The sequence below is a fragment of the Alkalibacillus sp. S2W genome (genome assembly GCF_046764385.1).
Taxonomy (GTDB): Bacteria; Bacillota; Bacilli; order Bacillales; family Alkalibacillaceae; genus Alkalibacillus; species Alkalibacillus almallahensis.
Genome location: NZ_CP177234.1, coordinates 2364133 through 2479475 on the forward strand (window position 1 = coordinate 2364133; position 115343 = coordinate 2479475).

At 38.0% G+C, this 115343-nt stretch carries 105 protein-coding genes (2 of these 105 only partly in view); 16 read left to right on the plus strand and 89 right to left on the minus strand.

Going from position 1 to position 115343, the window contains the following annotated elements; all coding sequences use genetic code 11:
• Together ACKXGF_RS12335 and ACKXGF_RS12340 are read right to left on the minus strand one after the other, a co-directional pair.
• A protein-coding gene (locus tag ACKXGF_RS12335) for a M14 family zinc carboxypeptidase (protein ID WP_411954011.1) crosses the window boundary here: on the minus strand, nt 1-191 show its 5' end (the start). 2956 nt of this gene lie to the left of the window's left edge; the window shows 191 of its 3147 coding nt (coding positions 1-191); the start codon lies at nt 189-191; its stop codon lies beyond the left edge, outside the window.
• 153 nt (nt 192-344) lie between these two features.
• On the minus strand, nt 345-1865 hold the full coding sequence (locus tag ACKXGF_RS12340) for a glycosyltransferase (protein WP_411954012.1): 1521 nt from the start codon (nt 1863-1865) through the stop codon (nt 345-347).
• 731 nt (nt 1866-2596) lie between these two features.
• On the opposite strand from ACKXGF_RS12340, the gene istA (ACKXGF_RS12345) reads away from it, so the two are divergent.
• The 3 genes from istA (ACKXGF_RS12345) (at nt 2597) to ACKXGF_RS12355 (ending at nt 5646) form a co-directional block, all read left to right on the plus strand.
• Entirely contained in the window at nt 2597-4129 is a 1533-nt protein-coding gene (istA, locus tag ACKXGF_RS12345) for an IS21 family transposase (protein ID WP_411953849.1), read from the plus strand.
• On the plus strand, nt 4126-4884 hold the full coding sequence (istB, locus tag ACKXGF_RS12350) for an IS21-like element helper ATPase IstB (RefSeq protein WP_411953848.1): 759 nt from the start codon (nt 4126-4128) through the stop codon (nt 4882-4884). The genes istA (ACKXGF_RS12345) and istB (ACKXGF_RS12350) overlap by 4 nt, the downstream gene beginning before the upstream one ends.
• 162 nt (nt 4885-5046) lie before the next feature.
• Nucleotides 5047-5646, plus strand: coding sequence for an acyltransferase family protein (locus ACKXGF_RS12355; RefSeq protein WP_411955590.1), 600 nt, complete (start codon nt 5047-5049; stop codon nt 5644-5646).
• Between the two features lie 76 nt (nt 5647-5722).
• Here ACKXGF_RS12355 and ACKXGF_RS12360 read toward each other — a convergent pair whose 3' ends face one another.
• The 16 genes from ACKXGF_RS12360 to ACKXGF_RS12435 form a co-directional block, all read right to left on the minus strand.
• A complete protein-coding gene (locus tag ACKXGF_RS12360) occupies nt 5723-6892 on the minus strand; it encodes a nucleotide sugar dehydrogenase (protein ID WP_411954013.1) in 1170 nt (389 codons plus the stop codon).
• 46 nt (nt 6893-6938) lie between these two features.
• The gene (locus ACKXGF_RS12365; protein ID WP_411954014.1) at nt 6939-8075 is read right to left on the minus strand and encodes an aminotransferase class I/II-fold pyridoxal phosphate-dependent enzyme; all 1137 of its coding nucleotides are present in this window, start codon (nt 8073-8075) and stop codon (nt 6939-6941) included.
• A gap of 506 nt (nt 8076-8581) precedes the next feature.
• A complete protein-coding gene (locus tag ACKXGF_RS12370; RefSeq protein ID WP_411954015.1) occupies nt 8582-9454 on the minus strand; it encodes a sulfotransferase family protein in 873 nt (290 codons plus the stop codon).
• Between the two features lie 56 nt (nt 9455-9510).
• A complete protein-coding gene (locus ACKXGF_RS12375) occupies nt 9511-10380 on the minus strand; it encodes a sulfotransferase family protein (protein WP_411954016.1) in 870 nt (289 codons plus the stop codon).
• Between the two features lie 93 nt (nt 10381-10473).
• Nucleotides 10474-11982, minus strand: a complete 1509-nt coding sequence (locus ACKXGF_RS12380) for a flippase (RefSeq protein WP_411954017.1) — start codon at nt 11980-11982, stop codon at nt 10474-10476.
• Nucleotides 11983-12009: 27 nt separating this feature from the next.
• A complete protein-coding gene (locus ACKXGF_RS12385; protein WP_411954018.1) occupies nt 12010-13191 on the minus strand; it encodes a glycosyltransferase in 1182 nt (393 codons plus the stop codon).
• Between the two features lie 442 nt (nt 13192-13633).
• Nucleotides 13634-14863, minus strand: a complete 1230-nt coding sequence (locus tag ACKXGF_RS12390) for an O-antigen ligase family protein (RefSeq protein WP_411954019.1) — start codon at nt 14861-14863, stop codon at nt 13634-13636.
• Nucleotides 14864-14969: 106 nt separating this feature from the next.
• On the minus strand, nt 14970-16082 hold the full coding sequence (locus tag ACKXGF_RS12395) for a glycosyltransferase family 4 protein (RefSeq protein ID WP_411954020.1): 1113 nt from the start codon (nt 16080-16082) through the stop codon (nt 14970-14972).
• 15 nt (nt 16083-16097) lie between these two features.
• On the minus strand, nt 16098-17414 hold the full coding sequence (locus tag ACKXGF_RS12400) for a nucleotide sugar dehydrogenase (protein WP_411954021.1): 1317 nt from the start codon (nt 17412-17414) through the stop codon (nt 16098-16100).
• Between the two features lie 30 nt (nt 17415-17444).
• A complete protein-coding gene (locus tag ACKXGF_RS12405; RefSeq protein ID WP_411954022.1) occupies nt 17445-18317 on the minus strand; it encodes a sulfotransferase family protein in 873 nt (290 codons plus the stop codon).
• An 18-nt stretch (nt 18318-18335) separates the two neighbouring features.
• The gene (locus tag ACKXGF_RS12410) at nt 18336-19088 is read right to left on the minus strand and encodes a glycosyltransferase family 2 protein (RefSeq protein ID WP_411954023.1); all 753 of its coding nucleotides are present in this window, start codon (nt 19086-19088) and stop codon (nt 18336-18338) included.
• 8 nt (nt 19089-19096) lie between these two features.
• The gene (locus ACKXGF_RS12415) at nt 19097-19798 is read right to left on the minus strand and encodes a sugar transferase (RefSeq protein WP_411954024.1); all 702 of its coding nucleotides are present in this window, start codon (nt 19796-19798) and stop codon (nt 19097-19099) included.
• 26 nt (nt 19799-19824) lie between these two features.
• Nucleotides 19825-20703 carry a UTP--glucose-1-phosphate uridylyltransferase GalU gene (gene galU / locus ACKXGF_RS12420; RefSeq protein WP_411954025.1) on the minus strand — a complete coding sequence of 293 codons (879 nt, stop codon included), beginning with the start codon at nt 20701-20703 and terminating at the stop codon, nt 19825-19827.
• Nucleotides 20704-20715: 12 nt separating this feature from the next.
• On the minus strand, nt 20716-22548 hold the full coding sequence (locus tag ACKXGF_RS12425; RefSeq protein ID WP_411954026.1) for a polysaccharide biosynthesis protein: 1833 nt from the start codon (nt 22546-22548) through the stop codon (nt 20716-20718).
• A gap of 149 nt (nt 22549-22697) precedes the next feature.
• Entirely contained in the window at nt 22698-23627 is a 930-nt protein-coding gene (locus ACKXGF_RS12430) for a Wzz/FepE/Etk N-terminal domain-containing protein (RefSeq protein ID WP_411954027.1), read from the minus strand.
• A 167-nt stretch (nt 23628-23794) separates the two neighbouring features.
• Entirely contained in the window at nt 23795-25930 is a 2136-nt protein-coding gene (locus tag ACKXGF_RS12435) for a CDP-glycerol glycerophosphotransferase family protein (RefSeq protein ID WP_411954028.1), read from the minus strand.
• Between the two features lie 381 nt (nt 25931-26311).
• On the opposite strand from ACKXGF_RS12435, the gene ACKXGF_RS12440 reads away from it, so the two are divergent.
• On the plus strand, nt 26312-27220 hold the full coding sequence (locus tag ACKXGF_RS12440) for a sulfotransferase domain-containing protein (protein WP_411954029.1): 909 nt from the start codon (nt 26312-26314) through the stop codon (nt 27218-27220).
• 41 nt (nt 27221-27261) lie between these two features.
• Here ACKXGF_RS12440 and cysQ read toward each other — a convergent pair whose 3' ends face one another.
• From cysQ to ACKXGF_RS12485, 9 genes are all read right to left on the minus strand, one after another.
• Nucleotides 27262-28050, minus strand: coding sequence for a 3'(2'),5'-bisphosphate nucleotidase CysQ (cysQ, locus tag ACKXGF_RS12445; RefSeq protein ID WP_411954030.1), 789 nt, complete (start codon nt 28048-28050; stop codon nt 27262-27264).
• A 3-nt stretch (nt 28051-28053) separates the two neighbouring features.
• Nucleotides 28054-28659, minus strand: coding sequence for an adenylyl-sulfate kinase (cysC, locus tag ACKXGF_RS12450; RefSeq protein ID WP_411954031.1), 606 nt, complete (start codon nt 28657-28659; stop codon nt 28054-28056).
• 10 nt (nt 28660-28669) lie between these two features.
• Nucleotides 28670-30454 (minus strand): SLC13 family permease, encoded by a 1785-nt coding sequence (locus ACKXGF_RS12455; RefSeq protein WP_411954032.1) that lies wholly within the window; start codon nt 30452-30454, stop codon nt 28670-28672.
• Nucleotides 30455-30469: 15 nt separating this feature from the next.
• Entirely contained in the window at nt 30470-31627 is a 1158-nt protein-coding gene (gene sat / locus ACKXGF_RS12460) for a sulfate adenylyltransferase (RefSeq protein ID WP_411954033.1), read from the minus strand.
• A 96-nt stretch (nt 31628-31723) separates the two neighbouring features.
• On the minus strand, nt 31724-32521 hold the full coding sequence (gene tagH, locus ACKXGF_RS12465; RefSeq protein WP_411954034.1) for a teichoic acids export ABC transporter ATP-binding subunit TagH: 798 nt from the start codon (nt 32519-32521) through the stop codon (nt 31724-31726).
• A gap of 15 nt (nt 32522-32536) precedes the next feature.
• A complete protein-coding gene (locus ACKXGF_RS12470) occupies nt 32537-33346 on the minus strand; it encodes an ABC transporter permease (protein ID WP_411954035.1) in 810 nt (269 codons plus the stop codon).
• A 184-nt stretch (nt 33347-33530) separates the two neighbouring features.
• A complete protein-coding gene (locus ACKXGF_RS12475; RefSeq protein ID WP_411954036.1) occupies nt 33531-34589 on the minus strand; it encodes a glycosyltransferase family 4 protein in 1059 nt (352 codons plus the stop codon).
• Between the two features lie 123 nt (nt 34590-34712).
• Nucleotides 34713-35816 carry a glycosyltransferase family 4 protein gene (locus ACKXGF_RS12480; RefSeq protein ID WP_411954037.1) on the minus strand — a complete coding sequence of 368 codons (1104 nt, stop codon included), beginning with the start codon at nt 35814-35816 and terminating at the stop codon, nt 34713-34715.
• 6 nt (nt 35817-35822) lie between these two features.
• The gene (locus ACKXGF_RS12485; RefSeq protein ID WP_411954038.1) at nt 35823-36566 is read right to left on the minus strand and encodes a WecB/TagA/CpsF family glycosyltransferase; all 744 of its coding nucleotides are present in this window, start codon (nt 36564-36566) and stop codon (nt 35823-35825) included.
• 40 nt (nt 36567-36606) lie between these two features.
• On the opposite strand from ACKXGF_RS12485, the gene ACKXGF_RS12490 reads away from it, so the two are divergent.
• From ACKXGF_RS12490 to ACKXGF_RS12500, 3 genes are read left to right on the plus strand one after another with little or no spacing between them, the layout of a single operon-like run.
• On the plus strand, nt 36607-38031 hold the full coding sequence (locus tag ACKXGF_RS12490; RefSeq protein WP_411954039.1) for an O-antigen ligase family protein: 1425 nt from the start codon (nt 36607-36609) through the stop codon (nt 38029-38031).
• Nucleotides 38024-39514: a murein biosynthesis integral membrane protein MurJ gene (gene murJ / locus ACKXGF_RS12495; protein ID WP_411954040.1), complete on the plus strand. Its 1491-nt coding sequence runs from the start codon at nt 38024-38026 to the stop codon at nt 39512-39514. Before ACKXGF_RS12490 ends, murJ begins: the two co-directional genes overlap by 8 nt.
• 2 nt (nt 39515-39516) lie before the next feature.
• A complete protein-coding gene (locus tag ACKXGF_RS12500; protein WP_411954041.1) occupies nt 39517-40668 on the plus strand; it encodes a glycosyltransferase family 4 protein in 1152 nt (383 codons plus the stop codon).
• A 137-nt stretch (nt 40669-40805) separates the two neighbouring features.
• Here the strand turns inward: ACKXGF_RS12500 and ACKXGF_RS12505 are convergent, their stop codons facing one another.
• On the minus strand, nt 40806-43475 hold the full coding sequence (locus tag ACKXGF_RS12505; RefSeq protein ID WP_411954042.1) for a CDP-glycerol glycerophosphotransferase family protein: 2670 nt from the start codon (nt 43473-43475) through the stop codon (nt 40806-40808).
• A gap of 129 nt (nt 43476-43604) precedes the next feature.
• On the minus strand, nt 43605-44792 hold the full coding sequence (locus ACKXGF_RS12510; RefSeq protein ID WP_411954043.1) for a CDP-glycerol glycerophosphotransferase family protein: 1188 nt from the start codon (nt 44790-44792) through the stop codon (nt 43605-43607).
• Nucleotides 44793-44870: 78 nt separating this feature from the next.
• Here ACKXGF_RS12510 and ACKXGF_RS12515 point away from each other — a divergent pair, with 78 nt between their 5' ends.
• On the plus strand, nt 44871-46067 hold the full coding sequence (locus tag ACKXGF_RS12515; protein ID WP_411954044.1) for an O-antigen ligase family protein: 1197 nt from the start codon (nt 44871-44873) through the stop codon (nt 46065-46067).
• Between the two features lie 204 nt (nt 46068-46271).
• On the plus strand, nt 46272-48854 hold the full coding sequence (locus tag ACKXGF_RS12520) for an SH3 domain-containing protein (protein WP_411954045.1): 2583 nt from the start codon (nt 46272-46274) through the stop codon (nt 48852-48854).
• A 237-nt stretch (nt 48855-49091) separates the two neighbouring features.
• On the opposite strand, the gene ACKXGF_RS12525 is transcribed toward ACKXGF_RS12520, so the two are convergent.
• Nucleotides 49092-50453, minus strand: coding sequence for a glycosyltransferase family 2 protein (locus ACKXGF_RS12525; protein ID WP_411954046.1), 1362 nt, complete (start codon nt 50451-50453; stop codon nt 49092-49094).
• Between the two features lie 217 nt (nt 50454-50670).
• On the opposite strand from ACKXGF_RS12525, the gene tagD reads away from it, so the two are divergent.
• Both tagD and ACKXGF_RS12535 read left to right on the plus strand, forming a co-directional pair.
• Nucleotides 50671-51060 carry a glycerol-3-phosphate cytidylyltransferase gene (gene tagD / locus ACKXGF_RS12530; RefSeq protein WP_411954047.1) on the plus strand — a complete coding sequence of 130 codons (390 nt, stop codon included), beginning with the start codon at nt 50671-50673 and terminating at the stop codon, nt 51058-51060.
• Between the two features lie 128 nt (nt 51061-51188).
• Nucleotides 51189-52283: a CDP-glycerol glycerophosphotransferase family protein gene (locus tag ACKXGF_RS12535; protein ID WP_411954048.1), complete on the plus strand. Its 1095-nt coding sequence runs from the start codon at nt 51189-51191 to the stop codon at nt 52281-52283.
• Nucleotides 52284-52380: 97 nt separating this feature from the next.
• Here the strand turns inward: ACKXGF_RS12535 and ACKXGF_RS12540 are convergent, their stop codons facing one another.
• Both ACKXGF_RS12540 and ACKXGF_RS12545 read right to left on the minus strand, forming a co-directional pair.
• Entirely contained in the window at nt 52381-53484 is a 1104-nt protein-coding gene (locus ACKXGF_RS12540) for a CDP-glycerol glycerophosphotransferase family protein (RefSeq protein ID WP_411954049.1), read from the minus strand.
• Between the two features lie 81 nt (nt 53485-53565).
• A complete protein-coding gene (locus ACKXGF_RS12545; RefSeq protein ID WP_411954050.1) occupies nt 53566-53757 on the minus strand; it encodes a hypothetical protein in 192 nt (63 codons plus the stop codon).
• Between the two features lie 95 nt (nt 53758-53852).
• On the opposite strand from ACKXGF_RS12545, the gene istA (ACKXGF_RS12550) reads away from it, so the two are divergent.
• Both istA (ACKXGF_RS12550) and istB (ACKXGF_RS12555) read left to right on the plus strand, forming a co-directional pair.
• The gene (istA, locus tag ACKXGF_RS12550; RefSeq protein WP_411953786.1) at nt 53853-55355 is read left to right on the plus strand and encodes an IS21 family transposase; all 1503 of its coding nucleotides are present in this window, start codon (nt 53853-53855) and stop codon (nt 55353-55355) included.
• Nucleotides 55352-56077, plus strand: a complete 726-nt coding sequence (gene istB / locus ACKXGF_RS12555) for an IS21-like element helper ATPase IstB (protein ID WP_411953787.1) — start codon at nt 55352-55354, stop codon at nt 56075-56077. The genes istA (ACKXGF_RS12550) and istB (ACKXGF_RS12555) overlap by 4 nt, the downstream gene beginning before the upstream one ends.
• Before the next feature lie 41 nt (nt 56078-56118).
• On the opposite strand, the gene ACKXGF_RS12560 is transcribed toward istB (ACKXGF_RS12555), so the two are convergent.
• Complete coding sequence (locus tag ACKXGF_RS12560) at nt 56119-56895, minus strand: LCP family protein (protein WP_411954051.1); 777 nt, start codon at nt 56893-56895, stop codon at nt 56119-56121.
• Nucleotides 56896-57160: 265 nt separating this feature from the next.
• Here ACKXGF_RS12560 and ACKXGF_RS12565 point away from each other — a divergent pair, with 265 nt between their 5' ends.
• On the plus strand, nt 57161-58207 hold the full coding sequence (locus ACKXGF_RS12565; protein WP_411954052.1) for an LCP family protein: 1047 nt from the start codon (nt 57161-57163) through the stop codon (nt 58205-58207).
• 50 nt (nt 58208-58257) lie between these two features.
• Here ACKXGF_RS12565 and wecB read toward each other — a convergent pair whose 3' ends face one another.
• The 5 genes from wecB to ACKXGF_RS12590 all read right to left on the minus strand — a co-directional run bounded on the left by wecB (nt 58258) and on the right by ACKXGF_RS12590 (nt 65822).
• Nucleotides 58258-59373: a non-hydrolyzing UDP-N-acetylglucosamine 2-epimerase gene (gene wecB, locus ACKXGF_RS12570; protein WP_411954053.1), complete on the minus strand. Its 1116-nt coding sequence runs from the start codon at nt 59371-59373 to the stop codon at nt 58258-58260.
• A gap of 945 nt (nt 59374-60318) precedes the next feature.
• The gene (locus ACKXGF_RS12575) at nt 60319-63393 is read right to left on the minus strand and encodes an efflux RND transporter permease subunit (RefSeq protein WP_411954054.1); all 3075 of its coding nucleotides are present in this window, start codon (nt 63391-63393) and stop codon (nt 60319-60321) included.
• A 3-nt stretch (nt 63394-63396) separates the two neighbouring features.
• Nucleotides 63397-64266: an HlyD family efflux transporter periplasmic adaptor subunit gene (locus ACKXGF_RS12580; RefSeq protein WP_411954055.1), complete on the minus strand. Its 870-nt coding sequence runs from the start codon at nt 64264-64266 to the stop codon at nt 63397-63399.
• An 11-nt stretch (nt 64267-64277) separates the two neighbouring features.
• Nucleotides 64278-65108 (minus strand): TetR/AcrR family transcriptional regulator, encoded by an 831-nt coding sequence (locus tag ACKXGF_RS12585; RefSeq protein ID WP_411954056.1) that lies wholly within the window; start codon nt 65106-65108, stop codon nt 64278-64280.
• A gap of 228 nt (nt 65109-65336) precedes the next feature.
• The gene (locus ACKXGF_RS12590; protein ID WP_411954057.1) at nt 65337-65822 is read right to left on the minus strand and encodes a competence protein ComK; all 486 of its coding nucleotides are present in this window, start codon (nt 65820-65822) and stop codon (nt 65337-65339) included.
• Between the two features lie 204 nt (nt 65823-66026).
• Between ACKXGF_RS12590 and ACKXGF_RS12595 the strand changes: the two genes are divergently transcribed.
• Complete coding sequence (locus ACKXGF_RS12595; RefSeq protein WP_411954058.1) at nt 66027-66212, plus strand: YjfB family protein; 186 nt, start codon at nt 66027-66029, stop codon at nt 66210-66212.
• A gap of 44 nt (nt 66213-66256) precedes the next feature.
• On the opposite strand, the gene ACKXGF_RS12600 is transcribed toward ACKXGF_RS12595, so the two are convergent.
• The 35 genes from ACKXGF_RS12600 to spoIIR form a co-directional block, all read right to left on the minus strand.
• Nucleotides 66257-66550 carry a hypothetical protein gene (locus ACKXGF_RS12600; protein ID WP_411954059.1) on the minus strand — a complete coding sequence of 98 codons (294 nt, stop codon included), beginning with the start codon at nt 66548-66550 and terminating at the stop codon, nt 66257-66259.
• A gap of 492 nt (nt 66551-67042) precedes the next feature.
• On the minus strand, nt 67043-67483 hold the full coding sequence (fabZ, locus tag ACKXGF_RS12605) for a 3-hydroxyacyl-ACP dehydratase FabZ (RefSeq protein WP_306977819.1): 441 nt from the start codon (nt 67481-67483) through the stop codon (nt 67043-67045).
• A gap of 12 nt (nt 67484-67495) precedes the next feature.
• Nucleotides 67496-67879 carry a DNA-directed RNA polymerase subunit beta gene (locus tag ACKXGF_RS12610; RefSeq protein WP_411954060.1) on the minus strand — a complete coding sequence of 128 codons (384 nt, stop codon included), beginning with the start codon at nt 67877-67879 and terminating at the stop codon, nt 67496-67498.
• Nucleotides 67880-67900: 21 nt separating this feature from the next.
• Nucleotides 67901-68725 carry a flagellar hook-basal body protein gene (locus tag ACKXGF_RS12615; RefSeq protein ID WP_411954061.1) on the minus strand — a complete coding sequence of 275 codons (825 nt, stop codon included), beginning with the start codon at nt 68723-68725 and terminating at the stop codon, nt 67901-67903.
• Between the two features lie 27 nt (nt 68726-68752).
• Entirely contained in the window at nt 68753-69574 is an 822-nt protein-coding gene (locus tag ACKXGF_RS12620; protein WP_411954062.1) for a flagellar hook-basal body protein, read from the minus strand.
• Between the two features lie 33 nt (nt 69575-69607).
• The gene (locus ACKXGF_RS12625; protein ID WP_411954063.1) at nt 69608-70609 is read right to left on the minus strand and encodes a rod shape-determining protein; all 1002 of its coding nucleotides are present in this window, start codon (nt 70607-70609) and stop codon (nt 69608-69610) included.
• Nucleotides 70610-70950: 341 nt separating this feature from the next.
• The gene (locus tag ACKXGF_RS12630; protein WP_411954064.1) at nt 70951-72597 is read right to left on the minus strand and encodes an acyl-CoA dehydrogenase family protein; all 1647 of its coding nucleotides are present in this window, start codon (nt 72595-72597) and stop codon (nt 70951-70953) included.
• Nucleotides 72594-74108 (minus strand): class I adenylate-forming enzyme family protein, encoded by a 1515-nt coding sequence (locus tag ACKXGF_RS12635; RefSeq protein ID WP_411954065.1) that lies wholly within the window; start codon nt 74106-74108, stop codon nt 72594-72596. Before ACKXGF_RS12635 ends, ACKXGF_RS12630 begins: the two co-directional genes overlap by 4 nt.
• The gene (locus tag ACKXGF_RS12640; protein ID WP_411954066.1) at nt 74105-74494 is read right to left on the minus strand and encodes a MerR family transcriptional regulator; all 390 of its coding nucleotides are present in this window, start codon (nt 74492-74494) and stop codon (nt 74105-74107) included. Before ACKXGF_RS12640 ends, ACKXGF_RS12635 begins: the two co-directional genes overlap by 4 nt.
• A gap of 149 nt (nt 74495-74643) precedes the next feature.
• Nucleotides 74644-74901, minus strand: coding sequence for a sporulation transcriptional regulator SpoIIID (gene spoIIID / locus ACKXGF_RS12645; RefSeq protein WP_167261951.1), 258 nt, complete (start codon nt 74899-74901; stop codon nt 74644-74646).
• 452 nt (nt 74902-75353) lie between these two features.
• Nucleotides 75354-76031 (minus strand): peptidoglycan DD-metalloendopeptidase family protein, encoded by a 678-nt coding sequence (locus tag ACKXGF_RS12650; protein WP_411954067.1) that lies wholly within the window; start codon nt 76029-76031, stop codon nt 75354-75356.
• A gap of 67 nt (nt 76032-76098) precedes the next feature.
• Nucleotides 76099-77079, minus strand: coding sequence for a stage II sporulation protein D (gene spoIID, locus ACKXGF_RS12655; RefSeq protein WP_411954068.1), 981 nt, complete (start codon nt 77077-77079; stop codon nt 76099-76101).
• A gap of 123 nt (nt 77080-77202) precedes the next feature.
• Nucleotides 77203-78501, minus strand: a complete 1299-nt coding sequence (murA, locus tag ACKXGF_RS12660) for a UDP-N-acetylglucosamine 1-carboxyvinyltransferase (RefSeq protein WP_411954069.1) — start codon at nt 78499-78501, stop codon at nt 77203-77205.
• A 35-nt stretch (nt 78502-78536) separates the two neighbouring features.
• Nucleotides 78537-79187 carry a YwmB family TATA-box binding protein gene (locus ACKXGF_RS12665; RefSeq protein ID WP_411954070.1) on the minus strand — a complete coding sequence of 217 codons (651 nt, stop codon included), beginning with the start codon at nt 79185-79187 and terminating at the stop codon, nt 78537-78539.
• A 59-nt stretch (nt 79188-79246) separates the two neighbouring features.
• Entirely contained in the window at nt 79247-79480 is a 234-nt protein-coding gene (locus ACKXGF_RS12670) for a DUF1146 family protein (protein ID WP_167261956.1), read from the minus strand.
• A 379-nt stretch (nt 79481-79859) separates the two neighbouring features.
• A complete protein-coding gene (locus ACKXGF_RS12675; RefSeq protein ID WP_167261957.1) occupies nt 79860-80261 on the minus strand; it encodes a F0F1 ATP synthase subunit epsilon in 402 nt (133 codons plus the stop codon).
• Nucleotides 80262-80317: 56 nt separating this feature from the next.
• Nucleotides 80318-81715, minus strand: coding sequence for a F0F1 ATP synthase subunit beta (gene atpD / locus ACKXGF_RS12680; RefSeq protein ID WP_167261958.1), 1398 nt, complete (start codon nt 81713-81715; stop codon nt 80318-80320).
• A 36-nt stretch (nt 81716-81751) separates the two neighbouring features.
• Nucleotides 81752-82612: an ATP synthase F1 subunit gamma gene (gene atpG, locus ACKXGF_RS12685; RefSeq protein WP_411954071.1), complete on the minus strand. Its 861-nt coding sequence runs from the start codon at nt 82610-82612 to the stop codon at nt 81752-81754.
• Between the two features lie 37 nt (nt 82613-82649).
• Nucleotides 82650-84158, minus strand: coding sequence for a F0F1 ATP synthase subunit alpha (atpA, locus tag ACKXGF_RS12690; protein ID WP_411954072.1), 1509 nt, complete (start codon nt 84156-84158; stop codon nt 82650-82652).
• Nucleotides 84159-84175: 17 nt separating this feature from the next.
• On the minus strand, nt 84176-84721 hold the full coding sequence (locus ACKXGF_RS12695) for a F0F1 ATP synthase subunit delta (protein WP_411954073.1): 546 nt from the start codon (nt 84719-84721) through the stop codon (nt 84176-84178).
• Nucleotides 84718-85239, minus strand: a complete 522-nt coding sequence (atpF, locus tag ACKXGF_RS12700) for a F0F1 ATP synthase subunit B (RefSeq protein ID WP_411954074.1) — start codon at nt 85237-85239, stop codon at nt 84718-84720. The genes ACKXGF_RS12695 and atpF overlap by 4 nt, the downstream gene beginning before the upstream one ends.
• A gap of 179 nt (nt 85240-85418) precedes the next feature.
• Nucleotides 85419-85628 (minus strand): F0F1 ATP synthase subunit C, encoded by a 210-nt coding sequence (gene atpE / locus ACKXGF_RS12705; RefSeq protein ID WP_167261962.1) that lies wholly within the window; start codon nt 85626-85628, stop codon nt 85419-85421.
• 49 nt (nt 85629-85677) lie between these two features.
• The gene (atpB, locus tag ACKXGF_RS12710) at nt 85678-86400 is read right to left on the minus strand and encodes a F0F1 ATP synthase subunit A (RefSeq protein WP_411954075.1); all 723 of its coding nucleotides are present in this window, start codon (nt 86398-86400) and stop codon (nt 85678-85680) included.
• A 1-nt stretch (nt 86401) separates the two neighbouring features.
• Nucleotides 86402-86791: an ATP synthase subunit I gene (locus ACKXGF_RS12715; RefSeq protein ID WP_411954076.1), complete on the minus strand. Its 390-nt coding sequence runs from the start codon at nt 86789-86791 to the stop codon at nt 86402-86404.
• Nucleotides 86788-87003 (minus strand): AtpZ/AtpI family protein, encoded by a 216-nt coding sequence (locus tag ACKXGF_RS12720; protein ID WP_167261965.1) that lies wholly within the window; start codon nt 87001-87003, stop codon nt 86788-86790. Before ACKXGF_RS12720 ends, ACKXGF_RS12715 begins: the two co-directional genes overlap by 4 nt.
• A 202-nt stretch (nt 87004-87205) precedes the next feature.
• Nucleotides 87206-89314: a S8 family peptidase gene (locus ACKXGF_RS12725; RefSeq protein WP_411954077.1), complete on the minus strand. Its 2109-nt coding sequence runs from the start codon at nt 89312-89314 to the stop codon at nt 87206-87208.
• 272 nt (nt 89315-89586) lie between these two features.
• Nucleotides 89587-90216: a uracil phosphoribosyltransferase gene (gene upp, locus ACKXGF_RS12730; RefSeq protein WP_411954078.1), complete on the minus strand. Its 630-nt coding sequence runs from the start codon at nt 90214-90216 to the stop codon at nt 89587-89589.
• Between the two features lie 106 nt (nt 90217-90322).
• Nucleotides 90323-91570: a serine hydroxymethyltransferase gene (gene glyA, locus ACKXGF_RS12735; protein WP_411954079.1), complete on the minus strand. Its 1248-nt coding sequence runs from the start codon at nt 91568-91570 to the stop codon at nt 90323-90325.
• Between the two features lie 51 nt (nt 91571-91621).
• Nucleotides 91622-92161 (minus strand): TIGR01440 family protein, encoded by a 540-nt coding sequence (locus ACKXGF_RS12740; RefSeq protein WP_411955591.1) that lies wholly within the window; start codon nt 92159-92161, stop codon nt 91622-91624.
• Nucleotides 92162-92325: 164 nt separating this feature from the next.
• Complete coding sequence (rpiB, locus tag ACKXGF_RS12745; protein ID WP_411954080.1) at nt 92326-92766, minus strand: ribose 5-phosphate isomerase B; 441 nt, start codon at nt 92764-92766, stop codon at nt 92326-92328.
• The gene (locus tag ACKXGF_RS12750; protein WP_411954081.1) at nt 92763-93203 is read right to left on the minus strand and encodes a low molecular weight protein arginine phosphatase; all 441 of its coding nucleotides are present in this window, start codon (nt 93201-93203) and stop codon (nt 92763-92765) included. Before ACKXGF_RS12750 ends, rpiB begins: the two co-directional genes overlap by 4 nt.
• Before the next feature lie 72 nt (nt 93204-93275).
• Complete coding sequence (locus ACKXGF_RS12755; protein WP_411955592.1) at nt 93276-93818, minus strand: manganese efflux pump MntP family protein; 543 nt, start codon at nt 93816-93818, stop codon at nt 93276-93278.
• 83 nt (nt 93819-93901) lie between these two features.
• Nucleotides 93902-94924: an L-threonylcarbamoyladenylate synthase gene (locus tag ACKXGF_RS12760; protein WP_411954082.1), complete on the minus strand. Its 1023-nt coding sequence runs from the start codon at nt 94922-94924 to the stop codon at nt 93902-93904.
• Between the two features lie 69 nt (nt 94925-94993).
• Entirely contained in the window at nt 94994-95410 is a 417-nt protein-coding gene (locus tag ACKXGF_RS12765) for a hypothetical protein (protein ID WP_411954083.1), read from the minus strand.
• A gap of 57 nt (nt 95411-95467) precedes the next feature.
• A complete protein-coding gene (gene spoIIR, locus ACKXGF_RS12770) occupies nt 95468-96064 on the minus strand; it encodes a stage II sporulation protein R (protein WP_411954084.1) in 597 nt (198 codons plus the stop codon).
• 186 nt (nt 96065-96250) lie between these two features.
• On the opposite strand from spoIIR, the gene ACKXGF_RS12775 reads away from it, so the two are divergent.
• Entirely contained in the window at nt 96251-96796 is a 546-nt protein-coding gene (locus ACKXGF_RS12775) for a GNAT family N-acetyltransferase (RefSeq protein WP_411954085.1), read from the plus strand.
• Between the two features lie 162 nt (nt 96797-96958).
• On the opposite strand, the gene prmC is transcribed toward ACKXGF_RS12775, so the two are convergent.
• From prmC to ACKXGF_RS12855, 16 genes are all read right to left on the minus strand, one after another.
• Complete coding sequence (gene prmC / locus ACKXGF_RS12780) at nt 96959-97801, minus strand: peptide chain release factor N(5)-glutamine methyltransferase (RefSeq protein WP_411954086.1); 843 nt, start codon at nt 97799-97801, stop codon at nt 96959-96961.
• A 1-nt stretch (nt 97802) separates the two neighbouring features.
• A complete protein-coding gene (gene prfA, locus ACKXGF_RS12785) occupies nt 97803-98873 on the minus strand; it encodes a peptide chain release factor 1 (protein ID WP_411954087.1) in 1071 nt (356 codons plus the stop codon).
• Nucleotides 98874-99024: 151 nt separating this feature from the next.
• Nucleotides 99025-99648 carry a thymidine kinase gene (locus tag ACKXGF_RS12790; protein WP_411955593.1) on the minus strand — a complete coding sequence of 208 codons (624 nt, stop codon included), beginning with the start codon at nt 99646-99648 and terminating at the stop codon, nt 99025-99027.
• Between the two features lie 234 nt (nt 99649-99882).
• Nucleotides 99883-100128 (minus strand): type B 50S ribosomal protein L31, encoded by a 246-nt coding sequence (locus ACKXGF_RS12795; RefSeq protein WP_167261978.1) that lies wholly within the window; start codon nt 100126-100128, stop codon nt 99883-99885.
• Nucleotides 100129-100266: 138 nt separating this feature from the next.
• A complete protein-coding gene (rho, locus tag ACKXGF_RS12800) occupies nt 100267-101529 on the minus strand; it encodes a transcription termination factor Rho (RefSeq protein ID WP_411955594.1) in 1263 nt (420 codons plus the stop codon).
• A 465-nt stretch (nt 101530-101994) separates the two neighbouring features.
• The gene (gene glpX / locus ACKXGF_RS12805; RefSeq protein WP_306977946.1) at nt 101995-102963 is read right to left on the minus strand and encodes a class II fructose-bisphosphatase; all 969 of its coding nucleotides are present in this window, start codon (nt 102961-102963) and stop codon (nt 101995-101997) included.
• Between the two features lie 39 nt (nt 102964-103002).
• Nucleotides 103003-104289, minus strand: a complete 1287-nt coding sequence (locus ACKXGF_RS12810; protein WP_411954088.1) for a UDP-N-acetylglucosamine 1-carboxyvinyltransferase — start codon at nt 104287-104289, stop codon at nt 103003-103005.
• Between the two features lie 64 nt (nt 104290-104353).
• Nucleotides 104354-105001 (minus strand): fructose-6-phosphate aldolase, encoded by a 648-nt coding sequence (gene fsa, locus ACKXGF_RS12815; protein WP_411954089.1) that lies wholly within the window; start codon nt 104999-105001, stop codon nt 104354-104356.
• A gap of 243 nt (nt 105002-105244) precedes the next feature.
• Nucleotides 105245-105604: a response regulator gene (locus ACKXGF_RS12820; RefSeq protein WP_411954090.1), complete on the minus strand. Its 360-nt coding sequence runs from the start codon at nt 105602-105604 to the stop codon at nt 105245-105247.
• Between the two features lie 95 nt (nt 105605-105699).
• Entirely contained in the window at nt 105700-107292 is a 1593-nt protein-coding gene (locus ACKXGF_RS12825; protein ID WP_411954091.1) for a CTP synthase, read from the minus strand.
• 182 nt (nt 107293-107474) lie between these two features.
• Complete coding sequence (gene rpoE, locus ACKXGF_RS12830) at nt 107475-107951, minus strand: DNA-directed RNA polymerase subunit delta (RefSeq protein ID WP_411954092.1); 477 nt, start codon at nt 107949-107951, stop codon at nt 107475-107477.
• Nucleotides 107952-108367: 416 nt separating this feature from the next.
• A complete protein-coding gene (gene icmF, locus ACKXGF_RS12835) occupies nt 108368-111598 on the minus strand; it encodes a fused isobutyryl-CoA mutase/GTPase IcmF (RefSeq protein WP_411954093.1) in 3231 nt (1076 codons plus the stop codon).
• A complete protein-coding gene (locus tag ACKXGF_RS12840; protein ID WP_411954094.1) occupies nt 111598-112239 on the minus strand; it encodes a TetR/AcrR family transcriptional regulator in 642 nt (213 codons plus the stop codon). Before ACKXGF_RS12840 ends, icmF begins: the two co-directional genes overlap by 1 nt.
• On the minus strand, nt 112232-113173 hold the full coding sequence (gene meaB, locus ACKXGF_RS12845) for a methylmalonyl Co-A mutase-associated GTPase MeaB (protein WP_411954095.1): 942 nt from the start codon (nt 113171-113173) through the stop codon (nt 112232-112234). The genes ACKXGF_RS12840 and meaB overlap by 8 nt, the downstream gene beginning before the upstream one ends.
• A gap of 21 nt (nt 113174-113194) precedes the next feature.
• Nucleotides 113195-114337, minus strand: coding sequence for an acyl-CoA dehydrogenase (locus ACKXGF_RS12850; RefSeq protein ID WP_411954096.1), 1143 nt, complete (start codon nt 114335-114337; stop codon nt 113195-113197).
• A 16-nt stretch (nt 114338-114353) separates the two neighbouring features.
• Nucleotides 114354-115343: the 3' portion of an acyl-CoA dehydrogenase gene (locus tag ACKXGF_RS12855; protein ID WP_411954097.1), read on the minus strand. It continues 150 nt past the right edge of the window; 990 of the gene's 1140 nt are visible here — the last part of the coding sequence; the start codon falls outside the window, past its right edge — the gene reads right to left on this strand; the stop codon is at nt 114354-114356.

A 115343-nucleotide genomic window follows, 5' to 3' on the forward strand; every position in this document is an offset into this window, starting at 1 on the left:
TCTTGATATGTATTTAATACTGATGATTCTGTGTTCTTTTCTTGATAGACTGCTGTATCTTTTTCTATCACTATCCCTTCAAATTGGTGCTCATCTGCCTGAACGACATGGCCACTCATAATCGATGACATCATCAGCAGCAATAATAGAATAGATCCTATCCTAATCGTTACTCCTCTTGCAATGCTCACTGTAAAACCATCCCCTGTTTAATATACTTTAACAATATTATAACAAAATTATGACACGAGTATATAAAAATCCAGGAATTTCATCTTTACTTTTGAGGATATTAAAAACACCAAGCCACTTACATGAGTAACCTGGTGTTCATAAGGAAGGTATTATTCATTATCTCTAAAATCGTCAAAGCTGTCTATTAAGTTAGTCCAACCATTAATATATTTCTCTTCACTAAAGCGATCGTGAACCTCTTTTGCATTTTCGGAGAACAACTCACGTTTGCTACTGTTTGTCATGAGTTCTATAACCCCTTGAGCAAGTGCATCCTTATCTCCTTGCTCAACAACCATGCCATCTACTTGATCTCTAATAATGTCATCTGGACCATATTTAATATTATAAGAGACTACTGGTGTACCTACAGATAGACTTTCAAGCACAACTAAGCCAAACCCTTCAAAATTCGAAGTCAAAATTGAACAAGCCGCTTTTTGATATTCTTCCAATGGCTTATTTGTATATCCACATAACGACACGTTTTCATCTAAATCTAATTCGTTAATTAAAGTCTTCAAATCATCTTCTAATTTACCTTTTCCATATATCAAAAACTTGGCATCCGGGATTTCATCCACAACTTTTCGAAAAGCTCTTATAGCCTCATCAATTCGTTTTTCAGGCTGGAGTCGTGCTACAGTCACTAAGGTATGAGGATTATGCTCCACCTTCCTATCTAAATAATTTATATTGGAATGATTAACAGGATGCGGTATGACATGAAAATTATTGTTCTCTCCATAGATTTGCTCAGCATCATTTTTTTGCTTTTCAGTTAAGAAGACAACTTGATCCTGTTCATTCAGATTAACAAACAAATCATGATAAACATTTTTCACTTTATTAATATTAGTATAAGGTTTGCGTAAGTGACTGTTATGAATAACAAAAATTCGTTTACAATTATCAATTTTTAATGCCTTTTGAAAATGTTTCTTATTATCCAAAATTAAAATTGGATTCTTTATTTGTTTAACTTTTCTTTTCAACCAATTCTTTTTCAGACCACCAGGCGTTTTAAATTCTTTCGTTCTCCCATTCATTAAAACAGTACGTTGCCCTTCTTGAGTAACTGGATTAACCCATATAGTAAGATAAGCTTTTCCAATGTCATCAAAATAACGATCAAGACGTGGTTTGTTAGAATTTAGATCCATGTGTCTTTCTCTAACCAAATTCCCATAAGCATTAAACTCTTCTCGCGATACACGATGTCTCGATTCATTCATATGATCAATAAAGTTAAGTGAGTTTTGATTGTCGTAACGTTCGTATTTAACATAAACACCATTTCTGTAATATCTGTAAGTCGGCTCGCTCTTTTCTTTATCTTTTATCTTAAGCAATCCTTTATCGTGCTTGTTACTTGATTTATGAAATAACTTAAATTTCTTTTTGGGCTTTAAGTCTTCAAACATGTTCACTACTTTAACTCTTGGATCTAATTCATTGTTGTTACGCAATTCTTTAATAATTTGGTGATATCTTTGTTGATATGTGACGGTAAGAATATACACTTGGTCATAGTGTTCAGCCAACCAATTGGCCCTTAACAACGCAGCCTTGGTCATACCACCTCTATTAACATCTAATGAGTTAGTCACTAATACCGGCGTTCCTTTCATACTAACCCCTGCTTTCTATAATTAATTTAACGATTCTTATATTATTTTCGGTTTTCCATCTCTATAAACTATTTCTCTATACGCCAACAATAAATTAGTTTTCATTTCCATTTGAAAAAACACTAATTTACTCTGTAAAAAAACTTGTTAAACACAATAAAATAAATAGCGGTTTAACAAGATAACTATTCAATTAAGGGAAAACAACAATGGACTAGAACAATGACATAAGGAAAATATTTTTATTCGTTCAATAGTTTGTATTATAGTCGTCATTGTTCATGTAACAGCTTTTTATTATACATCTGGTATTTTCATTAACGAATGATCATTATATTTGAATCAAATTTCTAGATTGGGCAGACCAATATTCGCAATAATTAGCGCCTATCTTTTAATGAATTCAGCACTAAATAAAGGCTTCTCTCTTAAAAGATCCATCACATCAAGAACGGTAAAGATCATTTCTCCGTTTATTATACGGTCTCTAGTATATATCTGGTTAGACCATTACAAAGGAGCTGTTATATTAACTAATCCGAAAGATTTTATAAACAATTTCATTTTAGGCGATTCTTTGTAAACGCTAAACTAGATTCAACAGTTTTCCACAAATAGAAATCAACAGATTTCTACAAATAAGATTAAACAGGTCACCAAAAATACACGCCTTTTCTATATACTTAATGTAAGTTTTATAGAAAGTGAGGCGATTAGGAGTGAACCGTTTAATGGATTACATGGAGATTCATCGTTTGTATCAGGAAGGATTTTCTAAAAGTGCGATAGCTCGCAAGTTACAGATATCGCGTAACCGGGTGATTGATTGTTTGAATAGGTCATTCGAAGAAATGGAGGTATATACGCACACATTAAAAACGCGATCTAAGAAATTGGATCCTTATCACCAACAGATACTTGAATGGTTAAAAATGCATCACGATTTAACGGCTGCTCAAATCGTGGATTGGTTACAAGAAACGTTAGACATATCAGATATCGCAGAAAATACTGTTAGGAATTATGTGAATGACATGCGTGACCATTATCATATTCCTAAACAAACAGCTCAACGCCCCTACGTATCTGTTCCTGAGTTACCCATGGGACAACAAGGGCAAGTCGATTTTGGTTATGATGTGGTTCAGGACAAGGACGGACGAAGCGTCCGATTATATTTTATAGCCTTTCTATTATCGCATTCACGTTTTAAATATGTTGAATGGTTGGATCGGCCATTTCGTACAGCAGATGTTATTCGAATGCATGATCATGCCTTTCATTATTTCGGAGGTATGCCCACTGAAATGGTCTATGATCAAGATGCGTTACTCGCTGTGAGTGAGAATGCAGGTGATCTGATTTTAACGTCGATTTTTTCGGCCTACCAAGATTCGAAAGGGTTTAAGATTTATTTATGTCGAAAAAGTGATCCTGAAACGAAAGGGAAAGTGGAACAAACCGTTAAATTTGTCAAAGTAAATTTTAGTCACAATCGCACGTTCCATGATATCAAGACATGGAACGCATCATGCTTATCTTGGCTTGAGAGGACAGGGAATCACAAAGTTCATCACAATACAAAAAAGAGACCTTCCGATATGCACGCCCTGGAAAAGCCGCATTTACAGAAGGTCTCAACGCACAACATCATGAATGATGTTACTCATGATAGTATAACAAGGATTATTCAAAAGGACAATGTGATTCGATTTGAAGGTAATCGCTATAGTGTTCCACGTGGCACTTATCACGCTGAATCACCTAATCTGGCGTATATTGAAACCCGTTCGGGTTGGTTATATATTCGGTTAAAACCCGATGGCAGTATTTTAGCCCAGCATGCATTGTCTGATGGCAAGGGCTTAGTCATCTCTGATCCAGCGCATCGTGACAATCAAACATCTAAACGTGATCGACTCGTTCAACAATTAAGCGATCTGTTTCATGATGAAGAGGCATTTCAGTGGTTGGTTCAATGTCTTGATGAACGATATCCGCGTCATATCGTTGATCAATTAAGGGTGGTGAACCAAGCGGTTCGGCAATATCCGAATTATATTAATCAGGCTCTAAGTCAAATGAAGCACTTAAATTTAACAAGCGGGAATGACTTCAGAGACATTGCACACTCATTGTCTGTGCAAGCCCAACAGAAGCAACCCGTTCACGGCGAATCTCATTCAGCATATGATCACTATGAGGTTCCGGAACGACCGAGTGATATTTATACGCATCTCTTATCAGGAGGTGGGCTATCATGAGCGAGGCCTATAAATCGTTACAAGATATGTGTCGTACCCTTCGGCTAGCAGAAACAGCCAAAGCGTTACCTGAATTACTAAGGGAAGCTGAATTGTCCGGTTGGACTTATTATGAATTAATGGATAAGGTTCTGACGTATGAAATGGCTTGTCGTGAACAGAAAAATATTGAACGTTTGATGAAATGGGCTGAATTTCCTGAGCATATGACCTTTGATCAGTATAATCTTCAAGAGCAATCAGCGATTGGCGACAAACAACTCAACATTTTAAAAGAACTAAACTGGGTTGAACAATGTTTTACGATTATGATGATGGGCCCAACCGGAGCTGGGAAATCGCATTTATCTATTGCATTGGGTGTTCACGCTGTCGAACAAGGTTATCAAGTCTCGTTTATCTCGATGAACCATCTCATGTATGTTTTAAAAACACGTGACTATATCAAAAAATCCAAAACACGTTACAAACGTATTATGGATTCTGACCTAATCATTATTGATGATGTCATGTATATGACTTACGAGTCACAAGAAGCCAATCTGTTTTTTCAGTTTATTTATGATAAGTATGATAAGGCTGCGTTTATTCTGACGTCTAATAAAGGACCGGGTGATTGGGGAAAATTCTTAGGCGATTCCACATTTACAACAGCGATATTGGATCGATTGCTTCACAGAAGTGAAGTGATTACATTTAGCGAGGAGGCCGAAAGTATTCGTATGAAGTATCGACAATCTATTTTCGAGGAGTAAATGAACACTCGTCAGTTAGTTAGACTGTTTAATCTTATTTGTGGAAAATTGTTTAATTCTACTTGACGGTTACATTCTTATATGCATTTATACTTCATTGGGACTGTGATCCATTTTTATCTAGTGTTTTCATTACTACAATAAATTCGTAATAGAACCGCGATTTTTGTCCTTTTTATTGTGAGTATTCCAATTCAATATATTTGGTTAAACAAATTGTACGTTGACCACCTTCATCTATTTGGTGAATTCAGTTATATAGTAGATGATCGGTCCTTTATACTGAATTGGATTGCATACTTTATGCTTGGCGCTGTACTAGCTCAATATTACGATGAAATATCGTCATTTACTAAAAAGCATTTAAGTCTATTCTCAATCTTATTCGGAGTTCTAATGATGAGTATTTATATTGAGATTGAACCAGGTCAATTGTTCACATCAACAAGAGTTGTCAATATTATTTACATCCCTATCTTTACTTTGTTTTTATTAGCTTTCTCTAAACTATTTATAGACAGCGATCAATTATACAAGCCCTTCAAACTAATTGGCGACTACTCTATGGGCATTTATTTAGTTCACCCGTTTATGTTTATCATCTACTTTTTAAACATCTATCTACCCGATCGTTTTTTTGAACCAGAATTAATCGTCATCACAGTCCTTTTTGTTTCAATCATAAGTACTTTAACTATTAGGCTTATCTCATTAATACCTAAATCAACTTTCATAGTGCCAATACCAAAGGTTAATAGATGAATCTATGTAATATCCATATAAAAAGAGATCGTCACCAATTGGTGACGATCTCTTTTTATAACTAAAAATTTCTGATTTAATCACGAACAAAAATATCACGTGTATACACTTTATCAAACACTTCATTAAGTTCATCGGATAGGCGATTAGCAACAATAACATCAGCATAATTCTTGAATTGATCAAAATTGTTCATAACTTTAAGGCCTTCGAATTCATGTTGTTCTAAGGATGGTTCGTGCACCACGATTTCAACACCCCGAGCCTTCAAGCGATTAATCACACCTTGAATGGCTGATTGTCTGAAATTATCGGAATCTGTCTTCATCGTTAAACGATAAATACCAACCACACTTGGTTCATTAAACATGATACGCTCAGCAATATGTTCCTTACGTGTACGATTCGATTCTACGATGGCTGTAATTAAACTATTCGGTACATCTTCAAAGTTGGCAAGCAATTGTTTCGTATCTTTCGGTAAACAATAGCCCCCATACCCAAATGAAGGATTATTATAATGATTCCCAATACGCGGATCAAGGCTGACACCCTCAATAATCTGTCCTGTATCTAAGCCGTTGATTTCCGCATAGTTGTCGAGTTCATTAAAGAACGACACACGCATGGCTAAGTATGTATTCGCAAACAACTTGATTGCTTCAGCTTCAGTTGAGTTAGTGAACAGTGTTGGGATATCTTCTTTCTCAGCACCTTGAACAAGCAAGCTGGCAAATGTTTCAGCTCTTTTAGATTGCTCACCTACAATAATTCGAGATGGGTAAAGGTTATCATACAACGCCTTCCCTTCTCGTAAAAACTCAGGTGAGAAAATAATATTATTGGTATTATATTTCTGGCGTAACTCCTCGGTATAACCGACAGGAATAGTAGATTTAATAATCATTAATGCCTGTTCATTAATCGATAATACGGTCTCAACAACTGTTTCGACCGTAGAAGTGTCAAAATAATTCTGTTCAGGATCATAATTGGTTGGTGTCGAAATAACAACAAAATCAGCATCTTGAATGGCTTGATGTTGATCAGTGGTAGCATTTAAATTTAAATCTTTCGTTATTAAAAATTCTTCAATTTCAGAGTCTGCGATTGGGGATTTCTGATTATTTATTAAATCAACTTTATCTTGAACAATATCAAGTGCTGTAACGTTGTTATGTTGCGCTAACAGAACGGCATTTGATAAACCGACATAACCTGTGCCTGCAATTGTAATGTTGTACATACCTTTCACCTCTCAATTTCTATGAGAAATTCTGGATGCTATAAATCTAGTTTAATACATCTAATATGATTTTGATGACTCTTTCCTGATCCTCTATATCCAAATTCGATCCTGAAGGTAAACAAATTCCGTCCTCAAATAGATGTTCAGACACACTATCGTCTATTTGATGAGGGTAATAGATAGAACCTTCAAACAGAGGTTGTAGATGCATTGGCTTCCAAACAGGGCGAGCTTCTATATTGTTTTCACTTAGGGCTTCAATAATATGATCACGAGAAACACCAGCTTGCTTGGGGTCAATCGTTAATGCTGTTAGCCATTTATTCGAAAAAGTTTCTTCGAGCTCTGGTTGAAAGGAGATACCTTTAATTTGATAGAAAGCATCGTAATACCGCTTGAAGACTGCGCGTCGTTGTTGAACACGTTGATTTAAGACTTCCAATTGCCCCCTTCCAACACCTGCGACAATATTACTCATACGGTAGTTATACCCTACTTGGCTATGCTCATAATGAACAGCTGGATCACGGGCTTGAGTCGATAAAAAACGCGCTTTTTGAATAGCTGCTTCATCATTTGAAACTAATGCCCCACCACCTGAAGTTGTGATAATTTTATTCCCATTAAACGAATAAATACCAAAATGGCCAAATGTACCACTTTTCTGACCTTTGTATTCACTACCTAGTGACTCAGCAGCATCTTCAATAACAGGGACACCATAAGAATTGCAAACCGATATAATTTCATCCATCTTGGCACTTTGACCATATAAATTCACAACAATTACGGCTTTAGGTAATTGGCCAGCTTTATCGAAATCTTGTAAAGCTCTTTCCAAAGCAACAGGAGACATATTCCAAGTGTCAGGTTCAGAATCAATAAAGACAGGGTTGGCATGTTCATACAGAACTGGATTAGCAGTTGCTACAAATGTTAAAGATGATACAAATACATGGTCACCTGGCTCAACTTCTAGTATTCGTAATGCTAAGTGAATTGCTGCAGTGCCAGATGACAAGACTGCTGTATGTGCAACACCATTATAGCTTGACAATTCTAGCTCAAATCCGTTGACATTATTGCCAAGTGGAGCTATCCAATTTAAATCAAAAGCCTCTTGTATGTATCTTTGCTCGAACCCTGACATGTGTGGGCTAGATAAATAGACTTTACTCATGGTTTGCCTCATTTCTAATCTAGTGCTAAAAAAGAATCGTATACTTCTTTCAATCATTTTAACTTGTTAAGTAAGTACAGTAGCTGGCGAAACAATACGCGCTGCCAACATATTAATTATAAATCACAAGAACCTCCCGCTTAAGATGAAAGTACACCGAAAGTTCGCATCCAATCATACTTATTAAGTACTCGATTAAATTTGGATCATCAATCCTTAGAGTCTCCTTTGATTAATGTGTCTTATCATTTCAATACCAAATGAAACATTTTCAAACAACTTTTCAAAACCATACGTACTATGATTGATTTTTTACATTCATCCTCTTTTTTGAAGGTTATATTGATGAACTTGACTTAAAATTAGTCAAAGTGAGAGGATATATCTATCGGGGATTTTATTCTTATACATTTACAATTTAAAATATATGATACTTAAATTTTAAACAATGCTAATGTTTAAGTTAATAATATAAAAATTGGCTGATACTCAGTTAAAAATCCACTCTACTTTCTCCACATAGACAAATCCCTGTTCAGAACTCTTTCTAGATTATTGATTTCATTTCTATATTCAGAAACCAAATAATTTCTAGTTTCTTCATTCATTCTGTCGTAATTTTTCGACATATTTTTACTTGTGAGATATTTTTTAATTCTTTTTCTATGAGTTTTAGGAATGATTTTCTTTAATATTTCTTTTAGTGGATGTCTTTGATTCAAAAGCAAATTCAACTTCAAATTTTTGGGCTTATTGCTAATATTGTGGACTTTTTCAGTACTTATACTCACATTACCATTAACATTTAAAAAGTTTAAAATATCTAACAATATAGCATTTGGGAATTCCTTGAAATCATCAAACAAAAAAACCTTCACATTATTCTGACCAAAGATTTTATAATAATTCTCTATTTGCCATGAATACTCTCCGCCAGCAAAGTAATGAAAACCATACTTCCAATCATTCAATATTCTTTCATTCTCAGCTTTCAAACCTTCTTCAAAAGAGAGGTTTTCAGCCCCATTTCGAACCTGGTGACGGTACATTGAGTACGCACGGTCGACCGGATTCCTTAACATTATTATTATTTTTGCATCTCGATTAAACTTCTGAATATTATAAGCAGCATCAGACGAATACAAATAAGATGTTGAGGCTTCTCCGATAACAGTATTTTCAGGTGCATCCTCAAATAATTTTAAATAATCACTTTCATTATTTACATGTTCACCACCAGGCTTCATATTCCCAAAAAAGTGTGGTTCTTTTCTTTCAGGAAAATATATTTCTGGATGTTGTTTCAAATATTCATACAGTGAAGTAGTTCCTGATTTTGCTGCACCAACAATAAAAAAATCTGGCTTTTTCTGATCCATATATTTATCTATCTCCTTAAATCTATACAATGTATATACTAAATAATATTAACAACTTAAAATTTCCAATAATCAACATTCTTGTTTGCATAAGATAAAATCATTTTAACATCTTCATCTAATATATCTAATACATCTTTTTTAAGTTCACCTTCAATAGTTTCTTTTGGAATAGATGTAGAAATTTTAGATTTTATGATTTTTTTTAATTTATAAGGTGTTTTAAGCCTTGTATTTACAAAGTGAATAAGTCTTAATATCTTCTTATACTTAGGGTTTAACATATTTTTCCCTTGACTTGGATTATAATGAAGATTACTCTTATTTACATTAACTTGTTCTACCCCCATGAAATTGTATAAGTCATAAATTACTTCATCAGGTTTATTCACAAAATCTTCGAACAAAACCACTTTAATTTGATTATCATCAAAAAACTTTCTATATCCCTGTATTTGTTTCCAATACTTCGATGCTTCAAGAAAAGGTGGATAATTATATATAGCCTTTTTAAAATCCAAAGGCATCTTATTAATATCTACTCCAAACTTTTGTTCATAAACTCTCTCTCTCCAGTGTCCTGTACTCATTGTTTGCTTCCAGACAGACTCCATCCTTTTAATTGGATTTCTTATTATATAGATGATTTGGGCATCTGGATTATAATTATAGAGATCTCTCGGAACCCAAGGTACTACATTTAATTCACTATAAATTGGGCTAACTTCGCCTATTACTTTTTCGTTATTATAGTGCTGATAAAAAGCTTTATAATTAATATTCTTTCTTATATCTGATGTTTTAGCAAAATATCCTGTTTCTTTTAAGTTAGACATACATATTTCTGGATGTTCATTTAATATTTCATACAGACTTGTAGTGCCACACTTAGAAGCACCAATGATAAACAAATTCGCCTTTTCCATAAGAATAATCCCCCCACTTAAATTTCATCTCTTCTTCAATATCTTAAGGAAGCAATTTATATGAATTCGAGTATGTTAATTGTTATTATTTTTTTACTTTAATCTGTTGCTACGATTTTTGAACTTTATTTGATCAATTAATAATTTATCATCTTTACTAAATCCAAATAATTTTAAAGTAATTAAAAATAGTATCAATAACATTATAGAAAATAGAATAAATTCAACAATTGAATTTAAATTAAATAAGTTTCTGAGTAAAAAAACAATAATAAACGAACTGGTGATAGATAATAACACTTTAATATAATCTCGATTATAAGGATGTATTTTATGAATCACATATACTAGTATTAATTTTATAATGTTCGCTAACATTACAGATACTAATGAGGCGAAAGCTGCACCTTCAATGCCATAAGAAGGAATCAAAAGAATATTTAATGTAATATTCACAATAACTATTAATAAATTGTTATACATTTCTAGCTTAGGATGCCCTGTCATCATAAGAATATATCCTGCAGAACCTACTCCTGCATTTACTAATTGACCAATTGAAACCAACAATAAAGCATTAGCTCCAAGGACAAATTCACTACCAAAAATAAACATAATTTCTTGTTTAAATAAGACTATCAAGACAAAAGCAACTAAGTTAACAGAAAAAACCCATTTTGTTATTGTTTTATACATTGTTTCTAATTGAGTAATTTCTCCTTTATGGAACAAAGATGATATTGTTGGGGCGAATATCATATTAAATGCCACGAGTATAAAACTACTCATAGTACCTAATTGAAGAGCAATTTTATAAATACCTACCTGCTGATCTTCTAAAAAGTATCCAATCATTAAAATATCACTTTTTTTAGTAATGAAACCTAAAAAACCTGTAAATAGTAATGGTAACGAATATTTTAATATTTCTTTATAAGATTTGATTGCCTCAATTGAAAAATTACTAAATAAATTATTTTTATTGATTATATATAATAAGTAAAAAACACCAAAAACCAATGATATGTAATATGTAATGAGAACAGAAACAATACTTGCTCCTACTAATCCTATAACAATTAAAAATACTATCACTTTACTTAATGGTATTATAAAATCCTGAGAAAGTACAAAAGGATTTATATTTTTTAAACCTCTGAAGACCCCTTGTGAAAGTTGGATGATTGTCAGCAAAATTAAAATAGGTGCCATATTTTGGAGTAATTTAATATGGACTTCTTCTGAGCTTTCAAAAAAAGTGCTTGTTATAAATTCGCCATTAATAAAAATTAAAAAAGATAGCAAAATACTGATTAAAAAAACTAAAACATAACTTACTGTAATTATCTCATTTCGGAATTTTTTGTTACCAGATTCATGAAATTTAGGAATATAGTAAACGAGTCCTTGGTGTAAACCCAACATTGCTAATATAGGGAAAAAACTTATAAACGTATATAATAAGGTGAATTGTCCAAAAATTTCAGCACCTAGTAATCTAGCTGCAATCAAATTAAACAACAGCCCAAATAGTAAACCTATAATTTTACCTACAAATACTACCCCTGATTGTCTTGTAATGTTTTTAAGTTCTTTATTCATAATTTAGTATTCACCTTTATTACTTCGCTACTTTTTAATTGATAATTCATATTGTTTCTTCTCAAAACTCACTATTGACTCCCAATCAAAATATTGTTCTACTCGATTTCTTAATAAACTTGCATTAACTTCAGAATCTTCATTTTCTAAAATTTCCATGGCTCTATCACATAAATTAAATATATAATATTTGTCTAAATTAAATACATTTTTATTATTCCCTATAGCTTCTGGTATTCCACCTACATTGCTACCTACCACCGGAATCCCCATTGCGTTCGCTTCCAAAACAACCATACCTAGACCTTCCATACGACTAGGTATTACTAATAAATCAACATTTTTCATAATGCTAGGTACTTCATTCTGATTTATTTCTCCTGTAAATTCTACTTGATTAACGACATTTAATTGTACCATTTGTTCCTTAAGCAAAGCTTTCAGAGAACCATCACCAATTATTTTGAAATTAATTTGAGAATTCCTCATGTTTATTTCATTAAATATTTTGGGAAGCATATCTGCTCCTTTTTTATATTCTAATGAACCAATGTACGCTACTGTTTTTGTCTCACCGCTAAAATCATTTTTTAATTGAAAATTATTAGTATCAACCCCATTGTATGTAACTATTGCGTTTTTCCCCGAATAACCCATTTTTAGAGCAGCACCTAACAAAGCTTCACTTACAAAAAAACATTTTTCAGCATTTTCCATAGTAGCAATTAATTTATTTCGATTCTTTTTTTTGATATTATTTACATCACTACCATGCATTGTAACAAAATATGGTTTTTTATATTCCTTACCAAGTAAATAAGCTATATAGCCATGTGGCATTCCCCAATGAGCATGAATGATGTCTGACCTTAAGATTTCGTTATGAAGGTTTTTTTTATAAATTTTCAATACATGATCCACAGTCATTCCTTTAATGAACCATTGTATATATCTTAGTAAAGATAAAGGAATATTGTGATTATGAACCGTTAATTCTCTTACTTTTACCACTTTCCTTAATTTACTACCTTGAAATTCACCGCCTTTTAAAATCCTTTTAATAAATCTAGGTAAGATAGTCGGGTACATATTATTATTATTTATGTGCACACTATTTTTTTTAGCATGCCTACTTATACGCTCATAAGTAGCATTAAACAACCCTCCCGGTTTATTTTGATTTAAACTTGTTATATAAAATATTTTCATTTAAATCACCTTACATAAATAAATAAATTTAAACCATCTAATACAATGATCAAGCCTTTGTGAATTATCTAAACCAATTAAAACCATTATTTAATATTGCAAATTCTATTATATAATCAATTGATACCACACTAAAAATGAAAATTGACATTTAAATACTTCACTATAAATATTTTAAATGACTTAGCATTTTAATTTATTATACATTATATTTATTGAAGTTGCTCTATCAACTTTCTTACAAATCATTTATAAAATGAAATCTAATTCTTTTATTTCTGAGAGTTCACCTGTTATTTCATTAAAGTATTATTTATTACAAATAAAGTATATCTTTTATTAAAAATTTCATCTTATATATAATTTCTCTATACTTTTAGTATAGAAGGTATAAAATAAATGGCTAGACTGAAATTTATTCTGTTATTTCTTTTTTGTGTTATCATTCTACCCTTTTGATTCTAAATGTGAATGGAATTAACGTTCCCACAATATATACAACTAAAAAATAGTTGTCATTAAGTGGGTTTCCAGTGATACCATAAAAAATAAAATAAATTTGCATATATAAAGAGAAGAGTAAATATTTAAGATACTCATCCCTATTATATGAGGAGCTAATTAATTTCGTAGTATAAGAAAATAAAACTGTTGCTAACGATAGAAAGACAATAATTCCAACTATACCATTTTCACTCAACAATTGTAGGTATACATTATGATTTCCTTTATCATACAAGTTTGAAAATGTATTTCTTCCCCAGCCAAATACAGGTTTATCTTGAAAAAGGTTTATTGCTTTTTCATAAAGCTGTATTCTCCCACTAGTTATGTCACCATCTAATCTTTCTATAGTCCTTTGAAATGGTGAAGCTGCAGCTGGAAAAAGCATAATTACCACTAAAACAGATACAGTAGATGTACATAAAAATAAACCAGCTTTAAGGATTACACTTTTTCCTCTTATTTTACTATAAGTTAAGCTAGTAAAGAACATTGATATAATACTGGCTAATAAATGGCCTCTCTTACCAGTCAATAATAGTGAAAGCAACATAATGAAATATAAAATTAACCAATATTTCTTCTTACTATTAGTTGAAATCATACTAACAAAAATTACAGACAATCCTAATGAAATAAAATATGCATTTCTACCAATTTGATCCGTGATTCCTGTATATGTACCATTTGAAATAAATTTATGTGCGCTGGTTTTAATTTCTTCTGGTAAGTATATTACATTATAAAGCTCGGGAAATAAAAATAATATGAATGTTATAACTCCATGGATTATCGATAGAATTAATAAAGTTTTTAAAACAAAATCTCCATAAAATTTTCCTTTTAGTACTAATAATATTCCCAATAAAAATGTAACACTTATAACTATGCTTGAAGATAAACTTTCCTTAGGAAATAAAGAGTAAGTGGAAGGTAAAACTTGAATTGTAATAAATAATACGAATAAGCCTATTATCAATACTTGATAAGAATTTAACTTAAAAGCAGAATTTATAAACACAGTGAGTAAAAGCCCTATTGCAGATACCACTAATACAAGGTAATTAATTATATCATTAAAAAAATATCCAAAAAAAGAATTTATTAAAATAATTATTAATATATATTTACTATAGATATCCGAATTAATTGCTGAAATTTTCAACATGATATTGCTTCCTTTAATGTATTATAATCAGTTGTTCGCGAAAATTTATATGTAAGATGCTATCATAATATTGTCCCCCCCCTCCGATAACAAGATTGTAGAGAGATTATTGTATGATTGAACCCTGTTTATAATTTTTGGTGTATTCTGTGTTAATTACATTCCAATTAAATTTATCTGCATAATATACTGAGTTGTTAGAAAGATAATTATAGTTTTTGATTGTGTTCTGGATTTTTATCTTTATATCATATTCATTATAAGGATCAACCCTATATCCAACCTTGCCATCTTGAATATGACCGTCAAAACCTTGATTCTTGGTGTAAAGAATAGGAAGCCCTTGCGTCATCGCTTCAACATATACTAATCCGAACGTTTCCTTAATTGATGGTACAACTAAAATATCATTACTACGGTAGATTTTTAACAATTCCTCTTTACTGCTAATAGGGGAAATATAATTTACAAAATCATAATTTAAAAGAGTATTATAAACTTTCTGGTTTTTTATCTTTCCCACTACTGTGAACTTGCATTCGTATCCAGAATCTCGCATTTTTTCTATAACTTTCGCAGTAGTCAACACGTTTTTATTATTATTAACATCGCCTACATGCAGTATTTTTATTGCTTCCTTATTAATCGTTTTGTTATTATTCTTATTCTGTAGCCAAAAATCATCAAGACCATTAGGAATGACTTGTGTTTTATTATCAATCTCATGCTTTAATGAATGAGGAATAAACTGATTTAATACATCCTTCTTATATGAAGGTGAGATAAAAATTATTTTTTGAGCATATTTTAAAATATTTATTCCTAATTTCCTTAGATGAATCATTTTTTTAAAAAACAAATTTACATCTGTATTCCGAACAGCAACTACATATGGTGTTCCATATTTTTTATGAAGTTTATAAGCAATGTATCCGTTAGTGAATAACGAATGTGCATGAAGTATAGAATAATTTTTCACATCATATTTATATTTAATATCTTTTAGAATCTTCCATTGTTTTAGGCGAAATATATAACGGTCATATTTTTTATGGTTTTTACTAACAGTTGTATAGTTACCTAATTCGCGATTCTCCACAAAACCCTGAGCTACTGGGACATACACATCAATATCCAAACCTTGTTCTATTTGCTTGTCATATAAGTTCATATAAAATTTACTTGTACTATAATAGGAATTAATATGTAATACCTTCATTTACTTCACTCTCTTCTACAATCGCCAATATTCGTATCCTTCAGCTTCTATTGGTTCTCTCTCCATAACGCTTTTTACATCAATCAACACTTTATTTTCATTGGAAACGTTGGCAAAGAATCTATCAAATTCAGTTAAACCCATTGCTTTAAACTGATCATGCGCAACTGCTAATACAATACAATCAAGATTAGTTAATTGTTCCATAGATGTTAATTCAATACCATATTCATTGTATACTTCATCAGGATTTGCTACTGGATCTACTACAACTGGTTTAATTCCATAATCATTCAAGCCATTTACAATATCAATAACTTTTGAATTTCGTGTATCTGGTGTATTTTCTTTAAATGTCAGACCTAAAATAGCTACTTTAGCTTGTTTAACAACTTTATTTGTTTTAATTAATTTTTTTATAATTGCATCAGCAACAAATTCACCCATACTATCATTAATCTTGCGTCCAGACAGCACTATTTGACTATGGTACCCAAGTTTTTCTGCTTCATAAATAAAGTAGTATGGATCAACACCAATACAATGACCACCAACAAGCCCTGGTGTAAAGCCTAGTGCATTCCACTTTGTATTCATAGCATCTACAACATCTGTTGAATCAATGCCCATTCGATCAAAAACCATAGCTAATTCATTCATAAATGCAATATTAATATCTCGTTGGCTATTTTCAACTACTTTTGCTGCTTCAGCAACTTTTATTGATGTTGCCTTGTGTACACCAGCATCAATAACAAGTTCATAAATTTTCGCAATTTCATCTAATGTGTCATTATCAATTGCGGAAACAATTTTAACTATCTTCTCTAAAGTATTAACATTATCACCTGGATTAATTCTTTCAGGTGAATAACCAACTTTAAAATCTACACCACACTTCAAACCTGATTCCTTTTCTAAAATCGGTATGCATACATCCTCTGTAACACCAGGATAAACGGTAGACTCATATACGACGATAGATCCATGAGTTAAGTTCCTACCAATCGTTTTACTAGCTCCTTCAATTGGGGAGAGTTCAGGAGTTTTGTCGTGTTTAATTGGCGTAGGAACAGAAACGATATGGAATTTTGCATCTTTAATTTTTGACTCATCGTCAGTAAATTCCATTGATGTTTCTTGAATTTTTTCATCACCAACCTCTTTAGTTGGATCAATGCCTGATCGATATTGATCTATTTTAGTTTGATTGATATCAACGCCTATAACATCTACTTCATCTGCAAAAGCTACTGCAATCGGTAAACCTACATAGCCTAACCCGATAACAGATAGAGATTCATTTCTATTGATTAATTTTTCAAACAACATATAAGTCACCCAGTTTTCGCTTGAAATTTATTAAAAATCATAATTATAACTTCTTAATAAATCAGCACATAAATTTTCTACATTTTTAAGATCTTTATCAGTTAGCTCCTTCTTCCATCTCTGCTCATTCCCTGTTTTTACTGATTCATTAATATCTTCTATATTTCTTGGAACCTGTAAATCGGTGAATTTAAAAAACTCTTTAATAAACTCATTGGGGTTGTTACAAAAATCTTCGTATTTAACTTCTTTTACTTTTGATTCTGTATTACTAGCAAAGTAGTTTTTTATAAAGATTTCTGAGATCATCCATTGATATGCACAAGTTTCAATCAAACTGTGGTTTTTTCTGAATTCTTTCAATCCTGGAACAACAGGGCCCCAAGTTGTTTCTTTTTTAATCCCCCAAAAACTAAGGCTAGCATTAATTCCTTTTGGTACTAAAGAAACGAATTCTTTAAATGTAGAATTTTTTAATCTATGTGTCATCCTTTTAATTACAGTTCTTTTACTATTTCCATAAGTAAGAGTTTCTCGTTCAAATTTAGAGTTTTCTCCTTGCCATTTTTGAGCTGCGGATAATGCTACATCTCTGCCGTCACGTACAATATGAATAAACCTAACATCATCAAACACCTCTGCTATTAATGGTAGTCTTAAACTATTTGCTGCTGTTTTTTCAACAATAACAGTATCACCTTTGCATTTTTCTTTGAACTTATTTCTAATAGCTACTACATTCTGTTGATCAATGGATAAAGCATCATGTGACAACGATTCTTGACCAGTTCTCCAGATCTGATTAACTTCCCCAAAATAAGAAACATCTGGGTGCATTGAGAAGACATTACCTAGCATTTTAGTCCCTGATCTTGCAGCTCCTATAATAATAATTGCTTTCATAATTTATTCTCCTATTAATTAACTAAAATAGTGTTTCTTAACAGCGTTAAACCCATAAAATATAAAATAATATAAACTTTTAAATACTGATAATTTTTCTATTTGCCTTAAATTTGTCCAATGTGTCATCGCAGCTTTAAACTTGTTATTCGAGATTGAACCATCCACTTTACGATAATAAGCTAGCGATTCATTTAGCCCATAAGCTATATTATTTTTTCTTAATATCTTAGCCCAGGTCATTGAATCATGATCCTTTTTAACATCCACTATCCTGAAATCACCGACTATATCTCTATTAATTATAACTGTAAGTGTACCTATTATAGTGTTTTTCATAAATTGATTGTAATTAAGTGAACTAGGCACTTCAATAATTTTATTCTTTTCGTTTCCCAATATTTCATAACCTGTAAAAGAGAAACCTATTCTTTTATCTAACATAAATGATAATTGCTTTTCCAATTTTGTCTCTTTCCAAAAATCGTCGCTATCTAAAAACGCTATAAAGTTACCTTTAGCATAGTCTAGTGCTTTGTTTCTTGCTCTAGCAGCTCCAGAATTATCATCCATTTTCAAATATCTAATTCTTGGATCATCATATTTTAATACATTTTCAGCAGTATTATCAGTTGAACAATCATCTGCAATGATCATTTCCCAATTAGTATAAGTTTGCTTAAGAACACTATTTATTGTATTATCTATATATTCTGCAGCGTTAAAAACAGGTGTTATTATTGATACTAGGTCATCATGTTTATTTTTCATAAGCACACCTACTTTATATATGAATCGACTAGTTCTCTACTCGATTTTATACTTTTATTATAGTAATCTTCGCTGATAACTTCATTTCTTAATAAGTAATCACCTAAGTCTTCAGCGGTTTCCATTCCTTCCGCAGTTATGCCCTCACGCTTAAACACATTAAGAATAGTTAAAATTATGATTTTGATATCGAAACTTAATGATTGCTTTCTTAGATACTCAAGGTCAAAGTTGATTTTATCCTCCCAAGTAACACTATTTCTTCCATTAATTTGTGCCCAGCCAGTTAATCCTGGTCTTACGGTATGACGTGCTCTTTGCTCTTCAGTCATGAAAACCATGTCTTTAACCAATTGCGGCCTTGGCCCTACAATGGACATGTCACCCTTAATGATGTTTAATAATTCAGGTAGTTCATCTAGTGACGTGGACCTTAAAAATTTGCCAAATTTAGATAAACGAACATCATCAGGTAACAAATTACCGTTATGATCAGTTTCATTTGTCATTGTACGAAACTTATACATTGTAAAAATGGTCTCATGGAAACCTGGACGTTGTTGTTTAAAAAGTACTGGTGACCCAATTTTAATTTTAACAAGCATAGCTAATAGTATAAGCAAAGGACTTAAAAGCAAAGTAGCAAGCGTAGATACAGTGAAATCTAATAATCTTTTAATCCAGGAGTTGTATATAACGTTTTTTTTCATGCTGTATCACTACCTTTTTTATTGAATTACTCCACTTTGTTATTTTCTAGAATTTCAGACATGTATTCTAAAATATCTTTCCTTACATCATCACGTTCTAACGACATCTCAATCGTAGTTTTCAAGAATCCTTTAATTTCACCAACATCATAACGACGCCCTTCAAAATCATAAGCATAAACAGGTTGTTGTTCATTCAATGCTTGAATTGCATCGGTAAGTTGGATTTCATTTCCGGCACCGACTTTGTGTTGACCTAAATAATCCATCACTTCTGGGCTTAAGACATAACGGCCCATTATAGCTAAATTCGAAGGTTCTTGACCTAACTCAGGTTTTTCCACGAAATTATTAACACCGTATAGACGACCGTTCTGTTCTAATGGATCAATTATGCCATAACGATTGGTTTCACCATCAGGCACAGACTGAACACCAATAATGGATCTATCAGTTCGATCGTATTCGTCTATTAGCTGCTTTAGTCCAGGTGTCTCAGCGCGAACAATATCATCGCCTAATAGTACTGCAAATGGGTCATCACCAATAAACTTACGCGCACACCACACCGCATGGCCTAAACCTTGTGGTTCTTTTTGGCGGATGTAGTGTAAATCAACATTTGATGATTTTCGCACCTTTTCAAGTAAATCAAATTTTTCTTTTTCTATTAATGTATCTTCTAGTTCGTAGGCGTTATCGAAATGATCTTCAATTGCGCGTTTCCCTTTTCCTGTCACAATAATAATATCTTCAATGCCAGATTCGATAGCTTCCTCAACGATGTATTGAATTGTTGGCTTATCGACAATCGGTAGCATCTCTTTGGGTAAAGCTTTTGTAGCTGGTAAAAAGCGAGTTCCAAGACCAGCTGCAGGAATAATAGCTTTTTTGACTTTACTCACATCAGACTCTCCTTAGGATAATGTCTTCAAATATGATAACTTTTTCACTTCATCATACTGGCCGTTTGCTAGCTTTATCACATAATTTGTAACATCATTTTGATTGATTGTTTCTAAATCTTTGGTTATCAGATTAATAGATGGTTGGTCATCCATAACACTTTTTCCGATATAAATTTTCGGGAATACCTGTCGTTCTGTTTCTTCTGTTTTATTTAACAATTCTTCATACATTTTCTCGCCAGGTCGCTTCCCTGAAAAAACAATGCCGATTTCATCTTCAGTAAAGCCTGATAGTTTGATAAGGTTCTTGGCTAAATCTACAATCCTAACAGGCTGACCCATGTCTAAAACGAATATTTCTCCGCCTCTAGCAAGTGCCCCCGCCTGAATTACTAATCGACTAGCCTCTGGAATAGTCATGAAATATCGTGTCATTTCAGGATCCGTAACAGTAACCGGACCACCTTGAGATATCTGTTCTTTAAATAATGGAATTACACTACCTCGACTACCTAATACGTTTCCAAATCTAACTGCAACAAAATTGGTGTTGCTTTTTTCATTTAATTGCTGCACAACCATTTCGGCTATCCGTTTAGTTGATCCCATCACATTAGTTGGATTCACCGCTTTATCTGAAGAAACAAGCACAAACGTACCAATTTTTGCTTCATTTGCTGCATCAGCTACATTTTTAGTTCCGAAGACATTATTTTTTACTGCTTCAAATGGATTGCTTTCCATTAAAGGTACGTGTTTATGAGCAGCCGCATGATAGATCACATCAGGTTGGTAGAATGACATAATTTCAAACATTCGGGTGCGATCTTTAATATCAGCAATTAAAGGTATGATTTCGATATTGCCTTTTTTCTGGTTTTGCAGCTCACGTTCTATTTTGTATATACTATTTTCACCATGGCCTAATAAAATAAGCTTATCTGGGGAAAACTCAGCAATTTGTCGACATATTTCTGATCCAATGGAGCCACCAGCTCCTGTAATTAAAACTGTTCTGCTTGTTATGTAACTGGATACACTAACCGTATCTAATTCCACTGGTTCACGTCCAAGTAGATCTTCCACTTCTACATCACGGAATTGGTTAATGGAAACCTTACCAGTCAGAATATCTTCCATTTTAGGCATGATTTGAGTACGTACCTTTGTTTCAGAACACTGTTCAAACACTGTGTTCAAGTTATTTTGTGTCATTGATGGCGCTGCAATAATTATATGTTCAATCTTTTCTTGCTTAACAATGTTTACAACCTCTTCGACTTTACCCTTAACAGGAATTCCTAAAAACTGTATTTTTTCTTTTTTAGGATCATCATCTAGAAACGCCACTGGGTGAAGCTCCGTTTCATGACTCGACAATAACTGCCTTGCCACCATTGTCCCAGCTGAGCCTGCCCCAATAATTAATGTACGCCTCTTACCATTGATCGTTTGGAACCAGTTATCACGAAACATTCGCCAAGCAAACCTCGACCCACCTATCATCAACATATGCAACATCCATGTAACAAGTAACGCACGTAACATTATACTACCTTGTAATACATACTGAGTCAGTGCTGCTAAAAGAATTGAAAGTGTCACTGTATTAAAAATGATAAACAGCTCACCAATGCTCGCATATTCCCACGCTTTCTGATAAAGACCATAGAATACCGCAAACACATGATGTGCCACAAATAATACGACTGCTGAGATTAGCAACACTTCTTCTTTCATAGTGAATGTATCATATAGAATATATGAGCTAAGAAAAATTGCCGATAATACAATTAATGAATCTAAAAGCATTAATATTGCTATTCGATTTCTATACGTCATAATCGTCCCTCCGAACGATAAATCACTAATCATTTAAATTTAATTATTTATTTAAATATATCACAGTAATTAACAGCTTCCAACCAAATTCGACACCTTGCACTATTGTCTTTAAAAAAGGCGACACAGCTTCAGTGCCACCTTCCGCCTTATTTTGTTTCTTTCATATAAGCTCTGATAAAGACGGCGAACACACCAATCATAAGCCCTAAGACTAAACTGATTGCTAAATTAAGTGTTTTGTTTGGACTAACAGGGCTGTCACCTGCATATGGTTCAGATATAACATGAACTGATTCCTCTACAACATTAAGCGATTGAGCCGATTGTACATCTTCGAGATATTGAACATATGTGTTATGGTCCTCGTACAATCTATCAATCTCATCATTAATTTGTTCAAACTCTATTTGAGCTACTTTATCAAGATCGCGTAATTCATTCATCATATCTTCATTTGCCTCTAGTAAGAACTGTGAATTGCTTGCAATGTCTTCGAACAATAGTAGCGAAGGGAGATCATTCCCTGTTTGCATCTCACTGTATTCATTAATTTTTGTTTGCAATTCTTCTTCTTTAGCCTTAGCTTGTTGATTATATTGCTCTTCTAAACGACTTAACCGATTTTGAACTGAACTTGATAAGTTATTGGTTGTTTCTGTTACCACACTATGTAATAAATTAGTAACCTGTTGTTTATCACCGCCTGTTATCGTAATATCAACGATCGATGGGTTTTCAGCATCTTCCACCTCAAACGTCAAGCTACTGTTCAAACTACTAACAGAACGATTTCCATCAGTTTCTTTTTCTAGGACTACTGATAAAACTTCAGGCGATTCTGCCGTTCGAACAAATATATCGGTCCCAACCACTCCGCTAACATAATCAGATGCTGTTCCGAGCTGATAATTTGGTTGACTCACTCTTATGGTTGTATCTGCTTCATATGTAGGACTCATAATAAAATAACTAGCAATAAAACTAATTAAAATAGCAACAACTGTAATACCTGCAATGATCCACTTTCCTTCCCACAAGCGATTTATAATTTCTCTCAAACTAATTTCTTCTTCCAAAGTATTCACCCTTTATTCTATTATCTAAATTTATAATTGCATAGTCGACATTATATCAGTAGTTTCGATAAATGGGAATATTTATCTAGACATAGAGCGATTAACCATTGCAATCCATATATTCATACCTCTGAATTGCCTATTATTTTTCTAGAGGCTTAATGACATTAAGCCTCTTTCCCAAACACTGTTTTAACAACATTTTCAGCAGCTTTACCGTCTTCCCAACTACAAAACCGTTTATAAAACTCATCATACTTTGCTTGATATCTCTCATTAATATCTTCAATATTTTGAATAGCATCAATCACTTCTTCAGATGTCATTAACAACGGACTAGGCACTTCTGTTTCAATATCAAAGTACAATCCACGAATTTTACCTTTATAATCCTCTAAGTCATAAGTATAGAACAGAATTGGACGCTTGAGATTAGCGTAGTCAAAGAATACTGAGGAATAATCGGTTACTAAGATATCAGAAATCAAATATAGCTCGGCAATGTCATCAAACGCTGATAAATCATACGCAAAATCTTGGTAACCAGTTAGGTCTAACTGATTGGCCACTAGATAATGAAGTCGTAATACAAGAACATATTCATCTGATAATTCTTCTCTAAAATGATCCAAGTCTAATGGTAATTCAAACGAGTATTTACCCTTCTCAATAAATTGATTGTCACGCCAAGTTGGCGCGTACAATACAACTTTTTTGTCGACTGGTATACCAGCTTTCTGTTTGATTTGGTCAATATACGACTGATTCGCTTGATATAAGATATCGTTCCTCGGATAGCCATACTCCATTAACTGGTTATCGAAATCGAAAGCTCTAGTAAATATTTCAGAAGAATATTGATTGGGTGAAATAAGATAATCCCAACGACTGCTTTCTTGGGTGAAATTTTTCTTATAACGTCCAGTATCCGTACCTGGCATTTGAACTTCTTCAATGTCTAGACCCAATCGCTTCAATGGTGTACCATGCCATGTTTGGAGATAAACGATTTCATCTCGTTTCTTCACATGTTTCGGCAGTCTTGTATTAAACACCCAATATTTCGAACGCGCCATATAGTAATAATAAGCTAATGAATATCGTTTAACTTGTTTAGGATTACCCGGGATTGATAAATGATTGCCATTGTTCACCCAAATATATCTATAGTCGGGGTGATGTTTGTACATATACTCATAAATGGCTTTCGGATTACAAGAATAGCCTTTGCCCATAAAGCTTTCGAACACAATATAATCTGATTTAACAGACATTCGTTGAAAAAATCGATTGTATATGAATTTTTTTAGGTTGGTTCGTTTAGAAATACTTCTTTTCAAATCACTTAATAAATGATGAGACCGAATAAGTTTTACAAATCGGTATTGATTTAATTCTTGAATGGCTTTTATTTCTCGTTTTACTAAAGGGTTCTGCTTTTTATAAACTCGATGTGAAAGTAGATTGAAAACCTCAGATAACCTACGAAACACCTGATCGAAATCATCTTGTTCTCGCATATAATTCAAAAATGTCTTACGATAGAAATTCATTAAATCCACGTCTAGTCGATATTTCATGGCATCATTCTCACGATATCTTGGCTCTAAGGTTAAATACATTTCAAAATAGTTCAAGCATTTTTCATAGTAACTCGTTTCCTCAATATTGGGATTTTGTATTAAGTCATTTCGTTTACGTCTAAAATACCGACTATCTCTAGTATATTTCGTGTAGGGTTGTAATGAGATGACATCGTATACAAATGCATAATCAGAATACATTTTAGTGTTTTCCAAGAATCTAATGTTATGGTCTTCAACAAATGTTCTTGAGTATAATACTTTTTGAACCGTTCTACTTGTATAAATACTCGATGTTTTTCGAACTTTTATTTTCGGGACTTCATTTTGTACAAATTGATCCATCTCATCCAAGGATCGTATAGTTGAAATACTGCCAGAAATAATGACATCATCTTCATCAATATGATCTATTAATGTTTTGATCGCATGATGATGAATGACATCGTCACTGTCTACAAAATATAAATAAGTACCAGAGGCATACTCGATTCCTACATTTCTGGCATAACCAACTCCGCTTTGTTCTGGTAACTCAACAATTTTAATTCTAGGATCCTCATCTGCTAATTCTTTTACATAAACCATACTTTTATCAACCGAACCATCATCTACAACAATAATTTCTATATCATAATGTGATTGATCTTGGATTGATTTTATGCAATCTTTTACATAATCTTCTGTATTAAAAACAGGTACGATGACTGATACTTTCATGACACTTCACACCTTACTTATAAATCAATATTTGAGTATAAACCTAGTTAAGCGCTTCAAATTTTTATTTTTTTATCACTAATTAAGTTACAACAATTTTCTACAAATAAATTTTTGTTAGTATGTATTTTAACATATTTTGATATATGGCGCTTCATCAATTTGAATCAGTCATTCACTTATTAGACGTTTATAATGATAAATTGGTTTCATGATTCCTATTAAGAATATTGATTTAATTTAAATTCTCAGTCATACTCAATTTTAATCAAACATTTATAGCATGATTGACTATAACTTGTATTATAACCTTGCTACTCAAAAATTTTTGATTTAAAATTTAATTGCATGTAATCAATAAAAAGTGGGTGTAAATTAAAAATGAGAAAAACAATTTATTTACATATTGGATATCATAAAACGGCTACCACCTTTCTTCAAAAAAACATTTTTCCCAATTTGAAAAAGGTAAGACATATCAAAAACAAGAAAATCAAAAATGAACTGTATCGCTTACGTGTGCGTAAATTAAATGATGAAGATATTTTAGAAATAAGAAATCGTTTTGATGAATTAGGAAAAGAAGAAAAACCTACTTTAATTTCTTATGAAGGTCTTTCTGGTAGTCCATTTAAGCAAAAAAAGCCTAAAAAACACACAAGTATACTAAAAGATTTAAGACGTGTTTTCCCAGAAGATCAATATGATGTTAAATTAATTATTGGTATTCGTGAACAAGTACAAATGATGACTTCTTTGTACATCCAATACTTACATATGGGTGGATACAAACAAGCTGATGATTATCTACAAAAATTAGAAGATCACGATGTCTTAGATCAATATAAGTACAATGAGTATCTCAATTTTGTCGAAGACATTTTCGGGGAAGATTATTACTTATTCATTTACGAGAACCTGAAGAAAGATCCTGATGGTTATCTATTAAAATTATTAAATTACCTGGGTGTTAAGAAAATACCTGAATATGATGATTATCCAGCGAATAAAAGCTATGGTGTTTTACAAGCACGGTTAGCAAGACGGTTAAATTATTTCTTCAAAACAAAACAAAACCCAGACGGTAAATTTGAACCAAAAAAAACCAAACGTTTTGGGTTACTTTGGCCACGAACCTTTTTACAAAATAAAATAAGTTATAAAATACATTACAAACGCTACACTCTGCCTGAAGAAATGCAACGACAATTACAAGAACGATACAAAGAGGATAATATAAAGTTAAGTCAACGAGAAAACGTTAGTTTACCAAATAATTACCTTTATTAAATCAAAAGAGCTTATTCCTAACAAAGGAATAAGCTCTTCTTCTATTTCACCAAAAACCAACCATTCGTTAAATCTTCTCGATTGTAATAAAAACGCTTACCATCTTCATATCTTACAACTGTTTTACCAACAGCTTCGACAATAGCTTGTCCTGCACCTGTGTCCCATTCCATCGTTGGTGCATATCGCGGATAATAATCGGCCTCACCTTCAGCGACTAAACAGAATTTAAGTGAACTACCTGATGAAACAGTATCAACTTCACCATGTTCTGCTTTAAGCTCTTCAATAAACGCTTCTGTTTCTTCTGACATATGAGAACGGCTCGCTACAACATGAACGGCGTCTTTCGATTGCTCTAATGGTAGCGTCTGACTTAGATTCTTAATATCCTCGTCTGTTACGAACTTGGCTTGCGAAGCACCATTAAGCTTATAAGCATCTTCACCAACAACCCCAACATATAGAATATCTAACGCAGGAGCATAAATAACACCAACTGAAGGATAATCACCATCAACAAGGGCGATATTAACTGTGAATTCTCCGTTTTTCTTGATGAATTCCTTCGTCCCATCAAGCGGGTCGACTAAAAAGAATTGTTTCCAACCCTTACGTTCTTCATAAGAAATGTCATCGCCTTCTTCACTTAAAATCGGAACAGAAGGAAAGCTTTCTTTAAGTCCTTTTTCAATCACCGTATGAGCTTGTTCGTCAGCAATTGTCAAAGGTGACTCGTCTTCCTTATAAGCAACATCAAAGTCTTTCTTATAAATCTCCATAATCTCTTTACCAGCATCAAGTGCAATATTCGCTAACTCTTTAATCATGATTTATGCCTCAAAGTATCCGTTTTGCTTTAAGTAATCAACGACTTGTTGAACACATTCTTCTAATGAATTCTGATCAGAATGAACAACTAGCTCAGGATTCTTAGGTTCTTCATAAGGATCATCAATACCTGTGAATCCTTTGATTTCACCAGCTCTTGCTTTTTGATAAAGACCTTTAGGGTCGCGTGATTCACAAACTTCTAAATCACAAGCGACATAAACTTCAATGAATTCACCATCATCCATGATTTCACGAACTTTATCACGGTCTTCACGATAAGGTGAAATAAAAGCTGTTAAGGTTAATAGACCAGCATCAGCCATTAATTTAGCGACTTCTCCGACACGACGGATGTTTTCAGCCCGGTCTTCCGCGCTAAATCCTAAGTTATTATTTAATCCATGACGGACGTTATCACCGTCTAGACGAAATGTGTGTAAGCCTTGTCGATACAATTCATTTTCAACTTCAACTGAAATAGTTGATTTTCCTGCGCCAGATAGACCTGTAAACCACACAACAGCACTTTTCTGACCTTTTTGTTTTTGTCTTTCCTCTTTAACAACTTTCGAGTCGTGCCAAACGATATTCTCTGATTTTGTCATAATAATCCTCCTAAATCCATACTTGTGAAATAATCATTGTTGTCACAATCATCACAATAAATGATAATGGTAATCCTACCTTAATATAATCGCTAAACTTATAGCCACCTGGCCCATAAACAATTAAGTTAGTTTGGTAGCCAATCGGTGTGATAAAACTAGCAGAAGCTGCAATTGCTACAGTCACAGCTAAGCCAATCGGGTCAATATTCAACTGTCCAGCCATTTCAATCGCAATTGGTAGCATTAAGACAGCTGCTGCTGCATTGGTGATCAATTCAGTAAATAGATTCGTTAATAAATAGACTAACACAACAATCGCCAATAATCCTAACGGTTCGACTAAACTCAACGTTTGTTGTGCTATGTAATCCGCTAGACCTGTCTTGGTCATGGCGGTTCCGACACCAATCGCACTGGCAATTAACAGGAGCACATGGAATTGCATATACCCTGCTGCTTCATTCGGTGTCACAACTCGTCCTATTAGTAAAAATAACACGGCCAACAACATGGCTTTAAACATGCTTAACAAGCCTACCGCAACCAACATGACCATCGCGATTAACACGATGATTGAGAACCAGCCTTTGACAGGATCTTCATTTAACTTCTTCGGTGTTCCCAAACTCGAAATGACGTAAAAATCATCGGAATGCTGATGATTATCGATAAAATGATCGCCTGTGAGTAACAACAATGTATCGCCAGGCTTTAATACAATATCACCAATTTTACTTTGAATTCGTTCATTATTCCTGTGAACAGCAATGACGCCTGCATCATAACGTGAACGAAATTGTGACTCTTTTATCGTTTTATTAAGTAATGATGAGTCATGTGATACCACAGCCTCTAAGAGTTGCGTTTGACCATCACCATTTTTTAAGTCTTCTAACTTCAAATCTGTGCCCGTTTCAAGATAAAGACCTTTCATCTTCTCTAAGTCTGCAATCGTTGAGATTAAGCCTGTAAAGATTAACCGGTCATTAGCACGAATCACAGTATGCGAACTAACTGGGGAGATAATTTCATTATTACGAAGGATCTCGATTAAAAACAGCCCGTCCAAATCTCGTAAACCAGCCTCAACAACCGATTGATTTGTATAAGGAAAATCACTGCCCACAGTTAACTCAGCTATGTATTCCCGGGTATTTTCCCGCATCTTATCTTGAAAGCTTTTATATGACGGTAAAATCTTGGGCGCAATTAGAGTCACGTATACCAAACCAATAACTGTCACCGGCACACCAACAATCGCTAATTGGAAAAATGAGAACCCTGCAAAACCATAGTCCTTTAACATGCCATGAACCACTAAATTCGTCGATGTCCCCATCAATGTAATCGTACCACCAAGAATCGTTACATAAGACAATGGTATCAACAATTTAGACGGTGCAATTCCCTTATCATGACACCACTTACGTAATACAGGCGTGAATGTAACCACGATTGGTGTATTGTTCAAGAAAGCCGAAAACAACGATAACGGTGCGAAAAATTTACCTGTGACACCGGTCATGGATCGTGTGTTTTGCAACCACTTACTTACCAGTCGATCTGTGACACCGCTTTTCTGCACAGCCCCAGCCACAATAAACAATAAGGCAATCGTTAACATGCCTTCGTTTGAAAACCCTTTAAGAGCTTCGTCAGGTGTTAAAATCCCTGTTAACAATAAAATACCTAATGCTGTAAAAACAACCATGTCTGGTCGGGCTACTTCAAATAGTAACCCGACAAACATGGTTATAATAATCATTAATACAAAGACCATTTCCAAAGTCATTGGGATAGTTCCCCTTTATACTTGCTTCATACCTTTAATCAGTACATCTGCTACTTCTGGTCTTGAAAATTCTTTTGGTGGCCGCTCGCCATTACGGAGTAACTCGCGAACTTTCGTACCACTTAAATGCACATGGTTCTCTTTATCATGAGGGCATGTCTTAGCTGAAGCCATATTCTCACAAACCGTGCAATAGAAAGCATGTTCAAATTTAAAAATCGTCATGCCTAATTCATCTTCGAATTGTTCAATGAATCGCTGAGCATCGTATGTGCCATAGTAATCGCCTACACCAGCGTGGTCACGGCCGACAATAAAGTGTGTGCAACCAAAGTTCTTACGCACAATCGCATGTAAAATCGCTTCTTTAGGACCAGCATAACGCATGGCCGCTGGATAAATAACTAAACGAACACGCTCATCCACATAATAGTTATCTAAAATAACTTGATAACTTTCCATACGAACATCCGCTGGAATATCATCTGACTTAGTTTCACCAACTAACGGATTTAATAGAAGGCCATCAACAGCTTCTAGAGCCGTTTTTTGAATATGCTCATGCGCACGATGTACCGGATTACGTGTTTGGAAACCAACAATCGTCTTCCAACCTAAGTCTTTGAACATTTGACGAGTTTCAGCTGGATCCATATAGAATTTCTCGAATTCGCCATGACTTGGTCGATTCAATAGCGTAATCGGACCACCTATGTAAATATCACCACGATCGAATAATTTCTTTACGCCTGGATGCTCTTTATCAGTTGTCCCATATACATTCTTCGCTTCTTCCTCTTTGTTAGCCTCGAACTTCTCCTCAACGTTTAACGTCGCATAAATCATGCCGTCAGCACCCTTAAGCGCGATTGTCTCGCCAATCGGGTACTTGTCAGCTTCTTCTTTCGTAACAGACAACGTAATCGGAATACTCCAAACAGTCCCATCAGCTAAACGCGTTTGACGAACAACATTTTCATAATCTTCCTTGCCCATGAAACCAGTTAATGGGCTAAAACCACCAATACCGATTAACTCGATATCAGATACTTCCCAATCATTCACTTCTAAAACTTTTAAACTAGCTGCTTCTTTTAAAGCTTGTTCACGCTCATTAGCGGCTAATTCACGATTTACTAATTCGCCACCATGAGCTGCAATTAATTGTGTCATAGTTACCTCCTGCTTAGTTTCCAAATTGACTTTATTTCTTATACTCTAATAAATTATAACATAAGAAAAACGAATATAAACAACAGAATTCTACAATTATTCAGCTAGGTTTTGTCGTTTTAATGCTTGCTTTCTATGTTTATTTTTTTCTTTCTTAGTCATGTGTTTATACTGCTCTAAAAACTCCTCATACTCATTCAATACTTCATTGACAGGTCCATACCTTTTCACTTGGCCGTATTCCAACCATAATACTTTCTCACAAAATGATCGCATTTGCCCGATGGAGTGACTGACAAAAAACATCGTCTTCCCTGCTTCTTTGAATTCTTTCATCTTCGCCAAACTCTTTTCAGCAAAGGCTTTATCTCCGACTGAAAGTGCTTCGTCAATAATGAGAATATCAGGATCAATATTCACCGAAATTGAGAAGCCTAAGCGAGATTTCATGCCGCTGGAATACGATTTAACTGGTTGATCAATGAACTGATCTAATTCAGAGAATTCAATGATATCAGGCTCGAGCTCTCTGATTTGCTTTTTATTAAAACCTAACATTAACAGTTTCAGCTCAATGTTTTCACGACCTGTCAATTTACGGTCCAAACCAATATTAACTGCGATTAAAGCTGCTTGTCCATTGACTTCTACTTCACCAGAGGTTTGCGGAATTACACCAGCAATAATATTCGAAAGCGTTGATTTACCTGATCCATTAACCCCTACAAAGCCTACGATATCTCCTTGTCCTGCTTCAAAGCTCACACCATTTACAGCGTAAAAATCTTTACCATAGGATTTACCTGGGATAATTAAGTCACGTAATCGGTCTAGTTTCCGACCATATAATTTATAACGTTTTGTTACATTATTCAGCTTTACGGTTTTACTCATATAGACACACCCATTTTATATAAAGTCGACGAAATGTCTTCTGAATTTCACATGCAAGTAGGATCCCATAATAAATAGAACGATTGTGATGCCCCAGAAATAAAGCGTATACTCCCATTGATCAATGAAATACCAACCATTACCTAATATCGCTTGACGATAGCCTTCAATGATATAGTAAAACGGATTCAACTTCATAATCGTTACAATCCAGTCTTGGTCAAGCGTTTGTGGTGGCCACAAGATTGGCGATAAATATAATAACATTCTCATGATGGATTGAATAAACTTATGAACATCTTGCGCAATGGTAGCCAGGGTTGACGTAATTAACGTTATACTAAACAAAATCGCTAATGTGCCAAATAAATAATAAGGCAACTGGAGATAATGCAGACTAGCCCCATATCCCAAAAACTGCATAAGCACTAATACACACCCGAGTAACACAAGATGTGGATATAACTGCGCAAAAATATGATAATTCGGAATGACACTCATCGGAAAATTCATTTTGGACAGAATTCGTACATTGGAATAGATCGATTTCGTTCCTTTAAGAATACTTTGGCTAATCATAAACCAAACGACGATTCCTGCTAACATCCAGTGGAAGAATGGGACATCACCAATTGGCGCTCTACCTCTAATCCCAAAACCGAATACAAACCAGAATATTGCGATTTGAATTGCAGGCTGAATGAGTTCCCATGCCATCCCTAAATAGTTTGAGGATGTGTTACTTTTGATTTCGTATAATGATAGTCGACGTACTAAATAAAAATATTTAAGCTGTTCAAATAAAACAGTGAATGCCGATCGCATAATGATTCCCACTTTCTAACATCTCAAAGTACTACAAACAATGTGTATTATCTTATATATTTGCATATAACGCAATACGTTTTTAGATTCATCCTTTTCAACCCGCAATTTAAAATGTCGCATTACACATAAAAAAGATGATACTAGTGTACCATCTTTCTTAATGCACGTAGTTCTTAATACATTACTTTAAATTCACTAACTTCTTAAGCCGTCGAATAATCGGCATTCGCCCGCCATAAACAAGTCCTGTTAGTTCTGCTAGGAAGTGTAAAGTTACTACTAAAAAACCCATTATAATTAACGACAAAATCATCGTTGCGTTCGTAAAGATAATGGCTAAAGCACCAAACATGATACTAAATGCATAAATAATTAACACAGTATTCCGATGACCGAAACCTAATCCCAATAGTACATAGTGGATATGCATACGATCAGCGGTCATAATGTGTTGCTTATTAATTGTCCGTCTAATAATCGCAAATAGCGTGTCAAATATTGGAATCATCAATACCATAATTGGTACGATAAAACTAAACACTGTTACATTTTTAAATAAACCGAGCATTGAAATAACAGCTAGTGAATAACCAATAAATAGTGAACCTGTGTCGCCTAAGAAGATCTTCGCAGGGTAAAAGTTGTAAACTAAAAACCCTAACAAACTTGCGACATACAAGATGCTTAAGTAAATCACAACTGTTGTGCTGTCACTAATAGCCATAACTAAAATGCTTCCGAAAGCAATCGCTGCAACACCACTCGCTAGTCCGTCGAGACCATCGATTAAATTAAGAGCGTTCGTCACACCAATAATCCAAAATAAAGTTACTGCATAACTTAAAATTCCTAAATCAACATGACCCATAAACGGAACTGTCAATGCTTCAATCATTAAACCAGATGACATGACAATGACAGCAGCTGCAATTTGGATGACTAGCTTCGTGAGTGGTTTTAACGACAAGATGTCATCTAAGACACCAGCTATGATAATTAGCGAGCCACCTACAACGATTCCTAGCATGTGTTCACTTTCAGGTTGCAATATGATTCCCATAATTAAGACAGGGATAATAATCGCCAATCCGCCCATTAGTGGAATTGAACCATTGTGTTTCTTCCGATCATTTGGACAATCGACGAGATTATATTTTTTGGCTAATTTTATAATTAAAGGTGTCACTATCACCGCTAATGCAAACGTTGATAGGAATATAATTATTAATTCTTGCGTCACTGTGGTCACCTTCTTGTGTATAACATAAAAATACCGAACATCATTTTAACATATTTATGTGTTTAACTAATAGTCCTTATTATAACATTTTTTTCAAGTCATCCGTTAATAATGTTGTTGGGGCTATAAAATCTTAACGTTTTCATATATTTGACGTACGGAATCACTAAATTGTTTCAATGAATATTTAGACGAAGCAAATTGATACAAAAGTTTCGCTTTCTTCTTACCTGTACCATCTGTTGTTGCCTTGATAGCTTGTTGCACTATTTCAGTAATCGCTTGATTATCTTGATTGACAACCCAACCATATTCTGTACTAGGAATTAATTTTTTTACATCGCCCACATCTGTTGTGATAATCGGAACTTTTGCGCGAGCCGCTTCTAATAATACTAATGGGAAACTTTCGCTTTTAGACGTGAGCAACAGTAAATCAGATGAAACAATCAATCGTTGCACATCGTCTCGATGGCCTAATAAATAAACATACTCTGTCAAATTGTGTTGCTTAATGTAATGTTCGACTTTTCCTTTGTATATACCCGTTCCAATCATCATTAAACGTACATTAGGCTGTTCCTTAATAACTTCTTCAATCATTTTAATGGCTAATAACGGTTGTTTAACAGGCTCAATCCTTGCCACCATAGCAATCAAAATAGCGTTTTTGTCAAAACCCATTTCCTCTTTACTATAAGGTTCGTATTGAACGTTGAAATTTATGCCGTTTAAAATGGTGGAAATTTTTGTTTGGGGAATTTTATATTGATTTTGCATAAGCTTGGAAAATTTGGACGAGACAACGATAAAATGATCGACCGCTTTAAACGACAGTCGATTCAAGTAGTAACATATTCTACCTTTTAAACCTTTTTCCAAAAAATCATGGCGAGGATCACTATGAATCGTCGTTAGCAATGGAGGATTAATGGCCCACTTCATTAAAGCCATCAAAAACGTTGCTCGTGGTCCGTGAGTATGAACGAAGGAGAAGCTGTTTTGATTAATGAATTTCACTAAATCAGACAATACGCTAAAATCATGTTGCTTACTTTGCTTAAACAAAACCGTTTCAATATTTAAATCCTGGGCACGCCTTAACATTTCACCCTCTTCAAATACACCTAACACGACTTCACCTCGGTCAAATTGTGATAGAAGGGATAAGATATGATGCATGCCCCCACCTGTTTCATTCCCTGCATTTAAATGAAGGATACGCAATGGGGATCAACCTTTTTTGATATATTTCCCCCATAAGACCTTAATTAGAAATAACGGTAACTTTAGCACTCTAATGAACCTCGATGGTTGTTTAATCAATCGATATAACCATTCAAGATTTAACTTGATCCATGCTTTAGGTGCTCGCTTTGATTCACCAGCCATGACATCAAAGCTACCTCCAACTCCCATTAGTATACCTTTCCCTACTCTTCCCTTATATTCATGAATCCATTCATCTTGTTTCGGAAAACCAAGTGCTACGAAAATAAAATCGGGTTGTTTCGTTTTAACCTCGTCAAAAACGTTCTGATCATGAATATCAATATACCCGTGATGATAACCCGCAATGTTTAATTCTGGGTACTGATATTGAATATTCGTTACGGCTTGTTCGACGACCTCTTCCTTAGCGCCTAAAAAATACACTGACTTATTATGATCGTGAGCAACTTCCAACATTCGCTCGAATAATTCAATGCCAGGGATTCTTTCATTCAGACGATTATTAATCAGGTTTGAAGCCATAATAACTCCAATCCCATCTGGAACTACATAATCCGCTTCCTTAACAATTTGATGGTAGCGCGGATTCTGATGTGCATTCATCACAATCTCAGGGTTGGCCGTCACGATATGTAAGGGTATATTTTGGTTTAATGCCGGCAATACTTGTTGAGCAATAAACTGTTCTTTTGTTGTGTTTATAAACGGAATGTCTAATATATGAACATATTGGTCTGTACTCATAGTCATTTCCTTTCATGTATTGTGCAGTGGAGTGTTTAATATGCGGCTTAACTTCTTTATTATATTTATAATTCTTCTTTCACTCAGCTATTTCGTATCTAATCCTATCTTAGGCGTAGTTTATACGTCGATTGCTATAATTGCAACGATTTTTCGTGACAAAATCATGGTTGCCTTTCTATTCATTTATTATCCATTACGCCCACTTTTAACCACATTCAATTCGGGATTATTGTTATTGGGTGACGCGATTATCATTACGGCGTTCATAAAGGTTCTAGTGGTTAACAGGCATCATATATGGTGGAAGTTAAAACCATTACAACCATTCATCTACTTCTTCGTATTTCTGTTATTGGGAAGTATAGCAGCTTTAATACATGACGTTACATATACTGCTATTGCCATTGAACTAAGAGCACTGGGTGTGCTCACCTTATTAGTCGCGATCTTCGCCATACAAATATGGAAACGCAAAGATTTCTATCCCATTATAACATGGTCGATTATTACTTCGGTCTTAATTAGTCTCCACGGTATCATTGAAAAATTATATTCAAGAACAATCTTAATTCCATCCGAATGGCAAGAATGGAATTTGTCGAGTGTGAATGTTGATCGTGTATACGGAACATTAGCAAATCCAAATGTCTTAGCCAATTACTTATTAATCGTGTTTTTCTTATCGTTTTGGATCAGGCCTGATGCAAAAACAGGCAAAATCAGTTTATTAAGTGCGCAAATGATCATTTTCTACACGGCAACTTTGACTGGATCTCGTGGGGCATTTCTTGCTATGATCATTGGTTTCTTGATTTACGTCATCGTATCAAGAAATCTTCAATTTATTAAACGACTGAGTTTGGCCGTTCTGCTAAGTCTTTTCTTATTAGGTTCACTAGTGTCATTTGCGGACCATCAAATAAACCATCAAAATGAGACAACCAAAGAGCAAGTCACTGAGGATAAAGAAGAAGTTGATCAAGATGGTTCAAGTTTTATCAGTCGTTTTAAATCCATGTTTTCTAGCGAAACGGTCGAGGCAAGCACTGAATGGGGGCGGATTTATATTGTGATAAAGGGATTGGAAATTTTTGAGGATCAACCTCTGTTCGGCACAGGATTTGGGACTTTCGGTGATGCCGCAACTCTTCATTATTCATCGCCAATATATGATGATTATAATATTCCAGACGATATCTATACAGATAATCAATATATTCATATTTTAGTCGCAACAGGGATAGTTGGGACCCTAATATTGTTATGGTTTGTCATTAGCTTATTAAGACAGACTTTACCCAACTTGAGTAAAAACGAGAAATCATTAATGATTTCGATTATAGCAACACTATTAACAGGCTGCCTTTATTACAATTTGTTAGAAGATAAGTCTTTTATGCTGTACTTTTACAGTCTGCTAGGAATTTTGTTGTCACGTATACGAGTGATGCATCATGTTTAGACGTCATTCAATATTTCAAGCATTTGGGTTAGTGGCTTCATTATCCATTGTGAGCAAGCTACTCGGTTTTGTACGAGAAGCGATTATCGCTAATTATTTTGGTACATCAATTGCTGCTGATCTATTCTATGTAGCTTTCATAATTCCAACGATTGCCTTTACGGTTATTGGATCGACAGCTAGAGGGCGCGTCTTACCCTTAACCATTGAAAACATGCAGCAATCATCTGATCAAGCTCATAAAATACTACAAGGATTTATCCAACTATTTCTGATTATTGCCTGTATCATCACTGCGTTTATTTTAGTCGGTAGTCAGCCTTTGATTCAGCTAATTGCACCTGGATTTAGTAGTAGTGAAGTAAAATCAGCAGCCTATCTTACATCACTCTTATCACCATTAGTTATTATTTTAACTATGGCTTCCATTTCACAAATCATCTACCATGCGCACGAATCATTCACGATTCCGGCTGTCGGCCCTGTCGTTAATAACTTTTTGGTCGTCTTAATGATTATGCTATTACATCCCTATCTAGGTTTATATAGTCTTGCGGTTGCCGTCTTAATCGGTGGTATATCACAGTTCACCATTCAATGGATCAATATACCAAACAAACGCTTATATTTTAGAAAATGGGACAAGCAACAATTAATTAATAGTTTCAAATTATTAAAACCGATGATTCCAATATTAATCGCGACTATGGCATTACAACTAAATACTTTGGTTGACCGTTTAGTCGCTTCATTTTTAGAAGAAGGAAGCATAGCGGCATTAAACTATAGTTATCGGTTACTTTGGATTCCGTTGAGCATTTTATTGATTCCGATTACCACAATCATTTTCCCGAAACTAACACAAGCATTTCAGCATAACCAGGCCAACTACGAGAAATTTATATCGACAGGTTTCAAACTCATTTTACTCACTTCGATACCTTTTATGATTGTGATGCTATTGGAAGCGTCTCATCTTGTGAGTATGGTGTATGAAAGAGGAGCTTTTGATGCCAATGCGACTCAGCGCACCAGCTATGCATTTATCTTTTACACGTTAGGATTATTATTTATTGCTTTAAGAGAATACTTTACTCAGCATTTTTATATAGTGAAAGATTATAAGACCATCGCTAAAGTCAGTGTTATTGGTGTGCTGATTAATATAATTGGCAGTATTAGTTTGGCACCGCTTTTATCGATTAATGGAATTGCTTTGGCCACAACACTTTCAATGTTGTTTCAAGCTGTTTACTTTTATTATTTAATCTCGAAAGGTTATGGTTTGTTAAATTGGCCTATACTAATAAGAGCAGTTTTAAGCTTAATCATGATAGCTTATGTTATTTATTTGGCTAGACCTTACTATCAAAATGGCGACTTTATCACTATTTCCATTACATCTGTGATTACTTTTGCTTTGTTTTATGGCGTCATGAAACAAATAATTCACAAAACTTGGCATTATTTGAAAGGATTATAAATATGAAAATATTAATTACAACAATATTCGATTATCCGCACGAAGGTGGCCTTTCAACCCATATTACGACGTTCAAAAAAGGTTTGATCGAACATGGTCATGACGTTGATATCTTATCATGGTCTGATTGCCTAAATAGAAATAGGTTGTTTATTCGAGGTTTAACGTTTCTAATCAAACGATTGAACAAAGGTAAAGGGCAATTATTTGGTGACCGACAACGTATGAAATGGTTAATAAAGGAACTCACAAAAATATACCAGGGATATGATGTTGTTAATACACAAGATATCTTCGCAACACTTGCTGCCAAAGATTTCAACATTAAAACCGTACAAACTGTTCATGGATACTATACCTATGAAGCAACGAGTCGAGGGGCTATAAAAGATCAATCACCAGAAGCCCATCAAGCGAAACTTCACGAACAAGAAGCTTATCTAAGCGCTGATGACATTGTCTGTGTCGACCAACGCTTAAAAGAATATGTTCAGTCCGAATCAGGTAGAGGAACCCATATGATTCATAACTCCGTGGACTCTAGCTTGTTTAATATAAGTTCTGAGGAGATTGATCAAGTACGACAAACCTATCATTTGCCTAATGATCAGTCGATTCTTTTAGTTCCCCGACGTTTAACAGAAAAAAATGGGGTAATCTACCCCATTCTCGCATTACCTAAAATTTTAAAACAATTTCCCAATACATTATTAGTTTACGCCGGAAGTGGCGAGCAAATCGACACATTAAAACAAGTCGCTAGTAAATTAAACGTAAGCTCTCATATTACTTTTCTTGGCTCTGTTCCGCATTCAGATATCATTGGTTTATACAAGTTAGCTAATATTGTATTAATCCCGAGCATTCACGCAAAAGGTGTTGAAGAAGCAACATCCATTGCTGCATTAGAAGGAATGACAGCAGGTAAGCCTGTCATAGCTGGTGCAGTTGGGGGCTTAAAAGAGCTGATCCAACACCAAGAAAATGGATTGTTGTTTGAAAATAGAAATGAGCACGATTTGGCTGAACAAGTTTTGAGTTTATTAAATGACCCTAATTACGGAACGATTTTAGCACAAAATGCACGAAAATATATTGATAAAAACCATTCCCATCTAGCTAGTGCTGGAAGCATGTTAGAGATTTATGAATAAGTCATGAATTACAAAATTATTTAAAATAAAGTATTGAGTTTACAATATTTCTTCACTAGATATTGTATTCAGATAAACCCTAATAATACCTGAACGTTCACAACAGTAAACCCCTACTTATTTTCCATATATTATTTTCAATTATCTAACAGTTTCATCATCTCAGCGTATACACGATAACTATTATTATGATCATTATAATAATAAAATTCATTCAGTCTATTAGCATAGACATGTTCAAATTCGAAATTGTTCTTAAACTTGTTTTCAAGTTCACTTAATAGCCCTTCATTGTCTGTAACTACTGAACCAAAACCATGTTTTTGGTGATTATAATAGCTAGCAGAGTAATGTTCAGAATAAAATTTGTCTTGATCAAATTGATAATAGATAATAGGTTTTTTTAAATAAGCAAAATCAAACTCTACAGAAGAATAATCTGTTATTAGCAAAGAGGAACGTTTAAACTCTTTGTGATATTGTATTTGATTTGAAGTAACAACTTGTACATACTCATTATCTTGAAAATCTTGGATTTGAGAATCTAACGAAGGGTGCAATACGAACAGAGCTTTATAGTTATATTTAGCTAATAATTCTATTAATTCTGGATGATTAATTAGATTATTATAACCATTAAAGTAATCTGACTCTATAAAATCCCGGTTATAAGTGACTCTACCATCTGCCATAATCTCTCCCCGAAGAGTTGTTCTCCATGTTGGCATAATTAAAATCTGATTATTTACATGATCATTAAATAGACGATCAAATCTAGGTAAACCGGTTAATACTATTTCATTCTCAGAATAGCCATAGGTATCATCTAAGAGAACCCTTCGTTCCATCTCAGTAGATACAATAAAACGTTTAATATTCTTATTAAATTTATTTAGCCAGTGTGATAAATCGTTTTTTAAGATACCGTGTTGCAGGAAAATATAATCAAACGTTAACAAATCTTTAAAATGTGTTCTCGCATCTTGATACGGATTAAACAAGTAATTATCAAAATGAGAGGAAATAACTTGTGTAGCTTGTGTTAATAACATTTGATGCTTAAACGAATAGTATTTTACTACTTTACCTCTTTTTTTCATTTTTAAATAATCAGGACTGTCTTTCGAGATAATAAAATATTTATTAACACGGTCAGACTGCTTATTCGCATAATTAAATAATACTTCAGCGTTATCATCAGCTTGATGAGATCGATCCATAAATAAAAAGATAGGCTTTTTATAAAATAAACCCAAGAAATTGAACGAAAACCTTTTTATTGTGGTGGATAGATCAACATTTTGATATATTTCAGCCAAACGTCGACATTCTTTCTTGAATAAATTCTTCTTAGTATTTCGTGTAATTACAATATCGTCTTTAGTTCCTGTTAGTACTAATGAGTCTTTAGCATAATAACTTTGATGACTCTTTTTCAGTCTTGATTTACCTGTAAATGAGTATTTTAACTTCTTCTTAATTCCATTAACTTCAATATTAAATGTGAGTTTTTTATATTTTTTTAGATTCTCGATTGGAAGATTAAGATTAATACCATATGCATTATTTAAAGTATAACCCCATGAAGAAACATTCTTATGCGGTCTTTTTATTATTGGTATTTCAAACTGCTTTTTTCCTAAATTAGCTGTGATTTTAATTTCATTTTGGAATGGAGAATTAATATAGCCAGCAATTTGGAGTTGGTTTTGGTTTATGTCAACCAAATCAATGTAAAGCCGTTCTTTACTTAAATCATGTACTTTATGACCTAAAACTTTCAAATTAATATTCTGTTTAGATTTTTCGTATTTAAGTAACTGCTCGAAAGGTTCATTGAATTTAATTTGAATAATAAACAGCTTGATATATAAATCAACAAATCTTTGGTCTAAAATAACCTTTGGATTAATATAATCCAATACTTTTCTCACTTTATCAAAAAATGCTATTAAGTCTTCTTTATTAGGTAAAGTGGACAAGGATGATTTTGTCTTAAACTTCCATTGCAATTCATACATAATGACATATTGAACATATGGAATTACTTCACCAAATTTATTTAGAGATTGGTTAAGAATTTTAGTTACAAGGTTATCGATGTTTTGTGAGAAGGAATTTAAATCATGACTTTTTAACTGCATTGCTGATGATTCAGAATTTCTCACGCGATAATAGTAAGGCACACTTTTCAACACACCGAACTTACCATCTTCCAGAATAACCTTTGTTACATATTCAACATCTTCTCCATACTTTATCTCTGGATCGAATGAGAACATAGTCGCTTTTTCAAATCTTATAAATGAACTACTAACGTGAAACTGGATGTTAGAAGGAGTGTCATATATATCAATAACTTGATCATCAGTATATTTATAGTTTAAAAAATGTTCTCCTTGTTTACCTTCGAAATAATAAACTGGCAAACTAATCAAGTTGATCTGTTTTTCTTTTTCGAACATTTGCCAAACACTGTTTAAGGTATTTTCATGAAGGATGTCATCAGAATCTAAAAAATTTACCACAGCACCTTCAGCAAATTTCATACCAAAGTTCCTAGCTGTACTGACGCCCCCGTTTTCCTTTTTATAATAGTATATATTATTAGGGTAGAGGTTTTTAAATTCTAAGCATTTTTTTTCACTATTATCTGGAGAACCATCATTAACTAAAATAATTTGAACATTTTCCTTAAAACTTAAACTCTGATTTATAATACTATTTATTGTGTCTTCTATATATTCTTCTACATTATAAATAGGAATAATAATAGAAAATTTGAATTCATGTTTTGTTTGATTCATCTGGTTGACACACCCCTTACACAAGTAACCATTTTTACAGTTTTAAAGGTATTAAATATATAATTTTGCACCTCTCAGGTAATATAATTAGATTCTGACAACAAGATCTTTTTATAGAGGGAAAAAGTTCTATTCATAGAAACGACTCACTACACGCTGAGTCGAGCCTCCATCTTCAAGATAACAAAATTTTTGATAGAAACTCTCAAATTTTTCACCCAAAACTTTGCTTTGCTCGAATTTTTTTATCTGATGAATTACTTCTTCAGTTGTTTTAGTAATTGGACCTGGAGCTTCTTCCAAATTAAAATAAAAGCCTCTTAATGTTTCTCTATATTTTTCTATATCATAGGCATAAAAAATAATTGGTCGTTTCAAATTAGCATAATCAAAAAATACTGAAGAATAGTCAGTGATTAACACATCAGAAATAATATATAAGTCTCTTATATCTGTGTAGCTTGAGACATCTATAACAAATTCTTCAAAACCCGATAGATCAAGCACATCTGAAATTAAATAATGCATTCTTAACAAAATGATATATCTATCACCGAAATGATCTTGTAATTGTTTTAAATTTAATTTTATATCAAATTTATAATTACCGACACTGTAATATTCATCATCTCTCCAAGTAGGTGCATATAAAATAACCTTTTTCTCTAGGTCAATATTTAAGTCTTTTTTTATTTGATCAGCATAGTTTAACGAATGATTAATTAAAATATCATTTCTTGGATAGCCACTTTCAATAATGTGTCCAGTATAATCAAACGCCCTTTCAAAAATTGTGGTTGAATAACGGTTAGGTGATATTAAATAATCCCATTGATTCGCGTTACTGAAAACATTCTTAATATATTTCTCAGTATTTGTTCCAGGAATTTGAACTTCTTCTATGTCAGCCCCTAATTTTTTCAAGGGAGTACCATGCCATGTTTGAAGCAAAATTGTGTTCTTTGGTTTTGGCAACCAATTAGGTGTTCTAACGTTATTCACCCAATACTTAGCACGAGGCATATACCAAAACCATTTGAATGTAAACCTCTTAATATAAGGTAGTTCTAGGTTCTCAAACAATTGAGTATGTCGTCTATCGACACTCCAAATTAAGTTTACTTCAGTATAGTTTTTCTCCATGTATTCATAAATCGCGCGAGGATTATCACTAAATTGCTTCCCATGAAAGCTTTCAAATATAACTAAGTTATTTTTTTTAGGAAAAAGCCCAATCATTTGAAACACAATACGGTACAATTTCAATGCTGTCTTACCTTTAATTACTTGGTTAAAGTATTGTTTAATTTTTTTCATAACTTTCCACCTAACAAAAATTTCTTATATCCTTTATAATGTAACTTATGTTGTATTCCACACTAAGGAGGTTCAAGATTGATCAACTACAATCAAGTCAATATTATACATAAACTATTTGGATTTACCGTTTTTTATTTATTACTTTTTAATGTTTTAGGTTTAATGACCTTTGAGCCCTACAGAGAGCTAGGTCGAGAAACCAGTCTTTGGGTTTTATATCTATCTGTATTTATTGTACTATACGACATTTTAATAAATCGAGGTATCAATAGAAATTTTAAAAGTATTTACATCGGTTTTGGATTATTAATTACTTCGTATACTATAACACATATCTTCAACAAGAATTTTACTGAAGATACAACTTTACTAATTTTATTTCTAACTTTCTGTTTTATATTATCTATTACAAAAATTAATTGGATTCCAAACCACTTTAGAATTATGGGGATTACATCGATCATCATACTAACCTTATTCTTTTTCGATTGGATTACTGAAGGATACCCCACTTATCGATTCACTAGTTTTTTTACTAATTCTAATGTCACTGGCCTTTTCTTGTACTTTTTATTGTTTTTTCAGATAACTTCTATTAAATTTTTTAGTCGAAAGGTTACATTCACTCTAATTGTTCTAAGCATTTTTATTAACTTATTTTTAATTTATACAACAACCACTCGTTCTGTATTATTAAGCATTGCAATTATATTATTCAGTTGGCTTTTAGTTAAATATAGTCAGAAGCTTTATTATTATTTATTCCATGTGGTTATATCTTTTAATTTTATATTTATTATTAGTTACACATATCTATCAAACTCAGAATATGCTAACTCACTAAATGAACTCTCACAAAAATGGTTTGGTAAGTCCTTCTTTTCTGGCAGAGAAGAAATTTGGGGCTCAGCTATTGAGTACGGTTTGAATTCACCTTGGATTGGACACTTTGTTGGTGTCACACCTAAAGAATATGTTAATGGTAGTAATTATGTTCATACGCACAATCAATATGTTCAAGTTTTTTTAGAGAGCGGTCTTTTTGGTGTATTGGCTTTTATAATACTTCTAACAATTTTTTGGAAATTTTATCATCTAAACATAAATTCTCATATTGTTCAATGGTCATCATTTTTCTTTCTTGGTATGTTAATTCATCAAAACACCAGTATGACCTTTTATTATCAATATCCTGTCATGGGTTTAATACATTGGATGATCGTTTCTATTGGCATTAGTGTAGCTCTCAAAAAATATAGACTTTTGTCATAATTTAGAGAAAACGGATAGTATTTCATAGTCTATTATGCTATCATGACTCTAGCATTTACTATACATACAAGGAGGTCTGATTGATTGTATAGTAACTTGGTCGGTTAAATAACATTTATTATTTAAATTAGTAATCTATTTAATATGATATTCACAAAATCCTTTCCTTAAACATCCTAAGAATTATTAAATGGAGGATTTTAAGTGAATATACTTAGAAAGCAAAAATTAACTTTTGTCTCAGTAATAATTATATTGTTGATTGGGATTATGTTGAGTTATACATCAACAATCACCGCTGAAGAAGAGGTTTTACAAGGTGTGGCTACTGATGCTCCGACTAATATTTATGCAGACACTAGTCAAGGGTCAAGCACACTAAAAAGTTACTCAAAAGGATCAATACTCTATTTTGAAAAGCATTCTTCAAATTGGTATAGTGCGTCTGTTTATGTCAATGGTAGTATGAAAGATGGATACATTTATGCTGGGGATGTAGAAGAAGCTACTCAAGAACCTGCTTTGCAACAAGGAGTGGCCTTAAAGAATAAAACTAAAATATTTTCTAAAGCCTCTACTTCATCTAATAGCCTAAAGTCGTATAATAAAGGCAGCGTTCTATACTACGAGAAGTTCACTTCTAATTGGTTTAGTGCTGAAGTTTATAGAAATGGTGAATGGCAAACAGGCTACATTAGTGCTAATCATGTTGAAACAGCAACAAATGAACCACAAAACATGAAAGGTATTGCACAAAAAAGTAATACAAAAGTCTTTTCATCACCTAACACTAATGCTTCAGCATTAAAATCTTATAATGAAGGACACATTCTTCACTTCGAATCTTACACCTCTAACTGGTATAGAGCTGAAGTTTATAAGAATGGCCGCTTTGTCACTGGTTATATTCATAATAATCATATAGATAAACTTTATGAAGATTCTACTGAACTTAAAGGTGTAGCGCTTGATGACACTACCGTTTATGCTGATCCATCTACAAGTTCTAATGGGTTAAGATCATATTCAGAGGGTAGTATCCTACACTATGAATCTTTCAGTAGTCAGTGGCATACAGCTGAAATTTGGAAAAATGGTCAATGGCAAACAGTTTATATACTTAAAAACAAATTAGATAATATTGTTGATGAACAAAAACTCCTCAACGGTATAGCAATTAATGGCAACACAAATACTTATTCTAAGCCAACCACTAATTCAGCTGCAGTTAAAACATACAAAGAAGGTTCAGTCCTTTATTACGAATCCTTTAGTCAAGAATGGTATGAAGCAATTAATTTTGTGAATGGTAACAAGAAAAAAGTTTATATTAAAACTGACCAAGTAGAAAATGCTACAGATAATCAAAAATCGTTAAATGCTATTGCATTAAAATCGCCAACAAAGGCTTATTCAAGAGCATCTCAAAATTCAAAAGCATGGAGAACCTATTCCAAAAACTCTAGTCTTCGTGTAAAAAGTTTCACTGAAAATTGGTATGAAGCTGAAGTCTATCATAGTGGTAAGTGGCGAAAAGCATATTTTCATCGTGAAGATATAAACACGGACATTCTCTATGAAACTACTAATTACAATATAGACTTTAATAACATGGTAGATATACAAATGAGAAGATCACCAAAGTCAGATGGTAGAGGCAGAATAGATGCTTCTCGAGAAGAAGTTGAATATTATGCAAATCCGTCAAACTACGAGCGTGGAACAGATGAATATCTACAATTTTTAGTTTTATCGCAACCCACTGGAGCTAGGGCATCGGAACTTAATAGTAAGATACTGTACAATAAGGGTACTCTAGCTAATACTGGTTCTTCATTTATACAAGGTGCTAATACCTATAACATTAACGAACTTTATTTAATTGCACATGCTTTACATGAAACAGGCAATGGCGGATCAGAATTAGCTCAAGGCATTGAACACAACGGAAAAACAGTTTATAACATGTATGGTATTGGTGCTTATGATGATTGTGCGAAGAATTGTGGGGCAAAAAGAGCCTATGAAGAAGGTTGGTTCACCCCTGAACAAGCTATCATCGGTGGTGCTAAATTTATAGGTGAAAACTATGTAAACGATGGACAAGATACATTATATAAAATGAGGTGGAACCCAGCAAACCCAGGTGTTCATCAATATGCCACGCATGTTCAGTGGGCGGAATTACAGACTGCATTAATTTCCGATTATTACGACATGCTGGATAATTTCGTACAAATTTACGACGTACCTAAATTTGTTAACCAACCTGGTTCTACTACAGAACCTTCTGGAGGTTCCGAACCTTCACAACCTTCTGATTCTCCTGATGGTTCAGTGGAAGTCTATGATTATCCTAAAGGTGTTGTCGGTATTACTGATACAGGTAACACTGGCTTGAACTTTAGAGATCAACCTAATGGAGACCGAATCGGAGGCATACCGAATGGTTCTGAGATCAGTGTACTTGGTCATAACGGTGGAAACTGGTTAAATGTAAAATATGATGGCCAAGAAGGTTGGGTTCATGGAGACTATGTCAATATTATCAACTTAATACAAGTTCAAGAAGGACAAACAGTCAATATTAGAAAGAAACCTGCAGGTGACGATACTGGGGATAATGTTACCGAAGGGAAATTCTATGTTGTTGAAACCAATTCTAACCAAAATATCATTGAAAAAGAAGCAGATTTAAATGATACTAATTATACTTGGGTCAACATAAATTATGGAAATGGCAAAACAGGATGGATTGCCAATGATTTTGTGAATTATATTAAATAGTTACTAAAAGGGTAAGTGAGTTAAACTCACTTACCCTTTTTTATGTTTAGCAAAGATAGTCAATAGATTTGTAATTGTTAAAGCAAGCCCACTTTAATTTTGCCATGCTTAACTCGTAGTATTGAACTATTTGTTTAAATTCACTGAGTGTTCCTCTAATTTCTAGTTGACCAGCAAAAATAGTGATCAAGTCAAAATAAAATCATTTTTTGTATTCCATGATTACTCATTTCTCTTTTAGGAATGAATTTTTGACAAATTCATCAAATCTTTTATAGAAAATAAAGCCAATTCATTTTTATAACCATTGTAAACATCGTGATGTATAATGGCATAGTGATAAGCTAAAGTTATAGGAAAGGTTATAGTAAAGACATTGTACCTACTATCATATACATATAAGTCAAATACCTTTAAAGCCTTGCCCTCACTTTCAAACTTACTTCCTTGAGCTATACCTTTTCTATGTTTTATATATATTTCATCGTCTTCTTTGATAGAATAACGTTCACTTTTAAATTCACCTTTTATTGTTATATAGCGACCATTTCTCATTACTTCATTAATAGATAATGCTTCCTCTTCAATTGGTGGCCTGTTTTTTCGTATAATTTTCTTTGCGACATTATTACCGTGTTTTAATTTTAATAAATACTCTATTATATACCATTTAGTACCCAATTTTAGTATTTGTTCATCATCTATAAATTTAAATAAGTAATGGGATTTATTCAAGAATTTACGTTGTTTATTTTTATTTAATTTTTTCATAGCAATCTTATTAAACCGTTGAAATGCGAAAAGTTTATAGTGATAAACTACTAAAAATTGTATATACGGTATAACATAGCCAAATATCGATTCTGAAACCCTTATTAACTCTAAATACCCCGACTCTATTAATGGTGTATAACGACTTTGCTTATACCAAGCAGTTTTTATTAAGGAAGAATCCTGATCACGGTGATATAAATAATATGGATTATGCAAAAGACCGTATTGAACTTCTTTCATAATCAATTGGTTTATAAATAGAGCATCCTCCCAAAAATCCATTGATTCATTAAAACGAAGTGCCTCCTCTCCTTTTAACAAATCATGCCTAATAAACACTCCCCACGTATAATACTGGATTTTCTCAGGAGACTGAAGAATATCTATACGTGATTCATAATCATCAAATCTTTGATTTAAACGATGTGGACGTTCAAAGTCACCGTCATAATAAGCTTTAATCATTGCTAAATTTAAATCATTATTTTTTTCAAAAAATTCATCAGCTTCAAGTAATAAATCAGAGCTTACTTCGTCATCTGCGTCCATAAAGAATATGAAGTCGGCTTCTTCGCTAACTATACTTATGCCTATGTTTCGAGCTCTAGATGGTCCTCCGTTATCGACTGATTTAATATTTAGATTTACATTCGACTGGTTCTTAAAATTTTCAATAATAGATAAAGTTGCATCAGTGCTTCCATCGTTCACCATAATAACTTCAAAAGATATATTAGAAGTTGTTGTGATATTATCTAAACTTTTTAAGCATCTTTCAATTGTATTCTCAGAATTAAAGACAGGAATGATTATAGAGTATTTCATCAACTTCACCTACTTTTAAAAAATTTAACCTAGTAAATATTCTATACAATTTTATAATAGAATTAAACGATTTATATCAGTCAACCATCGAAATGACCATCACCAACTCTAACACCCTCTCAAAACTCCTACTTTTTTACAATTGATTATTCCTTTATAAGAGTTTACAATAAAAAACTATAGTACTTTTAAATAGAGTATTCAAGGAGGAACAACCATGAAAAAAATAATTACCTACGGAACATTTGATTTGTTGCATGTAGGTCATATAAATATATTAAGACGCGCAAAAGAATTAGGCGATTATTTAATCGTTGCAATTTCAACTGATGAATTTAACGATCTTAAAGGAAAGCAAGCTTATTATTCTTACGAAGATCGAAAAGTCATTTTAGAAGCAATTGAATATGTCGATGAGGTTATACCTGAGAATCAATGGGAACAAAAAATCGATGATGTTGTGACAAACAATGTTGATACCTTTGTCATGGGTCATGACTGGGAAGGTGAGTTCGATTTTCTAAAAGACCATTGTGAAGTTGTCTACCTCCCTCGTACCGAAGGGATTTCCACAACAAAAATTAAAGAGGATTTGAACCAGATATAATGATATTAAGAGAGTTTTTCGTTTCTCTTTATCTACTTCATGTTAAGTTCTGGTTTTCCCTATTCAAACGAATTCCTCAAAAGAAGAAAACTGTTTTTATCAGTTCTTTTGGGGATAATATTTTTTTTGTGTGGCAAAAGGTAAGGCAGGAAACTGATCAGGATACGGTCATTTTACAAATTCCTAATAGCAGAGGCGAATTCTATGAAGATGAACAGACGACTATTATCCCGTTTGACCTAGGCAAATCTTATATTGGTTTTGTAAAAGGAATCTATCATCTTGCAACGTCTAAGGTCGTGTTTGTTGATAATTATGTTGGAATGCTTGCAGGGACACCTTTTCACAGTAATGTCGAATGCATTCAGTTATGGCATGCTAATGGGGCCATTAAACAATTCGGCATGCGTGATCCTAGTATTTCAGATCGATCAAATCGAGCCAATGAACGTTTCCAAACAGTCTATAACCGTTTTACTCATATAACTGTTGGGTCAGATGAAATGTCAGATATCTTCAAAGAAGCATTTAACACTAACGATGAAGTCGTGCTTAAGACAGGCGTGCCTAGAACGGATTTGTTTTTTGATGATCAAAACGTAGAATCTATTAAGGCTGATTTAGAAGCTTCATATCCACAAATTACCGATAAACAAGTGATCATGTATGCGCCAACTTACAGAGAACAAGAATTGAAGGATCCAAAGATTCAAATAGATCTTGATCATTTATATCAAACACTAAGTGATGATTATGTCTTATTCTTGAGGTTACACCCTGCGGTCAAGTATCAATATGATGGTCAATATTCAGACTTTGTTATTGATGTCTCTCATTACAATGACTTAAATCATTTATTATTAGTTACAGATATTCTGATTAGTGACTATTCATCAATCCCATTTGAATTCTCGTTGTTAGAAAAGCCGATGATTTTCCACCCTTATGATCTTGAATCTTATCGACGAGAACGGGGTTTTTGGGAAGCCTATGAGAAACTGGTACCTGGGCCAATTGCGTTTGATACGCAGGATATTGCTCAGTTAATTAAAGACAATCAGTTTAACTTATCTCAAGTTCGCGAATTTTCTCATGTTTGGAACAAGTATAATGATGGGTTCGCAGCTCAAAAGCTTGTTAACTCAATCTATGAAATCGATTCTCTTATTCCTTCTGGTGAACAAGAAGAGCCAAGTTATCAGCCTGTCTCAAATGACAGCTGACATTTAATATATTTAAGTAAATGAGGTGTTGAATAAATTTCAACACCTCATTATTTTTAGACTTATAAAATAACTTATTAGAAAATCTACCATCGCTTTACTTCTTCATTATCTCCTCTACTAAATTAACTACTCTCTGTACCGATCGACCATCTTGATGATGAAAAAAGATGTTTTTCAATCTTTCTCGCTCAGATGCATAATCATCTTGATCAAATGCTCTTTGAATAGCTTGTATAACTTCAGCTGTTGTCGTGACATTTTCACCTGGTGTCCAATGTTCATAAGGTTCTAGCAGAAAACCTCTCACCTCACTGTATTGTTTAAAATCCTGGTTAATAAACACTATTGGATTATTTGTTAATAAGTAATCAAAATAGATACTCGAGTAATCTGTAATTAACAAATCAGCTTGGTAAAGTATTTGATAAAAGTCCAAATGAGATTCTAGTAATTTCTCATTTGTTAAAAACATAATGTGTGGAGTATGAACTATTGTATGAATTTCATTTTCCTCAAGTGGGTGCAATTTAACGACCAGTAAATAAGAGTGATCTTCGATGTATTGAATGAATCGCTCATCCAGTATTAGATCTAGTGCTCCATCTCCTTCCACTCGATTCTGATAGCCCGTTCGGTAAGTGGGAACATATAGCAGCACTTTATCAAAGTCATGAAATTGATCAGTTATGTTATTGTCTTTTTGTTGGAGTAAATAGTCAGTACGAGGGCTCCCTAAAATATGGTGATTAGCAAAAGGAATATGCATGCAGGCAGCTAATAATGTTGATTCAAGCTTGGATGATGTAATCAGATAATCAGTATTAAACCCCTCTGGATCATATATTCGCGAATCATGTTCCATATACATCATGCTCTTAAGTGGAATCCCGTGCCATAATTCGATCATTGTTTGCTTAGGATTTAATTTATTTATGCCATGACTAGAAATGATTACTTCGTAAGACGACATTTTCAATAATGCCGAAATATATTTGATATAGTCTGTGGTTGTATGTCTATCGAAAAAGATCTCTTCTGATGGGTAAACATCAACGTCATAATTTTGTTTCAATGGTTGAACAAGTGGTCTCGTATTTGATCCTGATGGAAAGGAAGATTCAATGATTAGGATTGTCCCTTTATTAATCGGCCTCATGGAACAAAGCCATTTCACTATCTTATATATGATTGTTTTCATGCGATCACCTAAAAGCATTGTTAACTAATCGACAGGTAGATATTCCATAATTAAGAAAAAAGCCAGCGGAGTCCCACTGACTTATTGCTCATTCATATGCTCTTCTAATAAATTCTGAATCCGACTCTGTTCTTGATCTGAGACCACATAATAGTAAAGATTTTGTTGTGCATTAGGAGACCATAAACGTTGACCCGTGCCATCAATCTCAACTTGAATCGTTTCTTCTCTTGTCCCACGGTAATCAAGGAATAATTGACGCATTTCTTCCATATCAGTATTCGTTTGGACATTGGTGTGTAATGCAAAATAAAAGTACAGAAGTTTGCAACTAAAAAGTACACAACACTGCAATCAAAAAAAAAGACTTGCCAGCCCAATCAAATACCACTACTGTTATTGGTGTCGAATCAATTAAACAGTGGAGGTTGAAAGGAATGCTGGCAATGTCTGAAATTAATTGTATCAAAGTTTTACGAAATCAAAAATCAAAATCCGTCAATTCAATCGCTGAAATGCTTGGTATTAATTGGCGTACAGCTAAAAAGTACGCCGATAAGGATTGGGTGCCTCAAGAAAACGTGCAACCCAAACAAGGCATGATGCATGAAGAAGGATGGGGTGAGATCGTATCGGATTGGCTTATAGAAGATTATAAACTACCTTACAAAAAGCGTCGTACGAATAAAGCTATTTTTGCACAATTACAAGCCATTGGCTTTGAAGGCTCATATCGTACCGTTTGCCATTTTATTAAAGACTGGCGTGAAGGAAAGATCAACGATGATTCCACGAAGGATAAGGGGTACGAAAGGTTACAACATCCTCCAGGTGAAGCGCAAGTTGATTTTGGCTTGTTAGAAGCTGTTAAAGATGGTCAATATGTCGATGTTCATGGTTTGTCCCTTAGTTTACCTTATAGCAACGCAACTTTTTGTGTTCCGTTACCAAGTGAAAACCAAGAATGTTTCTTAAAAGGGCTAGAAACTATTTTTAAACAAATGGGAGCCGTTCCTAGAGTGCTAAGAATTGATAATTTAAAAGCAGCTGTTATTAAACCTAGGGGACGCCATCAGGAAGTTGAATTCACCCATGAACTCCATCAATTTTCAGCATATTATGGTTGTGAGATTCAAGCTTGTAATCCCTATAGTGGCCATGAAAAAGGTCATGTCGAAAATAAAGTTGGTTATATTCGATATAATTTCACAACACCTGCACCTGTCATGACGTCATATGAACAACTCACAGACTGGTTGGAGGACCAACTGACACAAGATCGCCAACGCCAACATTATGTAAAACAACAAACAATTGAAGACCTTTATCAAGATGAACATCAACACATGCTTCATCTTCCTGATCAAGATTATCCGATATTTAAAGAAAAATGGGTGAAAGCTAATAAATATGGGGAAATTGTGGTCGACCAAGTCAAAGTACATGTACCTAAGAGCTATAATTTTGGACAAGTTCGATTAGTGCTTTATTGGGATCAATTTAAAGTCACATCTCCTAACGGAGAGATCCTTATGAAAGATGTTAGACCGTATATGCATAAAAGAAGACAAATTCCTTGGCAAGGTATTCTATCCTCTTGGCTGGATAAGCCAAGAGCCATAGAGTATTCACGTTACCAACCATACTTGCCGGTTCGAATATTTGAATATATCCGGATTGAGGATCATCGTTTAAGAAAAGAAAGGCTGCGTTGGTTGATTCATCAATTGGCCCAACATGATATGGAACAAATTAATGATCAATTTTATGACTTAATAGATAACGATCTACAACCTGAACACGACGACCATCCATATGATGTTGACTGGAGCCTTTATGATCAAAACATTCCAAGGGGTGAGTCAACATGACGCGGGATATTAAAGCCATGTGCAAGTCACTAAGATTAGCGTATGTAGCAGACGTTTATGAATCAATACCATTTGAAACAAAAGAGCAATTTTTAAAAGAGCTATTTGAAAAGGAATTCGCTTTAAGGGAGGAAGCCAGAGCGGACCGCTTAATGAAGAAGGCGAAGTTCTTACATGTTAAAGAACTGGATGATTATCATTGGGGAAGCCATATCCATTTTCCTCAACAATTAGATAAAGATGAACTGATTTCCCTCAGTTTTATCAAACGCGTCGAAAATGTCATCTTAACAGGAGCACCAGGAACAGGTAAAACCCATCTAGCAACAGCGTTAGGCCGGGAGGCTTGTCGAAATGGTTTTGAGGTCCGATTCTTCCGTGTTTCAGATCTCGTTGATCAATTAGATAGAGCGTGGCAAGACGGAAAATTACGAAACTTTAGGAACAAGTTTAAAACGGTTGATTTAATCGTATTAGATGAAATGGGATACATTCCATTCGGAAAAGAAGGAGCAGAGCTGTTATTTCAACTCATCTCTGAGTGGTATGAACAAAAAAGCTTAATGATCACGTCCAATTTAGAATTTAGTCAATGGAACCGGATATTTTCAGATTCACGTTTAACAGCTGCCTTAGTGGATCGCGTGATCCACCATGCGCATGTACTAAACTTCACTGGAGATAGCTTTAGAGTGAAGCACGCACTATCTAATCAAGAATAGCGAAAAAGGGCTGGCAATCTTATGTATTTTTGATTGCAAAACTATGTATTTTTCTCTTGCAAAATACAATTGGAACCAACTGCACCTAGTATATTGTCTACTCTTGTAAATGATTCAAAGGACATCGCCTCATTAATCAATTGATTAATGATTTGTTGTTGTCTTGTATTACGACCTAAATCACCACGAGGATCTTGTTTACGCATACGCGAGTAAATTAAGGCTTCTTCACCATTTAAAGTAATTTCACCTGTTGGGAAATCGTGGCCGCCATGACTAAACGCTTGATCGTTATTAACGGTTACTCCACCAATAGCATCCACCCCGTCTTTTAAGCCTTCCATATTAATTCGTGCGTAAAAATGTACTGTTGTGTCCAAGAAATTCTCTGCCGTTTGTACGGCTAATTCTGAACCACCAAAGGCATAGGCGTGATTGATTTTATCTTCACCGTTTCCTGGAATACTCACTCGCGTATCACGTGGGATATTAAACATTAACATTTCTTCAGTATCAGGATTTAATGATAATAGTATCATCGTATCAGAACGTCCGACATCGTTCTCACGTTCGTCCACTCCAAGTAATAAAACATTGACTGTATCTTTGTCTTCTAATCGTGTTTGTACTTCTTCCTTTTTCTCCGTATCGGATTCTAATGGCGTGTACATCGTATCGACAGTATCATCTAGCTTCATGTACAGATAAACACCATAACCAATGATCCCTAACAATAATAGGATCACAATGGTCCAAATTATTTTCTTTTTACTTCTTTTACCTTGTTTTTGTTCTCGTCTTTCTTTACGGGTTTCCATAAACAAATTCCTTTCAGTTATTAACCTGTAAACTTATTGTACCTTATTGTTGCATGAAATAAAATATTCCTAAGCTTATATTATACTATGGTACACTTGTAGAAGTAAAATAAATATTTCCATTTGTTTTTTTATATATTCATGTACAAATGCTGTGAAAATCAGTATAATTTATAAGGTAGAATTTTATAAAAAGGCGTCACTTTTTAGTCGGATTCGACGTCTAATAATAGAGAGAATAATATATAATAGGATGGGTTAAAAAATGGCACGAATACAAGAAAGAAAAGAAAGACGGCGTAAACGCCTAATGCGTCGGCTATTGATATTTTTCGCGGTGATTGCGATTGCCGTAATTGGCGGAACTGCATATACTTACTACGAGTACCAGGCTGGTAAACAAGCGGCTGAAGACAAAATGGATGACTCTCAAAACGAAGAGCAAAGTGAACGGTATAAAGAAGAATTCCAAGGCGTTAACACAGATGAATCTATCACTAACGTTTTATTAATTGGTAAAGATTCAAGTGGGGAAAGATCTAATAACACTGATACCATTATGATTGGACAATACGATGCAGAAGATGAATCAGCAAAGTTAGTTTCGATTATGCGCGATATGTACGTTGAAATTCCAGGTTATCAGAATAATAAAATTAACGCTGCATTCCAGCTAGGCGGACCTGAACTCCTGCGAAAAACAATTAAAGAAAACTTTGATGTCGATATTGATTATTACGCCATGGTTAACTTTGATGGATTTGAAGGCATTGTTAATACGATTGCGCCTGACGGTTTAACTCTAGACGTAGAAAAAGATATGAATTATGAAAGTGGCGATGGCCTAGTTGATATTGATTTACAGGAAGGCGTCCATGACTTAACTGGAGATGAAGTATTAGAGTACGCGCGTTTCCGTGCAGATAGTGAAAATGATTTTGGTCGGGTACGTCGTCAACAACAAGTTATGACTGCTATAAAAGATCAACTAATGTCATTTACAGGGGTTTCGAACTTGCCACGTGCTGTCGGAACGCTTGAACCATATGTTGATACAAACATGGAAACGGGACAAATGATTTCGACCATGACGAGTTACCTTCGAAACACACCTGGTGAAATCGAAACGCTAAGAATTCCTGTTGAAGGCAGTTATACTAATGAACGCTATAGTCATGCTGGTTTAGCATTAGAAGTTGATTTTGCTGAAAACACTCAAGAATTGAACGACTTCTTAGGTCAGGTAGATGACAATGTCGAAACGGTTCAAAAAGAAGATGATGAGGAAATTCACGACGATGAAGCCTCATAGAAAAAGCAGCCATATAATATGGCTGCTTTTTCTATGAGTTATGTTGGCCATTAAGTTTTAAAGTAATCGACAATAGCATTTGCGATTTGTTGAGAAGCCGTTCCATCTCCATAAGGGTTCGACGCCTTAGCCATTTCAGCATGTTTCGAATCCTCCGACAATAATTCATTAGCTAATTGTACAATGTCATCTTCATTAGTACCAGCTAGTTTTAATGTGCCTGCTGCCACGCCTTCTGGTCGTTCAGTCGTGTCGCGCAATACAAGGACTGGCACCCCAAGAGAAGGAGCTTCTTCTTGCACGCCACCCGAATCAGTTAAAATAAGATGCGATTTGGCTGCGAAATTATGAAAGTCAATCACGCCAAGTGGTTCGATTAAGTTAATGCGATCATCGTCACCTAAAATCGCGTTCGCTGTCTGTTGAACGACTGGATTTAGGTGAACAGGATAAACAACATGCAGATCGTCATGCGTTTCAACCATTCGTTTGATTGCGCGAAACATTTGTTCCATATTCTGACCTAAATTCTCACGACGATGAGCGGTGACCAACACTAACCTTTTATCACCTACCTCATCTAGTATTGGACTGCTGTAATTGTGACCGACAGTCGTTTGTAATGCATCGATCGCCGTATTTCCAGTTACCACAATTGAATCTTCGTCTTTATTTTCATTTAGTAGATTGGTTTTTGCTTGGTCGGTTGGCGCAAAATGCATATCAGCCATGACACCTGTTAGTTGGCGATTCATTTCTTCCGGAAATGGTGAATGTTTATTCCATGTGCGCAGACCCGCTTCAACATGCCCCACAGCTGTCTGGTTATAGTAGGCTGCTAAAGAGGCCGCAAAAGTCGTGGTCGTATCACCATGGACAAGGACAATATCAGGCTCGGCTTCTTTAATCACTTGATCTAGACCTTCCAATGCACGATTCGTCACTTGAGCTAATGTTTGTTTTGCTTTCATAATATTAAGGTCATAGTCAGGTTCGATATCGAAAATCGACAATACTTGATCGAGCATTTCACGGTGTTGAGCTGTGACGGTTACGATTGTTTCAAACTGCTCGCTACGTTTGTTAAGTTCAAGGACTAGTGGAGCCATTTTAATGGCTTCTGGCCTAGTGCCGAATACTGTCATTACTTTAATTTTTCGTTCCATGTTGTTCACTCCAGTTTGCCCCCACCAATAATAACTCTTAATGGGTTTGATATGGTTAATATTCACGACCATATAATCAATGTCTTTAACGCTTCTATCATCATTATACTAAATGTTATTAAAAATTAATCTAGTCTAGACAAATTTCTCATATCATTGTAGCTTTAACTTACAAGGAGTGACTCTAATACAGAGCAAAAAAGCACTTACCACAGGCTGTATGATCTACATACTCTTCGGTGTCTTCATCTTCATCTTGTATTTCACGATGACGAACACTGATCTATTTCGTCATTACTTTGAATGGTCGGACTGGTTTAAATAAAGTATGAAACTCCACTCGCGAACCTTCTATAACTATAAATTTGAAGTGTATTTCTTCACAGGTTAAATTTTACAATATATTAATTGACTATGTTCCAGAACCAATTGTTTTTCACAGTATAGATATTGTTAAAAATCCCAAATGCTCTAATTGTTTCTGTCTCTCCATCTTTATGACCTGGAATTTCAATGCTTCTTTCAACAGACATAAATATACCTGCATTTCTATAGTGTTGACTCATAACTAGCACTTCAGTATTGTCTTTTTGACATACTCCGTATTCATCACATTTATAACCGTAATGATCAAAAACCCATTCCTCGAATTTACTTTCTGAAGGGGTTGAAATGACCATGACAATAAATAGGAATAAGAACAACATCATTAAAACTATTACTACTTTTATAAGCTTTCTCTTGGTTCTAGTCTGAATAACTATAACTTCTCATCTCCTCTTCAGCTCTGGCACACCGTAAATTTAAAACTATCCTTTTTATTTATTTTACCATAAATATTCCAATTAACTCCTTATTTTTCACATAAAAAATAGCCCAGTGAAGGGTACAAATTGCTTTTTTGTACCCAAAAACTGAACTACTTGCGCTCATACGCAGATCTTTTTATTTTTCTTTACGACGCTTCGTAAACTTAGCCGATAAGTCATCAAACAACGTGTAGACGACTGGAATCAAGAGTAGTGTAAAGAGCATCGAAACGGTTAGACCGAAGATAATGACCACAGCGAGTGGTTGTTGGGCTTCTGCACCTTGGCCGAGTCCGATTGAGAGCGGGATCATACCGAGCACGGTCGTCAATGTCGTCATTAGGATCGGACGAAGACGGTTGGCACCGGCTTCGAGTATCGCTTCAAATCGCTCTACACCTTTCTCTCGTAATATATTAATATAGTCGACCAGCACGATCGCATTGTTCACGACAATACCGGCGAGCATAATGACCCCGATAAAGGCTGGGATACTAAACGGTAAACCAGTAATAAATAGTCCACCGATAATACCGACGACTGTCGCAGGTAATGAGAACATGATCGTAAATGGATGTAAGAAGTTCTCGAACTGCACAGCCATGACGGCGTAAACTAAGAAAATCGAGAAGATGAGCGCTACGGCTAAATCGCCAAATGCGTCTTGCATATCTTGCGCTTCACCACCCATGGAATAGTCATAACCATCTGGCATTTCAAGATTTGAAAGTTTTGCTTCAATATCACTTGTTACGCTACCTAAGTCACGGTCGATCACATCACTTGTGACGTTAATTTGGCGTTCTTGATTTTGACGCGTTAACGTCGTTGGGCCTTGGACTTGTTCTAGTTCGGCAATGTCTTGAAGCGTTAATTGTGCTCCAGTTGGTGCTTGAAGCGACATATTTCGAATGTCTTCAATCGAATCACGACTTTCTTCAGGTGTCATGATGCGAACATCTAATTCTTCGCCATCATTTCTATATTGAGTCGCGACTTGGCCCATCATTTCTGATTGAAGTTGACCCATGACTTGTTGTTGCGTCAGACCATATTCACTCGCAACATTTTCATTTAGCGTGATTTGCATCTCCGGACGACTTTCTTCAGCAGATGTGGTTGGGTTGTGAACACCGTCTACATCTGACATGATATTCACGAACTGATCGCCTAGTTGTTGTAGCGTATCATAGTCATCGCCCGTGATTTGAATTTGAACAGGATTGCCTCCACTAATGCTAGCGCCCATCGCGCTAACAGTAATATCAGCACCTGCAATGTCTTCTGTTGCGTCATTCCAGTCTTGCATCACTTGTTGTGTTGTCCGGTCGCGTTCACCTGATGGGATTAATTGGACCATGTAGGAAGCTGTATTATTCGAGCCTCCCATGCCCATACCACCAGCAGCGCCACCACCGCCACCAACCGTGACGAAGTTGGACTCAATCACGTCTTGATCTTGGTCTATTACGTTATTTACACGATCAACTACTTCATTGGTTGTGTCAAAGTTCGTGCCACTTGGTGTTTCTACTGAAATCTCAATTTGGCCTTGGTCGGCTTCAGGAATAAAGGCCGCGCCAAGTTGTGGTATGAGTAGTAAACTTCCAATAATAATCGCGAGTGTTCCAAAAATCGTCGTCTTACGGAAGCGTAGCACTCTACGTAACGCTTTTTGATAAATGTTTGCAACACCATCTAAGAAACGATCAAACCAGTAACGACGCCCACCTTGATCGACGGCTTTCGTCAGTAATTTAGACGAGAGCATTGGGATCAAGGTCACGGAAGCTGCGAGTGACGCAATGAGCGCAAAAGCTACCGTTAAGGCGAGTGGCGTAAATATTTCAGATGCAATTCCTTCAACGAACACAATCGGTAAGAACACCACTAAAGTCGTGGTCGTTGAAGCCACAACGGCAGGTGCAATTTCCGATGCACCGAGCCGGGCCGCTTCCTTAATCGGGTAGCCCCTCTCCCTGTAGGTGTAAATATGCTCCAATATGACAATCGAGGAGTCGACCATCATACCAATTCCGAGCGCGAGTCCACCCATCGTCAAGATGTTCACCGTTTCACCGGAGAAGTACATGAGTGAGAAGGCAGTAATTACCGCAATTGGAATCGATAAACCAATAACGAGCGTCGCACGAAAACTCTTCAAGAATAATAAGAGAATCATAACCGCAAACGCTGCCCCGATGATAATATTTTGGAAAACGGAGTCAATCGACTGGCGAATGAAGTCAGCTGTGTCGAAAACGACGCTGACATCGACTGCTTCAGGTAAATTTGTTCGCACATCATCTAATGATGCTCTAACTTCATCCGAAACGGAAACCGTATTCGCATCTGTCTGTTTTAAAATACTTGTCACGACAGCTTGATCACCATTCACGAGCGTACGTTGGTTTTGATCCGTCGTGGTTCGTTCAACAGTAGCGACATCGGATAGTTGTAGAAAGTCGCCTTCGCCTGTTTGAATCAAGGTTTCACGGATTTCTTCGATTGATCCATAATCACCTGGCATTCGTAACTGTAATTCTTGCGTGCCTCGGTCGACGACGCCAAGTGAGGCTGACTGATTGGCTCCTTGCACACTTTGCATCACATCTTGTGTCGTTAAACCAAACTGACTGAGTCGAGCGTCATCTAGGACGACTTGCACTTCTTCTGACTGACCGCCTTCAATGTTGACAGAACCAACGCCAGATTGACGGCTTAAGAGGGGTTCCACTTCATTTTCAGCTAATTCATTGAGAGTCGCTTGGTCAGATCCTGTTAGACCTACCCACATAACAGGCATTTGTTGTGGGTCAAAACGAAGCACGCTTGGGTCATTCGCTCCGTCTGGTAAGAATCCACGTACTTGGTCGACCGACTCACGAACATCTAGCATTGCCTGGTCCAAGTCGGTATCCATCGAGAATTGAATCATGACCATAGATGATCCTTTTTGTGATTGAGCTTGTAAAGTTTCAACCCCTTCAATCGTGCCGACAGAGTCTTCCACTGGTTTCGTTACAAGTTCTTCTACTTCTTGAGGAGCCGCATCGTCATATGATGTCGCGACCACGGCGATTGGTAATTCAATATCCGGGTAAAGGTCAACGGGTAAACTCCGGAATGAAATAAAGCCCATCGCTAAAATCGCCAAGACGATCATAATGACGCCGACTGGTCGTTTAATCGATGTATTCACTAATCGCATACGTTATTCCTCCTCAACGACACGAACATTCGAGCCATCTTCAATCGTTAAATGACCACTTGAAATGACCGCATCGTCTGCTGCGAGTTGTTCATCTTCTACTTCAATCGCTGTTTCGGCGGATTGTTTTTGAATAATCGAAACGTTAACTTCTTTTGCTTGCCCATCTTCCATGATAAAGACAAATGATTGGCCACTGCGTTCAATCACCGCTTCAGTCGGTACAATTAAAGCATTTTCCGCAACGACATGATCGAGTTGAATTTGGCCAGTTAAACCAGATGGAATCGTGTCATCAGGTTGGTCAGCCTCTGCTTCAACATTAAACATGCCGTTATCACTTGTGCTACTTGCTACATATGTGATTTCTGCTTCACCTGTGGCATCAGCTTGTGATACGTCATAGGTTACCGTGTCGCCTTCAGAGAAAAGGTCGCGGTTTGATTGCGTGACCTGGAATTGGAAAACCATCGGGTCACGGTCAATGACCATTCCTGCAGGTTCTTCTGTTGTTAACATGTCACCTTCTGCATAATTAAAATTCGTCAGTAAACCATCCATTGGTGCTACTAACTCCAGTAATCCGCGTTGTGTTTGGTATTCTAATAACACATCATCTTCTTCTACTGTTTCCCCGCGCTCTGCCATGACTTCTTCTACTTCACCAGCAGCTTGCGCCATCACGGGTGATTGGTCATTCAGCATGATGCGAGCTGAGAATGAGCGGGTTTCTGTGAAATTTTCCTGTTTCACCGCCACAGTTTCAACTGGCGTTTCTGTTTCAACATTTTCTTCTTCATCTTGGCTTTCGCCACTACATGCCGCTAACACCATTAGAGCTGCGACGACGAGCATAATCATCCATTTTTTCATATTGAACACCTCTATCCCTTTCGTTTGTCTCGTAGTTCTTGAATATCATCACGAATCGCGTCGTATTGTTCTAAGTTGATCAATAGCGAATCAATGACGACTGATTCTGGTTCTGGTTTGTTTAGTTCATTTTCGATCGCTGTTAAAACACGTGACGCTTCGGGCCGGTCTTTTGGATCAAGGTTTAAAATGTATTGCCGAACCGTTGCGACCAGTAGCGATTCGTCAGTTAAAAACTGCGGTGTCTGCTTGATCGGTGTTGGCTCCCCTTCACTAATGACATCTTGGCAAATTTTATAAATCCGTTTCGTCAAATAGTGCGGGAGTTGATTAAGATCAATCGCGTCTTCATCAATGAGTAACCAATTCATATAACTATGAATTAATCCGTCCGTCATGACAACAACATCGTATAAATATGGTTTAATGGCTTCACCTTGAATGGCTTGAATATTTTGTTCGAGCCAGTAATAATGTTGTTGCTTCACCTCTGTCATGAACCATTCCATATCTCGGTCAATTGGAACTTGTTCTTTCAGGACCATTTGGATCAACGCCTTATGATTCAGCAAAAAGTGAAACACAACGTCCAATTGGTATGTAAAAGAATCTGTTGCATTCGAAGCTTGCCTTGTTTCCTCAGCCATAGCTTCCTCAATTTGCGTATAATAATAATCATAAATCGCACGTAATAAATCATTTTTGGATGTGAAATAGTTATAAAATGAGCCTTTCGCGACATGAGCCTCATCAACAATCTGCTGAACAGACGTCTCATGAAAGCCACGTTCCGCGAATAAATCAATACTCGCTTCAATAATCATCCGCTTCTTTTCTTGCATGCTATCATCCCTTTTACTATAGAATGACCAGTCAGTCACTCCTTCACTTTACCAAATACATGGTGTGGAAACAAGACTAAAGTCTTGAATAGATGATGACAATTAGAGTAGAGGACGGAAGATTGCTCATATAAATAAAAGCTTTCATAAATAAAACGCGACGACTGCTCTGCAATCCATCGCGTTCCTTGTTATCGTTTTCGTTTATGTTGTAGCATAACTATTGGTTTAACTTATATCATCTTTTTTGTTGAAATATCCGATTAATCCTCCAGCATACTGCATTTGTTTGTGATAAGTTGAAAATGTGATTTCTAAATCGACTTCTTTGCGATTTGTTAAGACGATTGTTTTGAAAAAATCACCTTTTGCGCTAGGTTTGATGTCGAGGGCGTATTGGTATGAAAACCAATCGCATCGATCTCGTTGCTTCATAGTGGTTGGCATAAAAATGCTGTGACTATTGATTTCAATGGGAATTGGAAGTCGGGTCTTTCTTTGAAGCACATCTGCTACCGCTTTTTTACGTCCATCATAGGTTGTTATACCTTTGCGCTTGCACGATTCATTTAGGATTTCCTCGGGTGTTTGTTGGCACAAATATTCGGTTTCACGTTCATAAATCCTACTTTTGTAAACCGAATCCGTGAAATGCTTTATTACCATAGTACTTTCGTTAATGGTGTATTGCTTCTTTTTTTTGATATAATCCATCGTGCTATTTCCCTTCAAGGTTTATTTTTTCGACGCAATAAACAATAAAACGATAACAATTAGTCAATATGACTTTATATTAATATAACAAAATTAAAAAAGCATCTTTTCGACAAAAGTTATCAAAATAAAACAATTACTTTGTCGACTTTAAGTTTTTTACAGATGATCCGATATTATAAATAAGGAATGTGAGGTGAGTTTATGGATGTAGCTGGAGCATCAATTGCGATGAGTACGATGCAAGCTAAGCAACAATTTAACGTTGGATTGGCTGGTAAAGTGAAAGACCAGATGGAACAACAAGGTGAGGCTTTCAATAAGCTGGTTGAGTCAAGCCAAGTCCCTTCTCACCCTAATTTAGGTCAGAATATTGACTTAAAAGGTTAATGAAGCAGAAAAGGTCCGAAGCGAGCGCTTCGGACCTTTTCGTTTTATTCTTCTTCGTCTTCTCCATCCATCTCATCTTGCATCTGGTCAGATTCATCTTGTCCACCATTTTGGTTCTCCTCACCATTTCCGTTTCCACTGCCATTGCCGTTACCATTTTCACCTTCTTGTTTATTTTGATCTTTATTCTCGTCATCATTTTCGCCTTCTTGCTGCATGTCTGACTCTTCTTCAGGTGCATCTGTTCCACCATTTTGTTCATCTTCTGACTCTCCACACGCTGTAAATAGAAAAATCGACATGAAACAAACCAATAATAACTTCCATTGTTTTTCCATACATAAACCTCCCATAAACATTTTACGGGTAGTATGTGTGAATAATAGGAAATTATTTATAAAGTATAGGGTTTTTGTTGAATTAATAAAAAGCCTAGTCAAAACTAGGTATATATACAAAAAATCGAACGAAATCATTCTTTGACTTCGTTCGGGTTCAATTAATTTCACCGCTCCATCAAAATGCCACGCTTTCCGTGGGCGGCTGGTGAGCCTCCTCGTCGGGCAAAGGAATTTCGGCTAAGTACCGGACGTCCTGTCCGAACGCCGAAATGACCCACATCCTGTGCGCCTCTGTGGGGTCTCACCTTTGCCTTAAATCCCATGACGACCTGGATGGTCTAATGTCGATGTTGGTCACAGGACGTTACCGATTTTAATCGACCAGGAGTCTACGCATTTTGATTCCGCTATGTTATTGCTCAACAAAAATGATTGATCTATGCTTCTTGTTTTCTCAACCCTCTGTTTCTTTTTTGCCAGTTTCTAGAATCACGATTCCTCTTCAGGATCGACAATCGCAAACATAATTTCCGCTTCACATGCGACTTCACCGTCAACTGATGCGACAGCTTTTCCTTTTCCGACTGGGCCTTTTAATTTCACAAGGTCAACTTCCAATTTCAGCGTATCACCAGGTTTAACTTGGCGCTTGAAACGGCATTTGTCGATGCCTGTAAACATACCGAGTTTACCTTGGTTCTGCTCAAGATTTAAAATCGCCACAGCACCAACTTGAGCTAACGCTTCAACGACTAACACACCTGGCATGACCATGTAATTCGGGAAATGCCCTTGGAAAAATGGCTCGTTTGCAGTCACATTTTTATACCCGACAGCTCGTTCACCCTCAGACAATTCAGTCACTTGATCGACTAATAAAAAAGGATAACGATGTGGGAGAATACGTTTAATTTGTTCGATATCTAACATAATGGCCTCCTCTTACTTACCACGAATGTAATCATACATGTTTTGCCATAAATCTGGCTCTAATACGTTACTCGGGTCATCACCTTCACCAACAACACCGTAACCTACTACTAGACCTAAAATGGCAGCAACAATCGCTAAGATAATCACGAGTAAAAAGCGGGCCCAAACAGGTAAGTAACGTATGCGACCTTTACGTTTCTTCTTGTTTTTCTTTTTTTCTTCTTTGGCTGCTTTGCGCTGTGATTTTTCTTGATTATTCGATTGATCGTCTGTTTTAGCCGTTTGTTCTTCTTTCGCATGATGATCTTCATTCGTTTGTTTAGGTTTAGGATTATACTTTTTAGTCCCTTTGATTTGCCTGGACTGTTGTTGATCTTTTTCTTCTGAAGCCATAAGCCTACCTCAATTCTCACTCTATCTCATATTACTAATCGAACTCATCATTTGATCACCAATCGTCAATGATTTGGCGTTAAATTGATAAGCTCGCTGCGCTTCAAGCATTTGCGTCATTTCCTGACCCATGTTGACATTCGATGATTCTAAAGAACGGGTCATCAAGTTCGCCTCATCTGGTGCGACACCTGCGACGACATCTTCAATCGGTTGGCCAAGTTCTGCTTCATTAATGGAAAAGGAGTTCTCATCAACAGGTTCTAAGACACGTGAGTTCGCAATATCGACCACTTCAATCGTGTCTTCTACTGCTGTATCACCATCACGTGTGACTTCAACTTCGCCATTTTCATTAATTGAAACATCATCAAAACCACCATCGAGAACGACGGCGCCATCTTCACCATTCGCAGGGTAACCTGCATTTGTCGTTAACATCATATCACCGTTTTCTTGTTCAGACAAATAAAAATTACCCGCACGCGTAAAGCGTTCTTCTACCCCGCCTTCTTCACCCGGTCCATTAACAACGAAAAAGCGGTTATCGTTTTGAATGGCAACGTCTAGTGCTCGTCCAGTTTCTTGAGCAGAACTTGAATCCATGTTCATATTAATATTGCCTAGACCTGCACCAGAACCAACACGTATGCCATCTGGTGTTAAACGTGGTGAATCAGCATCGTGTCCCGCAATATTGTCAACTTGGTTATGTAAGAGTGATGAAAATTCAGCTTGGCGTGCTTTGTACCCCGTATTATCCATGTTGGCCAAATTATTCGAGGTTAAGTCCATTCGTTGTTGCAGCTGATTCATTGTCGATGCTGCATTATACATATTACGCATGGTAAAAAGCGCCTCCTCTACTGGCGATTAGCGTAGACGACCGATTTGGTTCGCTGCTAATTCCATACTTGTGTCAAATGTCTTCACGACTTGTTGGTTCATATCAAACATGCGGTGAGCGCGTGTCATATCTGCCATCACTTGTTGCTCATCCACATTCGATTCTTCTAAATGACTTTGTTGAATTTGAAAGCCAACACCATCAGCAGCACGAGCGTCCACAGTTGCTACATCCCCTTCATTCGCAAAAAGATTGTCGCCTTCTTTCACAAAATCATTCGTATTTTCATGATAAGCCATACCAATTAACGTGTTATCAAACGGTGAAATCACTTCACCATCTTCTGTTACCTCGAATTGATCCGTTCCCGTTTGAATGGTATCACCATCTTCATCTAAGACATAATGACCTTGGTTCGTTGTCAAGAAGCCTTCGCCATCAACAGTGAAATTGCCATTCCGAGTATGACGCACTTCACCTTCTTCGTTTTGAACTTCAAAAAAGACTGACCCGTTTTCATCTGGCATATCACCATTTTGAATCGCCAAATCCGTTGATAGACCTGTCTGACGGATATCACCTTGCGTCTGTAGTGGGACGTCTTCTTGCATATAAACGCCAGAGTTAATCGTACCAACTGTATTTTGAAACGGAAGTTGTAAGCCATTTTCAGTCGGAACATCACGAGATTCTACATTTTGGATTAACATTTCTGGGAACGCTCGAAATGTTGAACGGTCTTGTTTGAAACCAGGTGTTAAGGCGTTTGACATATTATTACTTAGTGAATCTTGATGACGTTGATGAGCCATCATACCAGCTCCGGCTGCATTAAACCCTCTTAGCATGGTGTTCCTCCTCTAAGAAAATCTTGATTAAGATTAAACAATTTTGTCTTTCGGTAACTTATCAATATTCTCAAGCATAATGCCTGTTCCTTGCGCGACACAGTTCATTGGTTCTTCCGCAGCAAAAACAGGAACTTTCAATTCTTCTGCTAATAACTGGTCAATGCCATCTGTAAGGGCACCGCCACCTGTAATAATGACACCACGGTCAATAATATCAGCTGACAATTCTGGTGGTGTTGTTTCGAGTACGGTTTTCGTTGCTTGAACGATCATAGAAACTGACTCTCGTAATGCCTCTTCGATTTCTTCAGAATGTACCGTGATTGTTCTCGGTAAACCTGAAACTAAATCACGTCCACGAATGTCTAAGGACTCATTACGATTACCTGGGAAAACCGTGCCGACGTTGATCTTAATATCTTCAGCTGTCCGGTCACCGATTAATAGTTTATATTTACGTTTAATATACTGTAAAATCTCATGGTCAAATGTGTCACCAGCCATCTTAATCGACTGCGAAGTGACAATATCACCCATACTGAGGACTGCAACATCCGTCGTACCGCCACCGATATCGACGACCATGTTTCCGCTTGGTTGGAAAATATCCATACCAGAGCCTACTGCTGCAACTTTCGGTTCTTCTTCTAAGTAAATCTTCTTACCGCCTGATTTCTCAGCCGCTTCTTTGATCGCTTTTTGTTCGACTTTCGTTATGTTTGTTGGGCAGCATACTAAAATGCGCGGTTTCGAGAACATGCCACGTACATTAATCTTTTCGATAAAATGGCGTAACATCGCTTCAGTTACGTCAAAATCAGCGATCACACCATCTTTAAGTGGACGAATCGCTTCAATATTTCCTGGTGTACGACCGACCATTTTTCGCGCTTCATCGCCGACTTCTAAGACTTTGCCCGTGTTTTTATCCATTGCAACAACAGATGGCTCGTCTAACACAATTCCTTTACCTTTAACATGAATCAATACGTTCGCCGTTCCTAAGTCAATCCCGATATCTCTTGCAAACATGTAACCTCGCTCCCCCTGCTTTTATCCTATATATTCACGTTTTATATACAATACTTCTATTCTATCATTTTATCACTATTTTCCTATCATGTCATGCCCTTTTTCGTATCATTGTGACAATTTACTACTATGATAAAAATAAGAGCACCTGCCGTAGCAAGTGCTCTTGTTATGATTGAAGTGGTTCGCCGTATGAAGAGGATGTTGCGCCGTATCGAGTAGTGCTTTAGCCGTATCAAACGAGAAAGCGCCCTATGTTGACAATCTAGCGCCGTATCGCAGAGGTGTTTCGCAGTATCTTAGTCGAGATTCGCCGTATCCACCCATTCAACTCCACTCGATTATTCGCCAACAATCGTCTCAAAATGACGTAAATGCAGATCCGTCACGTCTTCAGGATGGAACGTGTTATGCACATAAGTTTCTGCAACAGCTATGCTACGCGCATCATCCGCTGCTTCAAGCGCGACCACTGCTTCATAAATCCGCGTCATATCGTCTGCTATTTGCTTCGGATATTTAAACATCAGGGATTCATCTCTCTCTGCCAGCGTTCCGAGTTTTGCTTGAAGTTGCTCTACTGCATTGACGACAGGCTCGGCAATCTCTACGACCTCACCTGTCATAGCAGCTAAACGTTCAGTCATTTCTCTTAAAAATGTCTCGTGCACACGATATTTTTTCATTAAACGCAAGACTTCTAAGCCTAAAATATTGGCTGTCCCTTCCCAAACGGTTAACACTTGGGCATCGCGCAGTAATCTTGGTGTGACAAAGTCTTCTATATAGCCGTTTCCGCCATGCATCTCAATCGCTTCATGAGCAAAAGCAATCGATTGGTCAGCCGTTTCTTTTTTCAATAAAGCGATATACAGGCGGAGCATGGCTTGATCATGTTCACTCGGCTCAGATCCTTTTGGCATCACTTGGTCGAATAATTGGATCATTTCGAATGACGCACGCATCTCGACTTCCCATTTTACTGACATATTCACGAGCGTTTCTTGAACCATCGGATAATCCACAAGCCGTTCGCCAAACGCTCCTCTAGTAAACGCGTAACCCCGCGCTTCACGGTAAGCCCGGCGCATGATGCCGAGTGATGCTACCGTATTACAAACGCGTGATAGATTAAGAGCTTCCATCATGTATTTGAAACCTTGTGAAGCGTCTCCTACTAGATGAGCCGTCGCCCCGTCGAATTCCACTTCCGCTGATGGAACAGCGCGAACGCCGAGTTTGTCTTTTAAGCGGCGCACAGACAGCCTGCCCGCTTCACGATTTTCTTCCCAAGGTACGCAAAACAAACTTAATCCCTTCGTCCCAGATTCAGCGCCTTCGATTCGGGCGAGCACCATGGCCACACCACACATGCCCGCGTTACTAGCGAAATATTTTTCACCGGTAATTCGGTAATAATCGCCTTCTTGAACCGCTTCAACGACATTGGCCCCAACATCAGAACCTCCTTGACGTTCAGTTAATAAAGTCGCTCCTTCGTAAAGTTCTGTATCACCAGTTGCAAGCACATGCGGTAAAAAACGTTCGCGGACATGGCCATCTGCGTAATGATCAAGTAAATATGCCGTCGCTTGGGTCAAGGTAACTGGACAATAAAACCCAGGTTCGGCTTGTGATAACAAGTAGCCTTGTGCAAAGGAATATGCGTAATTTCCTGGTTGACCCAGTTCCGGGATCGATTTATGCACGTAGCCGACGATTCCTGTTCGATAAGTTTCATCTACGGTTTGACGATAGCCCTCATTCACCCAGATCCGGCTAACGTCATTCCCCCATTTATCGTACTTAATTAATTGGGGCTGACCCGTTCGGTCGGTATGCGCTGCACGTTCGTCAATATCGGTCGCCACACGCTCGCCGAATTCTGTTAACGCTTGATCTGCGTATTGATACAGGTTTTCTGGTAGTTGTTCGCGTAAAATCGATTGTATTACAGGGTCGTCTTGGTAGAAATTCGGTTGGGTCATGATGTCGAAACCTCCTCGCGTAATTGTTTTCGGAGTAATTTGCCTGTCGCATTTCGAGGCACTGCTTCGACAACTTGATAGAGTTTTGGAATTTTATAGCTTGCGAGTTGATCTTGGAGAAATTCGGTTAGACTCGTTTCGATCGCTGGATCCTCCTCCGTCGTCACGACAAATGCTTTCACCTTTTCACCCCATTCAGCATGAGGAACACCGATTACTGCGACATCATCAACATTCGGATGCTGCATAATCACTTTTTCAACTTCGGTTGGGAATACGTTCACGCCACCTGATATAATCACGTCTTTCTTACGGTCAATCACCCAGAAATAGCCTTCCTCATCCTGCATTCCAACATCACCTGTATAAAGCCAGCCATCAACGAGCGTTTCAGCTGTTTTCTCAGGTGCTTTATAATAGGCTTGCATCGTTCCTTCTCCGCGCAAAATAATCTCCCCTGGATCACCTTTCTGAACGTCTTGACCATTTTCATCACCTAAACGAATCTCGCAATTTAACGCTGCGCGCGATCCAATACTTCCGGCTTTCTCATCATGTTCTTCAGGTAATAATAATGTGCCATTCGGGCCCGCTTCAGTTAAGCCATAGACACACATGAGCCGGTTGGTATTGAATGCTTCTTGCACAAAACGTACTTCATTTGCTCCAAGGGGCGCTCCGCCGTAGACCCAGTATTCCATCGAGGATAAATCGTATTGATTCACGTCTGGATGTTTCGCTGTCATCAGATAAGCGACTGGCGCACCGAAGAAATGGGTCACCTTCTCTTGTGATACCATTTGCAGGAGTAAGTCTGGCGTAAACGTCGGCGCTAAGACATGCGTTGCCCCGACATATAAACCAGCTGCCATAAACAAATGCAGAGGTGCTGAGTGACTGAGTGGCATCATGTGAAGTACGCGACTGTCTTTATTCATCGGCATTTCGATACAAATCATCGTCGCGACTGTTAAAATGCTACGATGTGTAAACACAACCCCTTTTGGATTCCCTGTGGTACCTGAAGTGTATAAGATCGATGCCTGATTATCTTCCGTTGCATCACAGGTTACTGGCGTTGGGTCGCCTTCTAATAATTCGGCAAAACTAAGCCATTGATCTTGCGCATCCCCCGTTTTAATCCACGTTAACGAATTGTCATCCGCAAGACCTTTTGCTTCATCAAACAATAATTCATGCGTCGCAAAGTACGTCGCTTCACTATGGTCAATAATATACTGCATTTCGGGCTGAGTCAGTTTAGCATTGATCGGAATGACTATACCTTTTAAACGGACAACCGCGATATATAACATCATAAATTCAGGAACATTCGGCATGTGAATCATTAATTTCTCACCTGGTTGAAACCCTAATTGTGTTAATTTGTTCGCGATGGCGTTCACCGAATCATCCCATTGTGCATAAGAAAAACGAGTCTTTTGCGCAACTATTGCCTCGTGCTCCGGAAATTTACGTGCTTGATACGCCAATAATTCAGATAGATTCATGATTCGTCCTCCTCCAATTGATTTAATTCGTCGTAAAACACTTGCATTAAGGATTCCATTTCACCTTTCATCGATTGCAGTTCATGAATGCGTTGGTCGACTTCGCTAATCTTTCCCTCGCCATATTCGATCGTGCGCCTTAACTGTTCACGTCCCGTCGGATCTTCATCGAATAAAAGCACCATTTCTTTGATTTCGTCTAGATTGAAGCCATATTTTTTACCGCGAAAAATGAGCTGTAGCTGGGTGACTTCCTTTTTCGTAAATTGACGGTAGCCACTGGCATTCCGTTCAGGTTTCAGTAGACCGATTTCCTCATAATAGCGAATCGTTCTAGTTGTGACATTAAAATAGTTAGCGAGCTCCGAGATCGAATAGCGAGTCATATTCACCCTCCTTTTATTTTCAAAATATTCTTATATTTAAAGTTTAACATTGACGTTAACGTGAAGTTCAATCAGTTTTCTAAAACAAGTTGTCCTAACATGACACATAAAACGAGCCTGCCTCGTCTAACTATGGCAGGCTCAAGACACTAGACACTACTTTTCTCGCTGTACTTCTTTTTCGTCGCTTCACCACCTCGCAAATGCCTAATCGACTTATGGTAATGCAACACGTATTCAACTTCTTTGGCTAGGACGGGATTAATCGTAGGTAAACGCTCAGTCAGATCTTTATGGACGGTGCTCTTTGACACGCCAAATGATTTCGCAATGACTCGGACCGTTTGACGTGTTTCCAATAGATGCTCAGCGATCTTGATCGTTCGTTCTTTGATGTAATCATGCACATCACTCGCCTCCTGAGATGTTGACACTTAAGGTGTTGATGGTACATTTTATTCACGGATTTGTGTGAATATGCTAATGGGTGGAAGTTAGTCTATGGTTCAGATAACTCGGATGGTGAATTGAGATTGGTGGAGATGATCGTTTCAAGAGGATTTGAGCGGGTATGCGCTCGTTTTAAGATTTAGGATTAAGATCGATGGTAATTGTGGTGGACTTGATGGTATTGAGCATTAACTCGATGGTATTGTGCTCCAGCTCGATGATAGCGCACCTCGACTCGATGGTATTGAGCATCAACTCACTGGTATCACAACTCAACTCGATGGTAAATCAGCTGAACTCGCTGACAACCAATCTAATCAAATACGAGAGCTAGTGTTTCAATAGTATCTTCCGGTAGATTGCCAGTTAAACAAGAAAAAGCCCCGCATTCGCAGGGCTTTCTCTTCCATTATTTGAATTGTGGATTAACGGGTTCGCCGTTTTCGAGTAGTCGGAAGTGGACTTTTGTCACGTCTTCATCAGAATAAACGTTGGATCCCGAATGACCAATGACATCACCTTGGCTAACGTCAGCGCCTTCTTCTACTGAGACTTCTGAAAGACTTGCGTAGAATGTTGAGCGTTCTTCGTCGTGTTCAATCTCAATTGTTTGGCCGAGAAGTTCGTCCTCTTCAACGGAGACAACGGTTCCGCTCAGAGCTGCGATCACGTCAAACGATTCATTGTTTTGAGATGTAATGTCAACGCCTTGGCTTTGGTAGTACTGATTATTGTAAAAAATGAGCGCGTCTTCTTGTTCTTCTGCTGAAGCCTCTGTGTCGTAGAATGGTGTCATGACTTCTGCATCGTCACCAAGTAACACTGGCATGACAAGATCTTCGGATTCTGCTACGACTGGTTCAGCCGCTTCATCGCCACCTTGTGCTTCCTGATTTTCTAAATCATTTTGCTCGACACTCCAGTTGAACTCATCGTCTCGTTCAGCTTCGTCATTACCGACAAATTGAAACGTGAGTACACCTGCTAAAACAACCGCGACGAGCGTGACGTACAAGGTCGGGTAAAACCAGCGTTGACGTGTGAGTTTCTTCCACTTCGACTCACGGAACATGTTTCTTTCCTTCATTTTCATCACCTCAGCAACCATTCTGACCGGAAAAGGTGATGAATATACCTGTTAAATGAAAAATTTTCTATTTTGTAGCGACAAATGTTTTTAACGGTTCAACAGAAACATCCTGATAGTAATGATGAACAATGTCTTTATAGCTAGAGCCTTCTTTTGCCATACCGTTCGCACCGTATTGACTCATGCCAACACCGTGGCCGTATCCATTTGTTTTAAAGATGATGTGCTCAGCTGTTGTTTCTACTTTGAAATCGTTTGAACGTAAGCCTAATTGTTCTCGCACTTCGCGACCTGAGAATGTTTCATTGTTAATCATAACAGTATCTACTCGACCACTTTCTGTCCGAGTGAGATTCGATATATTTAAAATAGATTGTTGTAAACCTAATTTTTGGGCGACTTCAGCATGGGTAAGAATCGCTTGATCATTAAACACAGGGGACGCTTCATCCCACGGACTGGAAACACTCTTTAAATAAGGGATTTCATTTTGCCAATAATCTTCTGCGTTTTCGGTAAAGCCGTTACTTGTCGAAAAGAATGCAGCGGTAATGGGTTCGCCATCATAAGTAATGATTTCGCCTTCTGTTGCTTGAACGGCTGATTCTATCTTTTGCATGTGGTCTGAATAATCAACGCCCCACATGTCACGTAATTCTTTTTCAGAATGGAAGACTTGATCATCGACCGTATCTTTAACATGAAAAGCTTGGTCAGATTCAGTGTGCGCCATCTTATTAGCAATATAAGTTCTCGCAGCTAAGGCTTGAGCTTTCAATGCTTCCATTTCGAACTCTGCAGGAATTTCTGAAGCCACCACTTGCGTCACGTACTGTTCTAACGGGAGTTCCTCAATTTGTTCTGATTCGGTACGTTTAATTTTGACCGTGACGCTCTTCTCATTTTCTTGGGATTGTTCATTAGTGTCGTTTGTCGGTGGTGCGGCTTCGGTTGGCGTATCATGAAAAGGTAACACAATCATCGTCGGAACCATTACAATGACAGCAACTAGGATCATAGCAATCATCATGCTTTGTTTTTGCAACCATATAACCTCCTTTAATTACGGGCTCTATCATTAGCCTATTCAATGACGGAGGTTACTAGAACACAAAAAAGAAGGACTCACGTGAGCCCTTCTTAAATCAATCGAATATAATAAAATAGATTAGTTCGACTGTACCATAGTATCTTCATTCATAACGAATGGATCATTCACACGCTCAATGTCAGCACCTAATCCTTGAAGTTTTTCAACGAATTCAACGTAACCACGGTCTAGATGTTGAAGTTCTGTGACCGTTGTATGGCCGTCTGCAATCAATCCTGCTAGGATAAGAGATGCAGCTGCACGAAGGTCGGTAGCTGAAACTTCAGCCCCTTGTAGATGAGTCGGACCATCTACCATCGCGCTCCGTCCTTCAATTTTCGCATTGGCACTCATGCGTCTAAATTCTTCAACATGCATGAAGCGATTTTCGAAGACTGTTTCTGAAATGACACTCGTACCATGAGCACGCATTGTTAATGTCATAAGTTGCGCTTGTAGATCTGTTGGAAAGCCTGGATATGGCATTGTCTTAATATCAATTGGTTTTAATAAATCCGTACCGATGACGCGTACAGAGTTATCAAACTCTTCAATCTGAACGCCCATTTCTTTCATTTTAGCAATTAAAGAACGTAAATGAGCTGGAATCGCACCTTCTACTGTAATATCACCATTTGTAATGGCACCAGCAACCATAAATGTACCTGCTTCAATGCGGTCAGGAATGATGTTGTGTGTAATGCCTGTTAACTTTTCAACACCTTCAATTTTAATCGTTTCAGTACCTGCACCGATCACTTTACCGCCCATTTTATTAATGAAATTAGCTAGGTCTACAATTTCTGGTTCGCGTGCACAGTTTTCCATGACCGTCGTACCTTCAGCTAAGGCTGCTGCCATCATAAGATTTTCTGTAGCACCAACGCTTGGAAAATCTAAATAAATACGAGCGCCTTGTAAACGATTTGATGAGAAAGCTTCAACATAACCATTGCCTACTTCAACGTTAGCACCCATAGCTTCAAGCCCTTTTAAGTGTTGATCGATGGGACGAGAACCAATCGCGCAACCACCAGGCATCGCGACTTTTGCATGCCCATAGCGTGCTAGTAAAGGTCCTAAAACAAGGACTGAAGCTCTCATTTTTCTAACATATTCAAACGGTGTCACCGTTTTGAGTTCTTGTTCAGCATCAATATATAATGTACGATCATCACGCTCTACATCAACGTTCATGTATCGTAAAACTTCACCAATTGTATCTACATCCGCTAAAGGCGGAACATCTTCAAGTACTGTTTTCCCTTCACTTGCCATTATACTTGCTGTAATTACGGGTAATACTGCGTTTTTAGCACCTTCTACTTTTACTGTGCCATTTAGACGATTACCTCCAGATACGATGATTTTATCCAATATCTTTCCCTCCGTGTCGATAGTCCGTATATTATTTAATATTCAATTATGAGGATTGGTGTGCCGATTGTAACTGTATTTTTTCGGTCGTCCTCTTCGCGAATCGCTAACTGAATATTAATATGCTCTTTTTCATGTGGTATACGTTGTTGTAAATTAGGTGTGTAACCACTTACTACAGTCAATAATTCTTCGTGCATTTGCGTTTTTAAATCTACTTCAAAATCTTGAATAACTTCTTCTAAAAACAAATTCTTATCGAGTTTACTATCAAATGATGCTTGAAAGAAAGTGAAATGAGTCCCATTTTCGCGAAAAAGTGATAAATTTCTTTTCTCCAACAATTGTAGTACATCTTCATGAATCTTTTGATTCCATTTCGATGTTTCAACTTGATAGATTAATTGACTACGTTTAGGTGATATCTCAACCATGGATAACGATTCGTCAATTATAGAACGTTTATGGTGGTCATTACCCTGGATTTGACCTTTTAAGACATTTTTATATGAATTTAGTTCTTTTTTACTAGAAACTAATTTCATCGTCAGGCCAAAAGTAGTTTGTTCTGATTCCCAATCTGTTACATAGTTTGATAGATTTGATACATCAAGTTGAGCATCAGAATAACCTTCTATTGGCGTTGTCATTAATACAAATGTCAGCAATACTAAAATAAATCGCATGGACAATTCCCCCTATTATCTTAAGGGTTGTCCATGCTGCTCCTTTTTAAACGTTAATATTATAGTAAATATGGTAAACGTTGTGACCAATTAATAAAGTCTAAAAAGAAGTTACTGACTGTGGTACCTAATGCAATTGATAATAAAATCCATAGTAATTTGCTTTCGATTTCTTTGTTCTTTTTAAATAATGCTTGGATATTGATCGCTTCAAGGGCTTTCCAAGCTAATATAATAAAAATAATGTGTGAAGTGATGCCAATTAACGCATCAATACCTTGCTCCATTAACATTATAACACCTCTTCAAGTTTTTTTGCAGGTAATTTTCGACATTTTCATGTATTTCCCGGGAAATTTCTAATGGATATTCCTATTAAATAGCATACAATGACGTATTCTCTCATATTATGATGTCTTTGGCTAGTGCTGAGGCTCGTCCTTTTTAAAATGAACACACGAATGATATTGAACATTTAGCTTACCTTATTTAACAATTCAACTCGATTGTTAAATATTCCTATTAGATTGTTAGACAATCTTCCTCGGTTATTAAACAATCCCACTAGTTTGTTAAACAATATATAGAATGTTAAACATTTCGTCCGGATTGTTTAACAATTTCACTGATGTAGAGGCAAAAAAAGATCTGACCAGCTGGGTCAGATCTTTTTTATTGATTGGCGATGTCTATACGGTTAATCGCACGGTTAAGCGCTAATTTTGCACGGTTGAAGTCTATTTCATCTGATTTAGTTACATTTAAGCGTTGTTCTGCACGTTGTTTGGCAGACTCAGCACGATCAACGTCAATTTCAGAAGGTCGTTCAGCCGCTTGCGCTAAGATCGTCACTTTGTCAGGGCGGACTTCTAAGAAGCCTCCGCTCACTGCTACAAGGTCAGTATTGCCTTCTTTTTTAAGTCGAACTGCACTAATGGTTAGAGGAGCAACTAATGGAATGTGACCTGGTAAGATACCAAGTTCGCCACTTTCTGCTCTAACACTTACCATATCATATGAATCTTCTAGTACAGGGCCGTCAGGAGTGACAACACTCACAGTTAGTGTTTTCAATCTTACCCCTCCTTGGGCTCGAATTAAGCGGCAACTAAATGCCGCTTAAAGTCCCATTATTGTTCCATGTTGTTTGCTTTTTCGACAACGTCTTCAATACGTCCAACTAGACGGAACGCATCTTCTGGTAAGTCGTCATGTTTACCATCAAGGATCTCTTGGAATCCTTTAACTGTTTCTTCAACCGGTACATATGAACCTTTTTGACCGGTAAACTGCTCGGCAACGTGGAAGTTCTGCGATAAGAAGAACTGAATACGACGTGCACGAGAAACGACTTGTTTATCTTCATCAGAAAGCTCATCCATACCTAGGATTGCGATAATATCTTGTAGTTCTTTATAACGCTGTAGTGTCTTTTGCACTTCACGCGCTACGTTATAATGGTCTTCACCAACAATATTCGGGTCTAGCGCACGAGATGTTGAAGAAAGTGGATCAACCGCTGGGTAGATACCTTGCTCTGTCAACTTACGCTCCAAGTTTGTTGTTGCGTCTAAGTGTGCGAAAGTAGTTGCTGGTGCTGGGTCTGTATAGTCGTCGGCTGGAACGTATACAGCTTGGATCGATGTGATCGAACCAGTCTTCGTTGATGTAATTCGCTCCTGCAACTGACCCATCTCTGTTGATAGAGTTGGCTGATAACCAACGGCTGATGGCATACGGCCTAATAGTGCTGATACCTCTGTACCCGCCTGTGTAAAACGGAAAATGTTGTCGATGAATAAAAGAACGTCTTGTCCTTGTTCATCACGGAAGTATTCAGCCATTGTTAGACCTGTTAATGCTACACGCATACGTGCTCCAGGTGGTTCGTTCATCTGACCAAACACCATGGCTGTCTGCTTGATAACGCCTGAGTCACTCATTTCATAGTAAAGGTCGTTACCTTCACGTGTACGTTCACCAACTCCGGCGAAAACGGAAATACCACTGTGCTCTTGGGCAATGTTATTGATAAGCTCCTGGATTAAAACGGTTTTACCTACTCCGGCACCACCGAATAGACCAATCTTACCACCTTTAATATAAGGAGCAAGCAAGTCTACAACTTTAATTCCTGTTTCAAGAATTTGTGTTTCCGTCGCTAACTCGTCAAACGATGGTGCTTGACGGTGGATGGAATCATGGCGATTCTCTTTAGAAACAGGCTCTTCTAAGTCGATGTGTTCACCTGTTACGTTAAACACACGGCCTAGTGTCGCTTCACCTACAGGGACACTGATTGCTGCGCCTGTATTTTCTACAGCTGTACCACGGACTAAACCATCAGTTGAGTCCATTGCAATCGTACGAACTGCATCATCACCAAGGTGTAGGGCGACTTCTAATGTTAGGTCCTTTTCGCCTTCACCTTTGACGATTAGGGCGTTATAAATTTCAGGTAGTTCACCATTGTCGAACTTAACGTCGACGACTGGGCCTAGTACCTGTGTTATACGTCCGTTACTCATCCTTTTCCCTCCTAACTGCTCATATACAAAAACGATCTAATCTTGTGCTGCTGCACCACTAACAATTTCTGAGATTTCTTGTGTGATGGCTGCTTGTCTTGCACGGTTATAGGATAACGTGAGTTCATCAATGATATCTTCTGCGTTATCAGTTGCATTACGCATAGCGGTCATCCGAGACGCGTGCTCACTTGCCTTACCATCTAATAAGGCGCCATACACAAGGCTTTCAGCATATTGTGGCAATAAGACTTCTAAAATTTGTTCTTGATCTGGTTCATACTCGTACATGCTCGTCTGTGACTCACCAGCTTCGATATCAGTCAGTGGTAATACTTTCGTTTCTTTTACCTCTTGACTAATAGCACTAATAAAGTGGTTATAGATTAAGTTCAACTCATCTATTTCTTCATCAGCGAAAAGACCGACGGCATAATTCGCGATTTCTTTGATCTCTGCGAATGTCGGCTGGTCTGGTAAGCCTGTGACTTCATGTGCGATTGGATGATCAAGTTTTCTACAAAAATCACGCGCAACTTTACCAATTGGAACAATCGTGTATTCGTCTTTTGACTGATGACGCTCTTGAATCGCTTCAGTCAGCTTACGTAATACGTTTGTGTTATATGGTCCAGCTAAACCACGGTCTGAAGCAATCACAATATAACCCGTTTTCTTAATCGGTCTTGAGGTTAACATGGGATGGCTGACTTCGATATTACCTGAAGCAATGCTTGAGACGACTTCCTGAATCTTTTCCATGTATGGAACGAAATTTTTCGCATTTTCTTCAGCTTTTCTTAACTTAGAAGTTGAAACCATTTCCATTGCTTGAGTAATTTGCTTCGTCTTCTTGGTCGAGCCTATACGCGTTTTTATCTCTCGTAACGATGCCACAACGTCTCACCACCTTTATTTAGAGACTTGCTCCTTATTATTTAGATACGACAAATGTGTTCTTAAAGTCGCTAATAACTTTGTCGAACGCATCTTTATCTGGTAATTGTCCTGTTTCACGGATATGGCTTAAGACCTCTTGACCATGTTGTTTCATGTAAGCATGAAGTTCTTCTTCAAAACGAACAACATCCTCAACTGGAATGCTATCTAAGAATCCGTTAACTAGGGCATAAATAATCGCAACTTGGTATTCAACACGTTGTGGTTTGTTAAGTCCTTGTTTAAGGATTTCAACTGTACGCTGACCACGATCTAGCTTCGCTTGTGTTGCTTTATCAAGGTCAGAACCGAACTGTGCGAATGATTCAAGTTCACGGAATGACGCTAAGTCAAGACGTAGTGTACCTGCAACCTTCTTCATCGCTTTGATCTGTGCAGAACCACCAACACGGGATACGGATAGACCAGGGTTGATCGCTGGACGTACGCCGGAGTGGAATAAGTCAGACTGTAAGAAGATTTGTCCGTCTGTGATAGAGATGACGTTTGTCGGGATGTATGCACCGATGTCACCTGCTTGTGTTTCAACGAATGGTAGGGCTGTAATTGAACCGCCACCTTTTTCATCACTTAACTTCGCTGCACGCTCAAGTAGACGAGAGTGAAGGAAGAAAACGTCACCTGGGAATGCTTCACGTCCTGGTGGGCGACGTAGTAATAGTGAAAGCTCACGGTAAGCTGCCGCTTGCTTCGTTAAGTCATCATAGACGATTAGGACATGTTTACCGTTGTACATGAACTCTTCACCCATTGATACACCTGCATATGGCGCTAGGTATAGAAGTGGAGCTGGTTCTGATGCACCCGCATTAACAACGATTGTGTAGTCTAATGCGCCGTTTTGACGGAATGTTTCGACAACACCACTAACGGTTGAGTCTTTTTGTCCAATCGCGACGTAAATACAGATTACGTCTTCTTCTTTTTGGTTTAAGATTGTGTCCACGGCAACAGATGTTTTACCTGTTTGGCGGTCACCGATGATTAACTCACGCTGACCACGACCAATCGGTACCATGGAGTCAATAACTTTAATACCTGTTTGTAATGGTTCTTCAACTGATTGACGGTCCATTACGCCAGGTGCTTTTGCTTCAATTGGACGCGTTTTTGTTGTTTCGATTGGGCCATTACCATCAACAGGTTGACCAAGTGAGTTAACAACACGTCCGATTAGATCTTCACCTACTGGAACTTGCATGATACGTCCTGTACGGCGAACTTCGTCTCCTTCACGAATTTCTGTGAATGGACCTAGGATGACGATACCAACGTTGTTCTCTTCTAGGTTCTGAGCCATACCCATAACACCGTTAGAGAATTCAACAAGTTCACCAGACATAACGTTGTCAAGACCGTGGGCACGAGCGATACCGTCACCAATTTCGATAACTGTACCGACATCATTGACTTCTATATCTGAATCATAATTTTCAATTTGCTGCTTGATCAGCGCACTGATTTCTTCAGCTTTGATGCTCATCCATTTCACCCCTATCTTTACTTGTTTGCAGATACAACGCTCTGCTCAATGCGTTGAAGTTTACGAGCAACTGTACCGTCGTAAATTTGGTTTCCGACACGTACTTTTAAGCCGCCGATAATACTTTCATCGACAATATTACGGATGCGAAGGGTGTTTTTGTTTAACTTTTTCGCAAACGTTTCTCGAATTCGCTCTTGTTCTTCGTCTGATAGCGCATGAACAGAATAAACTTCCGCCTCTGCAATGCCTTCTGCTTCATTCTTCATTTCCACAAAAGACGCAATAATATCACTGATTTCGCTAATACGACCTTTATCAATTAAAATGAACAAGAAGTTTTTAACCGCTTGAGACGCATCTTTAAATACGTCATTCACAAATTGTTTTTGGTCGTCTTTAGATACGCGTGGATTATCAAAAAAAGCTAATAACGTTTCATCATGTTCGAAAACGTGACGAACGCTCGCTAATTCTTCTTCTAATTGAGGTAAGTTAGTCTGTTCTTTTCCTAATTCAAACAAAGCAACGGCATAACGATTAGCTACTGCTGATTGACTCATTTGTTCTCGCCTACTTGTTCTAAGTATTCGTTAATCAGCTTTTGTTGTTCATCCACCGTTAATTCTTTTTCAATAACTTTGCTTGCGATTTGAACAGATAATGTACCAACTTGCTCTTGTAATGCTTGAACAGCACGCTCTTTCTCTTGCTCGATTTCTTGGCGTGCATTATCTTTAATGCGTTGTGCTTCATCTTTTGCTTCAGCAATCATCGTCTGTTGTTCAGACTTTGCTGTTTCTTTCGCGTCTTCGATGATTTTCTGCGCGTTTTGACGTGTGCCTTGTAGCTCGTCTTGCGCTTCGTTCATGAGACGCTCAGCTTCTTGTCTATTTTTCTCTGCAGTATCGATCTCGTTTGCGACATGTTCTTCACGTTCTTGCATGACGTTCATTAATGGGCGCCAAGCAAACTTCGTGATCAATGCTAAAAGGATGATGAACATAACAAACTGGATGATCATACTACCAGGGTTAAATCCCATTTCTGCGTTTAAAATAAACAAACGTGGGTCTAGCACAGCCTTCACTCCTTTCGCCTAATCATTCATTTAAGGCTTAAAAGGAAAAACGTCTCCAACCGCAATTATGCGAAAGTTCGGTTTCCTTTTAGTCATCTTGTTACAACCTAACATAAAGGAATGGCGAAGCTTCAAAGATCACTTCGCCATTATGTCAATATCATGCAATAAAAGACTTATTACATGACCATGAATGCAATAACTACGGCAATGATCGGTACCGCTTCTACTAGGGCAACACCGATGAACATTGTTGTTTGTAAGGCACCACGTAATTCTGGTTGACGTGAAATACCCTCTACTGTACGACTTACGATTAAACCGTTACCTACACCAGCACCAAGTGCCGCTAAACCTACTGCAATTGCAGCTGCTAATGCTCCTGACATTGAAAATTCCTCCTCTTGGATATTAAAAAGTTAGTATTATTTTATAATGTTAATGGTCTTCGCTCACTTTGTGAGACATATAAACCATCGTTAACATCACGAAAATAAATGCTTGGATACCACTAATGAATAGCTTGAATCCTTGCCATAATAAGGCTGGTATAACACCAGCGACTGTTTCCATAGCACCTGTCGCCATAAAGCCGACAAGTAGCGTTAATAATACCTCACCTGCATAGATGTTACCGTAAAGACGCATACCTAGCGTCAATGTGTTCGCGAACTCTTCAATAATTTTAAGTGGGAACAAAATCGGAATTGGTGAGAAGAATTCCTTAATGTAACCTTTTGTCCCTTTCAGTCTAACACCATAATAATGCGTTAGTGCCACAACCATAACGGCTAGTGTCAATGTAACGCCTGGGTCAGCTGTTGGTGATTTCCACCAGAGTTCGCCATCGTAAACAACCATGAACATAATACCAAGAATGTTGGCGATAAATATGTACATGAGAAGCGTTAAGCCTAATGGAAGGAATCGTCTACCTGTCTTCCAATCCATAGTACTCGAGATCATGCCTTTCACGAAATCGACAATCCATTCCATGAAGTTCTGGAATCCCGTCGGCTTACGTTGTAAGTTGCGACTACCAATGACCGCTATAATAAAGACGATAAGAGACGCAACAAATGTCATGATAATGTTTGACAAGTTGAAATCCAGCCAACCGATTCCAAAGACATTATCGATTGTAGGAGAACCGTGATCCACATCATTCACCCCTTTTCGTAGTGGTAGTCTCTTTGTGATGGAATATAAAATCTATCATAATGACAAAATAAGGTGTCATTAAACCTATAATTCCTGCGAGTAAATTGAAATGTTCGGGAAATCGCATAATGACGACGACCACTAAAATGGCCGCGGCAAAGCGTGATAATGACCCGAAGGACTTCGCTGTTTGGTTGTTCGCTGCCTTTTCACCAATCACATCGACACGTTTTTGCAATAAAAAGAGATTGAATAATCCTATTACTAGTCCTAATATTAATCCTGCAAAAACTGTTTCGTAGTCTGTAAAACCCCAACCGACAACTGAAATCGCTAACGCGTAAAGCATCCAACTTCGTTGACGGTTTGCCATAGTGGCGTAATCTGTCATGATGTGTCGTCTCCTAAATACTGATTAGCTAGCTTGATTGTGCCATAGACACCTGCGGCTAAGCCAATGAACAACCCGATAATTAAAAAAAGAGGGCTTGTCTGAGTGACGCTATCAAGCCATCGCCCTGCAAAGATCCCCACGATGGTTGATCCGGACAAATGACTGAGAATAACGGTTGTGATGGCCATCCCTTTCACGGGGTACTTCATAAGCGTAACCTACCAATCACATAAAATCAGACAACGATATGTTGAATTAGGCCTATACATATCAAACGAGTTAGCTAACATTCGTTAGCATTTTTCGTCTTTAAGCCTAATCATTCCACACTAGATTAGTGTACAATAGCACCTTTTATAAGTCAATTGATATTAAGGCGAAAATAGTTCGATTTTTTGACATTCTTGTGACTTAAGGTCGATGAAATTCTAAGCTTTGATTGTAGGTTTGTTCATTGTCTATTGCTTGGATCATGACATAGTATAAACCGCTCGACCACTGGGATATGTCGACTTTTTGTTCATGCTTTCCAGATGACAAATCTGACTGTTCTGTAATGGTTTGGACGTGTGTGAATGATGAATCATAGACATCGATTGAAAGGGCTTTCAAAGAATCAGCTACATAATAGGTTAACATGGCTTTATCTTCGGTGAAAGGTTCAACAGCTATCTCTGCATTGATCCGAGGAAAATCTGCAGACCCGCCGACAATTAAATAGGGCAAATTGACTGTCTCACTATCCAATTCTAATGAAAGATAACCTTCATGAACACCCTTCTTCTTGAATTTTTTGTGAAAATGCGCTTGAATCGGGAAAGTTTTTTCTGAGTGAGCGGGAATCGTTTCTGAAAGTGGTAGTTCCCAATTGATGTGCTCATGACGTTTTGGAATATTCCAAGTGACATCTAGTGGTTTCTCACCCGTATTGTGAACCGTGATAGACTGCGTTTTTGAAGGCTGATCTGCTTGATGGTAACCAAATTGAAGCTTACTCGATTCAATGTAATACGTCGATTCAAATAATGATTGGACATCTAACCAGCCTCTCCCTGCTTCACTAGGGCGACTATCTTGGCTAAACGGATTCGCATGTGATAATAATTGTTGTTTTAATTCATCCGGCGTTGCACTCGGCTGAGTTTGTTTTAAGAGAGCTAAAACGCCTGTCACATACGGCGCAGCCATGCTTGTGCCTTGAAAGTTAGCGTAACCACCTGGAATGGTGCTCATAACATTGACACCTGGAGCTAATAGATCTGGCTTAATCGTCCAATCACTTGTTACAGGACCACGCGCGCTAAATTCAGCAATCCCGTCTTCAATCGGTTGCTTTGATATTTCGATCCATGTTTCATGTTCTCGAAGTTGGTCTGCTTCTTCGCGCGTGATAACAATGACTGGGAGTGTGGTTGGGGTCACCGACCAATCATTCGGATTTTCATTCGTTACAATGATTAACGCTTCTGCTTCAGTTTGAATGGCTTCGGTGATGGTTTTAGTATAAGATCTGTCTTTTTTGGTTGTTATTAAAATTTTTCCTCGTAGATTAGCGGAGCCGTTTGCTTCCATTTTATATTGATAAGGAAAGCGTTCATCTATCGGCCATGTTCCACTTTGCGGCATTTGTCTAACTGGTATGGTTTTACGTCCAAAGACCTCGATCATTGCTTGGGATTGATCGGTATAGCCTGCACCAACAGTTATCGCTTTTTGAGCCGTAGCAGGTGTCGAAACAGTCCAATCCTCTGGCCCGTTATTGCCTGATGCAACGACGATTAAATGCCCTAAATCAAATGCTTGATTAACAGCTTTTGAAAGAGGTGTATCGGGAGAATTGATGTTCGTTCCAAGTGATAAATTAATAATATCCATATCGTCTTTCACTGCTTGCTCAAGAGCTGCTAACACATGAGCCGAGGTTCCAACGCCACCTGGTCCAAGCGCTCGATAACCATAAATAGATGCATTGGGAGCAACCCCTTTCATATCACCATTAGCAGCGATAATCCCCGCTACATGCGTTCCATGATTCGTTGGCATGCCGTCTTTCGTTGTTGATTCCATCGGATCCTCGTCGAAATCAATGACATCAAAACCCCCTTGATACTGCGCGCTCAAATCAGGGTGCGTATAATCAATCCCTGTGTCGATCACTCCGATTTTGATGCCTTCTCCAGTCGCATCAGTCGATTCAACTTGGTAATTAGGAAGGTCATTGGGGAGTGATTGGGTCTGATTTTGAATAGTGGGCGATTCATAGGATTGTGCGCGATTATAATCATTCACCCATGACTCTTGGTGAAGGTCTTTAATATCGTCTTGTGCGCCTTTGATCGCTACGGCTTGTAGCAATGTATCGTATGTATAAAGCACCTCAAGAAAAGGATAATCTCGCTTAATTTTTTCGGTTATTTGATCGGGGTCACCATCTATTTCGACGATCCATGTCATGTCTTCAGCTGAAATGGTTGATGTTGTTATGATCATGGTTAGTGTTAGAGCAAATAAAAAACGCATACGACCACTCCTTCGCTTGTTAGGGTTTGCGAAAGATGATGGGGTTATGCGCAAACTTGAATTGGGAAATGCGTTTTTTAGTGAAGTACATTGGGAGCCACAATTCATGTTATTTAACAATCGCCGCACATTGTTAAATAATTTTGTGGGATTGTGAAACAATTCAGCGAGATTGTGAAATAATTCCGGCAGAATGTTTAACAATGTTGAGCGTTTGTTAAACAATCGTTCGAGAATGTAAAAAACGACAGCACATGGCTGTCGTTTTGTCTTTATTTCGTTCCAAACAAGCGATCTCCAGCGTCGCCTAAGCCTGGAATAATATAACCTTTTTCATTGAGTTTTTCGTCTAAGCCAGCGACATAAATATCAATATCAGGATGGGCTTCCTGTACGGCTTCAACCCCTTCAGGCGCTGCGATTAGGCACATTAAACGAATATGCGTCGCACCACGTTTCTTAAGGGAATGAATCGCTTCGATCGCTGAGCCACCTGTTGCTAGCATTGGGTCTGTCACAATCAGTTCACGTTCATGAATATCAGATGGTAACTTAATATAATATTCAACTGGTTTTAGTGTCTCGGGATCACGGTACAAGCCGACGTGGCCAATTTTAGCGGCTGGAATCAAATCAACAATGCCATCGACCATGCCTAAGCCAGCTCGGAGGATTGGGATAATCCCAACTTTTTTACCAGCTAAGACGTTCGATTTTGAGGTGGCGACAGGGGTTTCGACTTCAACTTCTTCAAGCGGTAATTCGCGTGTGATTTCAAACATCATCAGTGCAGACACTTCATCGACAAGCTCACGAAAAGCTTTTGTGCCTGTTTCTTTATCACGGATGAAGGTTAACTTATGCTGAATCAATGGATGGTCAAATACGTAAACTTTACCCAAAACAAACAACTCCTTTAAACAATATCTCTTGAATTTTACCTAAAACTGACGAATGTTGCAATGTGCACACAGAAAAAAGTGGCGAGAATCTCTCACCACTTTTAGATTATGAATACATTGGAAAACGATCAGCTAGTTGTTGAACGCGCGCTTTCGCTTCTTCTAATTTCGCTTCATCTTCATGATTATTTAATGTGAAGGCAATGATTGATGCAATTTCATCCATTTCTTCTTCGCCAAATCCACGTGTTGTGACAGCAGCTGTTCCAATACGAACACCACTTGTAACAAACGGGCTTTCTGGGTCAAATGGAATCGTGTTCTTATTCGTTGTGACACCAATTTCATCCAGTGCTGCTTCGGCCACTTTACCTGTTAAGTTAAGTGGACGAACATCTAGTAATAATAGATGGTTATCCGTTCCGTCTGAAACTAAGCGAATACCTTCTTGTTTTAAAGCTTCACCAAGGCGTTTTGCATTGTTAATAATTTGCTTAGAATAGTCTTTAAAAGATGGGTCAAGCGCTTCTTTGAAGGCTACCCCTTTTGCTGCAATAATATGCATGAGTGGTCCACCTTGCATACCCGGGAACACATTACTATCAATCTTCTTTTTAAAGTCTTCTTGGCATAGGATTAGGCCGCCACGAGGACCACGTAATGTTTTATGCGTCGTTGATGTTACAAAATGAGCATGTGGAACGGGGCTTTGATGCAGTCCTGCTGCAACTAAGCCAGCGATATGAGCCATGTCGACGAGTAAGTATGCACCGACTTCATCAGCGATCTCACGGAACTTTTTGAAGTCAATTTGGCGCGGGTAAGCTGATGCACCTGCGACAATCATGTTCGGTTCCACTTCTTTCGCCTTTTCTAACAGTGCATCATAGTCAATCGTTTCACTGTTTTCATCAACGCCATAATCGACAACATTATAAAGTTTACCACTGAAGTTAACAGGGCTACCGTGTGTGAGGTGACCGCCGTGATTTAAATTCATGCCTAAAATCGTATCGCCTGGTTTTAGTGCGGCAAAATAAACGGCCATATTCGCCTGAGCACCAGAATGTGGCTGGACGTTCGCATGATCGGCACCGAATAATTCTTTGGCACGATCACGAGCTAAGTCTTCCGCAATATCGACGTATTCACAACCACCGTAATAACGGCGATTCGGATAACCTTCAGCATATTTGTTGGTCAAAACAGAACCTGCTGCTTCCATTACCGCTTCAGAGACAAAGTTTTCGGACGCGATTAATTCAATTTTGTCGTGTTGACGGTTTTTTTCTTGGTTAATCGCCTTAAGCATGTCTGGGTCTACTTCGTTTAACTGATTGTGTAAATGTGTCATGAGTAAAGCCTCCTTATGTATATAATGTCAGCAACTGAGTGCTGACATAGATTACGTGTGATAGATCGCGCGTTCACCGCCGATTAATTTCGGCCGTGTATAAGCGTACGTCACATGGGCGTCACCAAGCGTTTTAATCGGAAATCTAATCGGGACAGCAACAGGTTTTAGATGCATGCCAATTAATGTGTCCCCTATGTCCATGCCTATGTCAGCTTGGATCGATTCGATTAAAACAGGCTCGTCCATATGGTGATAAGCATAAGTCGCCATGGAACCTCCTGCTTTCGCGTGTGGGACAGCACTTACTTGTGGAACTCCGAGTGTTTGTTGCAGCGATCGCTCTAATACAATCGCACGGTTTAGATGCTCGCAGCATTGAAATACAACATGAACGCCCGTATCTTGTTGAAACGCTTTCAGTTCTTTATACAAAATTTCAGCGAAGTCTGTGCTTCCAGCTGATCCGATTGCTTCGCCTTTAATCTCACTGGTCGAACAACCGATGATCATGATTTTGCCAGGTCTAACTGTATAGGATTGTCGCCATGCATCCATCACCGATTTAACGTCGGATTTAAACGTCTCTATAGACATGCGAACCCCTCCTCACCTGAGCACTCTTCTACTTCAAAGTATAACAAAAAATTCTGAATAGGTATATGTTTTTTATTCGACTAAGTTAGCCATTCATATAATAAATTCAGAGGACAAAAAATCGAGGTGCTATCCATAGCACCTCGGTTTTCAAATCATTATTGGTTTTCGTATGCCATCATTTTTTCAACACGATTCGCATGACGACCGCCTTCATAGGATTCCGATAAGAAAGTCGTGACGATTTCGCGTGCTAGGCCTGGGCCAATAACGCGCTCGCCCATCGCAAGAATATTAGCGTCGTTATGTTGACGGGTCGCTTTTGCGCTAAAGACGTCATGGACAAGGGCACAGCGCGCACCTTTTACTTTGTTCGCTGAAATGGACATGCCAATGCCTGTCCCGCAAATAACGATTCCATAATCGAATTCGCCACTTGCTACGCGTTCAGCTGCTGGGATCCCGTAATCAGGGTAATCAACAGACCCTTCACAGTCACAACCTATATCTTCAAATTCAATATTCATTTCTTCTAATAGATTTGCAATGTCTTCACGTAAGTTTTGACCGCCGTGGTCTGATGCTAAAATAACTCTCATGCTTCTTCCTCCATTTTCTGTGCTAATAAATCAATATAGTACTCTAATTGTTCGCGTGTGTTTTCATATGTGTCCTTATCAAGCCCAATTGGATCAGCAATATCATGCTCGGGCTCATCAAGGAATTCTTTTAACGTAAACACTTTATCATCAAAGCTCGTGTATTCTAGTTTTAACGCTTCTTTATGTTGACTTGTCATCGTTAAAACTAGATCAGCCCAACTTAATAATTCACGGGTGACAGGCTGTGAGATATGATCTTGAATCATGCCTCTTCCTTCCATTGCTTCGATTGCTTTGTCGTTGGCATGTTGGCCATGTGGTGCCATCATGCCGGCTGATTGCACATCAATTTCTGGATATTTTTCTTTCATAATCGCCTCAGCCATTGGACTGCGACACGTGTTGCCTGTACAAACAAATAATACACGATGCAACGCGCTTCCCCCCTGACTCCTACTTTTCATCCATTTCTATTTTACTTGAAAAAGCGAGCCTTGTCATGTCATTTACCACACCATCTGTAAACCTAACACCGTCAACACAAGCCCACCGAACGCTTCAGAATAAACGCCGAACCATTTCCGACTATGGCGAGCCAACATTAAACCGAACCAACTTAACATCATACTCACGAGGCCAAACATGAACGCAATCACAAAAACATGTGCACCAATCATACCGATCGAAACGCCTACTGAAAAGCTATCTAAACTAACCGTAAAGGCAAGCACTACTAATCCAAAAGCAGATAAAGGCTTGTTCACATCATGTTGCCAAAACGTCGAGATCACCATTTGGATACCAATCGCTACAAGCAACCAACCGCCAATGAGTTGAGCCATTTGACCAAACTGTTCTGATAAAAATTCACCAAATCCAATGCCGGCTAATGGCATCATGACATGAAAAGCCCCAACAAGTACGATAAAGTATAGCCACCATCTTAAACGTCGGTGGGTCATGCCAACAGTTAAACTGACGGAAAATGCGTCCATTCCGATTGCAAAAGCTATTAACACATAAGGAACGACACTCTCATAAAAAAACATCACACGCGGGTCCTCCTAAACGTCGAGCATTCTAGTTTAATCTATGCTCGTCCATTTCTGTTTAGAAGAACGCGTGTGATGAATCATTCAATTGTTTCGCTCGCTGCTTTTTCCAGACGATTCATTAAAGCTTCGCCGATTCCATCTTTCGGGAATGCTTCAGCCAAAATAATCTCATAATCTGAGTTATCAATTTGGCGCAGCCGATCATATAAATGACGCGTGATGGCTAGTAAATCTTTTTGTGAGCCAAGCCTATAGACGTGATCTTGATCCAAGTCTATCGCACGCTCATCACTCACCATAAAGCCAACTCGCTTGCCATCTTGTTGTAAGTCATGCGCCACTTGTTTCATGCGCTCGGCTCCACCATTTACAATCCAAATCGGACAGTCAGGTGCGTAATGTTTATATTTCATTCCTGGAGAACGCGGTGCATCATCCTCTGCTTGTAAAGACGGTGCTAGATTAACAGGACCGATTACAGCTTCAATTTCCGTTTGTGTGACACCACCCGGCCGCAAAATCATCGGCGGATCGAGTGTCATATCTATAACTGTTGACTCCACGCCAACGCCAGTCATTCCACCATCTAATACGCCATAAATTTTTCCGTCTAAGTCATGCAAAACATGGCCAGCCGCTGTTGGACTAGGCTTACCTGAACGATTGGCACTAGGTGCTGCAACAGGTATGTTCGCAGCTTGAAGCAACGCCAAAGCAACGGGATGATCTGGCATACGAAAACCTACCGTTGTTAGCCCTGCTGTTACGTTTTCAGCAAGTTTTGATTTAGCGGGTAAAATGAGTGTTAAAGGCCCCGGCCAAAACGCGTTGATTAAGGCTTCCGCATCCTCTGATACGTCCGTCACATAATCATATATCAAATCGCTCGAACCAACATGCGCAATTAGCGGATTATCAGCCGGGCGACCTTTTGCTTGAAAAATTTGCGAAACAGCATGATCATTCGTCGCATCTGCCCCTAAGCCGTAAACTGTCTCAGTGGGAAAAGCTATCGTTTCACCTTGTTTTAAACGCTCAGCTGCTTCATGGATTGCCTGATTATTAAGTTCGTCATGACTCGTCCAATGTTTCGTTTCCATCGTCGTACTCCTTTTCTCTCGTCCATCGCTAGTTTATATTATGGAAGGAAAACGACGAAAGTGCAATCGTCATGACGTGGTTTGAACGTTTAAAGATTTTACATACCAATAGCCTTGTTGATCTTTGTTTTCAACAGGCGCCTCTTCTGATGGTTTAAATTGATTCATTTCGAGTAACACTTGCTTACTCGGATCATCGAGATGCGTGTATAGATTATGGAAGTTCGCTTTGACAGCATAATCCCCAATCCATTCAAACATCATTAACATAAGCGCTGGATTAGAGCCACCTTTTACCCATAGGCGTCTCAACCAAGCATCTTCTTGACTTACAGGATCTAATACGAAGAAAGCGATCGCCTCATCGTCAATCAGTGTTAGATAACCGTAATCCCACTCCCATTGGTGGACCGGCTTTTGTTCCTCCGTAAAAAAATGATTTAACACGTCTTCAGATACGTCTTGGATCGGTTCAATTGTCAACATTTAGAACGCCTCCTTGCCTTTTTCTATTAAGCTATGAGACGTTCTCGCGATTTATGCTTAATTAAATAGATTTTTGAGCCATTCCCAGATGAAAAAGGTGGTTTCCCGTTCCTCTTCTTTTTCGGATTCAGCCTCTTTTTGCATAGATTCCGTATCTTCATCATGCTCTAAAACCGCACCACCATCAGAAAACTCCACAAAGCATAACGGTGGAAATAAGACACACCACCAATTGTCGCCTTCACCTTCTCCGAGCGTGATTAAAATGGCTTCATATTCACCTGCAGGATAAACAAAACGGTCGTAAACTTTATCCGGAAACATCACCTCTCCAAATTCTACTGAAAAGGATTCATCTGTATTTTGATCCACAATCGCTTCGATTTCTGGTAAGTTTTGTTTAATCGTTGCTCGCGCCTCATCTATTGATGTTAGTGTTTCAACCCACTCCGTAATTTGTTCACTGACCTCATCTCGAATCTGGCGTTTCTCTGCTTGATCCTTTTCACTATTTGAATCCGCTAAAATCCGAAGTCTAATCGCTTCATCCGGAATAACTACAAAATCAGATTCCTCTTCTTCCTCAGCTACTGTATCTACCCAAAATATCGGCATCAATATAAGGCCAATTAATATTAAAATAATAACTCGCATCCCCACTCAACCCTTTCTCGTAATCTTGTAATCTCATCATTTCCGAGATTTCAGGCAGATATACATCTAGATTTATGATAGAATGATTGAAATTGATTAGGATGATTGGAATCAGCGGGGAAATTGAGATTCTATTAGATAGACACTCAATTCTAGAATGGTCTGATATCTCAAAGGAGGCTTATTATGTTTACATACACAATCGATGATGAACTTTATTTAAAATTGGTCGATGATAGCGATTTGGGTGAACTTTTTGCTTTAACCGATCACAATCGCGAACATTTGCGGGAGTGGTTGGCTTGGGTAGATCAAACGACCAAGCCCGAGGATACTGCTCAGTATATTAAAGCCTCGAAGCAGCTTTATGCCGACAGCAAAGGAATGAATGCGGTCATCGTATTCCGAGGTCGTATCGCTGGTGTCGTCGGTTATAATTTATTGGATTGGAAAAATGGCGTCGCGCATATCGGCTACTGGTTAGCTGAGTCATATCAAGGCTTCGGCATTATGACGAAAGCGACATCTACCTTAATGGCACACGCATTTGACCAACTTAATATGAATAAAGTGGAGATTCGGGCAGCAAGTGGGAACACGAAAAGTCGCGCAATCCCTGAGCGACTTGGCTTTACAGAAGAAGGAACAATCCGCGCTGCAGAACGCTTAAGCAGTGGTGTCGTTGACCATACAATCTACGGCATGCTGCAAGATGAATGGCTCACCACTTAATTTGTTAAACAATGAGTTGGGATTGTCTCATAATTGAGTAGGATTGTTTCATAATTTAAGAGGATTATTTCACAATCGAGCGGGGTTGTTTTACAATTGAACAAGATTGTCTCATAAATTAAGAGAGCGCGTTCCTTTTCAAATAAGGAACGTGCTCTCTTATTAATTCCATAAAACAATACGGTCTTTACCGTTTATGTCTTGTATGACCCGAGCCTTTGCGGTAGGATCATAGGATTGGATCAATGCAGGGACGCTCTCACCTTGGTCGTAGCCGATTTCAAAGGCGATTAGCTTCGGTCGTGCCTCAAGTTGCATAACTTGCTTCACGATCGTGTCATAAGCAGCGAGTCCATTCATTTCAGCAAATAAGGCTTCAGCTGGATCATGGAGCGAGACAGTTTCCGATAACGAATCGCGTTCAGCATGCGGGATATAGGGTGGATTCGATACGATGACATCAGGCGTAACCCCCTCATCCAACACAGGCCTCAAAAAATCGCCCGACTTCCACAAAACTTCTTGCTCTAGTTGCTCACCATTTGAACGCGCTACAGCCAACGCGTCTTCTGACAAATCCGTTCCAATCACCAAAGCGTCTTTCAATCGACTTTTTAACGAAAGAGCGATGATCCCACTTCCTGTCCCGACATCCACAATCGTTTCGTCGCCATTTACTTCATTTAAAACAGCTAACACTAACTCTTCTGTTTCTGGACGGGGAATCAAGACACGCTCATCTACATAAAACGTATCATCAAAAAAGTCCACTTCATTCGTAAAATGTTCCACTGGCTTTCCTGTTACAGCATGATCATGAATCCAAGTGGCAAATGTGTTAGCCACATCTTGATCTAGCACATCACGCCCCATCGCTAGCCACTGACTATAACTAACGCCCAACAAATACCGCAACAACAATTCAGCAACACGCGGTTCGCGGTCATGCTGCTCTAAAAAAGAAGAAGCCCAGTTTCGGGCTTCTTGCACCGTTTTAAACATCATATTACTCACCAAGTTCTTCTAATTTCTCTGTTTGTTCTTGAATGAGAAGGGAATCAATAATTTCATCAATTTTACCTTCCATCACTTGATCTAACTTATTAATGGTTAAGTTAATACGATGGTCTGTGACACGGTTTTGTGGGTAATTGTACGTACGGATGCGTTCTGAACGATCGCCTGTTCCGACCGCTGATTTGCGGTTTTCATCATACTCTTCTTGTGCTTTCGCTTGTTCCATCTCATAAATACGGGCACGAAGAACTTTCATGGCTTTTTCTTTGTTTTTAATTTGTGATTTTTCGTCCTGACATGACACGACAACACCAGTCGGTTCATGTGTTAAACGGACAGCTGACATCGTCGTATTAACACTCTGACCACCTGGACCACTTGAAGTAAACGTGTCGACGCGAATATCATTATCCTGAATATTGACCTCAACTTCTTCAGCTTCTGGTAAAACAGCGACAGTCGATGTTGACGTATGAATCCGGCCGCCAGATTCGGTATCAGGAACACGCTGAACGCGGTGAGCACCGTTTTCAAATTTGAAACGAGAAAATGCTCCTGTTCCGTTAATCATAAAAATAATTTCTTTAAAGCCGCCAACTTCGGCTTCGTGCGATTCGATCACTTCGATACGCCAACCTTGTGATTCCGCATAACGTGAATACAAGCGGTACAAGTCGCCGGCAAATAAAGCGGCCTCATCACCACCAGCAGCACCACGAATTTCCATGATGACGTTCTTATCATCGTTTGGATCTTTCGGAATCAATAAGAACTTAAGCTCTTCTTCCATTGGTTCTACTTGTGGTTCTAATTCTTCTAATTCTTCTTTTGCCATATCAATGACATCTTTATCTGATTCTTCTGAGATCATTGTTTTCGCATCTGCGATTTGTTGTTGGAGATCTTTATATTCCCGATATTTTTCAACGATTGGTTGAATATCGGCCTGTTCTTTTGAATATTTACGTAACTTATTAGAATCGTTAATGACTTCAGGATCCATTAATAAATCCGTTAGTTGATTATAACGATCCTCGATATGTTGTAATTTTTCGAGCATACGACGTCCACCTCTAACATTTCGTTAATTATTCCACATTATATCATACCATAGAATATGAAAAAATTTCGTCCATTACACTGTTTTTCGAATAACAATTGAAAACCAGCCGAGATTACAATCAATCAAGACTGGTTTCAAAAAGACCGAATTAATTTTGTGATGAACGAGTTTTTAGTTCTTCATAAGCTGAACGTGGGTGATTCGGTACTTCGTGATGATGACGACAACGAGGCTCGTACGATTCAGATGCACCGACTAAAATTACCGGATCATCATAGGATGCGGGTTTCCCATCAATTAAACGTTGCGTCCGACTTGCTGGTGAACCACAGTAAGGGCAAATCGCATTTAATTTCGTGACGTTTTCTGCCATCGCAAGAAGTTGCGGTAGGGCACCAAATGGTTCGCCGCGGAAATCTTGATCTAATCCAGCCACAATGACACGTACACCTTGATCAGCTAAGTACTGAGCGACTTCAATCACTTGATCGTCAAAGAATTGAACTTCATCAATCCCGACCATATCGACACTGTCGTCGATATTATCGTAAATATCTTGGACATCATCAATTGGGCGAGCGATAATCGAATTGCCGTTATGAGAAACGATCGATTCGTCGTCATAACGATTATCGATTGCTGGTTTAAATACGCGTACATTTAAATTACCGTATGTCGCTCGGCGCACGCGGCGGATTAACTCTTCTGATTTACCGGAAAACATACTGCCACAAATGACTTCAAGCCAGCCACTGTGTTTCATTACATACATCATGATATTCGCACCTCATTTATACAAACTTTTACATTTTTCGCAAGATGATGATTAAAAAGGGCGGCCAACCTTGTCGCTGACTGCCGAAATATGATTGCTATTTCACTAAACAAAATAAAAAAGCTGACCGTCTTGGCTAAATGACCACACGGTGAAATAAGGTTTGTTAGATCATCTCGTATGGTGTTTAGCTGAAAGATACGGTCAGCTCCTTTAATTGAATCTTCGTTATTATGACATGTTGTATTTCTTCTTGAAACGGTCTACACGGCCACCAACTTTGTCGGCTTTTTGCTTACCAGTGTAGAACGGATGGGAAGCTGAACTGATTTCAACACGAATTAATGGGTACTCGTTACCGTCTTCCCATTCAATCGTTTCATCAGATTCTAGTGTTGAACCACTTAGAAATTTGAAATCAGAGCTTGTATCTAAAAATACAACCTGACGATATTCCGGATGGATATCTTGTCTCATGCTTAACACTCCTTCTTGCCCTGAATCCTGTGGAAACAGAGTTGATTAAAACCGTTCGTTAACCGATTGTTAACTTCCAAGTCATACAGAGAGATTATATCAACTCAAGTTTTAGATTGCAAGGTCCCTAATCAATTCTTATTGTTTACCTTTCATTTCATCGTCCATAATTTTGAAGAATTCATCGTTATCCTTCGAGTTACGTAGACGACGCAAGAAGCGGTCTAAGAAATCATGTTGGTCTTGCATTGTTTTTCGAATCGCCCATGTCTTATCAAGATGTTCTTTCGATAAGAGAAGCTCTTCTTTACGAGTACCTGACTTAAGCACATCAATCGCTGGGAAGATACGGCGTTCAGCCATACGGCGATCAAGATGTAATTCCATATTGCCTGTTCCTTTAAACTCTTCATAAATGACGTCATCCATGCGTGAGCCTGTATCGACTAAAGCAGTTGCTAGTACAGTCAAACTACCACCTTCTTCGATATTACGGGCCGCACCGAAGAAACGCTTCGGACGGTGGAATGAAGCTGGGTCGATACCACCAGATAACGTCCGGCCACTTGGTGGAATCACTAAGTTATACGCACGGGCTAAGCGTGTAATACTGTCCATTAAAATAATCACGTCTTGTTTGTGCTCGACTAAACGCATCGCACGATCCAACACAAGTTCGGACACTTTAATATGGTTTTCAGGTACTTCATCGAAGGTCGAACTAACGACATCGACGTCTTCATCTACTGACCGTTCAATATCCGTCACTTCTTCTGGTCGTTCATCGATCAGCAAGATAATTAATTTTGAGTCAGGATGATTTTGTTTAATGCTATTAGCAACTTGTTTTAAAATCATCGTTTTACCCGCTTTAGGTGGCGCAACAATGAGTCCACGTTGGCCAAAACCGACAGGCGCCATCATGTCCATAATTCGGGTAGCTAAAACGTTCGATTTTGTCTCGAGATTCATTTTACGATCTGGATATAAAGCGGTTAAGCCTGGGAAGTGAATCCGTTCTTTGGCGCTTTCAGGATTGTCCCCATTAACCGCATCAACATGCAGTAAACCAAAGTAACGTTCATTTTCTTTCGGCGGACGAGCTTTACCAGAGACTAGATCACCATTTCTTAAATCAAAACGGCGAATTTGTGAAGCGGAGATATAAATGTCTTCTGGGCTTGGTGCATAGTTAATTGGACGTAAGAAACCAAAGCCTTCTGACTGGATAATCTCTAAGACGCCGTCAACAAACAGTTTACCGTCTTGTTCCGTTTGCGCTTTTAGAATCGCAAAAATTAATTCCTTTTTGTTTAGTTTCGCATAATAAGAAACGCCAAACTCACGAGCTAGCTCGTACAGTTCTTTTAAATTCTTCGTTTCTAATTGTGCGATTGTCATTTGATTTGACACAAAAACACCACACTTTTATGAAATTTTATTCGTTTATATTTGGAAATAAGTTTGTTTGGGTTGTCAATTCTATGTGAGAAGAAATAGTTATATGAGGTATAACTGTTATATTGTATCGTGTTTTTACGTTTTAGGCAAGGTGTTCAGTTGGTGTAAAAGGAGTGAATGAGACAAACGTGAATAATACAAAGTAAACCCGAACAATTATAATAAAAATAAATCGTTCGAGCCTTCTGCTTGAATGACGCTCCATCAAAACGCTCCGCTTTCCGCGGGCACGGCTCAAGCCTCCTCGGAAGAAAAACGCTTCCTGCGGGGTCTTGAGTCTCGTGCTGTTCCCGCAGGAGTCTACGCATTTTGATTCCGCTTCATAACTGCTTAACTAACATTGTTTACTAACATTCGTCATTTGTAAAACAAATAACCTTCTGTACCAGCCACTTCTAATATTCACTAATCTTTCATCACTAAATCAGGTTTTTTCGCTAGGCTGTGAGTGCCGTCGATGAAGCGGACTGTTCCTGATTTGGCGCGCATAACAACGGTTTCTGTCGTTGCTTTATCACCTTTGAATTGAACGCCTTGTAAGAGTTCTCCGTCTGTAATGCCCGTTGCAGCGAAAATGGCATCGTCGCCACCGCATAGGTCTTTCATCGTTAAGACACGGTTCACGTCTTCAATGCCCATACCTCGGCAACGTTCTGTTTGTTCATCATCAACTGGCTTTAAGCGGCCTTGAATTTCGCCACCTAAACACATTAAACCGATCGCTGATAACACGCCTTCAGGTGCACCACCTGTTCCCATCAGCATGTCCACACCTGTATGGTCAAAGGCAGCATTAATAGATGCTGCGACGTCACCATCAGGAATAAGTTTAATACGCGCGCCTGCTTCACGGATTTCTTGAATGAGTTGATCGTGGCGTGGTCGATTTAAAACGACAACAACCACATCTTCTACGTCTTTTCCTTTAGCATCAGCGACAGCTTTCAAGTTATCAGCTGTTGAAGCATTTAAATCGACTTTTCCAACGGCTTCAGGGCCGACTGCGATTTTCTCCATATACATGTCTGGTGCATGAAGTAATTCACCACGGTCAGCAATACCTACAACGCACAATGCATTCCAAGTACCAAGTGCAACAATATTCGTTCCCTCAACAGGATCAACTGCAATGTCCACTTCAGGTCCTTGGCCTTGGCCAACTTCTTCCCCTATGTATAGCATCGGTGCTTCGTCTTTTTCCCCTTCGCCGATTACGACAGTTCCTTGCATCGGCACGGTATCGAAGACTGTTCGCATCGCTTCTGTTGCAGCGCCATCAGCTTCTTCTTTCTCACCGCGTCCCATCCATCGAGCAGACGCTAGCGCAGCTGCTTCAGTCACACGAACAACTTCCATCGATAAACTTCTTTCCATGGTTATGACTCCCCTTTTTAAAATGCTCTAGTCAACGCTTTACGCATTTTGGAACAATTTTTTATCTTCTTCAGACATTTCCTCGCGCCATACAACAGCTCCGAGACTTTTTAGTTTTTCTGTGATTTGGTCGTAACCTCTCTCAATATGATCAAGACCTACGACTTCTGTGACGCCATCTGCCATTAATCCCGCAATGACTAAGGCCGCACCAGCGCGCAAATCACTCGCTTTAACTTTCGCGCCTTCAAGTGGAGATTGTCCAGATATCACGGCAGAATTGCTTTCGACTTTGATATTCGCATTCATCCGTCTCAATTCATCGATGTGCTTAAACCGCGCTTGATAAATCGTGTCGGTCACAATACTCGTTCCGTGCGCCTGGGTTAACAACGATGTGAAAGGTTGTTGCAGATCAGTCGGGAAACCTGGATAGACGAGTGTTTTAATGTCGACACTATTTAACTTACGGTTACCACGGACAACGAGATAATCTGCTCCTTCTTCAATCTCTACGCCCATTTCGCGTAGTTTGGCTGTTAACGATTCAAGGTGAGTTGGGATCACGTTATCCACCGTTACTTCTTCACCTTTTGAAGCGGCCAAAATCGTATAAGTTCCTGCTTCAATCCGGTCTGGGATGATCGTGTGTTGGCATCCTTTTAACTCATCGACGCCTTCAATCCGAATCACATCAGTCCCAGCACCTTTAATATTGGCGCCCATACTATTTAATAACGTCGCCACGTCGATAATTTCTGGCTCTTTCGCCGCATTTTCGATCGTCGTCTTTCCTTTTGCTCTAACGGCCGCTAGCATAATATTAATCGTAGCACCAACACTAACCACGTCTAAATATATTTTCGCACCAATTAATTCATCAGCTTGTAAATAAATAGCACCTTGTTCATTCGTGACTTGAGCACCTAAAGCTTCGAAGCCTTTAATATGCTGGTCAATCGGACGCGGGCCTAAATTACAGCCTCCAGGCAAACCAATCACAGCCTTCTTAAAACGGCCGAGCATTGCACCCATAAAATAATAAGAGGCACGTAGCTTTTTCACACGTCCGTTCGGTAAAGGCATTGAGACCATATGTGACGGATCAATCGTGATATCCTCACCGTTTTGTTCCACGTCACCGCCGATATCGCGTAATAATTCTTTTAATATTTGAATGTCGGAAATATTCGGAAGGCCTTCAATGGTGACCTCAGATTCAGCTAAAATAGTCGCTGGCAACAAAGCTACCGCGCTATTTTTAGCCCCGCTAACCCGCACTTCACCGTTTAATTGATGGCCGCCTTCAATAAGCAATTTATCCATATGCCATGCTCCTTATTAGGTTCGTTCATCCTTTAACTGTTAGCGTACCCTAGCTCTTGACGAATTATTTATTCGCTTGCTCCCAATCGTTCAAGAATTTTTCAATGCCTTGGTCAGTTAATGGATGTTTAACTAGTTGTTGAATGACTTTGAATGGAACCGTTGCAATATGCGCGCCATTAATAGCTGCTTCTGAAACGTGCATTGAATGGCGTACACTTGCTGCGATAATCTCTGTATCAATACCATGTGTATCAAAAATTGTTGCGATCTCGTTAATTAAATGCAGGCCATTTTGTCCCATATCATCCAAGCGCCCTAAGAAAGGTGACACATAAGTTGCGCCTGCACGTGCAGCGAGCAATGCTTGATTCGCTGAGAAGACGAGTGTCACGTTAGTTTTGACACCTTTGTCTGTCAATGCTTTACACGCTTTTAAGCCTTCTAATGTCATCGGTAATTTAACCGTAATATTTGGTGCTATTTTGACCAGTTCTTCTGCTTCTTTTAGCATACCTTTTGCGTCTTCCGAAATCACCTCAGCACTAACGGATCCTTCCGTCACTTCTTTTGTGATCTCTTTTAGTCGGTCATGAAAAGACACGCCTTCCTTCGCAACAAGTGAAGGATTTGTTGTGACACCTGATAATATGCCTAATGCATTTGCTTCTTTAATTTCATCTAAATTTGCTGTATCAATAAAAAATTTCATGTTAATCCGTCTCCTTTAAATGTCTGTTGATACACGAAAAGGCTAACCCAGTCGCGCTGAGTCAGCCAATTTCATCACATGTCTATCGTCAGAAAACCGTCTACATCTACTCGTGAGTTGTGACTAACCTTAGATAATAGTGTGGACACGACGGTTTCCTCCCCTAATGTTATTCTATATCTATTCTCTTCCTAGAATACCAAGTGTGTCGATTTTTCGCAACATTACTCCAGGGCTTTTTAGTTATTTTAAAAAATAATGCACGACTTGTGAAACATCTTCTAGTGTGAACGGCTTTTCTAATATGTCTTCGTAAGACACGTCCGTTTCCTGTTCTACTTGGCTTTTACCCATGCCCGTCATTAAGACGGCAGGTGCTGTTTCACCTTCATCTCTAAGTTTTGCAATGAATTGATCACCTTTCATCGCAGGTAATAAATAATCCACAAAATAAAGGTCCGTCCGAATATTTTTTATCGAGTCTAATGCTTCGTGACAGTTTGTAAACTGTTTAACCTCTAGCCCTTCTTGTTTTAAAAAGGCAGCCATTAATGTTGCGATGGATTCTTCATCATCTACGACGACAGCTTGATACTTTCCCATTCCATCACCTTATTTCCGTTTCGAGTATTTCTACTTCACTTTACATGAAAGAAACAGGAAAATCAATCCATTTCACAATTTTATACACAATTGACTTAATTTACGCAATGCTCGACAAATTTCTTGAATAAAGGCTGTGGTCGAGTCGGTCGTGATTTGAATTCTGGATGGAATTGTGACGCGACAAACCATGGGTGATCACTGATTTCAATAATTTCTGCTAAACGGCCATCTGGGCTTAAACCAGAGAATTTAAATCCAGCTGCTTCCATTTGTTCGCGATACGTATTATTAAACTCGTAACGGTGGCGATGGCGCTCGTAAACAATTTCATCTTGATAGGCATCATAAGCTTGTGTGCCTTCTTGCAAGCGACAAGCGTAAACGCCAAGACGAAGTGTACCACCTAAATCTTCCACTTCCTTTTGTTCTGGTAGTAAATCAATAACAGGATAAGGTGTTGATGGATCAATCTCTGCAGAATGTGCGCCTTCTAATCCTAAGACATTTCGCGCATATTCAACCGTTGCAAGTTGCATACCGAGACAGATACCTAGGAAAGGAATCTTTTCTTCTCGCGCATAACGAATCGCTTCGATTTTCCCATCAATTGCGCGATCGCCAAATCCACCTGGGACGAGTATGCCGTCAACATCGCTTAATTCAGCGTCAACATTTTCTCTTGTTAACGTTTCTGAACTCACCCATTTGACTTTAATATCGGAATCAAACGCAAAACCGCTGTGTTTCAAGGCTTCGACTACAGAAATATACGCATCTTGTAGTTGGACGTATTTGCCGACTAGCGCGATTGTCGTCGTTTTCGATAAATTTTTCACCCGATCGATCAGCTCATGCCATTCCGTCATATCCGCTGCAGGCGTTGATAATCCGAAATGCTGACATGCTAAATCATCTAAGCCTTGTTGCTGCATCTCAAGCGCCACTTCATATAACACTTCACAGTTACGTGCTTCAATCACGGCTTTCTCATTGATATCACAGAATAATGCGATCTTATCTTTCATACTCTGGCTAATCGCCATTTCAGTTCTAAGCACGACAACATCTGGCTGAATACCGAGTGAACGCAATTCTTTAACGGAGTGCTGTGTCGGCTTCGTTTTCATTTCACCTGCTGCTTCTAGATACGGTACTAAAGTACAGTGAATATACATGACATTGTCACGCCCGACATCACTCTTCAACTGACGAATCGCTTCTAGAAACGGTAAACTTTCGATATCGCCGACTGTCCCGCCGATTTCTGTGATGACGACATCTGCATTCGTTTCGTTTCCAGCTTGATAAACTTTGTCTTTAATCTCGTTTGTAATATGGGGAATCACTTGGACAGTCCCGCCTAAATAGTCACCCCGACGCTCTTTTCGAATAACCGTCGAATAAACTTTACCCGTCGTAATATTGGAGTATTTATTTAAATTTATGTCAATAAAACGTTCATAATGTCCGAGGTCAAGGTCCGTCTCAGCACCATCCTCAGTCACAAATACTTCACCATGTTGATATGGACTCATCGTTCCAGGATCCACGTTTAAATACGGATCGAACTTCTGAATCGTGACATTTAATCCTCTGTTTTTGAGCAATCGTCCTAATGATGCAGCGGTAATTCCTTTACCCAAAGAGGAAACAACCCCGCCCGTTACAAAAATATACTTCGTCATGTTCACAGCCTCACTTTCTATAGTTCCATTTATAATGTGTTAATGAATTGGAGTTTAGTTTCAAATTCGTCTATAAAAAACAAAAAAAGCTCCCGAAACTAATATTCGGGAGCTTTAATCACGTTTTTTTAGAGAGCCCACATAGAATAATACGCCTGAACCAAGGGAAAGTCAAGCATACTTTATAAGTCTTCTTCCTCGTCACCTTTATCTAAATTCTTCTCGAGGTCATCAACTTCATCTACAAACGGCTCCTCTGCTTCTGGTTCTTCTCCAGTTGTATCAATATCGTCTTCAAGCAGGGTTTCATCTTCAGCGGCTGGTTCTTCTGCTTTCTCTTTTTTCTTTTTCTTCTGCTTCTTTTTCGGTTTTTCCTCAGCGACGAACGCATCTTCAACCGTTTGGTCAAACGGATACCAATGCTTCAAGCCCCATAGATTGGAACCAACTGATAAGAAACGACCGTCAATATTAAGATCGGTATAAAATTGAGAAATGTATTGTTCTTTTTCCTTCTGACTGAACTCTTTCGCTTCAGCAACAAGCTGGTACATATCTTGGAAATTTTTCGCTTGATGATCGCCAAGCATGATTTCATAAGCAATATCAATCATCGACATTTCTTGAATTTCTTCTTGTGTATACTTTTCTAAGCTCACAACCAGCACTCCTTTATCCAGTTAGCAGTAACTTTAGCTACTTTCCTAGTTTACAGAATATCATATATCATCGTCAATTCAAGAACAAATTATAATGATTGATGTGGAGGATTAGCTGTGGAGACTTTTCGGCGCTCGCCGTTATATTTCGGCGAACGCTGAAATATTTGCTGAGGCGCCGATATATTCTAGATGGCGCCGTTATTTCTGAGATGGTGCCGATAAATTTTTTAAAGCGCCGTTATCGATTATTTATCAGCGCCATTATATACGAAGGAGCTGATATACCAAAAATATCGGCGACTCACTCATCCTTACTCACAACTTAAACTCACTTATACCCACGCGAAATGTCCAACATATAAAAAGTCGTAGGATTCGAACCCAATCGAATCCCACGACTTAGTTAAAAGCTCTTACATATTACGGCGATATTGGCCACCGACTTCGTATAGAGCGTTGGTTATCTGACCAAGGCTTGCAACTTTGACGGTATCCATTAGTTCAGCAAATATATTACCGCCTGATGCTGCCACTTCTTTTAAGCGGGCTAAAGCTACTTCAGCTTCATCAGCATTTCGTGCTTGGAAATCGCGTAAGTTCTTGATTTGTCCTTGTTTTTCTTCTTGTGACGCACGAGCAACTTCCATTGAATTGATGTCGTCTTCAGATGGTGGGTTCGGATTTTGATACGTATTAACACCAACAATCGGTAACTCTCCGGAGTGCTTCTTACCTTCATAATAGAGCGACTCTTCTTGAATTTTTCCGCGTTGATATTGACGTTCCATGGCGCCGAGCACGCCACCGCGTTCATTTAAACTTTCGAATTCAGCTAAAACAGCTTCTTCAACTAGATCCGTTAACTCTTCTAAAATGTACGAACCTTGCAGAGAGTTTTCTGTCTTCGTTAAGCCGAATTCTTTATTAATAATCATCTGAATCGCCATGGCACGACGCACAGATTCTTCCGTTGGTGTGGTGATCGCTTCGTCATAAGCATTCGTATGAAGCGAGTTCGTATTATCTTGAATCGCAAGTAACGCTTGAAGCGTCGTACGAATATCGTTAAAGTCGACTTCTTGTGCGTGCAGGGAACGGCCAGACGTTTGAATATGATACTTCAATTTCTGGCTGCGATCGTCTGCGCCATATTTATCACGCATTGCCACGGCCCAAATTCGGCGAGCAACTCGACCAATCACGGTATACTCTGGATCTAAGCCGTTTGAGAAGAAGAACGATAGATTCGGTGCGAATTTATTAATATCCATACCGCGACTTAAGTAATATTCGACGTACGTAAAGCCATTCGCTAACGTAAAGGCAAGCTGACTAATCGGATTTGCACCCGCTTCAGCAATATGATACCCGGAAATCGACACAGAATAATAGTTCTTCACATCTTGCTCGATAAAGTATTCTTGAATATCACCCATCATACGCAGGGCAAATTCAGTTGAGAAGATACAAGTATTTTGACCTTGATCTTCTTTCAAAATATCAGCCTGAACCGTTCCGCGTACAACCGAAATCGTTTCTGCCTTCAAACGCTCATGTTCTTCTGCGCTTGGCTCACGACCATTTTCTTCTTTAAATTTATCAAGCTGTTGATCAACAGCTGCATTAAAGAACATCGCTAAAATAATCGGCGCAGGGCCGTTAATCGTCATCGAAACTGACGTCTTCGGATCACTTAAATCAAAACCGTCATACAGCTTCTTCATATCCTCAACTGTACAAATACTGACTCCTGATTCGCCGACTTTACCATAAATATCTGGACGCTCATCTGGGTCTTCCCCGTAAAGCGTCACTGAATCAAACGCCGTACTTAAACGTTTCGCTGGTTCATTCTCGGATAAATAGTGAAAACGACGATTCGTCCGTTCTGGCGTTCCTTCACCCGCGAACTGACGCGTAGGATCTTCACCGCGACGCTTGAATGGGAACACACCCGCTGTATAAGGGAAATAGCCCGGTAGATTCTCAAGCATCATGAACTCTAAGCGGTCGCCCCAGTCTTGATAGCTCGGAAGCGCGACTTTTGGAATCTTAATACCTGACAGACTTTCTGTGTTCATTTCGACTTTAAATTCCTTACCGCGCACTTCATAACTCATTTCATCTTTAGAATACGTGTCCTGAAATTGGTCGTAATCAGCTAATTTCTGTGTACTTTCTAAATCTAATTGCTGTTCATAATCGGCAAGCAGCTGATCAAGCGCATCGATTTCATGGCCTGCCAATTCATCTTTCGTGCCTTTTAATTGATAAACTTTACTCGCAATCTCGCTTTGACGACGTGCGTGGTCTTTATAGCCACGAACCGTCTCGGCAATATCGCGTAAATACTGACGTCGTTCAGGCGGGATAATTAAGTTTTGCTTCTCAGCAATTTTCACACTCGTATCAAACGGAACTTCTACATTCCAATCATAACGCTCATTTAGCGTTTCGATCATCGCTGCAAATAAAGTATTTGTCCCTGCGTCATTAAACTGACTCGCGATCGTACCGAAAACAGGGAATGTCGCGTGATCTTCATGGAACAGCATATGACTGCGCTCGTACTGTTTACGGACTTGCTTAAGCGCATCGTCAGAGCCTTTTTGTTCAAATTTATTAATGACAATAAAGTCAGCAAAATCGATCATGTCGATCTTCTCAAGCTGTGAAGGTGCACCGAATTCCGCTGTCATCACATACATCGACAGATCCGTGATTTCAGTGATTTCCGCATCACCCTGGCCGATACCGCTCGTTTCAACGATAATAAAGTCAAAATGCGCCGCTTTCGTCACGTTAATCGCATCCGTAATCGCTTTTGACAATTCACTCTTCGAATCACGTGTGGCAAGGGAACGCATGTACACACGGGAGTCGAAAATCGCATTCATACGGATTCGATCACCAAGTAAAGCGCCGCCTGTTTTCTTCTTCGTTGGGTCAACTGAAATAACCGCAATCTTCTTATCCGGAACTTCGTTTAAAAAGCGACGAATTAATTCATCGGTTAAGGAACTTTTACCAGCGCCACCTGTTCCGGTAATCCCCATAACAGGTACACTTGAGCCGTCAATCGCTAGCAATCGATCCAGCTCTTCACTTGAAACCGAACCATTTTCCACATGCGTAATTAAGCGAGCAACCGCTTGATTGTCGCCTTCTTTTGCTGCTTTAGCATCCGTTTCTAGTTCGATTGGTGTTGGGTGATCGCACTCTTCTAGCATGGTGTTAATCATACCCTGAAGTCCTGTTTCACGACCATCCTCAGGTGAAAAGATGCGCGCAACGCCATAGTCATGGAGCTCTTTAATTTCGCGTGGCAAGATAACACCGCCACCGCCACCGTAAACGCGGATATGACCTGCACCTTTTTCATTTAATAAGTCGACCATGTATTTAAAGTATTCGACATGGCCTCCCTGATAAGACGAAATCGCAATTCCTTGTGCATCTTCTTGAATCGCGGCATTAACCACTGCTTCAACTGAGCGATTATGACCCAAATGAATGACTTCTGAACCGCTCGCTTGTAAAATTCGTCGCATAATATTAATCGATGCATCGTGACCATCGAATAAACTTGATGCCGTTACAAACCTTACAGGATTCTTGACTTGATATGCTTCCACTTGCTGCATTATGACACGCCTCCTTGCTTTTGATTGTAAGCTTCATATGACAATTGGTTCGTTAACCATTTAAACTGAAGATTCGTATAGTCCTCTAATGTAAACGTTTTTTGCAGAGTCCAACGACGAAACCCCCACATTTGACCTTGAATAAAAATATTGTTCGCCATTAATACAATGTCTCGTTCACTCAGAACTGACGCGTAATTATTGGCTAAAACCTGTTCAAACAAACGCATCATTTCGATTTCTTTATTCAAGACATAATCTTGTGCATCTTTCGGTAACGCTTTTAATTCTTGATACAAAATCAACACTTCATCTTGTAAATCATCCATCACATGGAAGTACGACTTCACCGCTTGATAAAGCGCATCTTCTGAAGTCTCATTGGTATCAATAACTGCATCCATGCGCGACTTCACTTCATCGTAAATCGCATCACAGACGAGAAAAAGGACGTCTTCTTTCGTCCGAATATATTCATAAAGCGTTCCGATACTAAACCCAGCTGCTTTAGCGATCTCCCGCGTCGTAGCGCGGTGAAACCCTTTATCTTTAAAAAGCGTCACCGCACCTTTCTGCAGTTGAGCTCGCCGTTTTTGAATCAATGTTTCATCCTTAATGGAGGAACTAATTTCTTTAACCATCACCTGCCCCCTTCCACGCTCTTAGCCATTGATCAGCTAGTTGATAAGGGTCTGTTACGCTGTTTAATTCTTGTATTAAACTTTCATCTTTTTCGATCATTTGAATCACATCTTTATAGACAGCATCATGTATTAAGTCATAAACTTCATGTTTTAACTGTTCTTGGCGTTTCTGAATGCCTGCCTCTGAGTTTAGTAAATGATCCCTGTGCTGCTCGAAAGCTCGGACCATTTTATCAAAACCTTGAGGCTCATTCGTTGAAACAGCTTCGATGACGCGTGGTTCAAACTGTTCATATCCGACCATATGAATCATGTCATACAGCTGGTTTTTCAATTGGCGAACACCTGGTAGATCAGCCTTATTAATAATGAATAAATCGGCAATTTCCATAATGCCTGCTTTAAACACTTGCATGACATCGCCAGAGTTAGGCGTCAGCACCACAGCTGTCGTATCGACCACTTTCATAATATCGAGTTCTGATTGGCCAACGCCGACTGTTTCAACAAAAATATAATCAAATCCGTACGCATCACAGGCCCGAATCGCGTCTTTGGTCGCACGCGCCAAGCCACCGAGGCTCCCGCGAGTTGCCATACTTCGAATAAACACGTTCTCATCCGTAAAATGTTTGTGCATCCGCACGCGGTCGCCGAGAAGCGCACCACCGCTAAATGGACTCGTCGGATCAACGGCGATAATCGCAACTGTTTTATCTTGCTCACGTAAATGAGTTACAAGATGATCAAGTAGCGAACTTTTCCCAGCACCAGGTGAGCCCGTGATCCCGACGTAATGCGATCCTTGCTTACGTTGGTTAATCGCACTTAAGAGCGCCAATTTCTCTGGGTGATCATTTTCCACCATGGTAATCGCTCGGGCTAATGCGCGCTGGTCTTGTTTTGCGATTCGTTCTGCCAGTTGCTCCATACGAGTCCTCCTTTCAATCAATTAATCTTTCGTAACCATGCGGCCAACGACAAGACGTTGAATTTCTTGTGTACCTTCATAAATTTGCGTGATTTTCGCATCGCGCATATAACGTTCAACCGGATAATCCTTCGTGTAACCATAGCCACCGTAAACTTGCACCGCTTCTACGGTAACGTTCATGGCTGTATCACCCGCAAATAACTTCGCCATCGCGGATTCTTTTTGATATGAAAGACCTTCTGACTCGTTATAAGCCGCCTGATAGGTTAATAGACGAGATGCTTCGATATTGGTTGCCATATCAGCAAGCTTAAACGAGATGCCTTGATTTTTCGCAATTGGCTTACCGAACTGTTCGCGCTCTTTCGCGTAATCCGTCGCTTTATCAAGTGCGCCTTGAGCAATCCCGACCGCTTGTGCGGCTATGCCGTTACGACCACCATCTAATGTCGTCATCGCGATTTTGAAGCCGTCACCTTCATCACCTAGCATATTTTCTTTTGGAATACGGCAATTTTCGAAAATGAGTTCAGTCGTTGGTGATGAACGAATCCCGAGTTTTTCTTCTTTTTTACCAAAACTAAAGCCTTCTGTTCCTTTTTCAACGATAAATGCGGAGATGCCTTTATGTTTTGCATCCATGTCTGTCTTCGCAAACACAACATAAATATCAGCGACACCGCCGTTGGTGATCCATACTTTAGAACCGTTAAGCACGTATTCATCGCCGTCAAGTTTCGCCGTTGTCTTCATGGATGACACATCACTACCTGCACCAGGCTCTGATAAAGCATACGCCCCTAAAGCTTTACCAGTTGCTAGACGTTGCAGAAAATTTTGCTTTTGTTCTTCATTTCCGTATGTGTAGATTGGCCAGCTCGCTAGTGAAATGTGTGCTGATAGAGTCACACCAGTAGATGCACAAACGCGTGATAGTTCTTCAACGGCAATCGCGTAACTGACGAAATCTGAGCCGATACCGCCGTATTCTTCTGGCCACGGGATTCCGGTTAGACCGAGATCGGCCATTTGGTCAAAAATTTCACGGTCAAAGCGTTCTTCCTCGTCTCGTTCTGCCGCCGTTGGTTCAACTTCATTGACTGCGAAATCACGGACCATTTTTCGTAACATTTGTTGTTCTTCGGATAGTTGAAAATTCATCGATTGTTTCCTCCTTTTATTTCAGCAACTGACGACTGATAACCATGTTCTGGACTTCGGTCGTTCCTTCGTAGATTTGAGTAATTTTTGCGTCACGGAAATAACGCTCAACAGGATAATCTTTCGTGTAACCATAGCCACCGAAGACTTGAACAGCTTCGATCGCTGTGTCCATTGCTGTCTGTGATGCGAATTTCTTCGCCATCGATGCTTGCATGCTTGCATCTTCCCCCGCTTCATAAGTTGAAGCGGCGTTATAGACTAATAGTTTCGCAGATTCAACGGCTGTCGCCATGTCTGCTAGTTTAAATGACACACCTTGATGCTTCGCGATCGGCTTACCGAATTGTTCACGTTCTTTTGCATAATCCGTCGCAGCTTCTAATGATGCTTCTGCAATACCAAGAGCTTGAGCCGCAATGCCAATTCGGCCAATGTTTAAGTTCGCCATCGCGATCTTAAAGCCTTCACCTTCTTCACCGAGCATTTGCGATTTCGACACTCGACATTGGTCAAAAGCTAGCGAAACCGTACTCGAGCCGTGTAAACCCATCTTTTCTTCTGCTTTACCGACTTCAAAGCCTGGAGTCCCATCTTCAACGATAAAAGCGGATACCCCTTTATGACCGAGTTCTGGGTTTGTATTAGCAAACACGATATAAGTCGTCGCAAATCCACCATTTGTCATGAACACTTTTGAGCCTGAAAGAACGTAATCATCACCATCTTTAACCGCTTTTGTTTTCAGATTGCTAGCATCACTACCAGCCTGAGGTTCGGTTAAAGCAAATGCACCAAGATATTCGCCCGAAGCTAATTTCGGGATATAGTGATTGATTTGTTCTTCTGTACCAAATTTCAAAATCGGAAAAGTTCCGACTGACGTGTGCACAGATAATATGACGCCTAGTGTTGCACTCACTTTCGACAGTTCATGAATCGCGATAATATATGACGTGTAATCCATACCTGCTCCGCCACGTTCTTCACTAATCGGAATCCCAAG

Coding starts and splice junctions, on each gene's coding strand:
- ACKXGF_RS12810 (WP_411954088.1), bottom strand. CDS start 104,289: ATGGATAAATTGCTTATTGAAGGCGGCCATCAATTAAACGGTGAAGTG.
- ACKXGF_RS12540 (WP_411954049.1), bottom strand. CDS start 53,484: ATGAAAACAATCATATATAAGATAGTGAAATGGCTTTGTTCCATGAGG.
- tagD (WP_411954047.1), top strand. CDS start 50,671: ATGAAAAAAATAATTACCTACGGAACATTTGATTTGTTGCATGTAGGT.
- ACKXGF_RS12825 (WP_411954091.1), bottom strand. CDS start 107,292: ATGACGAAGTATATTTTTGTAACGGGCGGGGTTGTTTCCTCTTTGGGT.
- ACKXGF_RS12410 (WP_411954023.1), bottom strand. CDS start 19,088: ATGAAAAATAAACATGATGACCTAGTATCAATAATAACACCTGTTTTT.
- ACKXGF_RS12525 (WP_411954046.1), bottom strand. CDS start 50,453: ATGAAATACTCTATAATCATTCCTGTCTTTAATTCTGAGAATACAATT.
- ACKXGF_RS12725 (WP_411954077.1), bottom strand. CDS start 89,314: ATGCGTTTTTTATTTGCTCTAACACTAACCATGATCATAACAACATCA.
- sat (WP_411954033.1), bottom strand. CDS start 31,627: ATGACACAATTAATTGCAGCTCATGGTGGCGAATTAGTAAATCGTGAA.
- ACKXGF_RS12400 (WP_411954021.1), bottom strand. CDS start 17,414: ATGTTGTTTGAAAAATTAATCAATAGAAATGAATCTCTATCTGTTATC.
- ACKXGF_RS12485 (WP_411954038.1), bottom strand. CDS start 36,566: ATGAGTACAGACCAATATGTTCATATATTAGACATTCCGTTTATAAAC.
- atpA (WP_411954072.1), bottom strand. CDS start 84,158: ATGAGCATCAAAGCTGAAGAAATCAGTGCGCTGATCAAGCAGCAAATT.
- ACKXGF_RS12665 (WP_411954070.1), bottom strand. CDS start 79,187: ATGCGATTTATTTTAGTATTGCTGACATTTGTATTAATGACAACGCCA.
- ACKXGF_RS12610 (WP_411954060.1), bottom strand. CDS start 67,879: ATGGCTTCAGAAGAAAAAGATCAACAACAGTCCAGGCAAATCAAAGGG.
- ACKXGF_RS12340 (WP_411954012.1), bottom strand. CDS start 1,865: ATGAAAGGAACGCCGGTATTAGTGACTAACTCATTAGATGTTAATAGA.
- ACKXGF_RS12595 (WP_411954058.1), top strand. CDS start 66,027: ATGGATGTAGCTGGAGCATCAATTGCGATGAGTACGATGCAAGCTAAG.
- ACKXGF_RS12590 (WP_411954057.1), bottom strand. CDS start 65,822: ATGGATTATATCAAAAAAAAGAAGCAATACACCATTAACGAAAGTACT.
- cysC (WP_411954031.1), bottom strand. CDS start 28,659: ATGACAAAATCAGAGAATATCGTTTGGCACGACTCGAAAGTTGTTAAA.
- ACKXGF_RS12545 (WP_411954050.1), bottom strand. CDS start 53,757: ATGGAAGAAATGCGTCAATTATTCCTTGATTACCGTGGGACAAGAGAA.
- ACKXGF_RS12575 (WP_411954054.1), bottom strand. CDS start 63,393: ATGCGATTAGTGAATACATCGATTAAACGACCAGTCGGCGTCATTATG.
- ACKXGF_RS12425 (WP_411954026.1), bottom strand. CDS start 22,548: ATGACGTATAGAAATCGAATAGCAATATTAATGCTTTTAGATTCATTA.
- prfA (WP_411954087.1), bottom strand. CDS start 98,873: ATGCTCGAAAAATTACAACATATCGAGGATCGTTATAATCAACTAACG.
- fabZ (WP_306977819.1), bottom strand. CDS start 67,483: ATGTTAGATATCGAACAAATTAAACGTATTCTCCCACATCGTTATCCT.
- ACKXGF_RS12375 (WP_411954016.1), bottom strand. CDS start 10,380: ATGGAAAAGGCGAATTTGTTTATCATTGGTGCTTCTAAGTGTGGCACT.
- ACKXGF_RS12615 (WP_411954061.1), bottom strand. CDS start 68,725: ATGCGTAATATGTATAATGCAGCATCGACAATGAATCAGCTGCAACAA.
- istB (WP_411953787.1), top strand. CDS start 55,352: ATGACGCGGGATATTAAAGCCATGTGCAAGTCACTAAGATTAGCGTAT.
- rho (WP_411955594.1), bottom strand. CDS start 101,529: ATGACAATCGCACAATTAGAAACGAAGAATTTAAAAGAACTGTACGAG.
- ACKXGF_RS12565 (WP_411954052.1), top strand. CDS start 57,161: ATGGCACGAATACAAGAAAGAAAAGAAAGACGGCGTAAACGCCTAATG.
- meaB (WP_411954095.1), bottom strand. CDS start 113,173: ATGGAGCAACTGGCAGAACGAATCGCAAAACAAGACCAGCGCGCATTA.
- cysQ (WP_411954030.1), bottom strand. CDS start 28,050: ATGATTAAAGAGTTAGCGAATATTGCACTTGATGCTGGTAAAGAGATT.
- ACKXGF_RS12470 (WP_411954035.1), bottom strand. CDS start 33,346: ATGCGATCGGCATTCACTGTTTTATTTGAACAGCTTAAATATTTTTAT.
- ACKXGF_RS12760 (WP_411954082.1), bottom strand. CDS start 94,924: ATGGAAACGAAACATTGGACGAGTCATGACGAACTTAATAATCAGGCA.
- ACKXGF_RS12650 (WP_411954067.1), bottom strand. CDS start 76,031: ATGAAGGAAAGAAACATGTTCCGTGAGTCGAAGTGGAAGAAACTCACA.
- ACKXGF_RS12620 (WP_411954062.1), bottom strand. CDS start 69,574: ATGCTAAGAGGGTTTAATGCAGCCGGAGCTGGTATGATGGCTCATCAA.
- ACKXGF_RS12640 (WP_411954066.1), bottom strand. CDS start 74,494: ATGACTCGCTATTCGATCTCGGAGCTCGCTAACTATTTTAATGTCACA.
- prmC (WP_411954086.1), bottom strand. CDS start 97,801: ATGATGTTTAAAACGGTGCAAGAAGCCCGAAACTGGGCTTCTTCTTTT.
- ACKXGF_RS12715 (WP_411954076.1), bottom strand. CDS start 86,791: ATGACAGATTACGCCACTATGGCAAACCGTCAACGAAGTTGGATGCTT.
- fsa (WP_411954089.1), bottom strand. CDS start 105,001: ATGAAATTTTTTATTGATACAGCAAATTTAGATGAAATTAAAGAAGCA.
- ACKXGF_RS12395 (WP_411954020.1), bottom strand. CDS start 16,082: ATGAAGGTATTACATATTAATTCCTATTATAGTACAAGTAAATTTTAT.
- icmF (WP_411954093.1), bottom strand. CDS start 111,598: ATGCAGCAAGTGGAAGCATATCAAGTCAAGAATCCTGTAAGGTTTGTA.
- ACKXGF_RS12635 (WP_411954065.1), bottom strand. CDS start 74,108: ATGAATCTATCTGAATTATTGGCGTATCAAGCACGTAAATTTCCGGAG.
- glpX (WP_306977946.1), bottom strand. CDS start 102,963: ATGGAAAGAAGTTTATCGATGGAAGTTGTTCGTGTGACTGAAGCAGCT.
- atpE (WP_167261962.1), bottom strand. CDS start 85,628: ATGTCAGGAGCATTAGCAGCTGCAATTGCAGTAGGTTTAGCGGCACTT.
- ACKXGF_RS12695 (WP_411954073.1), bottom strand. CDS start 84,721: ATGAGTCAATCAGCAGTAGCTAATCGTTATGCCGTTGCTTTGTTTGAA.
- ACKXGF_RS12505 (WP_411954042.1), bottom strand. CDS start 43,475: ATGAATCAAACAAAACATGAATTCAAATTTTCTATTATTATTCCTATT.
- atpD (WP_167261958.1), bottom strand. CDS start 81,715: ATGAGTAACGGACGTATAACACAGGTACTAGGCCCAGTCGTCGACGTT.
- ACKXGF_RS12500 (WP_411954041.1), top strand. CDS start 39,517: ATGAAAATATTAATTACAACAATATTCGATTATCCGCACGAAGGTGGC.
- ACKXGF_RS12385 (WP_411954018.1), bottom strand. CDS start 13,191: ATGAAAATATTTTATATAACAAGTTTAAATCAAAATAAACCGGGAGGG.
- ACKXGF_RS12390 (WP_411954019.1), bottom strand. CDS start 14,863: ATGTTGAAAATTTCAGCAATTAATTCGGATATCTATAGTAAATATATA.
- ACKXGF_RS12405 (WP_411954022.1), bottom strand. CDS start 18,317: ATGAAAGCAATTATTATTATAGGAGCTGCAAGATCAGGGACTAAAATG.
- ACKXGF_RS12850 (WP_411954096.1), bottom strand. CDS start 114,337: ATGAATTTTCAACTATCCGAAGAACAACAAATGTTACGAAAAATGGTC.
- ACKXGF_RS12840 (WP_411954094.1), bottom strand. CDS start 112,239: ATGGTTAAAGAAATTAGTTCCTCCATTAAGGATGAAACATTGATTCAA.
- wecB (WP_411954053.1), bottom strand. CDS start 59,373: ATGGAACGAAAAATTAAAGTAATGACAGTATTCGGCACTAGGCCAGAA.
- tagH (WP_411954034.1), bottom strand. CDS start 32,521: ATGAGTAAAACCGTAAAGCTGAATAATGTAACAAAACGTTATAAATTA.
- ACKXGF_RS12370 (WP_411954015.1), bottom strand. CDS start 9,454: ATGGATCAGAAAAAGCCAGATTTTTTTATTGTTGGTGCAGCAAAATCA.
- istB (WP_411953848.1), top strand. CDS start 4,126: ATGAGCGAGGCCTATAAATCGTTACAAGATATGTGTCGTACCCTTCGG.
- murJ (WP_411954040.1), top strand. CDS start 38,024: ATGTTTAGACGTCATTCAATATTTCAAGCATTTGGGTTAGTGGCTTCA.
- ACKXGF_RS12795 (WP_167261978.1), bottom strand. CDS start 100,128: ATGAGACAAGATATCCATCCGGAATATCGTCAGGTTGTATTTTTAGAT.
- ACKXGF_RS12415 (WP_411954024.1), bottom strand. CDS start 19,798: ATGAAAAAAAACGTTATATACAACTCCTGGATTAAAAGATTATTAGAT.
- ACKXGF_RS12455 (WP_411954032.1), bottom strand. CDS start 30,454: ATGACTTTGGAAATGGTCTTTGTATTAATGATTATTATAACCATGTTT.
- ACKXGF_RS12560 (WP_411954051.1), bottom strand. CDS start 56,895: ATGGAAACCCGTAAAGAAAGACGAGAACAAAAACAAGGTAAAAGAAGT.
- ACKXGF_RS12720 (WP_167261965.1), bottom strand. CDS start 87,003: ATGAAGTACCCCGTGAAAGGGATGGCCATCACAACCGTTATTCTCAGT.
- ACKXGF_RS12585 (WP_411954056.1), bottom strand. CDS start 65,108: ATGCAAGAAAAGAAGCGGATGATTATTGAAGCGAGTATTGATTTATTC.
- ACKXGF_RS12630 (WP_411954064.1), bottom strand. CDS start 72,597: ATGACCCAACCGAATTTCTACCAAGACGACCCTGTAATACAATCGATT.
- ACKXGF_RS12670 (WP_167261956.1), bottom strand. CDS start 79,480: ATGTTAATGGAGCAAGGTATTGATGCGTTAATTGGCATCACTTCACAC.
- ACKXGF_RS12820 (WP_411954090.1), bottom strand. CDS start 105,604: ATGGGAAAGTATCAAGCTGTCGTCGTAGATGATGAAGAATCCATCGCA.
- ACKXGF_RS12625 (WP_411954063.1), bottom strand. CDS start 70,609: ATGTTTGCAAGAGATATCGGGATTGACTTAGGAACGGCGAACGTATTG.
- ACKXGF_RS12490 (WP_411954039.1), top strand. CDS start 36,607: ATGCGGCTTAACTTCTTTATTATATTTATAATTCTTCTTTCACTCAGC.
- ACKXGF_RS12435 (WP_411954028.1), bottom strand. CDS start 25,930: ATGAAAGTATCAGTCATCGTACCTGTTTTTAATACAGAAGATTATGTA.
- ACKXGF_RS12755 (WP_411955592.1), bottom strand. CDS start 93,818: ATGTTTTTTTATGAGAGTGTCGTTCCTTATGTGTTAATAGCTTTTGCA.
- spoIIR (WP_411954084.1), bottom strand. CDS start 96,064: ATGCGAGTTATTATTTTAATATTAATTGGCCTTATATTGATGCCGATA.
- ACKXGF_RS12580 (WP_411954055.1), bottom strand. CDS start 64,266: ATGAAAAAATGGATGATTATGCTCGTCGTCGCAGCTCTAATGGTGTTA.
- ACKXGF_RS12510 (WP_411954043.1), bottom strand. CDS start 44,792: ATGAAAAAAATTAAACAATACTTTAACCAAGTAATTAAAGGTAAGACA.
- ACKXGF_RS12775 (WP_411954085.1), top strand. CDS start 96,251: ATGTTTACATACACAATCGATGATGAACTTTATTTAAAATTGGTCGAT.
- istA (WP_411953849.1), top strand. CDS start 2,597: ATGGATTACATGGAGATTCATCGTTTGTATCAGGAAGGATTTTCTAAA.
- ACKXGF_RS12365 (WP_411954014.1), bottom strand. CDS start 8,075: ATGAGTAAAGTCTATTTATCTAGCCCACACATGTCAGGGTTCGAGCAA.
- ACKXGF_RS12440 (WP_411954029.1), top strand. CDS start 26,312: ATGAGAAAAACAATTTATTTACATATTGGATATCATAAAACGGCTACC.
- rpiB (WP_411954080.1), bottom strand. CDS start 92,766: ATGAGAGTTATTTTAGCATCAGACCACGGCGGTCAAAACTTACGTGAA.
- ACKXGF_RS12380 (WP_411954017.1), bottom strand. CDS start 11,982: ATGAATAAAGAACTTAAAAACATTACAAGACAATCAGGGGTAGTATTT.
- ACKXGF_RS12360 (WP_411954013.1), bottom strand. CDS start 6,892: ATGTACAACATTACAATTGCAGGCACAGGTTATGTCGGTTTATCAAAT.
- ACKXGF_RS12790 (WP_411955593.1), bottom strand. CDS start 99,648: ATGTATGTAATGAAACACAGTGGCTGGCTTGAAGTCATTTGTGGCAGT.
- ACKXGF_RS12600 (WP_411954059.1), bottom strand. CDS start 66,550: ATGGAAAAACAATGGAAGTTATTATTGGTTTGTTTCATGTCGATTTTT.
- ACKXGF_RS12765 (WP_411954083.1), bottom strand. CDS start 95,410: ATGTTGACAATTGAACCGATCCAAGACGTATCTGAAGACGTGTTAAAT.
- glyA (WP_411954079.1), bottom strand. CDS start 91,570: ATGACACATTTACACAATCAGTTAAACGAAGTAGACCCAGACATGCTT.